The sequence below is a fragment of the Allobosea sp. Root483D1 genome (assembly GCF_001429505.1).
GTDB lineage: Bacteria > Pseudomonadota > Alphaproteobacteria > Rhizobiales > Beijerinckiaceae > Allobosea.
Map to the genome: position 1 here is coordinate 473,943 of NZ_LMJW01000022.1, position 115,343 is coordinate 589,285.

Consider the following 115,343-nt stretch of genomic DNA (forward strand, 5'->3'; position numbering starts at 1 on the left):
GGAGCTCGGCATCACCAAGGCGAATGCCGACGAGATGCTCAAATCCGACAATCCGGAGATCAAGCGCTTCGTTGGGACCGAAGGCAAGTTCGGCGAGCCGATGGGCCTGACCAATGACTGGGCCTATCGGATCGTCAAGCATATCGGCAATTATGGTGAGAGCTTCGAGCGCAATGTCGGCTCCGGCTCGCTGCTGAAGATCGCCCGCGGCCAGAACGCGCTCTGGTCCAAGGGCGGGCTGCAATACGCGCCGCCGATCCGGTGAGAACCGCCGATGCGTGGCTCCGCTGCGCATCGGCCATTGAAGCTGTCTTGTTCCGGCGAACCGGATAAGAATACGGGCTGGCAGTGATCCGCAGGGGTCGCTGCCGGACCCTCGGTCGCCAACACTCAGAAGGGCGTCAGACGTGTCGATTACTTCCGCAGAGGTCAAGCCGGGCAAAGCCTCGCTGCTCTACGACCCGAAGATCCGGGGCTATTTCTATCAGATCCTGCTGCTCGCCGTGGTGGGCTTCGTGATCTGGTCCGCCGCGTCGAACGCGATCGAGAACCTGCGGGCTCAGAAGATCGCCTCCGGCTTCGGCTTCTGGCACAACGCCTCCGGTTTCGACATCAACCAGAAGCTGATCCCCTATGACGCCTCAAGCGGCACCTATGGCCGCGCCTTCTGGGTCGGATTGCTGAACACGCTGCTTGTCGCCGCGATCGGCATCGTGCTGGCGACTTTCCTCGGCTTCTTCGTCGGCGTCGCCCGGCTGTCGAGCAACTGGATCGTCTCGAAGATCGCGATGATCTATGTCGAGGTCATCCGCAACGTGCCGCTGCTGCTGCAGTTGTTCTTCTGGTACAATGCGGTGCTGAAGCCGCTGCCCAATCCGCGCCAGTCGATCGAGCTTCCGGCCGGCTTCCTGCTCAACAATCGCGGCCTCTACGTCCCCGATCCGCAGTTCGGCCCTGGCGGCAACCTGATCATCTGGGCGTTCGTGATCGGCCTTGTCGTCACTTTCGTCTTCCGCTCCTGGGCTCGCAAGCAGCAGGCGGCGACGGGTAAGCAGTACCCGATCGGCCTGATTGCCTTTGGTTTGATCATCGTCCTGCCGACGCTGGTCTATTTCGCCACCGGGCGGCCGATCACCTTCGTCTATCCGGAGCTCGCCGGCTTCAACCTGCGCGGCGGCATCCAGATCTTCCCGGAATTCGTCGCGCTGCTGGTCGGCCTCACGACCTACACCGCCGGCTTCATCGCCGAGGTGGTCCGCGCCGGCATCCTCGCCGTCTCGAAGGGGCAGACCGAGGCAGCCAATGCGCTCGGCCTGAGGGCCGGGCCGACACTGAAGCTCGTGGTCATCCCGCAAGCGATGCGCGTGATCATCCCGCCGCTGACCTCGAACTATCTCAACCTGACCAAGAACTCCTCGCTCGCGGTCGCGATCGGCTACCCCGACCTGGTCCAGGTCTTCACCGGCACGGTCCTCAACCAGACCGGTCAGGCGGTCGAGGTCGTCGCCATCACCATGGCGGTCTATCTGACCATCTCGCTGGTGACGTCTCTGTTCATGAACATCTACAACAAGCGCATGGCGCTGGTGGAACGGTGAGGGCGCCCCAATGACCGACGCAACCACCGAAATGGCTCCCTACGCCTTCGTCCGCAGGGAAACGCTGGAGCAGCAACCGGCGCCGCTCTCCGTCGCCGGGCCGCTCGCCTGGGTCAGGCAGCATCTGCTCTCCAGCCCGCTCAACATCGCGCTGACGCTGGTCTGCCTCTACCTTGTCGTCGACACGGTGCCGGGGATGATCCGCTTCTATTTCCTGGACGCGGTCTGGACCGGCACGAACCGAGACGCCTGCCTCGCCGACAAGGTCGGCCGGCCGGTCGGGGCCTGCTGGGCCTATATCGCCGATCGCTTCCAGTACTTCATCTACGGCTCCTACCCGATCAACCAGCGCTGGCGGGTCAACATCGTCTTCGTGATGTTCGCGCTCGGCGTGGCCTGGCTGCTCTGGACGAGCGCGCCGAAGAAGAAGCTCGGCATCTTCTTCTTCTTCGTGCTGCTGCCGATCTCGGCCTATGTGCTGCTGCTCGGCGGCCCTGGTGCCGAGCGCTTCCTTGGCTTCTGCCTGACGCTGACGCTGGCGCTCGCCGCGCTTTACGTCGTGCTCTCCTTCGTGCCCCAAATCGTCCAGTTCTATATCGGCGCGGCGGCGGTCGGCGTGGTCCAGCAGCTTCCGGTCTGGAAGCGCTTCTGGGGCCCGAAGCAGCTCGTGCTGTTCGCGCTCATGGTCTTCGGCTTCCTCAGCCTGCTGGCGGGCGGCCCCGGTCTGCCCAGGGTCGACACCGGCCTCTGGGGCGGTATGACCGTGACCTTCCTGATCGCGGCGGTCGGCATCGTCTTCTCGCTGCCGCTAGGCGTGGTCCTGGCGCTCGGCCGGCGCTCGAAGCTGCCGATCATCCAGCTGCTCTCGGTGATCTTCATCGAGTTCGTCCGCGGCGTGCCGCTGATCACCGTGCTGTTCATGGCCAACACCATGCTGCCGCTGTTCGTGCCGCAGGAGTATTCGCCTGACCGGCTGCTGCGCCCGCTCGTCGGCGTCGCGCTCTTCGCCGCCGCCTACATGGCGGAGGTGGTGCGCGGCGGCCTGCAGGCGATGCCGAAGGGCCAGTACGAGGGCGCGATGTCGCTCGGTCTCGGCTACTGGAGCATGATGCGGCTGATCATCCTGCCGCAGGCGCTGCGTATCGTGATCCCGGGCATCGTCAACACCTTCATCGGGCTGTTCAAGGATACGACGCTGGTCACCATCGTCGGCATCTTCGACTTCCTGCGCACCATCGAGGCGACGCTGGTCGATCCGACCTGGGCGACGCCGACGACCCGCTCGACGGGCTATGCATTCGCAGCGGTTTTCTATTTCCTGTGTTGCTGGGGCATGTCCCGCTACTCGATCGCGGTCGAGAAGCGGCTCGCCGCCGGCCAGAAGCGTTGAGGGGAACAATCATGGCTATGGCAGAAACCACCAGCTCGCGCCCGACCGCGCTGAAGCAGACCGCGCTGAACACCGCGACGGCTGTCGAGATGATCGGCGTCAACAAGTGGTATGGCGAGTTCCACGTGTTGCGCGATATCAACCTGAAGGTGTCGCGCGGCGAGAAGCTGGTCATTTGCGGCCCGTCCGGCTCGGGCAAATCGACGATGATCCGCTGCATCAACCGGCTGGAAGAGCACCAGAAGGGCCAGATCATCGTCGACGGCACCGAGCTCACCAACGACCTGAAGAAGATCGACGAGATCCGTCGTGACGTCGGCATGGTCTTCCAGCACTTCAACCTGTTCCCGCATCTGACGATCCTGGAAAACCTGACGCTGGCGCCGATCTGGGTTCGCAAGATGCCCAAGAAGGATGCCGAGGAGATCGCGATGCACTATCTCAAGCGCGTCAAGATCCCCGAGCAGGCGTTGAAGTATCCCGGCCAGCTCTCCGGCGGCCAGCAGCAGCGCGTCGCCATCGCCCGTTCGCTGTGCATGAGCCCGAAGATCATGCTGTTCGACGAGCCGACCTCGGCGCTCGATCCGGAAATGGTCAAGGAGGTGCTCGACACCATGGTCTCGCTGGCGGACGAAGGCATGACCATGCTCTGCGTCACCCACGAGATGGGCTTCGCCCGCCAGGTCGCCGACCGGGTGATCTTCATGGACGCCGGCCAGATCGTCGAGATGAACGAGCCGAACGAGTTCTTCAAGAACCCGCAGCACGAGCGCACCAAGCTCTTCCTCAGCCAGATCCTGCACTGATCCGGCCCGACCTCTTGTCTCCTTGCGACGGCGCCTTCAGGGGCGCCGTTTGCATGTCAGCGGCCTCGATCGAGACGGTCCTGCGGGCGCATTCTGCGCCATTTCGGAACTTTTCGGGTTGATTGCGGTTGTTTCCCTCGAAATCGGAGGAAACAACATGAAACTCGTTCTCACGACTATGGTCGCTGGCTTGCTGCTCGGCAGTGCGGGCGCCTATGCCCAATCGGTCAACATCGGCCCCGGCGGGGTCAGTGTCGATACGCGCTCACCGCGCGATCGCGCCATCGATCGGGACATCCGCCGCGAGGACCGGATGCGCGAGCGTGATCGCTGGGAGCGCCGCCGGGACTATCGCGCCGAGCGCGATTGCCGGACCGTGACGCAGGTCCGCGAGACCCCGCGCGGCGAGGTGCGTCGCACGACGCGCGTCTGCGACTAATCCGCGAGTTGAGTTGCGTTGCGTAAACGAGACCGCCGCACCCAGTCGGTGCGGCGGTCTTGTTTTTGCCCAGCTACTTGGCGTTCCGCGCCTTTACGGCCTGGTCCGGGAAGTCCGAGAACAGCCCATCGATGCCCAGCGCCAGATAAGCCTTGTACTCGGACGCCGGATCGCCCTTGAAGTCCGAGGCGAGGCGCTTGGGCTCGCTGCGGAAGGTCCAGGTATGGACGAAGAGCCCGGCGGCGTGGGCGTTCTTGACGACGTCGGTCGGCGGCAGCAGCACGCGGTCCCGCTCGTCGATCGCGCCGTCGCCATTGAGGTCGCGCGGCTTGCCGTCATCGCCCAGCACCTGTTTGGCCGGCATCAGATAGGGCTTCCAGGGCCCGACGCCGTCGGCATAGGTCTTGATTTCCTTCAGCCCTTCGGCGGTGACGAGGTCCTTGAAGGTGCGCTTGTCGCCGGTGACGGCGAAGTCGTAGGGCTTGTCGAACGGGGCGGCGAGCACGATGCCGCCATCCTTGTCGACATCGTCGGCGTCGACGAGCTGGATCAGGCGAAGCTGCGTCTTGCCACGCAGATATTTGAGGTTCGCCGTCTCGAAGCTCTGGATGAACACCGGCGAGGTTTTCTCGCTCCAGCCGGCTGCCTTCAATTGGTCGAGCAGCTTGTCCTCGATCGCAAGGCCCACGGCCGAGTGATAGGTCGAGTGCTTGATTTCGGGATAGATGCCGATCGTGCGACCGGTGCGGGTGCTCTCGGCCTTGGCGAGGTCGATGACCTGCTGCAGCGTCGGGATTTCGTATTTGCCGTTATGCGACTGATCGCGCTCGGGGAAAGCCTGCTTGGCCCGCAGCGTCTTGATCTCGGTGAGGGTGAAGTCGGAGGCGAACCAATCGCTGGTGTCGACGCCGTCGATCTTGCGGGTCGCCTTGCGCGCGGCGAATTCGGGGCGGGTCGAGACATCGGTGGTGCCCGACAGCATCGGCTCGTGGCGGACGACGAGGTGGCCGTCCTTGGTCGAGACCAGGTCGGGCTCGATGAAGTCGGCGCCCTGTTCGATCGCGAGCTTGTACCCTTCGAGCGTGTGCTCGGGCAGGTAGCCGCTGGCGCCGCGATGGCCGACGATCAAGGCCGGCTTGCCGTCGAGGGTGGGAGCCGGGCTCTGCGCCAAAGCGGGCACGGCCAGCGCGAGGACAAAGGTTGCCAGCATGGTCGCCGGCTGGAACAGGGGTTTCATCTCGTCCGATCCTCGATCGCAATGGAAGGGCGCGAAACTGCTCGGTCGATATGACAGGCCGGTGAAGGCCCGTTTGCCTCTTCGCGATGTCGGGAGGTCGTCCCCGCTGGCACCGCGAAGATGCGCTTCAGAGGCTCCTGCCGCTCGCTTGCCTGGGTCACGAGCTCCGGGAGCGGGAGGCTCAGCGGCGGCCTTCCAGCGTGGTTTTGGCGTCGAGGCGCTTGGACGGCGGCGGCGTGGTGTCGACCGGCTGGGTGGCGCAGGCGGCGAGCGACAGGCAGAACAGGCCGGCGAGCGCGAGGCGGGAGAAGGCGGTCATTGCAGGTTCCCAGGCGGTTGGCGTTGCGGAAGGAGTTGTATCGTCTTGCGCCCTGTGGGACGAGGGCGTCAAGGGTGCTCGCGCGCTTCGGAATCGTTCCAGATCGGGCCGATCCCGAGAGCCGCGACGAAGAGCAGTGACAGGAACCGCAGGACATGACCCCCGCCGCCCGCCTCAGCGCCGCCATCGAGGTCCTGACGGATCTGATCGAGCGCCGGCGCCCGGCGGCCGATGCGCTGAAGGATTGGGGGCTGTCGCGCCGCTTCGCCGGTTCGAAAGATCGCGCCGCCATCGCCTCGCTGGTCTATGACGCGCTGCGCCGCCGTGCCTCCTCCGCCCATGCGCTGGGCGAGGAGACGCCGCGGGCGCTGGTGCTCGGCATGCTGGTCAGCCAGCGCGGCCTCGGCGTCGAGGAGATTTCGGAGCTCTTCAACGGACAAAATCACGCGCCCGCACCGCTGACCGAATTCGAGGTCGCGGGGCTTGCCGCCTACGACCTCAACGCCGCGCCTGGCTGGGCGCGCGCCGACGTGCCGGACTGGCTCTGGCCCTCCTTCATGGCCGGCTTCGGCGACGACGCGGTCGCCGAAGGGCAGGCGCTGGCGGGCAGGGCGCCTGCCGATATCCGCACCAACCGGCTGAAGACCGACCGCGGCCGGTTGCGCACCGCGCTGGGCCATCTCCAACCGGAGCCGGGCGCCTGGTCGCCCGACGCCTTGCGCTTCCTGCCGGGGCCCGACGGGCGCGGCCCGTCGCTGCAGAGCGAGCCGAGCTTCTTCAACGGCGAGTTCGAGATCCAGGACGAGGGCTCGCAACTCGTGACCCTGCTCGCCGGCGCGCAGCCCGGCATGACCGTCGTCGATCTCTGCGCCGGCGCCGGCGGCAAGACGCTGGCGCTCGCCGCGGTGCTCGGCGGCAAGGGGCGCATCTTCGCCACCGATCTCGACAGTCGCCGTCTGGCGCCGCTGCACGACCGGCTTGCCCGCTCGGGCGCCGAGAATGTCGAGGTGCGCGTGCCCAGGAGCCGCGGCCATGATGCGCTTGCCGATCTTTCCGGCGCGGTCGATCTGGTTCTCGTCGACGCGCCCTGCACCGGCTCGGGCACCTGGCGGCGCAATCCGGATGCGAAATGGCGGGTGCGCCCCGGAGCCCTGGCCGAGCGCGTCAAGGAACAGGCGCAGGTGCTCGACCGTGCCGCCAGCCTGGCGAGGCCGGGCGGGCGCATCGCCTACATCACCTGCTCGATGCTGCCGGAGGAGAACGACGGCGCGGTCGAGGCCTTCCTGGCCCGGCATCAACGTTTCGAGCCGGTCGCGACGCGCTCCCTGCTGGATACCGGCGAGGTTGATTTCGGACTGCTCGCCCGTTTCGCAATGCGTTTCGGCCTGCAGCTCTCGCCGCGCCGCACGGGAACTGACGGGTTCTATCTGAGCTGCCTCTCGGCGCCGGCCTGAACCACCTCGTAGCCCGGCTGAGGCGGTATCAGTTTTGTCCCTAAGGAGGCGATTTGTGCGTCTTGCGGAGGCTCCGCCTTGCCGACATCTCCTTGGCTTCTTCATTGGAAGGAACCGGCCATGACCGAGACTACCGACGAGACCCTGGTTTCCATCGCAGTTCTGAAGGCGAAGCCCGGCCAGCGGGAGGCGTTGCGCCAGAGCTTGCTTGCGCTGATCGAGCCGACGCGAGCGGAGACGGGTTGCCTCGACTATGTGCTGTTTGAGCTCCGAGAAGAGCCGGGGACCTTCTACATGCGCGAGGCGTTCACCAGTGTGGCTGCGCTCGATGTCCATAAGGCGACGCCGCATTTCCAGGCGTTCAAGGTCAACGCCGGGGACCTGCTGGCCGAGCCCCTGCGGCTGGTCGTCCTCGATCGGATCTCGTCCTGAGCTGTCTCGCTGCGCCGGCCTGATCCGCTCTCAGCGCCGTTGCGCGCTCGCGCGCGATGGCGTAACCGGGCGCGATGAGCGCCCAGCCCCAAAACCCCGCCCTTCACGACTCCATTCTGATCATCGACTTCGGCAGTCAGGTGACGCAGCTGATCGCGCGCCGCGTGCGCGAGATCGGGGTCTATTGCGAGATCGCGCCGTTCCAGTCGGCCTCCGACGCTTTCCAGCGCCTGAAGCCCAAGGGCGTGATCTTCTCCGGCGGCCCGGCTTCGGTGCCGGATGAGGGCTCGCCGCGCGCGCCGCAGGAGGTGTTCTCCTCCGGCCTGCCGGTGCTCGGCATCTGCTACGGCCAGCAGACCATGGCCCATCAGCTCGGCGGCAAGGTCGAAGGTGGCCACGCCGCCGAGTTCGGCCGCGCCGATGTCGAGATCGTCACGCCGTCAGCCTTGTTCGAAGGCGTCTGGGAGGAGGGCGGGCGCTATCCGGTCTGGATGAGCCATGGCGATCGCGTCACCCAGCTTCCGGCCGGGTTCACCGTCAAGGCCACCTCCGAGAACGCGCCCTATGCGGTGGCGAGCGACGAGGACAGGCGCTTCTACTCGACCATGTTCCACCCCGAGGTGGTGCACACCCCGGATGGCGGCAAGCTGCTGCGCAATTTCGTCGTCGACATCTGCGGCTGCAAGCCCGACTGGAGCATGTCGGCCTATCGCGCCGAGATGCAGAAGAAGATCCGCGAGCAGGTCGGCACCGGTCGCGTCATCTGCGGGCTCTCCGGCGGCGTCGACTCGGCAGTCGCGGCCGTGCTGATCCACGAGGCGATCGGCGACCAGCTCACCTGCGTCTTCGTCGATCATGGCCTGATGCGAATGAACGAGGCCGAAGAGGTTGTTCGTCTGTTCCGCGACCACTACAACATTCCGCTGGTGCATGTTGAAGCGGAAGAGCTTTTCCTTTCCGAGCTCGCCAAATGCGGCGCCGATCCGGAGGCCAAGCGCAAGACCATCGGCCGGCTCTTCATCGAGGTCTTCGACGCCGAGGCGGCCAAGCTCGGCGGCGCCGATTTCCTGGCCCAGGGCACGCTCTATCCCGACGTGATCGAGAGCGTCTCCTTCTCCGGTGGCCCCTCGGTGACGATCAAGAGCCACCACAATGTCGGTGGCCTGCCCGAGCGCATGAAGATGAAGCTCGTCGAGCCGCTGCGCGAGCTGTTCAAGGACGAGGTCCGCGTCCTTGGCCGCGAGCTCGGGCTACCCGAGGCCTTCGTCGGCCGCCACCCCTTCCCGGGCCCGGGCCTGGCGATCCGCTGCCCCGGCGAGATCACCCGGGAGAAACTCGACATCCTGCGCAAGGCGGATGCGATCTATCTTGAGGAGATCCGCAAGGCGGGCCTCTACGACGTGATCTGGCAGGCCTTCGCCGTGCTGCTGCCGGTGCGCACCGTCGGCGTGATGGGCGACTACCGCACCTACGACCATGTCTGCGCGCTCCGCGCCGTCACCTCGGTCGACGGCATGACGGCCGATTTCTACCCCTACGACATGGCCTTCCTCGGCCGCACCGCGACCCGCATCATCAACGAGGTCAAGGGCATCAACCGGGTGGTCTACGACGTGACCAGCAAGCCCCCCGGCACGATCGAGTGGGAATGATTTAGACCCATCCGAACGTCGCCGAATTCACGCCATAGTACGACGTAAAGTACTGAAAATAAAAATAAATCCTGCCGATGACCATCGGCGGCTATCGGCGGGTATAGTTTGATACTGGCGGCCCGTCTGACGGATCTTGGGCATATTGCTTAGCCGCATTTTCGAAAGTACCGTCACGGGCAATGAGGCTCGTGACGGTACTTTTTTTGTATTAAGCCATTGAATATAATGGCGAACATCTGTCGCTGAGCCCCGAAATTGTGCTGACGGTACTTTTCAGGAGGCAGTAGGGATGCTGACGGACGCCGCCCTCAAGGCATTGAAACCAAAAGAGAAGATCTACAAAATTGCCGATCGCGATGGCATGTATGTGCGCGTCATGCCCAGTGGCGCGATCTCGTTTCGCTTGGATTACAGGCTCAACGGCCGGCGGGAGACCGTCTATCTGGGCAGGTACGGGCGCGACGGCATCTCGCTCGCCCGGGCCCGCGAGAAGTGCATCGACGCGAGGCGCGCCGTTGGCGAAGGACGGTCGCCGGCGATAGAGAAGCAGCGCGATAAGCGGCGCCTGAAAGAAGCGAAGAGTTTTGGCGAGTTCGGGGAGAAGTGGCTCACCGCCGCGCCGATGGCCGACAGCACGCGGGCCATGCGGCGTTCCATCTTCGAGCGAGAGCTTCTGCCGGTCTGGCGCAATCGCCTCCTCACGGAAATCACGCCCGACGATCTAAGAACCCACTGCGGCAAAATCGTTGAACGCGGCGCTCCGGCAACGGCTATCCACGTGCGAGACATCCTGAAGCAGATTTACGGATTTGCGATCCTGCATGGTGAGACGGTCGCCAACCCGGCCAACGAAGTTGGGCCGGCATCGATCGCTACTTTCGTGCCGAAGGACCGCTCGCTCTCGCCTTCCGAAATTCGGGTAATGTTGAAGCAGCTCGAGCACATCGCCACGCTTCCCACGATCCGTTTGGGAATGCGGCTCTACCTGCTCACGATGGTTCGCAAGAGCGAGTTGCAGGACGCAGTGTGGGACGAAGTCGACTTCGAGAATGCGGTTTGGACTATCCCGAAGGAACGGATGAAGCGCTCGAAGGCGCATAACGTCTACCTGTCGCGGCAGGTGCTCGACATCATGATCGCCCTGAAGACCTGTGCAGGCAATTCAAGATACCTTTTGCCGTCACGGTACGACGCAGATGCTCCGATGTCGCGTGCCACCTTCAACCGGGTTACATACGCAGTCGTCGAACGGGCGAAGGCGGAAGGTTTACCCCTGGAGCCGTTTACGGTTCACGACCTGAGGCGGACCGGTTCGACTCTGCTGAACGAACTCGGCTTCAACAGCGACTGGATCGAAAAGTGCCTAGCGCATGAGGACGGGCGCTCGTCGCGAGGCGTCTATAACAAAGCCGAATATGAAGTGCAGCGTAGGCACATGATGCAGGAGTGGTCGGACATCTTGGACGCTTGGGTCGATGGCAAGAAGCACGTGCCAACGCTCATCCCGCCGTCGATGCCGGTCTTGGAGCCTGACCCTGCTCTTTGACTGGGCGGGCTCGACGTTGCTTCACGTCGGGGCCGGGTGCCATAAGAATGGGTTTTGAACGACGGGCCGCGAGCCATGCTTGAACCTCGCCCAGATCCCAAACCACGCATCGTGGGGTCAAAGCGAAGCGTCGCGGAAATTCTCCCCGCTGCTCCATTTCGTAGATCGTGCTGTCGGCCAAAGGCACCATCTCGCGCAGCTCCTTCCGTCTGATTGTTTTTGTGAGTTGCGTGTTCACTGTTGCAGCCATGATGCATCTCCTCTCGATCACGGTAGAGGGAGTAGAAGGCGATAGATCGAGAAAGAGAAGTCTTCACGCGATTCAGGCGAAGGGTATCGCAATGTAGCGTTTAAATCGGATTGTCGAATCGCTTTGAGGGTCAATTTAGGCACGTATTAAGGTTGAACGACCTGTCGATAGATTGGAATAATAGTTTCTGTTCTCAATATAGTATAGTTTTCTTCGTGAAAAGTTTTGATTTCGCTAGAATTTGATGAAATACACCATATTCGTACGCTCGATCTTAAGTAATCAGGCGTGAGGTGGGCCTCTTAGCGGCCACTAAAACACGACTCCGGCGGAAGGTTGCTGTGGTGCCTCAGGCGATAGGAAACCGGTCGGCGTGGCTGCAACTGACGCTCGGTCAAGGCGCCTTTCGTAGTTGGCGATCTCATCGCCAATGAGGTGTCGTTCAGGGATCCTTGTATCCGTGCGAAGTGGCGAGAACGACTGCGTGTGCCTCTAGGCCAATCACACCACGGCGGACCAGATTCCGCAGGCCGGTTAACCCGGCGGCGCTTGAAAGCTCGAGATATAGCCCCGCTCTTGCAAGCTTCTTCTGATCTTCGAGAACGCACCCCTCAGCCACGGCAACTGCCGATCCATCGGTCTTGCGCAATGCGTCAATTGCTTGATAGGCGACCGTATTGCCGCCAAGCGATGTCATGCGCGACATTCCGCCAAAGGAAGTACGATAGTCGGCGCCGGACTGGACCTGTTCGATGCGCGGGAATGGCTCAACCGCATGCACACGCGGTATCGTCTCCAACGCGCCCATGCTCCTCAAATCGCAAAAGCCCTGAGCGACGCCCCATAGGACATCACCTCGCGATGTTGGAACTAGCACGTCCGTGGCAGGCTGCTCTTGCCATTGACTTGCTAGCTCAATTGCGACAGCGCGATATCCATCGACCCCAAAAGGATTGCTGCCGACTGCCGGGAGGAGATAATTGTTAGCGGGATACCACTGGCCGGTACGCGATTTCTCTCGGACCAACTGCCAGCGCTCGTCGGGTGTCTGCACCATGACGATGGAGGCACCACACATTTTGATGGCGCGCCGCCAGTTCGCACTCATCTTGGGGGTCGTTACCACGACACATTCCAAGCCCACATGAGCGGCATAGGCGGCAAGCGATGCGCCCGCATTGCCGCTTGATGCGATGGCAACCGTACTAGCCCCAGCAACCCGCGCACGTTGTACCAAAACTGCGCTCATGCGGTCCTTGTGGGATCCGGTCGGATTGGCGCCCTCAAATTTAACGCTGAGCGCGGCTACCCCGACGTCACGTGCCAGTCGCGGTAGCGCGTAGAATGGGGTATTGCCTTCGCCCAGAAGCGTCTGCGGATAGACAAGCCATTCACTGGCATCGTGGCTTTTCAGCGCCGCGGGAAAACTGCAATAATCGATTTGGAGACTGGAAGGCATCGATGCGGCCGCACACGCGGGACAACCTTCAAGGTAATCCGTCAGCGGGAAGCTCTCAGCACACCGAATGCAGCGCATGCCGACCGCATTGCTGTTCGCAATTGGCAAGGAAGAGCGCGTCATCGAGATATCCGCATCAGCTCATGTCGCGTGGGGAACGATTGCGGCAGATCATCATTGCGCATAGCCGGCGCCGCCAGACGGCCCAGGATCACGCGGGCTCCCCCGCTGCCCGCTTCTTGACCGGTAAAGTGATAGAGCAGGCCAGACGGTCAAACGGTGACTCTATAATGCCGACGATTTCAATATCAGCATTGGTCGTCGCTTGGTGGTAGGCGCGGCGCAAGACGGGGTAGCCGGCCGGAATCGAGAACGCCTCCTGGGCGTATGTCGAAGCCGGGGCAGCATCGATGACGAGCCGCCTCTCCGTAGGAGCGACGTTGATACTTTTCAGGGCATCCGTCGTCAGGCTGCGGCCGAACTCCTCAACAAGCGAGTCTGGTATCGTTGTTGGGACATAGATCACATAATACATGATCGGCAGGTCGTCTGCGCAGGCGAGCTTCCGAATGCAGAACTTGATGCCTCCGGAAATATCGAACGCGCGTAAGCTCGGATCAGTTATTTTTTCTCGCGTGATCGAAATGAGCTGCATCGTCAGCTTCTGACCATGCCGCCGCGCGTCCTCCGTTGACGACATGCCCACATCCAGCTCGCGCAAGAAGCGACGCTGCTGTTTGACGAACGTACCCTTCCCGGCGACTGCAGTGAGTAGACCCGACGTCTGCAGATCCCTCAGAGCTCGCTTGACGGTGATGGCGCTAACGCCGAATTCCTCGCTAAGTTGCGAGGCCGAGGGAATAGCGCTTCCCTCAAGATAGCTTCCATCGGCAATCCGTTTCCGGATCTCTTCGCGCACGCCTTCATGAAGTGAACTCATGTTTCTCCCCGAAGGCGTCCGGAACCGCCGCTTTCATCGAGTGTTGACATACCTGGTATACCTAGTCTATCGATCGTGCCCTGTCAAACGCGGAGGCGCAAATGCTCAAGATTTCGCTTGGCACTTTTCGATCATTGTTCATGGGTGGGGTTGCGCTTGTGGCGATGGGTGCCCCGAGACTCAACGCCCAAGCGAAAACGACGCTGGAGCGGATCATCTCGTCCGGCAAGATCACTATCGGCATCCACAACAGGGCTCCATGGGGCTTTCGCGGCGCCGATGGTCAGGCAACTGGCTTTCATCCAGATCTCATTCGGGCCGCTTTCGCGCCGCTAGGGGTGAAAGAGGTCGAGTTCGTCATCGCCGACCTCGGCGCCCTCATTCCAGGGCTGCTGGCCGATCGAACCGAAGCGGTGGCTTCCGGTTTTTCCATTACGCCAGCTCGGTGCGAACAAGTGGCCTTTGGCGAGCCGGAACTGGCGATCGGCGACGCGGTCATCGTACAGGCGGGTAACCCGCACGGCATTCACAGCTACGCCGACATCGTGAAAAATCCCAAATTATCAATCGGGGGATCGCGTGGCAGCGCCAATTTGGCCAACGCCAGGGCCGCCGGTATTCCAGCCTCGCAGATCCAGCAATTTCAGAACACTGAGTCGTCGGTCTCCGCCATCATGGCAGGCCGCGTCCAAGCCGTGGCGTTCTCCAGTGGTTCCGTAGTTTCATTGTTGCAAGACCCACGTGTCACCGGTCTGGAGCGGGCGATGCCGTTTCAGGGCTATATCAAGCCGGATGGCAAGCCCGCGGCCAACTATAGCGGCATCGCCTTCCGCAAAGGCGATGCCGAATTGAAGGCCGCATACGACAAACGCCTTGCCGAGCTCAAGGCCGATGGCGGTTTGGTAGCAATAGCAAAGCGTTACGGCTTCACGGCAGACGAGATTGCGCCTGACTCCGTGAAAGCGGCAGAGCTTTGCGCAGACAAAATGTAAATGGCTTCAGGTTACAGCCGTGAGCCAGATCGAGATCATCCAGAACATCTTCCAAGGGTTTGGGGTAACAGCCGCTGTTACGATCCTTGGCCTGATCTACGCCATCCCCTTCGCCCTTGTGGCGGGCGTCCTGCAGTACGTTCTTTTAGGCCTGCCCCGCACACTCGTGACCGCGGTGATTGAGTTCTGGAGAAGCTCCCCGGTCATCGTCCTGCTGTTCGTCTTTTACTATAGCTTGCCGGCATTTGGCATACGGCTCTCCAGCACGACCGTTGCAGCCATGGTCCTCGGCCTCAATATCGGCGGCTACGGCAGCCAAGCGGTGCGTGCCGCTCTACAAGCTCTGCCACGCGGCCAGGTCGAGGCAGGATTGGCGCTTGGACTCAAACGTTGGACGGTCCTTGGCTGCATCGAGTTGCCGCAGGCGATCCGCTCGATGATCCCGACCTTCATCAATCAGCTCATCCAACTGATCAAGGGGACGGCGTTGATTTCACTGATCGCCCTGACAGATATGACCTATCGTGCCAAGGAACTCGCTCAGATCGAGTACAATCCAGTCGGAATCTATTCGGGCCTGCTACTGGCCTATCTGGCCCTTTGTTATCCGGTGACAATCTTTGGCCGTCGCCTGGAGCGGCGCTCCAGCTTCCGGGGGAGCCAGCGTGAGCTTTGACCTCAACTTCGCGTTCGCGACGCTCCCGACGATCTTGTCGGCACTTTCGACGACGATGTGGGTAAGCATTGTCAGCTCGCTCGGCGCGGCCGTCCTTGGCTTTCTCTGGGAAGTTTTGCGACGAACCTCAACGCCTCTTGGCTGGGTCATGCAGGTCATGATCGACTTCATCCGTTCAACACCTCTTCTTGTGCAGATTTACACCCTTTATTTCGTTTTTCCCTACTACGGCGTCACCTTGCCTGCGCTTGCGGTCGGCATCATCGCGTTGAGTGTCTATTATTCCGGCTATCTCGCGGAGGTCTTTAAGGCAGGAATCGATGCCATTGACTCAGGCCAGTTCGACGCAGCCAAGGCTTTAGGCATCGGGCGGATCGCAACGATTTTCCTGATAGTAGCACCGCAGATGCTGCGCAACATAGCGGCGCCGATGGGTAATTATTTCATCTCGCTTCTCAAGGCGACGCCTTATCTCGCAGTCATCGCGGTTCCGGAAATGTTTGGCAGCGCCCTCGATGTCGCGTCTGACACCTTCCGATATGCCGAGCCGATGCTTGCAGCTGGTCTGATCTTCCTCTTGCTTTCTGTGTCCATCGCACAACTCGTCAAGTTGTTGGAGCAACGCCTACTGGCGACGGACAAAAGATAGGCCCCGGCGGTTGGATAACCAAAAAATCACCGCATCAAGCACCGGGTCATTTCAGCGGCAGAGAAGATTTCGGACGCGCCGATAGATCTGAATGAGGTTCAAAAAATGCTTCCACAATCTGAAGCGCTCGTAGAAATCGAGGGCCTCAACAAATGGTTTGGTGCGCTCCATGTCTTGGATGGCATCGACCTGTCGGTCTCTAGCGGGGCACGGATCGTTGTCTGTGGCCCATCAGGATCAGGCAAGTCGACACTGATCCGTTGCATAAATGGGCTTGAAACCTACCAGGGGGGCACGCTTCGTCTCGCCGGGATCGTTCTCGGCCAAGCTGCGGAGGCCAGCGCCGCCGCACGGCGTCAGACTGGTATGGTCTTCCAGAGCTTCAACCTTTTCCCGCATTTGACAGTGCTTTCTAATTGCACGCTCGCGCTGCGCCGCGTAGCCGGCAAATCACGCGGCGAGGCCGAAGACATCGCCATGGCGTATCTGGAAAAAGTGAGAATACCCGAGAAGGCGAAATCCTATCCAGGGCAGCTCTCGGGCGGACAGCAACAGCGCGTAGCGATCGCACGCGCGCTCTGCCTCAACCCTCGCATCATGCTCTTCGACGAGCCGACATCTGCGCTTGACCCCGAAATGATCAAGGAGGTGCTGGACGTCATGACAGCGCTGGCGCGCGACGGAATGACGATGCTGTGCGTTACCCACGAGATGGGATTCGCGCGCGAGGTCGCCGACCAAGTGATCTTTATGGACAGCGGTCGCATTCTCGAATGTGTCCCGGCGCAAGACTTCTTCGACGGGGCAGGCCACCCCCGCTCGCGCCTCTTCCTGCAAACAATCATGAAGCACTGAGAGAGCGGCTATGGCGGGATACACACAAGTCTGGACGCCGCTCGATTTCGAGGCGGACGGCAAGCAATGTGACTGGTTGCGTTTGCCTTTTTCGACCGACCTCTCCGGCTACGGAGTGGTGCCCATCCCCGTGATGTGCATCAGGAAGGGTGACGGCCCTACGGCGTTGCTAATCGCCGGCAGCCATGGCGATGAATATGAAGGGCAGGTGGCGCTTGCCAGGCTGTCGCGTGAAATCGAGGGGGCAGATGTAAGAGGGCGCATCATCATCCTTCCGTCGCTGAACTTGCCCGCAGTAGAGGTCGGTCGACGCGTCTCCCCTCTCGACGACGGAAACCTCAACAGATCGTTTCCAGGGAATCCGATTGGTGCGCCGACCGAGATGATCGCGCACTATGTCGGCACCGTACTCCTCCCCATGGCGGATTTCGTCATCGATCTGCATGCAGGAGGACGCTCGACGAACTACGTGCCATGTGCACTGATCAGGAGCGGCGGGTCTGCAGAAGAAAAGAACAAGCTAATTGAACTTGCGACCGCGTTTGGGGCGCCAGTCACCTCAATCAGCGACGGCTCCGGCGGAGGCGGCGCGACTACCCTTTCGGCCGTTGCGCAGAAACTTGGCGTTCCGGCGCTCACCGCCGAACTGGGGGGCTGCGCTACCCTGTCGCGAACGGGAACGGTTCTTGCCGAGCAGGGCCTTCGGCGTGTCCTGAAATTGTACGGCGTGTTTCCAGAGGCGAACACCGATCCTGGCCCACCGACACGCTTCATGCGCGTACGTGGCAGGGGCGCCTTCGTTTACGCGATGCGCAAAGGGATGTTCGAACCGGCTGCAGACTTGGGCGATGTCGTTCAACCCGGCCAAATTGCCGGCGTCATTCATGCTGTCGATCGGCCGTGGGACGCGCCGGAACCGGTCGTCTTTTCGGAAGGGGGCATGGTCGCCTGCCGGCGCGCTCTGGCTCTAACCGCGCCTGGCGATTGTCTCTACAAACTGCTGGTCGACCTCGATGCGGACTGATTGTCGACCCGATGCTCCATTGGTGCGATTGCGATGGTAGCGCGTCCGAGGCGTCGTTCGACAATCCATCCAGTGATGTGCTCGTCGTACGGCCTGGCCCTCTTCGCTCCCATTGTCCGAAGACGGTTCGCAATTCATGCCTCCAGTAAGGGCACATGGCTTGGAGCGAGCACGCCGATCTAACCGCGGATCATTCCCTAAGGCAGCGTTTGCGGTTGGCAGCGGGTATCCCCACGACGGCATCAGTGCGCAAGATTTGTGGACCTTCCTGGCACGAATGAGGTGACCGGATGGCACGATCTTCTTCAATCGAACTTCGCCACCTTCGCTATTTCGTTGCCGCGGCCGATCACGGAAGTTTCCGCAAGGCTGCCACAGCGATTGACGTGAAAGAATCGGCTGTCAGTCGTCGAATCCGCGATCTTGAAGATCATCTCGGCGCCTCTCTGTTTCAGCGCCATAACGGCGGGGTGTCGCTGACGCTATCGGGACAACGTTTCCTGCGCCGTGCACGCAAGGCCCTTCAGCAGATCGATGAGGGCGCCAGGGACGTCGGAGCTATCGGGCGGGTCGAGCGCGGGAAGGTCAAGGTCGGCATCTTCTCGTCCTTCGCCTCCGGCTTCCTGGCCGATCTGTTTCGCGCCTACGATCAGAAACACGCGAAGGTGCGCATCGACTTCATCGATGGAGCTCCAGCCGAGCATGTCGCCGCGATCCGCCAGCTTCGACTGGACGTGGCATTCCTCTCCAGCAGCCGCACCTGGCCCGACTGCGAAACCACCTATCTCTGGTCGGAGCGCGTTTTTGTAGTCCTGCCCAACACGCATCCTCTGATCGAAAAAGAGGCCCTCGAATGGTCTGATCTCGCCAATGAAGCATTCATCGTTAGCGACGCGGCCCCCGGTCCAGAAGTCCATGCCTATCTGGTTCAGCGTCTCGCCGCGCTCGGTTGTCACCCTGAGGTCCAACCGCAATATGTCAGCAGGGACAATCTGCTAGCTGCAGTTGCGGTCGGTCGGGGCCTGACCTTAACCACTGAAGCAACCGCAGCCATGCAGATGCCGGGTGTCACGTATCGTCCAATTGCGAACGAGAGACTAACGTTTAGAGCGGTTTGGTCACCACGAAACGACAATCCTGCCCTGCGGCGGCTGCTCAGCCTTGCGCGGACGATGTCGCGGTGACTTACCAGTAGTTTTTCATGGCGTGCCGCTGCCTGGTCTAGCGATCCAGATCACCGTCCGGGCCGACGCCTAGCGCTCGCGAACCCGCGATCGGTTGCAATGAAGCGCTCCAACATCGGCACGATCAGCTTCACGGGCTCGGCTGCGGGCCGCCCCGTCTCACGCGCGAGCACTTCGGCATAGGCATTGAGATCGCGATGGAGCCCAGCCGGAAGCTCAACCGTCACCTTCACCGACTTGTCATCCGCGATCGGTCCAAGTTTGAGCTTCGTCATGATCTGCCTCTGTAGGGTTCGAACACGAGGTCGCGGGTTACGATGACCCTGACCGGGAATCCCGGCCGAATGGTCAGCGTCGGCGCGACGTTGAGCTGTCGGCGGACGATCTGCTGGCCGGCGTCGTTGATGGTGTCTTGGCCGCCGCTGCGGATGGCGCGCAGGAGGCGGTTCTCGTCGTTGATCGCGAGTTCGGCGCCGATCGACAGCAAGGTCGAGAGGCCGGCGGCCTTGGCGAGATCCCACCAGTGGTAATCGACGCCATCCTCGAGGCCGGCATAGCCTTGCGTGTCGGCACCTGGCTGACGCTCCAGCACGATGGAGCGCCCGTTCGGGAGGATGAGCCGGTTCCAGACCAGCAGCACGCGGCGCTGCCCGAATTGCACATTGTTGTCGTACTGGCCGATGATCCGCGTGCCCTGCGGCACAAGCAGGATGCGCCCGGTCGGGCTGTCGTAGATGTGCTCCGTCACCTGCGCGGTGATCTGGCCGGGTAGATCGGAGCGGATGCCGGTGATGAGCGCGGCCGGAATGACGGCGCCGGCCTGGAGCACGAAGGGCGACACCGGCGCCATGAGGCGATCCGGTGAGGTCGTGCGGCGATCGACAGAGGCGTTGAGGAAGGCGAGTTGCTTGTCCTGCCCGCCTTGCTGACCGGGCTGGCCGGTGAAGTCGAGACCGGCGAGATTCGGTGTGCCGCCCGGCGTTCCAGTGGTGGCCGGCGCACCCGCCCGCGACTGGAAAAACACGGTGCTGGTGCGCGCGGCCTCCTCCTCGGCCTTCCGGCGCTGCTCCGCCTCATCGACCGCAGGCATCGCGACGGCTGGCGGCGCGACGCCGGCGTCGAGGATTGGTTTGCCGAGATCGCCGGGCAGCGGAGCCCCAAGAACTGGGCCGGTATAGTCGCGCGGCAGGCCGGCGAGGCCATCGGCGGGCTGCCGGTTGGCGGTCGAGTAAAGCTCCTCGCTGTCCTTGCCGGCGTTACGAGTCTGCAGCGCATAGATCAGCGCGCCGCCAACACTGAGCGAGGCGACGACGCTGATGCCGGTGAGCACCTTGCGCGACAGACGGGTGACCCGCGGCGGGTCAGCGCGCAGGCGCATCGGTTCAGTGGTTTCGGTCTCGCTCATAACGACAGCCTTCCATCCGTACGGGTGATCCTGATGGTCTGTTGCTTGTCGCCGCTGCCGAGACGCAGTTCGGCCGCACCGAACAGGCGGTCGACGATCAGGATGTGCTGATGGACGCGGCTGTTGGCGATCTGGGCCTCACCCTCCGGGCCGATCACGAATAGCGGCGGCATCTCGCCCTGGACGATGCCGCGCGGGAACTCGACATAGACACGGCGGCCATCGTCATAGGCGGCGACCGGCTTCCAGGGCGGATTGTCGCCGGTCAGGCCATAGCGGTAGTTGCGTGCCGCGAGCACGGGAATGACCGGCGTTGCCGGCAAGGCGTGGCGCTGGCCGGCGGATTGCGGATAAGCCCAGGCGACGGCCGGCATGTAGGGTTTCTCGCCCGAGCGCAGTTCGAGCATGTAGGTGCGCCGATCGGTCGTGATGACGAGATTGGTGCTGATGTCGGCGCGCGAGGGTTTTACCAGCACATGCACGCGCCGCGTGACGCCCGATCCGCTCTCGGTATCGCCGATGATCCAGCGGGCGGTGTCGCCAGCCGCGATCGGGCCGGCGCCTGTCAAGCTTTCGCCGGGCTCGAGCGCGATGTTGGTGATCTGACCGGGCGCGGCATAGACCTGATAGAGCGCGCCGTCGCTCCAGGGATAGATCTGGATGGCGTTGTAGTAGCCTTCGCGGCGGGGCTGGACGCGAGCCGCCAGATTGGCGTTCTCGACGCGCGCGGTCGGTGTGCCGGCGGCGGTTCCACCACGCGCCGGCGTCCAGGCCGGCGGGACATGCAGCGGCTTCGGTCTGCCGTCGGTGACAGCGGCCGGCACGCTCGGCAAGGGCGGCACATCGGCGTCGTAGCTGATCTCCGGCGGCTTGTCGGTGGCGCAACCGGCCAGCATTGTCGCGGAGAGCAGCAAAATCGGAAACGCGGGTTTACCGAAAGGCGGATTCCCGCATCCACGGATCGTCGGCCGATTCATTGGCTCATCTCCCGCGACCAGTTGATAGCGTTGACGTAGATGCCGAGCGGATTGGTCTTCAGCCGCTCGGCATCGCGCGGCGGCTGCAGCACGATGGTCAGGATCGCGGTCCAGCGCTCGGCTGTGGCGAGCTTACCGTCCTCGTAATGGCGCTCGGTCCAGGCAACTCGGAAGCTGTCGGGCGAAGCTCGGATGACAGAGGAGACTTCCACCGCCACCTGCTGTTTGCCGACCTTGGCGAAGGGGTCATTGGCACGGGCATAGTCGTTGAGCGCGCCCGCACCGCGATCGGTGGTCCAGTCATAGGCGCGCAGCCAGTTCTGGCGGACGATGACCGGATCGGCGGGAATTGCGCGCACCTGCTCGACGAAACGGGCGAGGTGCCAGGCGATCTGCGGATCGGTCGGGCGATAGTCGGCGCTCGCCGCTGCGATGCTCTGCGCCTCGCCGAGCCGATCGACTTGCACCACCCAGGGCACGACGGTGCCACGCGCCGATTGCCAGACGAGCGCTGCCGCGAATCCGGCCGACAGGATCAGCGAGCCGAAGGCCATGATGCGCCAGTTTTTCGCCTGCACCCGGGCCGAACCGATGCGCTCGTCCCAGATCTGGGCGGCCTTCTGATAGGGCGTCTCGGGCTCGGGCGTCCTCCCGTAATGCGCGGCGGGTCGTCGAAAGAGGTTCATGATCGATTGCCTTCGGAGAGATTGACGGAAGAGCCGGAGCCGTGACTGTCGCCGGAGCGGACGGCGTGCGCGGCGGCCTGAATGCCATGGGAGATCTGTTGCGAGCGCTTCATGCGACTGGCCCAGGCCGGTGGATCGGCCGTTGGGGACGCCGGAATGGCCGAGGCTGTGTCATCGCCACCGACCGTGCCCTTGCTCGAAGAGCCGCCGGTCGCGCCGAAGCCGCCCTTCACGCCTTCGTCGAAGCTGGATGTGACGCTCTCAGCCGCGCGGGCGGCGGCTCGTCGCAAGGGCGAGACGGCAGCCGATCCGGCGGCCTGAGCGACGCCACCGAGGCCCGAGGCGACGCCTGCGGCGCCGGACTGGCCCATCGATCCAAGCGTATAGGCTGACGATGCCGCGCCGGCAGCAGAGGATCCGCTGCGCACGGCAGCGCTGCCGCCGGAGATTGCTGCGGCTCCTCCCTTGGCGGCCAGGCTCGTCGCGCCGGCAGCGGCCGCTGCCGCGCCGCCAACGGCCAGCCCCGCGCCAACCGCTGCGCCGGCGCCGAGCTGCGGGCCACCAGAGACGAGGCCGTTGGCGATGCCGGGACCGAAGATGCCGAGACCGAGCAGGGAGAGCGCGGCGAGCACGATCGCCATGGCCTGGTCGATGGTCGGGTTCTGCCCGGCGGCGCCTTGCGTGAACTGGGAGAACAGGGTCGAACCGATGCCGATGATGACGGCGAGCACCAGCACCTTGATGCCGGAGGAGATGACATGGCCGAGCACGCGCTCGGCCATGAAGGCGGTCTTGCCGAACAGGCCGAAGGGGATCAGCACGAATCCGGCGAGCGTTGCGAGTTTGAACTCAATCAACGTGACGAAGAGCTGCACCGCCAGAATGAAGAAGGCGAGCATGATGAGCGCCCAGGCGAAGAGCAGGCAGGCGATCTGGATGAAGTTCTCGAAGAAGGAGATCCAGCCCATCAGGCTGGAGATCGATTCCAGCAGCGGCCGCCCGGCATCGAGCCCGGTTTGCGCAACCTTGCCGGGGCGCAGCAGATCCTGAGCCGAGAAGCCGGTGCCGCTGGCCTTGAGACCGAGCCCCGAAAAGCTCTCGAAGACGATCTTGGCGAGGTTGTTCCAGTTGGAGATCAGATAGGCGAAGACACCGACAAAGAGCGTCTTCTTGATGAGCCGCGCGATGATGTCGTCATCGGCGCCCCAGCTCCAGAACAATGCGGCCAGCGTCACGTCGATGACGATCAGCGTCGTCGCGATGAAAGCGACCTCGCCGCTGAGGAGGCCGAAGCCTGAATCGATGTAGCGCGTGAAGGTGCCCAGAAACTGGTCGATGACGCCGGTGCCCATATCTCAGCGTCCTTCGCTGGAGGACGACGGTGCCAGCATTGGGGGGCGACCGAGGAAGCGGTCACGGGTCTCGGCCCAGACACGCAGGCATCCGGCGTCGTTCGCGGCGGCTTGCCCGAGCTGCTGGCAGCGGCGCTGCCCTTCGCGTAGCGGATCGTTTTCAGGACGGAGCTGCCGAACCGGAGGAGATGCTGGCGCATCGTCCTCGCGGGTCAGCTCGATCACGGTCGCTGTGATGGCGACCGCAATGAACAGGATGGCTCCGACGCGCGCCAGCATCTTGCTGTCCATGACGATGGTCCCGCTCTGGCGTCAGTTGCCGTTGCTGAACATCCGCGCGCTGCCGGGCTGGTAGCCTGAGCCCGGTGCGAGGAAGCGGCGGCGCTGCTCGCGGCCCTGTTCGGCGGCGGCCGCGCGTTCCGCTTCGGTCAGCGCGCCGGCGCGGCCATTGGCCGAGATCAGCGCGACGAGGTCGGAGAGCTGCTGCGACTGGAGGGCGAGAAGCTGATTGCCGGCCTGCGCCGCCTGCAAGGAGCCGGTCGCGCTCTGGCTCTGGGTGACTAGCGTCGACATCTGTGTGCGGTTGCTGTCGATGTTGCCGACCACGCCAGCCTGAATACGCAGCGCGTCCTGCAGGCCGCCGACCGTATTCTGCCAGCGCGAGCGCGCATCGCTGACGAGCTGCTGATCGGTCGCCGAGAGCGAGATGCTCCCGTATTTCTGCCGGAACATCTGGTCGATCTGCTGGACGTTGAAGGCGATGTTCCGCGCCTGGCTGATAAGTTGCTGCGTTTTCTGGACCGATTGCTGGATCTGCTGCAGCGCCGAGAAGGGCAGGTTCGCGAGATTGCGCGCCTGATTGATCAGCATCTGCGCCTGGTTCTGCAGCGAGGTGATCTGATTGGTGATCTGCTGCAGCGTGCGCGCGGCCGTCAGCACGTTCTGGGCATAGTTCGAGGGGTCGAAAACGATGAACGCCTGGGCTGGCGTCGCGGTCATGGGCGACACCATGATCGGCATGGACATCATGGCGGCGGCGATCAGCGCGGCGCGCGAGCGAAAACGGCGAAGAGTCATGGTTGGGCCTCCTGTTCGGCTTCGGGGATGAGGGGCGGAAATGTCAGGATGAGATCGGCGGCCCAACCGGCGCCGCGGGCGCGAAGCCAGGCCGCGAGGAAGCCGTCGCGGCCGTGCTCGGCGACGAGGTTCGCGATCAGCGTCTGGTCGGACTTGGACGATGCGGCGCAGAGCGCGAGGCCAACTTCGCTAAGACCGAGCTCGAACAGCCTATTGCCGCGTCGTGACTGGCAGTAATAATCGCGCCTCGGCGTCGCCCGCACCAAGATCTCGATCTGGCGGTCATTGAGGCCGAAGCGGCGATAGATTGCGGTGATCTGCGGCTCGATTGCGCGCTCGTTCGGCAGGAGCAGCCGCGTCGGACAGCTCTCGATGATCGCCGGTGCGATCGCCGAGTTGTCGATGTCCGAGAGCGATTGCGTGGCAAAGATGACGCTGGCGTTCTTCTTGCGCAGCGTCTTCAGCCATTCGCGCAGCTGGCTGGCAAAGCCTTCATCGTCCAGCGCGAGCCAACCCTCATCGATGATGAGCAGGGTCGGCCGCCCGTCAAGCCGATCGCCGATGCGGTGGAAGAGATAGGAGAGGACGGCCGGCGCCGCGCCGGTGCCGACCAACCCCTCGATCTCGAACGCCTGCACCGAGGCGCTACCCAGATGCTCGGCCTCGGCGTCGAGCAGCCGACCATAGGGTCCGCCGACGCAATAGGGCCGCAGCGCCTGCTTGAGATCGTTGGATTGCAGCAGGACGCAGAGGCCCGTGATGGTGCGCTCTTCGACCGGCGCCGATGCGAGCGAGGTCAGCGCCGTCCAGATATGCTCCTTCGCGTCCGGCGTGATCGGAACGCTTTCCCTCGCCAGGATGGCGACGATCCAGTCCGCCGCCCAGGCACGCTCATAGCTGTCGGGAATGCGGGCGAGCGGCTGCAGCGCGACGGAAGCATCCGAGCCTTCGGTCAGCCCACCGCCGAGATCGTGCCAGTCACCACCCATCGCCAACGCAGCGGCGCGAATGCTGCCGCCGAAGTCGAAGGCCAAGACTTGCGCCTTAGCGTAGCGGCGGAACTGCAAGGCCATGAGCGCCAGCAGCACGGATTTGCCGGCGCCGGTCGGGCCGACGACGAGCGTGTGGCCGACGTCACCGACATGCAGCGACAGCCGAAATGGGGTCGCGCCTTCGGTCTTGCCGAACAGCAAGGGCGGCGCGTCGAAGTGCTCGTCGCGTTCCGGCCCCGCCCACACGGCCGAGAGCGGAATCATGTGGGCGAGATTCAAGGTGCTGATCGGCGGTTGCCGGACGTTCGCGTAGGCGTGCCCGGGCAAGCTTCCCAGCCAGGCGTCGACCGCATTGACGGTTTCGACCATGGCGGTGAAGTCGCGGCCCTGGATCACCTTCTCGGCGAGCCGCAGCTTCTCGTCGGCAAGACGCGGATCGGCATCCCAGACCGTGATGGTGGCAGTGACATAGGCTAAGCCAGCCATGTCCTGACCGAGTTCCTGCAGCGCCAGGTCGGCATCGGCCGCCTTGTTCGCCGCATCGGTGTCGAGCAGCACCGATTGCTCGTTGGTCATCACCTCCTTCAGGAGCGCGGCGATCGACTTGCGCTTGGCGAACCACTGCCGCCTGATCTTGGTCAGCAGCCGCGTCGCGTCGGTCTTGTCGAGCAGGATGGCGCGGGTCGACCAGCGATAGGGGAAGGCCAGCCGGTTGAGGTCGTCGAGCAGGCCCGGTGTGGTCGCGGTCGGGAAGCCGACGATGGTCAGCACGCGGAGGTGCTGGTCGCCCAGCCGCAGTGCGAGGCCGCCGGTTAGCGGCTGGTCGGCGAGCAACGCGTCGAGATAGATCGGCGTCTCCGGCACGCGAACGCGATGGCGCTTTGTCGAAACGCAGGCGTGCAGATAGGTCAGTGTCTCCGCGTCATCGAGCCAGGCGCACTCCGGCATGAAGCCGTCGAGCAGGGCGAGCACGCGATCGGTGCGGTCGATGAAGGCACGCAGGATCTCGCCGGCATCGACGCCGGAGCGCTCGCGGCCTTCGTAGAGCCAGGTCTCGGCGCGGGCGGCATCCTCGGCCGGGGGCAGATAGAGGAAGGTCAGGAAATAGCTCGAGACGAAGTGAATGCCTTCTTCCTCGAACTCGGCCTTGCGCTCGGCATCGACCAGGCCGGAGGCTGGATCCGGAAAGCGGCTGTCGGGATAGGTCGCCGCCTCATGGCGCTGCGCCTCGACGAAGATTGACCAGCCTGAGCCGAGACGGCGGAAGGCGTTGTTGATGCGCGACGAGACCGCGACCAGGTCCGCCGCGACAGCGGAATCGAGATCGGGCCCACGAAACGTCGCAGTCCGCTGGAACGAGCCATCCTTGTTGAGCACGACGCCATCAGCGACCAGCGCGGCCCAGGGCAGAAAATCGGCAAGCCGGCTGGCGGAGCGGCGATATTCGGCGAGGTTCATCATGGCTGCCTCACACCGACAGATGACCGGGGATGCACAGATGCCGGCGGCCGACCTCGACGAAGAGCGGGTCGCGCTTCGCCGCCCAGACCGCCGCGCAATGCCCGATCGCCCAGATTGCGAGGCCGGCGAGCCAGAGGCGTAAGCCCAGGCCGACAGCGCCGGCGAGCGTGCCGTTCAGGATCGCGATGGCGCGCGGCGCCCCGCCGAGCAGGATCGGCTCGGTCAGCGCCCGATGAACCGGGACAGTGAAGCCCGGCACGGCGTCGAGTTGCTCGAAGGCGGTCGTCATCAGGTCAGCGCCCCGCCGCCGAACGAGAAGAACGACAGGAAGAAGCTCGATGCCGCGAAGGCGATGCTGAGTCCGAAGACGATCTGGATCAGCCGGCGGAAGCCGCCGGCGGTGTCGCCGAAGGCAAGCGTCAGCCCCGTGGTGATGATGATGATCACCGCTATGATCTTGGCGACCGGCCCCTCGACCGACTGCAGGATCTTCTGGAGCGGCTGCTCCCACGGCATCGACGAGCCGGATGCGCGGGCGGCAGGCGCCAGCATGATGCTGACGCAAATGGCGGTGACGGAGGTGGCGACGCGGCTATAGCCGCGCGAAAGCGTGCGGATCACGAGAGATCTCCGATGTTCGGGATGGCGGGGCTGATGCGGTAATCGCCGTCGGGACCGAGCTCTTCGACGCGGGCGAGCTCGACGAGTCGGCGCTGCGAACCGCGGCCGGTGAGCACGGCAATGAGATCGATGGTCTCGGCGATCAGCGCGCGCGGGACCGTGACGACGGCTTCCTGGATGAGCTGTTCGAGGCGGCGCAGCGCGCCCATGCCGGAGCCGGCGTGGATTGTGCCGATACCGCCCGGATGGCCGGTGCCCCAGGCCTTCAAAAGGTCGAGCGCCTCGGCGCCGCGCACCTCACCGATCGGGATGCGGTCCGGCCGCAACCGCAGCGAGGAGCGCACCAGATCGGACAGCGTCGCGACGCCATCCTTGGTGCGCATGGCGACGAGGTTCGGCGCGGCGCATTGCAGCTCGCGCGTGTCCTCGATGATGACGACGCGATCGGCACTCTTCGCCACCTCGGCCAGCAGCGCGTTGGTCAGCGTGGTCTTTCCGGTCGAGGTGCCGCCGGCGACCAGGATGTTGGCGCGCCCCGCGACGGCCGCGCGCAGGGTCGCTGCCTGGTCGGCGGTCATGATGCTGGCCGCGACATAGTCGTCGAGCGTGAAGATCGCGACGGCAGGCTTGCGGATGGCGAAGGCGGGGGCGGCGACGACCGGCGGCAGCAGTCCCTCAAACCGCTCACCGGTCTCAGGCAGTTCGGCCGAGACGCGCGGTGAGCGCGGATGCACCTCGGCGCCGACATGATGCGCGACCAGGCGGACGATGCGCTCGCCAGCGGGAACCGACAGCGTCTCGCCCGTATCCGCCAACCCCTCGGACAGCCGGTCGACCCAGATGCGGCCATCCGGGTTTAGCATCACCTCGACGACGGCGGGGTCTTCCAGGAAGCGCGTAATGGCGGGTCCAAGTGCCGTGCGCAACATCTGCGCGCCGCGCCGAAGCGTCTCCGGTCTATGGCGGTGAGTGGTCATCTCGTCCCCGATCGACAAGGGGACGCGCACCCGGGCCCCTGAATGGGGATGACTAAAAGGGCCGTAAATTACGCCCCTTCAACAAGGAATTGGGAGCGTAGTGGTGTAGCGTGCAAATACAGGAGACTGGCGGTGACGCCTGTGCCCGCTCATCTTCATGCGTGCGGCTGGAATTGGATCAGCAGCCTGCGCTTTTCGCATTTCTTCATGAACGGCTGCGCAACGGCGTTTCTGCCCGTTCCGCGGCTGGCTCGAGGACATCGTGTATCAAGTCAAAGCCTTCGTGCGGAGCTCCAAAGCGATCAATCGTGCCGCGTCGGCAAGCGAGGCGCTTCGACTGCTTCGCGAGATGCAGTCGCGCTCCGGCGTGACATACTGGGGCGCCTTCAAGAATGGCGTTCTCGTCAGCCAATCCGAGCTTGAGAGTTCGATCCGGAAAGAGAAGGGGCTAAACTCCTGATCGAAGGCTCGACCGAGGCTTCTACCTCGGATGCGGCTGCTCCAGCTGCTACGTCGCTCATATTCGGAATGTTGACCGCTCACCGGCGAAGCGACGAGGCATCTTTCCTGCGGTTCGCATATCCCCATTTCTGACCATGTCCGCAGCGCGCGGCCGCGCCCATCATCCCATCATCCACGGGAAAAGGAGCCGGCCATGAAGGTGATGCAGGAGAAGGACATTCCGGCGTTCGTGCATGCCATCACCAACACCGGCTGCGACATTACCGCCGTTGGAGAGCATCTATATGTGATTGGAGACAGCGATCTTCCCGAGGACCAGGCTGATGCAGCGCGGCCTGTTCTCGTAAATCTCGACCGTAACTTCGGTCGGCGCGACCACCTGCGCCGCGAAATTGCAGCCTATCTTCGCTCAATCGGCCGTTTCATCGACATTGGTCGCGTAGATTGATCCCAGCTAGTCTGCGGCATCCGAGACATCCTCCGATATCTCCTGCCGCAGCTTCGGCCCTTTGGCCAGGCGTCGGCCGAGGGCCGTGACGAAGTCGTCATAGCGCTCTCCAGTCTTGGCGCGCGCGGCCTGCGCAGCAGGCTCGGGAAGCGCAGGCGTCGTGGAAAGCCAAAACCGGATGAATACAGCGAGTGTCTCGACCGTTATGCCGATATCGCGCTCCAGCCGCGCCATCCGGCGGTCGAGCTGGTCGAGGCGTTTGGTGGTGGCCGCCTCCTGCCGTTCCGCCGCGTCGGGCGAGAGAAAGGACTCGATGGCGGCTTCGGCGATAAGGGACCGCGAGTGATCGCGGCGAGCGGCATGTTCCGCGAGCCGGTTCATCACAACGGGATCGAGATAGACGGACAGGCGCTGCTTTCTGGATGATTTCGGCATTGGCGCCTCACAGTTCCATGCCGTCGTTCAGATCGAGCGAAACCCGCCGCGCCACAGCCTGCATCATCCGCGTCATGCGCCTGTTCCGCGCGGCCTCGCCATCCTCGTCGTCCCGCTCGACATCGATCTCGAATTCGTTCTCGACGGGCGGCTTCTTCTTGACCGGCCTCACGCGGCTGAGCTCGGGCTGGTGCCGGCGCTCCGACTCGGTCGGATCTTCGTCGACGGCATCGGATGCGGACCCGGCTTCGAGGAGCTCAGCGCGAGTAGGACGCGGCAGGCTCGTCCAGTCGTCAGGCCGAACATCAGTCGGCACGGCCAGCGGCGGTGGCGGCAGCAGGCGCTCCTTGAACCGCGCATCCTCATAATAACGCGCCTTCTTGGCGCGGATTGGCGGCGTGCCCGCCACCATGACGATCTCGTCCGCCGGTGGAAGCTGCATTACCTCGCCGGGCGTGAGCAGCGGCCGCGCTGTTTCCGAGCGCGACACCATCAGATGGCCGAGCCAGGGCGACAGCCGGTGGCCGGCATAGTTCCGCATCGCCTTCATCTCGGTGGCGGTGCCGAGCGCGTCCGACACCCGCTTCGCCGTGCGTTCGTCGTTGGTGGCAAAGCTGACGCGCACATGGCAGTTGTCGAGGATCGAGTTGTTCGCGCCGTAAGCCTTTTCGATCTGGTTGAGCGACTGCGCGATCAGGAAGCTCTTCAGCCCGTAGCCGGCCATGAATGCCAGCGCCGATTCGAAGAAGTCGAGGCGCCCAAGCGCCGAAAACTCGTCGAGCATCAACAGAAGCCGGTGGCGTCCGGCCTTCGCCTGCAGATCCTCGGTCAGGCGGCGGCCGACCTGATTGAGGATGAGGCGAATCAGCGGCTTGGTGCGGTTGATGTCGGAGGGTGGCACGACAAGGTAGAGCGTCGTCGGGCGATTGTGGCCCACGATGTCGGTGATCCGCCAATCGCAACGCCGCGTCACCTCAGCTACGACGGGATCGCGATAGAGGCCGAGGAACGACATGGCGGTGGAGAGCACGCCCGAGCGCTCGTTGTCGGATTTGTTCAGGAGCTCGCGGGCGGCGCTGGCGATGACCGGGTGAGGTCCGGCTTCGCCCAGATGGGCGGTTTTCATCATGGCGGCCAGCGTCGACTCGATCGGGCGCTTCGGATCGGAGAGGAACGCCGCGACGCCGGCGAGCGTCTTGTCGTCCTCGGTATAGAGGACGTGGAGGATCGCGCCGACCAGCAGGGCGTGACTGGTCTTTTCCCAGTGATTCCGCTTTTCAAGCGAACCTTCAGGATCGACCAGGATGTCGGCGATGTTCTGCACATCGCGGACCTCCCATTCGCCGCGGCGCACCTCGAGCAGCGGATTGTAGGCCGACGACTTCGTGTTGGTCGGGTCGAACAGCAGGACGCGGCCGTGCTTGGCGCGGAAGCCGGCGGTGAGCTGCCAGTTCTCGCCCTTGATGTCGTGAACGATGGCCGAGCCTGGCCAGATCAGTAGCGAGGGAACGACGAGGCCGACGCCCTTGCCGGAACGGGTCGGCGCGAAGCACAGCACGTGCTCCGGGCCGTCATGACGCAGATAGGCGTGATCGTAGCGCCCCAGCACGACGCCATCCGGACCGAGAAGGCCGGCCGCCTCCACCTCCTTCTTCTCGGCCCATCGCGCCGAGCCATAGGTCTCAACCTTCTTGGCTTCGCGCGCCCGCCACACCGACATGCCGATGGCCACGGCGATTGCGATGAAGCCGCCTGACGCGGCAATGATCCCGCCCGTGGCGAAGACCTCCGAGGCATAGGCGTCATAGAAGTACCACCACCACAGGAGGGCCGGCGGATAATAGAAGGGCCAGCCGAGAACGGTGAACCAGGGCGGACCGAGCTGAGCCTGGAAGCCGAGCTTCCACGCGACATATTCGGTGGCGCCCCAGGTGGTGGCGAGCACGATCAGGAAGACGGTGAGGATCTGGCCCCAGAGGATTTTTGTTGCCGACATGAGGGCGATCCTTTCCGAGAGAGGTTAGAGGCCGAGCCCGCGCTTGCGGCCAAAGCTCCACTCGATGCCGCCATCGTCTCGGGCGATGCCGGAGACGTGCTTGCCGAGCTGCTTTTCGAGGGAGGGCGACCAGGGCACGAGCTGGAAGCCGAGCCCGTCGTCCAGCATGGCGAAACGACCGGAGGCGAGCGCGATCCGCTGGCGATAGGCGCCGGCGACATATTCGCCGCTGGCGGCACGGTTGAAGGGACGCCCGATTTCGGCGGCGAGCTTCGCGCCGACGGCATCCAGTTCGCGACGACGGAGGGTGTCGATCAGCCCGCGATTGAAGGTGACGCGCTGACCGTGGCGCTCGCCGAAGCCCTGTCCGACCAGATGATCGGCGCGCCGATCCATCGCCTGCCGTACCTCGGCTCCGAAGCCGCCCTCGGACAGGGCGGCCGGTTCGCGGGCGATATTCTGCCGGTCGAGCCAGGTCGCGCCGGTCGCAGTGACTTGCCGATCGAGATCGAGGTCGGAACGGACGGCGATCGCGACACGCCGCTGTCCGTGCGCATCGTCGAACTTGCGCAGTTCGACGATCGAACCCGGCGCGCTGTCGCCGGCGGCATCAAGGTCGGAGAGCTTTATGTGATGGGTACGGCCATCGACACCGTCAACTACGACGTAGGCTGAGCCCTTCAGCTCATCGTCGAGACCGCGGTCGACCAGCCGGCCGATGATCGGCGTGTCGAGGCTCTCGGCGGCGAGCACATAGCTGGCCGAACCGCGCTCGATGCCCCGTTCCGTCAAGGCCTGATGCATCCGTTTGATGATATCGCCGCGCCCACCGAGCTCGCGTAGGGTCGCCTCGGCTTTTTCGTCGATCATCCACTGGCCGGGGCCGACTTGCTCGGCGAGCCCGAGCGTCTCCAGCTTGCGCACCCGTCCGGCCTTCAGCACATGATATTCGTCGGGCCGTGTGTTCGGATCGACCGCCATGTGGATGACGCCAGAGTCGCGAGCGTCACGGACAAGCTGTCGATCGAGTTGCGTCCAGCGCTCGGCTTCGACCTGGCGCTCCAGATTGCGGCGTATGTCGAGATCGGTCCGCGGACCCAGCTCCTGGGTGACGAGATCGGCCGCGCGGGCGCGCATGCCCTCCTTGATGTAATCGCGGGCGATGACGAGGTCCTGACCGTCATCGGCACGCCCGCGCAGGATGATGTGGACGTGCGGATTGTCGGTGTTCCAGTGATCGACGCCGGCCCAACCGAGCTTAGTGCCGAGATCCTTTTCCATCTGGCCCATGAGGTCGCGGGCGAAGGATTTGAGATCCGCCATGTCCACGGCGTCCTCGGGCGAGACGATGAAGCGGAAGTGATGCCGGTCGTCCTGGCACCGCTCGGCGAAGGAGCGGCTATCGACCTCGTAGGTCTCCGGTCCGAACAGCCGCGCCTTCTCGCCGTCATAGGCAACGCCCTCGCGGCGCAGATAGGTGAGATGGGCGGCGAGCGGCGCGGCACGAGCCGTATGACGGACGACACGCGTCTTGATCACGACGATGCGCGAGCGTCCGGTCAGGAGGCGGCTGGCGCGCACGCTCGCCGTTCGCCCGCGCCCGCAGGTCGAGCGATTGCCGGGCGTGATCTTACCGGAGCGCGAGACGCGGGCGCCGGCCTTCTGCGCGGCGGCAAGGGCCTGCGCGATGAAGGGCCGCGCCGCCTGGGCACGCGTCGAGCGAATGCTGCCGGGCCGGATGCGGAATTCGCGATCGCCGGTCATAGCTGGCGCTCCGCACATCGCACCAAGCAGCGGAAACAATGGAGAAAACGGCATTGCCGCGAGGTGTACGGGAATCCCGCACCTCGCGAAATCGCCTCATAACCTCTTGAAACGACACGACAGACCGATGCCGCACCTCGCGGCTTTTTATCTCGCCATCTTCCGGTCGTGTTGCCTGCCTCCACCCTCCCGGGACGCCATGACACGTTGGACACCGAGATCATGCGACTAGTGCCGAGCACGCTCATGGCGCCGTCCTTTCACCTGAGTGCGCGGCGAAAAGGCCGTTCGACTGCGGTGTGATGGCAGAGCGATCGCGAGAGGAGGAGCGTTCGACAGATATCGGCGTACGGTGCCTAGTCGGCGCCGAGGCTGTAGAGGTTGCTCCGAAAAAGAGGGGCGCGTCCTGCCAGCGGCGCGGCAATGCGAAGGCGGTCGGCACGATCTCGGCGAGCGGACCGCCCCCGATAAGAGGGCGCAGCATCGCCACATAGGCGCGGGTTTCTGCCGGCAATGGGCGTCCGGCGAGATGCTCTTCGTAGCGTCCCGGCCCGGCATTGTATGCCGCCAGAAACCCCGGCGAACCGTAGCGATCATGCAGTTCGCGCAGATAGGCGGCGCCGGCCAGGATATTGTCGCGCGGATTGAACGGGTCGGCGCCGAGCTGCAACTGGGCGCGCAATTCCGCCCAGGTCGTCGGCGTGATCTGCATCAGGCCGCGCGCGCCTTTGGCGGAGACGGCACGGACATCGCCGGCGCTTTCGATGCGCATGACCGCTCGAATCCAGGGCGCTGGAATGCCGAAACGTTGCGCGGCTTCGGCAATATGAGCGTCGTGCGGATCGCTCGGCGCGGTCTGCTCGATGGCAGCCGCGGGCGCCATCGATCCGGCCATCAGGCCGGAAAGGAGAAGGACGGCGAGGCGCCGGGCGCTATCGCGACGATTGGGCATCATTCAGCCCTTCTCGCGACGCGGGCGTGGACGGCCCCAGTGCAGCGACCAGGAGGCCGCATCGTCACCATCCCGGAACAGCTTTGCGTGGATCGGCTGGGCGAAACTCGAATCGTCGAAGTGGATCGAGAGGTATTCGCCGGCCTTCTCGCTGCTGCGCGTCCAGCCGGCGCCGATCTCCGGACCATCCTCGTCGCCGCCATGCACACGATCGTCCGGAGCGTTCTCAGCATCGCTCGGCTCGGCGGGCACGATGGAGATGTTGCGGTTGAGCGCGAGCGTGTGGAGGCGCCCCGAGAAGCCAGCTGCTTGGCGCGTAAACTGTCCAATCTGGGTCATCGAGAGCTCCTTCCTGGTGCGGTGGTGATGAAGTTCGCAGTGCGTTCAGTGCACCGAGGCGCGCCAGCGAAAGCGGCCGTCACCGTCCTCGTCGGTCCACAGCGGGATCGCGCGGCCGATGACGGAGCGGAGTGGCAAGGAGCCGAAGTAGCGACTGTCGAAGCTGTCGCTGGCCGCGTTCATCAGGAAGACTTCGCCCTCGGCGAGCTTGCGACAGCCCTGCCAGTTCCACAGTTCGCGGCCGTGACGATCGCGCGCGAAGGCCGCACCCATTTGGGCACCGTCGACGGTGATGATGCTGTCGGCGCGACACACAGTCTGCCCCGGCAGGGCGCGAACGTGCTTCAGCAACGGCACGCCGGCGGCAATAGAACCGCGGGCGACCATGAAGCGCTCGATCGGCTCGGGTGCGCGCACGGCGACCAGGTCCGAGAGCGTGAGCCTCTCTACCGGCGTGATCGTGTAGAGGCCGAGCGGCACGCTGGCAGAGCTGTTCCAGATCAGCCGAACCGGCACGGTCGCGACGCCGCCGAACGCAACGGCGGCTGTGCCGGCCAGCATCACCGCGATGATGGACCAACGCGTCATAGCTCGATCCGCCGGCGCAGCAGGAACGCCCGATGCTGATCGCGGCCGTAGGCGCGCGGCTCTACGCCGGCGGTCAGGCGGTTGTGGACATGGCGCCAGTGATCGTGTGAGACGGCTTCTGGATCGAGGCCGAGCTGCTCGACGGCGTCGATCGCCTGCAGCACGCGCTCGACCTTGGGCCAGCCTTCGAGCTTGAGCAGAATTTCGCCGCCGGGGCGGACGAAAGGCAGCGTCTGGAATGGCTCGCCGCGATCGATGGCGCGCACGATGTCGATGCGCGAGATGATCGTACCGTGCTGGCCCGCGGCCCAACGGACGAAGGCGAAGATGCTGTTCGGTGCGAATCCGACGACACGCCGACGGCGGTCGAGGATCTGCTCGTAGCTCGTCGAGCCGAACCGGATCCAATGCTCGATCTTCTGCTTCTGGAAGGTCAGCTCGACCAATGTGGCGAAGGGCGCAGGATCATCAGGCCACGGACGACCGCGCATGCGGGAGAGCGCGAAACCGTTCATGACGGATCTCCTGGAGGCGAAGGGAATTCGCGCGCGAGCAACTCGCGCAGCATCTCGGCGACGGTCTGCCCGCGCTGGAATGCGACGACCTTGATGCGGCCGCGCAGCTCCGGGGTGACGTCGATGGTGAGCCGCGCAGTGAAGAGAGGAGGCTCGGCGGGGCGGGATGAAGGCGCCTCTGCCTCCCTGATCCAGTGCTCCGGCGTCGCCGGTCGCGTGGCGAAGCTTCGCCTGCGTTGCCCCGCGCTCATGGCGCAATCCGATCGATTTCGGTGACGAGCGCGGTGATCTCGCGCGCTGCGGGACCGTCGTCATCGATCTCGAAGGCGAGCCGGCCCGATTGCGCGGCATCAGCGTAGATGACGCGCTGTCCGACCGTCGTGCGCAGCACCGGCGGATCGTGGTCAGCGAGCGTTTCAGCTGTCTCGCGGGCGATGATGGTGCGGGCGCCGCAGCGATTGAGGACGAAGCGAGCTCGCAACTCCGGGCGATAGATGCGCGCTTCCGAGAGCAGCGCCAGCATCTCGGCCGACGCCCAGCCGTCAAGCGGCGATGGCTGCACCGGGATCAGCACAAGATCGGCGGCGAGCAGGGCCGAGCGCATCAGCCCGGCGACGCGCGGCGGCCCATCGATCACCATATGATCGACACCGCGGGCCAGCTCTGGCGCCTCACGATGCAGCGTGTCGCGCGCCAGACCGACGACGCCGAACCGCCGCTCCTTGCCTCCACGGCTGCGCTGCTCCGACCAGTCGAGCGCAGAGCCTTGCGGGTCCGCATCGATCAGCGTGACCCGCTTTCCCATCCCGGCCCATTCGCCGGCGAGATGCAGCGCCAGCGTCGTCTTGCCGACGCCGCCCTTCTGATTGAGCAGCGCGACGATCATGAGGCGCTCCCGGCCAACTCAGCGGGGTTATCCTCAAGCCGGCAAAAGTGCGGGAACGTTAGACATATTCCGAAGGAATCTGAGTTAGATAAATTACGGCCGCCGCAAGCCTCTGAAACGCCGCGATGAATCGTCGATTCCGGTCCCCGATAGCACGAGGATCGGGTCCCCGATGGCACGATAGGGGCGGTCCCCGATAGCACGAGTGAATTCACAGCTTGTCCCCAAAACGCGTGGACGGTTTCCGTCGCGAGCGCGGCGGGGCGAAAAAGGCGGGGTCGGCAGCGACGAAGGTGAGTACCTCGGCCCCGCCGGCCTGCTGCGCGAGGGCGAGCCGGTAGCCAGGCAAGGGTTGGCGGCGGATGATCTCGCGGAGGTCGTAGGCGAAATGCTTGAGCGGCGAGAGGCTGCCGGATTTCCGATGGAGGTGAGCGAAGTCGAAGCTCCAGCCGAAGGACTGGCGACCGCCATGCTTGCGAACGATGCGGTAGAGCCAACGCTCGAGGCCGCCGGTCAGATCGAAATAAGCCCGGTCGATGTTGAGCACGAGCGCGTCGTCGAGAACGGCGCGATAGAACCAGTCAGGCAGGATCAGCTCGACACCGATCGGTCGACCGTCACGATCCGTGCGCTCCTGCCATTCGTTGATCCAGGAGAAGCGGTGCCGGCGGCCTTCGACCGGCTGGCGGATCGAGGTCGCAACCGTGGTGGACTGCAGCCGGTCGAGCGCGGCCTTCAGGCGCAGGTAATCGCGAAGCGACACGCCGCGGCCGACAAAGGTCAGAATCTCATAGGGCGTCGTCGCCATCAGGCGAGAGGTGCGCAGGCCAGCATCGCGCGCGTTGACGATTTGGCTTGCGGCCCAGATCAGGATGTCGGCATCCCAGATCGTAGCCATGCCGTGATCGGGCATGGCCTCGACCCGGATGGAGATATTACCGGCCCTGAAGTCGATCGGCACGATGCGTTTCGATTTGGCGAGGGAGAAGAACGGATAGGCCATGAGGTCCTGCGCATCGCGGGGCGCGAACTCGCCGGGGAGCGCCTGGAACAGATCGAGCTGTCCACGCTCCGAGGGCGGGCGAGATCGCATTGCCAAGGGAAGGGCGCGCGATCAGCGCGCGTAGCGGCCGGGATGGGCCGGCGGCGTCGGGCTATGGCGCTTCGCCGGCAGGACGGTGCCGCGCGGATCGGAGGTCGAGGTAACGGCGCCGCGTCCGGCCCAGGCCTGGAGGTCGTCGACGGCATAGACGACGCGGCCGCCGAGCTTGCGGTAGGCAGGGCCGGTCCCATAAGTGCGATGTTTTTCGAGGGTACGCGCCGAGAGGCTCAGGAATTCGGCGGCTTCCTTGGTGCGCAGGAAGCGCGGCGGCAGAATGGCGAGATCGGATCGCATTGCGCGAACCTCCGTGGCTCGTGAGGGCCGCTGAAGGGCAGCGGCTGACGAAGGCCACGATGGCGAAGCGAAACCGGCGAGGTGCAGGGCGAATTTGGGGGGTATCAAATTCGCCCACCGGGGACACGGCTCCGATGGGCTAAGGTCGTCGGCGATGACGAAGCAGCTTGCGATAGCCGCCCGCGATCAGGGTGCGGGCGTCCCTTAGCAGGGTCTTGACGGCGTGGCGCGCCGAGGAGGCTTGCCACTCGTCGCGGCCAAGCGGCGGTGTTCGCAGGAGCGCCCGAGCGATCTCCTGTTGGCTTGCGCCATGGCGATAGCCGTCAATCGCCTGCAGCATCCGGCGATAGCGGAGGCGTTGCTGCGAGGTGAGCCGCGTGTCGGCGGGAACTGCGCGGCCGAAAAGCGCTGCGAGCAGGCGATGGATCGATTCCAGCCGGGCGAAGCCGTCCCGATCGAGCGGGACCAGCGCGGCAACGGCCGCTGTTTGCTGTCTATCGCCGACGTGTTCGAGCTGGAGATGCTGTCCGCCGCCGAGATCGTATGCGACGAAGTTCGCGTCCCCGTCGGAACGAGCCATCAAGCCTGTGTTTTCGGGATCCGTGATGACATAAGCCGGGGCTGGGACGAGCAGGACGATGCTGTCGTCGTCCTCGAACGACCAAAACACCGGCGCCGTGGGCGGAGCGCTGAGCGGATCGACCGGGAAATCGCAGGCCCCACCGTTCGCGGATCCGGGCCAGTAGCGGTTGCGGGTCGGACGTGGTCCGTGTCAACGCCTCGAAATCCTGGTCATAGCCGTCATTCCGGCGAAGCCATTCCCAGGCGAGATCCGAGGCGGACAGAGTTTCGACATAGCAATAGGCCGCCGCCGAGCGCCAGTTGGACGCATCTGGTGTCATTATTGTCCTCCGTTCCGCCGCTTTCAGGGGAGCAGGGTTCGCGGATAGGTTGTTTCGGTCAACGAACTCGTGCGGCAAAGGGCGATGCCGCTAAGGCATCGCCATTATTGCTTCGGCCGGCTCTCACGGGCGAGCTCGCGATAGCCGCGTTCGTGGAGCCATTGAGCTCGCGCGAGATGCGCATCATGAACGCGGCGACAGCGTTCGGGGGCGATGTCGGGATTGAGTTCGAAGAGGACGCGAACGGCCTCGCGCCAATCGGCACCGTCACGCGCAGCGTCAAGCAGCCGCAGGTAGAGCACCATGTGCTCGCGGTCGTATACCGTGAGCGTCTCGCTGGACGGCGGCACATCAAGAAAGTTCAGCGCTGCCACCATATCCCCCGGATTATCCGGCAGCGGTCGACTCTATGTTTGTGCGATCTCGGAACCATTGGAGCATGAGCCGAAGAACCGGGCCATATCAGGTTCCCAGCCATGCCGACGAGCCGGGGCGGTTTCCGATCAAGCAGATGTGTCGCTCGCCTCGAAGAACTTGACTGGGTCAGCCTCGAGCACCTCGGCAAGCTTCTCCAACATGTCGACGGTCGCAGCGTGCTCTTCTCGCTCCAGCATCCCGACATAGTTGCGATTGATCCCCGCTCGATCAGCAAGCTCTTCCTGCGACAAGCCCTTGGCGTGCCTCAGCCTGCGCAAATTTCTCGCGACGATCTCCCGCAATCCCATGCGGATGAGGTCGTCCCGATACCTAGTATAGTACCACCTAGTAAACTAGTGAATCGTGCGGTCGGCAACAGCCGTCGTTCTCCTATTTCGCGAGCCGGGCGCAGCGCGGCGAGCGGCGGCGATTATCCTGACGCTGTCGCGCTTGCCGATTCGGATTCACGGATCGGCGGACAATTCTGTCATGCGGAAATCCTGAAGATCGGAACGCCGTGCAACCTGATTTGCGATTGCACGGCTCCGCGGAATTCAGGCGGCGCGCTCCATCAGCTTCTTGGCCTTGCTTTCGAGGTCAAGGCGCGTGTCCTGATTGGCCTTGGTGCGGGCGAGCGCCGTGATGCCCTGCACGAAATCGAAGATGCTTTCCGGCTTGCGACCTTCCTCGCTGAGCACGGTTTCGATGATCTTCGTTGTCTCCGGCTTGGAGAAACCCCGTTTGCGCAGGAAGCTCTCGCGGTCCTCGTCATCGCGGGCGACGATGCGCTCGCGAGCTGCCTTGATGCCGGCGATGAACGGCGCGGGCGAAGAATTGCCGAAGCTGGTCAGCGCGGGCGCAGCCTCATGGGCGAAACGCTGCGCGGCGAACTTGCTATGCCGGATGCTGATTTCCTCGAAGCCTTCCACGCCCCACAGATTGCGGTTCTGGCAAACGGCGCGAAGATAGAAAGAGGCGATGCCGAGTGTCTTCGATCCGACTTCGCTGTTCCAGGCATAGAAGCCTCGGAAATACAGGTCCGGCTCGCCGTTTGGCAGCCGTCCGGCCTCGATAGGGTGGGCGTCGTCGACCAAGAATAGGAACACGTCGCGGTCGCTGGCGTACAGTGTTGTGGTGTCCTTCGTCACGTCCACACACGGATTGTGCATCATGGTCGCCCAATCCAGCACGCCCGGCACCTTCCATCTTGTGTCGCCGACACCATTGCCCGCGATTGTCATCACGGCGGCGACAAGCTCGTGATCCCAGATGCGGCCATAGTCCGGGCCGGTGACGGCGCGAAGCTCGACGCGTCCGTCATCCCTCTCGAGCGTCTTGACCAGTTCGGCGCGGTGCGACAGCAAGCCGTGCTGCAGGTTAATCCCAGCGAGCGGTGCCGGAAGCTGGCGCATATAGGAGGCGGGTGCGCTGACAAGGCTGCACAACTGACCGAATGACCAATGCGTCGGGGAAATGGCTTCGTCGCGGCCCGGCAAGATCAGGGACAGGCGTTCCGCATCGTCCCGGTTCGCATCGACGCGGACGGCGCGGCTCTCCACGGTGCGGGCATGGGCACGCTCGGCACGGCGGCGCACGGTGTCATGAAGCTCGGTCAGGGACAGATAGCGTTCGTCATCGGGGCGGGAAAACCACTCCGACGAAACGCGACCGATCCGCTCGCCGCGCGAGACATCGACGCGGAAGCCGGATGAGGCAGGCTGCGGGTTCACGGTCAGGGTGTTCATGGGGGCTTTCTCCTATGGGCTTGGGTTGGAACGCAGCGCTGCGCTGCAACCCTGCCCGTCGGCGAGACCGGGGTAGCAAGGGCAAGGGCGGCCGGGATGGAGGGGGATCACCCGGCCTGCACAAGGCGAAGCCGCGGAAGGCTGGGGAGACCGTCCCGGCCGAGCCTCAGCGATCCCTTGCCGGCGCGGGGGCGGCGCCCCTAGCAAACCTGCTCGGTAGGAGCGTCAGTGGAGGCCGGGCCAGAGGATCTGATCAGGATGGGCAAAGCCGCCAACCCTGAGATCCGTCCATCCTGATCGCCGTATTCCCTGAAAGGCGGTGGCGGCCATGAGCATGACGGAGCCCCGCTCGGATGAGCGGGGCTCCTTGGGCGTTCGGCCCTCAGTCGCCGTTGCGGCGGGACCAGATGAGGTTTTGGCCTTCGCCGTCCTCGGCCTCGACCAGGCTGGCGTAGATCGGGGCGGGGAAGCTCGGATCGTCGAGCTTGACGGAGAGGTATTCGCGCTGCGTCTCGCGGGCGGTCTTCTTCCAGGCTGCGCCGAACTCGGTGGCGCCGGCGAAGATGCGGAAGTCGGGGCCGCGCTCGCTGTCGCCCTCGGTGGGGACGAACTTCACGGTCTTGACGTTGAGGGTCAGGGTCTTGACCGCACCGGTGTAGCCGCTGTCGGTCTTGGTGAAGGTACCGATGGTCGCCATGGTCGTGTTCCTTTTTTTCTGATCGGGCCGCGCCCATCGCGACCTCGATGGTGGTCGTGCGACCGGGGACGATCGGCCCCGCACCCGCTCGGGGTCCCCGTCGCGCCTGCGCGATGGGGCGGGCTCAGGGCTGGAACGTCAGTGGAAGACGGCCGGTGACGGCTTTTTTGCTTCGCGATGCAAAGCCGAAAGGCGGCGGAAAAAAGCTGGCGGTGGACGTTGCGGGAAGACGATCGAGGCGAAGCCGGTCTTCGGTCAGACCCAATCCATTCGAGTACGCCGTGGAAGCGGCCTACAAAGAAATCATCGGGAACATGACACTGGCGGCAGTCGACCTCCGCGCCAAAACCGGCGACGGTTGAATCGAGCGGCTCGGGCAAAACCCTGGCCCTCAATGGCTAAAATGATCACTACGGCCCTGCGGACGAAAACGAGCGCGTCTTTGACGGTCCTTTCCTCGTGGTGCATCGTCAGAATCCGAAGGGTACCGCCCGCCTGGTGCTGCGCGATCCGCTCTGTCGTGCTGACGATCCAACCCCTCCCTCTGCGCAGCCGGGCAGGTCGAGGCCGAGGATGGCGATGCCACCTTCATGTTTCCGAACCGTGCGATTGAGGCCGAACACCCCCGAGCGACGCGGCCAAAGGGCATCATGCGAGATGGCCGCCCCTGTTTTCCAGTCGGATGGTCGAGGTCATCCGGCCGCGCGCGATCAGGCGCGCGGCCGGAATTTTCCTCTCGCATTGGCGGAAAGGCCGGGACCACTGATGCGGTCCCGGCTCGATCTCTCACTCGGCGGCGATGGAATAGCCGTCGCCGTCTTCCGCTTTCGGAGCATCTGCCGCGATGATCTCCCGCGCCTCCGGCTGCTCGGCTGCCATCCCTGCGGGCTCCGGCGTCCGCATCAGGCTGGGAAGCCAGCCGGTCCCGGCCAGAAGCTGCTCGGCGGTTTCCGCCATCGCCTGCTTCTTCATGCCCGCCATCCGGTCGGCCGCTTCATCGCTCATGGCCTCGCGCACGGCCGCGAGGATGTGCGCCTTGGTGACGCGACCGAGATAGGTCCGCGCCGTGGGCGTCCAGTGCGCCGTCATGTCGAGGCTCACGGCGTATGCTAGCTTGTCCGCCGTCTCATGTGCACGAGGCTTGCGCTCCCAAGGCTGCTTCACGGCATTGACGGTCAGCGAGGCGCAATAGGCGAACAGCGCCATGACGCTGGCATGGTCGAGCGAGGCGATGAAGCCCCACAGGTCCGCCACCTCGCGCGGCATGTCCGTCGCCCAGCCGGCGTGACGATCCGCGAGAGCCTTGGCCGCCGCCGTATTCTCGATGCCATCCGCATGGCCGGCAAGCTGGGCGCTGGTCGGGCGGATTTCGAGGCAGGACGCGTCGAGACCGCGATAGAAGGTCTGCGCGGCCAAGGCATGGGTGACGGCGATCAGCGCCATGTCGGGCTGCTCGCCAAGGGCGAGGCGAAGGCCAAGCGTACGGTGAGCGGTCAGGTTGCGAATGAGCAAATCCGACAACGGCTTGCCATCGTCGGCGTCCTCGTCGTCCGGCTGGGCAGCCGAAACAGCGGCCCCGTCTTCGATGATCTCGCCGTCATCGTTGACCGTGTAGCCATTGTTCGCGCGGGCGGTCGTGGCACTCTCCCAACCATCCGCTTTTGCGTCCGCTTCCGGATTCTCGTCTTCGGGGCGGACAAAACCGCGTTCGACACGCACCGTGCCGTCATGGCTCAGCACAACGAGCGCGCCGCCGCGCGCGATATCATCAGGATCGAAAGCCTGCCGCTTGGCGTCGATCCGCTCGATCTCGGCTTCAAGCTCACCGAAGCGCTGATCGACATCATCGGGAAGCTCATCGGCGCTCTCATATTGCTCCGACAGGGCGTTGAATTCCGCCTGCGCCGCCTCGTAGGCGGCTTCATCGTCGGCCGACAGCGCCACCGGCAGCGGATAGGTGCGGCGCAAGCCGTGAGCGTGCGGATAATCGACGTGGGCGGTCGCCCATTTCCACCCTTCCGCGCGAACCTGCTCGGCGATCCCTTCCAGCTTCCCGATGACCAGCCGGTCGAGCAAACCGGCATCCTCATAGAAGCCGCCGCGATCCTCGGTGAACAGGTCTCGGATGAGAACGCCACCGGCCTCGGCATAAGCTTCCGGGCCGACGAAGATCGCCCGCCGATCCGTGGCCGCGACATGCGTTTCCGTCAGCATGCGGCGGATCATGTACGGCTCCTTGTGCCATGAGGTCAGCCGGTCGAAGACGTCTTCCTGCCGGGCGTGATCCTCGGTGAGGGCGAAGGCCATCAACTGGTCCAGCGTCAGCGCCGCCTCGCGGTAGGCCTGCATTAGCTTGGGACTGACCGCGCCGAGGCGCAGGCGCTGCCGCACGACATGAGCGGTGACGCCGAAGCGAGCGGCGATGTCCTCAGCGCCATAGCCCCGTTCCTCTGCCAGTTGCCTGAAGGCTTCATATTGATCCGCCGGATGCATGTCCGTGCGGGTGACATTCTCGTCCAGGCTGATCTCGTGCGGGTCGTTGGCGGTATCGAGGACGCAGCGGATCGGTTCGGTCTTCTTGATCTGCTTGCGCTTCACGCGCAGCAATTGCGCCAGCCTGCGGCCTTCGCCGATGGTGACGAGGTAGAAGCCGGTCGCTGCGCCGTCCGCGTCAAGCTCGGGCTCCACCACCAGATTTTGCAAGATGCCCTTGGCCGCAATGCTCGCGGCATAGGCTTCGATAGCAGCCTCGCTATGCGGGGTCTTCCGGGCGTTCCGGGGCGACTTCCTGAGCTTGTTGAGCGGAATGAAAACCTCTGTGCCGCTCTCGGTGACATTCTCGATCTTGGCAGACATGGTCTTTCTCCTATGGGTCAGGGTTGGAGCGCAGCGCTGCGCTGCAACCCTGCCCGTCGGCGAGACCGGGGTAGCAAGGGCAAGGGCCGCCGGGGCGGAGGGGGTCGCCCGGCCTGCACAAGCGGATTCCCGTAGTTGCGGATGTGCTGAAAGACGTGTCCGCGCGGAAGGTTGGGGAGACCGCCCCGGACGGCGCCGGCTTGCCGGCGCTTCACCCTTGCCGGCGCGAGGGCGGAGCCCTTAGCAAAACCGGCCTGGCGTGAGCGCCAGCGGGAGCCAGGCGAGAGACCGGATCAGGATGTACCGAACTTGGGGGCCTGAAGGCCGTGAATCCTGATCGCCGTTAAGTGGGGCGTTGCGGGGCGTCCCCGCAGAAGGGGGCGGCCGAGACTTCGGACTCGGCCGCGGGGGGAAGGCTTTCCCTGCTTGCCGGTCGCAAATTTTCAGTCGTTCCGCCAAATATAATCTTAGGAGATAACGGGTATTCGATCTGTTTCGAGTATCTTGAGCTGTTTCAAGATGGATGAATATCACTCTCAGCCCATCAAGTACTCCAATCCGCTGGGAGGCGAACTATGGATTTCGAAGATCTCGTCACGGCACTTTCGCCACCGCCAAACCGCATCGGAAAATCGGATGGCGAGCACGAACACCATCTTTATGAGGGTGCGGTCATGGTCGCCTACGCCATGCACCTGTTGCGGACGCAGGATACCCGACACGTCCGTGTTCACCCTGATGGCGAGCACGGCAAGCAATTCGACTTCGCGGCTTGGCTGCTTCGACGTGACTTCGTCAAGATCTCCCGCGTCGGCACCACCAGCTATGGCGGCACGTATCGCAACCCCGCGGGCCAGGAGATCACCGTCAATCCAAAGTCGGGGCTCGGTGATGTGGTCGCAGAGGTCGGCAGCAAGGTCATCTCCGCTGAATGCAAGGGCGGGATCATCAACACGAGGCATTCGGGCCAGGTGTCTCGGCTCTACAAGGGGTTGTGCGAGACGGTCGGCATGTTGATGGCGACACCGTCGCAAGGACGGCAAGTGGCCGTCGTCCCTTTCACGGAAGGCACCTTGCGTCTGGCCGAACGATTGGCGCCGCGTTGCGCCCTGGCCGGCATCGAGATCGCTTTGGTGGGGAGCCGCGGCGAAGTGACGGATGTGCGGCCAGTGTCGGCTGCGGATTGAGATCGTAAGGCTAAATCGCCGGGCAACGCGGCGGAAAGAATTGAGGGCAAGGGGATTAGGCGAATGCTAACGGCGAAGGTCACTGACATCTGTGAGAAGATCGAAGGCGTCGAGGTTGAGAACCTCGGGCCGTGCCAACCCGCGGTAAATCGAGCGGCCACCGCGGCGGCGCTGTCGTGCTTGTGGAGCTGAGTTCGTGCGACAGTCTGCAAGCTCATCCCGCAGCAAACGCGCGCCGTCCATCGAGCCCACTTTGGGCTGGACTTATTTGTCCCGCGAGGCGCTGGCCCGCGCCAAAGCGCAAATGGATGAAGAATCCATGGGCGTGCGCGACGAGATCGGCTTCCTGACGATCCATCAACGCTATGCCGATCGCTTCTTTCCAGGCACTTCAGTACTGCATACACGCGCCCGCTACGCGCTCTTCGTGCCCTGGCTGTTCGAAGATCTCGCCGGGATGACGGGACCGGCGGCGCAGCGGGCCCTGCGCGAGCGCGAACGGCAACTTGCGGGCCGGCTAAGAGATATGGGTGAATCCCAAGTCATCGGCGGACGCGTCTTCCCCAAACCGTCGAGCCAGCCGCCGTCAACCGTGTATTGGAATGCGCTTGCGGTGTGGGGAATCTTGCGTCCGCGATTGAATGAGCGGACCATTTCGCGCGCTCAGGCGCACAGGCTGCTCAGGACCGGCGGCGCGGCAACGGACGACGATGGTGAGCCGCTTCTCAGTTTCGATCCGCCTTTCGTGCCGCTTCCAGGGCGTCCGGAAAATTGGCAGGGCGGCGACATCACTCTTCGGCTGACGGCCAAGGAAGCCGAGTTTCTGCGCGAGCGACTTGTTCAGTTGCGTCGCAACGGCGGCGACGAACTGTCTCTGCTCGCGCGGCTGATTAGAACCGAGACGGAGGCGCCTGCCGAAATGTGGGCGGCCGAGACTCAAGCGATCGCTGGACCCGATCAGGCTTCGCTCATGCGAGCGCAGCAGGCGGCAAGTCTCGCCGGCGTGGGTCGTGCGGTCTATGATGCATTGCTGGAGCGCGTCGTCGAGGTCGACGATAAGCGGGAAATCGCGACCCGTCATCGCGATCATCTGGCTGCAATCATCACAACGCACGGTCGCCGCGCGGCCAAGCTCGATATCGGTGCGCTTGAGGCGGACATCGGCGCTCTGCCAATCAAATTGCTTGCTGTCGTAACGGCGACGAAGGACTGGATTGCTTCGAGATCGGGCAATCCCGCCGAGCTATTCGATGTCTATGCCGCGGCTGAGGCCCGCAAAGGGCCGCGCGCCCGGCTTGCTCCGACGCCCAATGGACGTGCTCGGCGCCTCGAATGGTCGAGCGACGAACATGGCTTAGCAAGCCCGCTCCACTATAGATGGGAGCAAGTCAGCACGCTTCTCAACGATCTGGCGGAGGCTGCATGAGCGCCGGGGTCGAGAGTTGGCCCGCACTCTCATTCTTGGAGGGCCTGCGTCCCGGTCCCGATGAATGCGTCGACCTGGCCTTGCTTGCGTCCTACTCGGCAGATTTAGGAACGATCGGTGCGACCTTGCTCGCCCTGGCGGGTAAGGACAGCGATGCGGGGCGTGGCAGCCCGTCCGACTTCGCTGATGCGGTCGAGCGGTTGCGGGGAAAGGTGCGGATCATCATCCAGCGCGGGCGTCTCGCGAAGATGCGGCGGACGCCGCGCATTGCGGCGGTGCTGGACCAGTTCGTCCGCGAAGTGGATTTCGACGAGGCGACCCACAGCTGGCATCCCAAGGCCGCGTTGGTCCGAACACGCAGTAAGGAAGGGGATATCGGCTGGCGCCTATGGATCGGGAGCCGGAATTTTACAGAGTGCGTCAATCGCGACATCGGGCTCCTGCTCACCTCCGGCGCGAAAGGCGGTGCTCCGATCCCCGGAGCAGACGAACTGGCGCGTGCGCTGGCTGATCGGGCCGCTCTCAAGGGCGTGCGCTCGGCTTCTCTTGCCACGACGATCGCGAAGGTGGCTTGCCGACCGCCGGCGGGTGTCCGCGTCGAACGGATCCACTGGTCCGCGGGAAATGGAGATCAGACCGCGCCCATTCCGCCAACCGGAACCGATGAAGTCGTGATTGTGAGCCCCTTCGTCGATAAGACTTTCTTAGCGCGTCAAACGCCAAAGGGCGGAAAGCCATTACGGTGCGTACTGCTGACGACGATGCGCGAGATCGAGCGGGTCGGACCGTCGCTGGCCTCGTTTGACGATCTGCTGGCGCTGGACGCACCAGATTATCCCGTTGGTGATCCCGAGCCTGATTCTGTCTCCTCGGCATTCTCCGCCGACGGCGACGAGGAAGAACAGATCGGCCGGGGCCTTCACGCAAAACTGTTGTTCATCCGCGTCGGTCGCAAGCGGACGCTATGGTTGGGAAGCGCGAACGCCACCATGCGCGCCTGGACCGGACGCAACGCCGAGGTGACGGCCGAGTTGGTCATCACGGAAGTGGTTGAAAAAGGCCTGAAGGCGCTTTTGGGATCGGCCCGGCTGGTTCAAGCGCCCGAGACAGAATATGCGCCCGACGCGGCGGTGCTGGAGGAAGAAGCGCTCGAACGGGCGCGGGCGCAGGTGGCGGCGCGTTGGGCCGCGACGCTCGGCATCGACGAGGATGAGGCATGCCTTACCCATCGCTCCGATCTCTATCCGGGCGGCCCGCATCCGGATGAACCCGATATCGTGCTCGAAGTCGGGACGCTTCATGGGGGGCTCATAATCTGGCCCGCACGACAAGATGAGGTGAGGTTGGGGGCTGTGGTTCCCGCTGAGCGCAGCGAGTTTGTGCGTTTGCGCGTCAGTCGCGGCGACAAGGGCCTCTCATGGCTGCAACGGGCGCCGGCCGAACCGGCGTTCGGCGAGGATCGCGATCGCGCGGCCTTTGTGCGTTTTCTAGGAGCCAGAGGATTCCTTCTCTGGTTGGCCGGCCTGCTAGCCGATGACGGTCGGCTCAGCGAAGGCGACTGGACGGATGAAAGGCGGCAAGACCGGAAAGGCTCGGGAGCAAATTCAGCGCTCGATCTCTCGCTGCCAACCCTCGAAGAAATGTTGGCGGCATGGGCGCGCGACCGGGACATGTTCCGCGAGATCGAGCGAAGAGTCTCCGATTACCTCCCTGCTGTGCTTGAACTAGCCGCAGACGAAGACCCGCAGACAGCAGCGATGCTGCGACGTTTCGACGATCTGTGGACCAAGCTTCGTATCGGTCTCGGCGCTGACGCCAGGGGCAAACATCCGTGAGCGTACCAAAGCCGTTTCAGGAAGCAGCGGTCGATGCGGCGCTATCGGCTTTCGCGAACCAGGCGGGGCGGCGGCGCTTTCTGGTGGCCGATGAGGTTGGTCTGGGCAAGACCGTTGTTGCGAAAGAGGTGGCGCGCCGCATGGCGGACGATGGTCGCCGGCCTCTGGCGATCTATTACGTCGCCAACGGCCACGCGGTGTCCCATCAGAACAAAGGCCGCATCGTCAGTTTCCTTGACGATGAGCAGTTGGAGAAGGCAACCAAAACGCCGGATCGGCTTTCGTTGATCGCGGTTGCGAAGCGACCTGACAACCCGGTTCTGATCTATGCGCTGACTCCCGCGACCTCCTTCCCCGGCGCGCGCGCGCGCCTAACTGGCGGACGCAAGGAAGAGCGCGCGTTCCTGAAAGTGCTGCTCGAGCGGGCCTATCCTGCATTCGCACGGGATCTCGATCCGGACATCTTGCGGCTGAGTGCGCGGGGATACTGGGACTGGGCCGTCAAGGACGCGGAGACAAAATTCGAGACTTCGCCCGCCCATCTCACGCAGCGGTTTCGCGAAGCCCTTGCGGCGGAGTTCGGAGAGCCGGTGCGCGCCAAGCTGGAGCTGGCCGTGCTGGGCGATGCGGAAAAGAAGATCAAGCCGTTGAAGCCGACCACCTTCGTTGGCCATCTCCGCCGTGCGCTGGCGCTGGCGACGCTGCGCCATCAGCCGCCCGATCTGGTCATTCTCGACGAGTTCCAGCGTTACCGCCAGATTCTGGAGGAGAAAGACGCCGATCCGCTTCTGAAGGCGCTTCTCGAACCAGCAAACTCCACTGTCCCGCCCGCTATTTTGTTGCTCAGCGCCACACCTTACCGGCTTTTGAGCACTCGGTGGGAGGAGACCATGGGTGCGCTTGCTCATGCGGAGCTCCTTGAATTGATCGAATTCCTTGCCGGCCACCGGGTTCGCGAACGCGCGAAGACGCTCTTTTCCGAGTTCGGCGACAAGTTGCGTGACATCGCGGCAAATGCCGATGCGAGCCGCCCCGATTTAGCGGACGAGGTGGCGGAGGCCGCCAAGCTCAGAGACGAGCTCCGCAGCCTACTAACTCCGGTGATGTCGCGAACAGAGCGAGACAGCGTGGCGTCGACCGATCCGCTTGCCGGAACGCAATTCCTCGACGCAGACCCGGAGCCCGAGGATTTTCAGGTCTACCGGCATCTGGTCGATAGCTTCACCGAAGATGTGCGCTATGAGGCGCTGCCCTATTGGTCGTCGGTTCCGTTGCCAGCCCAATCCCTAGGCCCGCGCTATGCGGCGTGGAAGCGCGCAAAGATCAAGGCCGCGCCCAAACTCACACGGATGACACGCGAGCGCCGGAACAAACTCAGCGCGCCAACGGCATGGCCTGATGCGAAGCTTCGGGCGCTCAGCGGCGTCGCGCCGCCCAAGCTCCTGTCGCTGCCGTGGGTCGCGCCATCATTGCCGTGGTGGCCACTGGGGGGCGGCTGGAAAAGCGCAGCGGTCGACCCCAAACTCTTGATGTTCAGCCGCTTTCGCGCAACGCCGCCAAGCGTCGCTGCACTTCTGAGCTTTGGCATCGAAGCGCACTGTCTTCCAAAAAACAAAGGCGGCTATGAGAAAGCCTATAAGCGGCGGCGCTTTAAATTGGCGGCGGTGCCCGGCCCGGTCATGGCTGCGTTTCATCCATCGCCATGGTTGATACGTCACACCGACCCGCTTGAGAAAGCCGGGGAGCCGCTTAGCGTCATTCGTAAGCTCGTGCGGCGACAGATCCTCGCGGTCTTGCCCAAAGGGATTGTTGAACGGGACACCTTGAAGGCCCGGCGGCGGCATCGATCCATTGGACAGGTCATGGCCGCAATCGAGCGACGGGCCGGCATGGGGGAACAGTCGGCCGCGGGTTGGAGCAGTGCAATCGGCGATGATCGCGCCGCTCGGTCTGCCGTCCAGAAGTGGCGGCAGGCACAGGCGATCGAGAGGCTTTCACCGATCGAACTTGAGGACCTCGTCGACTATGCGATCGGAGCGCCGGGCGTGGCGCTTGGCCGGGCGTTGCTCCGGCATGATCCGACGATCCTGGCGCCGGCCCGCTATCCTGCCCTGGTCCAGCTCAGTTGGCAGGGTCTGCGCGCCTATCTCGACAATCCGGTGATCCTGTCCTCCCTGCCGGGCAAGACGGCGGTCGAACAGGTCATGAGCGCGGTCGTGGATGGCGGCTTTGAAAGCGTCTTGGACGAGCATTTCTGGCTGCGCGCGCAGAATTTGCCTGAGGGCGCTGCAGGTCTGACCAAGGATTTGGAATCCTCACTCGGGCTGCGCGCCGGTAGCTTCAGCTTTCACGGGATCGGCGGTCAGCCGCACAAGATACCGGTGCGCTGCCATGTCGCCGTACCGTTCGGGGATGCCGAGACCGAGCCTGCCGTCAAAGTGGAGGGCGGCGTCGCGCAGACTGCTCCAGCTCGACCCGACGAGATTCGCCGAAGCTTCAACACGCCCTTTTGGCCGCATGTGCTGGCCACGACATCTGTCGGCCAAGAGGGATTGGATTTCCACCCTTGGTGTTCGCATGTGGTCCATTGGGATCTCTCGTCGAACCCTCTTGACCTTGAACAGCGCGAGGGCCGTATCCAACGCTATGCTGGACTGGCTGTCAGGCGCCGGCTCTCGGCGATGTTGCGCGACGAGGTCCTGAGACACGTCGCCGCCGCAGAGGGTTCGCCGTGGCAATGCTTGCAACGCCATGCGGAGCGTTTCGGCGACACCAGCGGCCTCCGTCCCTGGTGGGTGCTCGAAAAGGCGGAAATCAGCCGGCACGTTTTCGAGCGACCTTTCGGCCGGGATGTGGCGCGCTTTGCTCAACTTCGCGAGCAGCGCATGATCTATCGACTGGCGCTTGGTCAGCCCAACCAGGAGGACTTTATCGACGTGCTGTCACGCGGGGGCGAGGCGACCCGCGCGCTCCTGCAGCCCCTCGTTCTAGACCTGTCCGCCATGGGGCTTCGGGCAACCATGCCACCTACGCTGACATGACGCGTGATCGATTCCTGTCTCCAAGTGCTTTGAGCCTCGAACCAGGGCGACAGCCTCTTCGATCGGGCACCTTTCCTCGCCATACGAAGAATGATACAAATCCTCGGATAATAGGTCCTATGTTCCGAGTTTTCGTATCGTCCCACCATCCATGTCCCAACGCCAGATTGCCCATACCGTGCTGACCGCGCGCGGAATTTCGCGCCTGGCAGAGCTGCGCGAGGCGGGTGTAACAGCCGCCACCATGAGTCGCATGGAACGCGACGGCGAGGTGCTTCGGCTCGCGCGGGGACTTTATCAACTTTCCGATGCGCCCCTCGACGTTCACCACAGTCTCGCAGAGGCCGCCAAACGGGTTCCCAAAGGCGTGGTTTGCCTCGTTTCGGCCCTGGCTTTCCATGGTCTGACTGATCAGCTCCCGAGGCAGGTTTGGCTCGCCGTAGGTCAGAAGGACTGGTCCCCGAAACCCGAAGGCACGCCCATTCGGCTGGTACGTTTCACAGATCGTCTGCTGAAGGGGGGTGTTGAAACCCACGCTGTCGAGGGGGTGGCCGTGAAGGTCTTCGGCGTCGCAAAGACGATCGCCGATTGCTTCCGATATCGGAACAAGATTGGCCTGTCCGTGGCGATCGAAGGCCTTCAGGAGGCGCTGCGCCAGCGCAAGACGACGCCGGGCGAGGTTGCCAGGCAGGCTGAGCAAGGAACGGTCGCCACGGTCGTTCGGCCCTATCTCGAGGCACTGACCGCCAATGGCTAAGGAGATCAAGAACATCGGTGCCTCGGTTCGCGCCCGCCTGTTGCAGGTATCCAAGACGAGCGGCCAGACCTTCGATCTTGTCCTGACTCGCTTCGCTTTGGAGCGGCTGCTCTTCCGGCTCAGCCAGTCACCCCACGCCGCTCGCTTCGTGCTGAAGGGAGCGATGCTGATGATGAGTTGGTTTGATGACCCGCACCGCGGCACGCGCGATCTTGATCTGCTGGGCTTCGGCGATCCGAGCGCGGAGCCGATGCTGGCGACGTTTCGGGAGATCCTGGCGCAGGGCGCTGCCGACGGCGTGGAGTTCGACGTCGATGCGCTTCATGTCGATCGAATCCGCGAGGAACTGGAGTATGGCGGCCTGCGACTGCGGACAACAGCATCGATCGGCGGCGCCCGGATCAGTCTGACGATCGACATCGGCTTTGGCGATGCGGTGGAGCCTGGCGCCGAAGAACTGGACTATCCTTCCATGCTGGACTTTCCCATGCCGCGGCTGCGTGGCTACGCGCGGGAAACCGTTATTGCCGAGAAATTCCAGGCGATGGTGGCGCTGGGGCGGGCGAATAGCCGGATGAAGGATTTCTACGACATCTGGATTCTCAGCAAGTCCTTCGATTTCGCCGACGATAGGCTTGCGCGTGCGATCGCGGCGACGTTCGCGCGGCGTGCGACGCCGATCCCTGTCAACCTGCCCGATGCACTAACGCCGGCGTTCGCCAGCGATGAACAAAAACAGCGTCAGTGGATCGCCTTCGTCAGAGATGTCGCGGTAAATCCGGGAAAATTTGAAGAAGTCATTGTTAGTTTAGCAGGATTTCTCATGCCGCACACTATACAAGCAGCAAGTTAAATTAGTAGTAATTAAAAATCTAAGGCCAGATATCTCAAATACGAGGTAACTGGGGAGGGGCGTCGTGGACATCTTTGATCTCGATCAAGCGCTGATAGAGCGATATGAATCATTCGCTCGCTCCTTCTCGGAGATCCGCGCGCCGGAAATCCGTGCTCAAGTTGATGCTGCCTATAATGAGCAGCGGTTTTGGCCCGAGCCTCTGATCACCATTAATCCGCGCTTCGAGTCTGGTCATTCTGTTGATCAGCTTGTTGCGCAAGAAGTGCTCGATCCGGCTCTTAGCAGGATATTCGCGGCAGGCCCTGACCGTACGCCAATAAAGCTTCACCGACACCAAGATCGCGCTGTTGCGAAGGCGCGCAATGGTGAAAGCTTCATCGTGACCACAGGCACGGGGTCAGGAAAGTCGCTGTGCTTCTTCTTGCCGATCGTCGATGCAGTGGTGCGCGCGCGGCGCGCAGGCGAGCCGCAGCGGACGCGCGCGATCATCATCTATCCAATGAACGCGTTGGCCAACAGCCAGCTTGAAGAGCTCGAAAAATTCATCGGCGGCTCGGGGCTCGACGAGGAGCTGCGCCCGACCTTCAGCCGCTATACCGGCCAAGAAAGTGATGCGGAACGGCAGGCGATCGCCAAGGCCAAGCCCGATATCTTGCTGACGAACTTCATGATGCTCGAGCTGCTCATGACGCGCCAGGATGAACTCGATCGTGCCGTCATCGCCAATGCAGTCGGCCTGGATTTCTTGGTGCTGGATGAACTGCACACCTACCGCGGCCGTCAGGGGGCGGATGTCGCGATGCTGGTGCGTCGCGTTAAAGACCGCCTTGTCAAAGAGCGAAAGTTGCTGTGCATCGGTACGTCAGCGACGATGTCGAGCGCGCACGACGAGATCGAACGAGCAAGCGCCGTTGCTCGCGTCGGCAAGCTGATTTTTGGGGAAGAGCTCAGTTCGGCATCGGTCATCGATGAGAATCTCGCCAGGGCAACGGACCCCCGGATCAACAGCACAAGCCTCGGAGCAGCACTCCCGGACGCGGTTCTGGCGCCAATACCGGAAAGCCTGACGGACGAGGAGTTGCATTCCCATCCGCTCGCCTGCTGGATCGAGACTGAGATCGGGCTTGTCGAGGGCGAGAAACTGCGCCGTCGCGCGCCCATGACCTTGAGCGATGCGAGCTCCAAACTCGTGGCCCGGACAAACATCCCTTCAGAAGAATGCAGAGTTGCTCTTGCCGGGATGCTGTCGTTGATGGGGCGCCGCGAAGATCTTCGCGGTGGCGTCAGCGACCGGGCATTCCTGGCATTTAAGCTTCATCGATTCATTTCTGGTGCTGGCCACGCATACGCAACGATCGAGCCTGCGACCGATCGGCGTGTTGTGCTGGAAGGACAGGTATTTCATCCATCCGATCCGAACGCGCGCCTATATCCAGTCTTCTTTTGCCGTGAATGCGGTCAAGAGCACCACAGCGTTCGGATTGAGAATGCGCTCGATGGTGTTCGCGTTCTCGCACGACCGATTGATGATCCGGCAAGCGAAGCCCCGGAACCAGATGGATCACGGACCGGGTTTCTGGTCCCTGCGATCAATGCTGACTTCTTGTTCGGGGGCGCTGTCGCCGACTATCCGGATGATTGGCAAGAAACGACGCCGGCAGGACAGGAGCGGCTGAAAGCGGGGCATCGGGGCAAGCACGAGGGGCAGCTTCTCCTTGTGAAGCCTGATGGATCGCTCACCGATGACGGGGTGCCGGCCTGGTTCTTCGGCGGCAAGTATCGCTTTTGCCCCCATTGCCGTCATCAGCCGCCACAACAGGCACGTGACATCAATAAGCTGGCGGGTCTATCGGCCGAAGGGCGGAGTTCTGCGACGACGCTTATCGTCTCGACCATTTTGGCATGGATGGAGGCGGACAGCACGCTTGAGGAAAGTGCCCGTAAGCTTCTGGGTTTTACAGACAATCGCCAAGATGCGGCTCTGCAGGCAGGGCACTTCAACGACTTCATTTTCGTCAGCTTGCTCCGAGGCGGCATCTTACGCGCCGTGCGTGTAGCAGGTGAGAAGGGCCTCCCAGATCTTCGGTTCGGGGAAGCCGTTCGCAAGGCGCTTGGCTTCGACCTTGAGGAACCCGATCGTCTGTCCGACTGGATGGCGGATCCACGTGTAAAGGGATTTCACAATCGCCAAGCGGCCGAGGAAGTGCTGACGTCTATCCTCGCACACCGCATGTGGGCGGATCTTCGGAAAGGCTGGCGCTTCACGAATCCTAATCTCGAAGAGGCCGGCCTTGTGGAGGTCCGGTTCCCTGGGCTGGGTGAGTTAGCGGGCGACGACGAAGAGTTCGCTGACAACCCGCGACTGGCGGCCGCCACGCCCCAGCTGCGGGCCAGGCTCTTCAACCTGCTTTTCGACTATATGCGTCGCGGCCTTGCCATCGCTACAGAGGCGCTCGATCGCCAGCGGATATTGCAAGTCGCCGAGACGTCGAGGAACCACCTCCGCGATCCCTGGCTTATCGATCAGAACGAAGAGCAGGAGTTACGGCAAGCCGGATTTCTGATGATCGACCCGCCAAGTAAGGCGGAGATCAGCGCAGCGGAAGATGTGTTGATCGTACGCGGCGGCTGGCGGACGGCGCTGGGCAAGGCCCTGCGCAGCAAGGATATTTGGGGGGAGCCGCTACCCGTCAAAGAATATGACGATGTTATCGCCACGCTCCTGAGGGCCGCCGAAAATCACCAGGTCATTCGCCGGGTGTTCACCGGCGGCGAGGCTCCTGCGTGGCGCCTTGCATCGACGGCCTTGCGCCTCTTTCCTGCAACCAGAAGGGCGGATGGGAAACGCGAGAACCCATTTTTCCGCACGCTGTATGAAGAAGTCGCAGAGATGCTCGGGCAGAAGGGCGACTTGCCCTTTGCCTTCGAGGCTCGGGAGCACACCGCTCAGGTCGACCAGAAGGTCCGTGCTTGGCGCGAAGACCGGTTCCGGTTCGGGAAGTCGGATATCGAAAGAATCGCTCACAACCGAGATGAAATGCGCCAGGAAGGCGAGCCCGCCAGCTTCCTTCCGGCGCTGTTCTGCTCGCCGACAATGGAACTCGGAGTTGATATCAGCGCGCTGAACACTGTCTTTCTCCGGAATGCGCCGCCGACACCGGCAAATTACGTGCAGCGGGCCGGCCGTGCTGGCCGCAGCGGCCAAGCAGCGCTTGTTGTCACCTATTGCGCCGCCCAGTCTCCCCACGACCAGTATTATTTCAACAATCGTCAAGGGCTCGTCGCGGGCGTCGTGAAGCCGCCGGCCCTGGATCTTGCCAATCGCGATCTGCTGCGAAGCCATCTCCACGCAGAGTGGTTGGCGGCGGCCGTCGTGCCGCTAAAGCCGTCGATCCCCGAGAATTTGAACATGGCGACGTCGGAGATGGCGGTCTCAAATGAGATTGAATCCGCCTTCGCAAAGCTCGTCGCGAGCGGAGCGGCAAAACCCACAATGCGGCGTCTGCTTGAGCGAACTGCCAGCGTGGTCGAACTGGCCGATGCGCCTTGGCTGGCCGATATCAATGCCTTTGTCGATGAGACTGATAGAGAAGCCGCGCAGAATTTCGCAGGCAGCTTCGGCCGCTGGCGGGAACTCTACCAAAGCGCCCGCCGTGAGCAGGATGAGGCTCATCAAATTCAGCAGAGAACATCATTCAAGCCAGGCGAGCGCAAGGAGGCAGCACGGCGTCATTTCCGTGCGACAGAAGAGCTCGACATGCTCGAGCGCGGACAGGCCTCGAACGGTTCAGACTTCTACACGTATCGCTATTTGGCGACCGAAGGATTCCTGCCGGGCTACAACTTCCCGCGCCTCCCGCTTTATGCGTTCATTCCTGCGACCAAGCGCGCGGCTGTTTTGCAAAGGCCGCGCTTCCTCGCGATTTCCGAATTCGGTCCCAACAGCCTGATCTATCATGAGGGGCGGGCCTACCGGGTCGTCCGTGCGAAGTTGCCGGCGCACGGACGCCTCGATGATGGCAAGCTTGCCACCACCAGCCTCATCTTGTGCGCCGAGTGTGGAGCGGCTCACGTCGATGACAAGCTCGAGCGATGCCATGCGTGCAGCGCGTCGCTGGCCGGCGTGGATCGGCTCGATAACGTTTATCGAATCGACAATGTTGAAACCGCACCTTCGGCTAGGATCACGGCGAATGATGAAGATCGGCAGAGGCGTGGCTTTGAGATCCAGACCGTTTTCCAATGGCAATTCGAAAAAGGCGTTCCTGATATCCGCACGCTTACCTTGCGTTCGGGAGGAGAGCCGCTTCTGCTCCTCGATTACGGCGCACGCGCAAAGCTATCGCGCATTAACAAGGGACTTCGCCGACGGAAGTCGAAGTCGATAAACGGCTTCTGCATCGATCCGACGTCGGGGCGATGGGTCAAGGATACGCTCAATGGCGGGGATGACGATGACATGGACGTCACAATCCCGAAGTCGCAACGGATCGTGCCGATCGTCGAGGACCACAAGAATGCGCTCCTGGTGCGGCCGCTTGCACATTTTGGCGAGGGGCAGATGGCGACCCTCCAGCATGCTCTTTTGCGAGGTATCCAGATCGTTGCTGAACTGGAGGAGGGCGAGCTCCTGGGCGAGCCCTTGCCTAGGCGCGAAGACCGCAAGGCGATCCTCCTTTATGAGGCCACCGAGGGGGGAGCTGGGGTCCTAAACCGCCTTGTCTCCGATCCTCGGCGGATGGCGGAAATCGCGCGCCAGGCGCTCGACCTCATGCACTATGATTTCCCATCTGAGGATGGCGGCCTCAAGGAGCGGTCGGACGCTTGCGTCGCCGGCTGTTATCGCTGCCTGCTCTCATACTTCAACCAGCCCGATCACAATCTGATCGATCGTCGCGACTCGGAGGTCACGGCCTTTTTCTGCCAGCTCGCAGAGCCTCAGGTCGGGGAGGCTGGACCGGTGGAGGTCGCAAGCGGCTGGCTTAGCGCGATCCGCCGGTGGGGATTGCCAGCACCATCCTCGCGCAAAGTCGACGGCACTGTATACGACCTCTATTGGCCAAGCTTCCAGGTGCTCGCGGTATCGGGACATGTGCCGGGGGGACTTGCTTCGGCATGTGCCGACTTGGGGGTGGATGTCGTCGAGCTTCCTGATGTGCCCGGAGATGCGGCGCCGAGGGCGCTGGTTGAGTTGTTGGGGGCGGCATAGTGGAAGCGGTCAGATTTTCGCCGGGGGATCTTGTCGAGGCGCGGGGACGAGAGTGGGTCGTTCTCCCGTCTCCCGATGATGACATCCTCAACGTCAGGCCCTTGTCGGGGTCGGAAGCCGATGCGCAGCGGATCGCGCTTGCGCTTGAAGTCAATCCCGTCAAGCCCGCGCGATTTGCTCCACCAACGCCTGAGCGGCGGGACACCCAGGATGGTGCGCGGTTGCTGGCGGATGCGCTCCGTCTGTCGCTTCGCCGTGGCGCCGGCCCGTTCCGGAGCGCCGCCCATCTCGGTGTGGAGCCGCGCGCCTATCAACTCGTGCCGCTGATGATGGCCTTGAAGCTGTCGGTCGTGCGGCTGCTGATTGCCGACGACGTGGGGATCGGCAAGACGATCGAGGCAGGATTGATCATCCGTGAGATGCTCGATCGCGGCCTGATCGACCGTTTTTCGGTACTGTGTCCGCCGCACCTCGTTGAACAATGGGTCGACGAACTTGCAGAAAAGTTCGACATCGACGCCGTCGCCGTGACATCGGCCAGGGCGCGCAGCCTAGAGCGCGGGCTCCCTGCGGCTCAGAGCTTGTTCGAGGCCTATCCGCACACTGTCGTCAGTCTCGACTATATCAAGGCCGATAGCCGCCGCGATGAGTTCGCGAGAGCTTGTCCGTCCCTCGTGATCGTCGATGAAGCGCACGCCTGCATCGGCGGAGACCGTGGAAGGCATCAGCGTTTCGAGCTTCTCGAACGCTTGGCCTCTGATGAAGAGCGCCACATGCTGCTGCTGACGGCAACGCCGCACAGCGGTGATGAAGCCGCATTCGACCGTCTGTTGGGCCTCATTAGCCCGGAGTTCGCCGGAGGTCCGCATGGCGACGAGAATGCAAGAGCCCGATATGGCCGCCGCCTCGCTCAGCATTACGTTCAGCGGCGCCGACCCGATATCACTGAGGCTGGCTGGCAAGAGAAACGAATATTTCCCGTCCACAATGTGAAGGACGAGCCCTTTAGCCTCAGCGGCGAATTCGCCACCTTCCATGACCGCGTTCTCGACTACTGCCTGGCTGTCACTCAGCGGGCCGGCACGGACCAACGCAGCCGGCGGCTTGCTTTCTGGGGTACGCTCGCGCTGATGCGATGCGTCGGCTCGTCACCCGCGGCCGCGACCAATGCTCTTCGCAATCGCTTGTCCGGGGTGGCGGACGAAGAGGCGATGCAGCCTGTCGTCTTCGACGAAGATGAAGGGCTGCTCGACCAAGGGGATGTGGAGCCGGGCACGGCCAGCGCCGGTGCTGAGGAGCGCGGTGAGCTCGCCGCGCTGATCTCCATGGCAGAGTTCCTTGATAGCCGTCGCGCCGAGGATCCCAAGGTTGCCCGGCTATTGAAGGTTCTGAAGGGGCTGCTTCAGGAAGGCGCCAAGCCAGTCATCTTCTGCAGGTTCATCGCAACGGCTGAGGCGCTTGGTGAAGAGATAAAGCGAACTTGGCCGAAGGCTGACGTAGCGGTCGTGACCGGACGCCTGCCGCCAGAAGAGCGGCGAGCCCGCGTTGACCTGCTCGACGGCTCCGAGAGCCGTATCCTGGTCGCGACTGACTGCCTCTCCGAAGGCATCAATCTGCAGTCATTGTTCGACGCCGTGGTTCACTACGACCTTAGTTGGAATCCGACGCGTCATCAGCAGCGGGAAGGTCGCGTTGACCGATTTGGTCAGCAGTCGCCCGTCGTCCGTTCGGTCACCATCTTCGGCGAAAACAGCGCGATCGACGGCGCGGTATTGCAGGTTATTCTTCGTAAAGCCGAAGCCATTCGCAAGGCGACAGGCATCTCCGTGCCGATGCCGGAGGACAGCGACGGCGTGACCTCGGCGCTCATGCAGGCGCTCATGCTTCGTGCCGGAGGACATCGCGAGCAGCTGGCATTCGATTTCGGCCTGTCAAGCGAGCGGCTCGATGGCAGATGGCGCGACGCCGAGGAAAACGCGAAGGCAAGTCGCGCGCGATACGCGCAGGGAGCTCTGAAGCCCGATGAGGTACTGCCGGAATGGCAGCAGATGCGTGCGCTGAATGGCGGCCCGACCGAAGTCGCACGCTTCGCGGAACGTGCCTTGAAGCGCGTGGGAGCGCCTTTGGAGAAGGTCGGAAAGCACCATCTCGTTCATCTCGACGCGATGCCCGACGCTATCAAGGAGCGCCTGGAAGCGCGGGGTTTGCGTGGGACGCGAAGGGTTGGCTTCGAGGATGATCCTGCACCGGGCGTTACCCACCTCGGGCGCGTCCACCCCCTCGTCGCAAGCTTGGCCGAGAGTTTGGCAGAGGGCGCACTTGATCCGGAAGGCGCCGCGTTCCGGCCGCTTGGCCGGTGCGGCGCCTGGCGCACACGAGCCGTCAGTCAAATGACAACGCTGCTGCTGCTACGCCTCCGCTTCAAGCTCATAACTAGCGGCCGTACAAACCGCATGCTGTTGGCGGAGGAGGCCACTGGGATTGCTTTTGGGGGAATAGCTCCGGCTTCGCTCCTCGAAGGACCGTCCGCTCTTGAACTTCTCGAGGCTGAGGCAACAGGGAATCTTGATGAGCTTGCTGCTGCGCGTCAGCTTCAACGGGCTCATGAACGACTGGCGAGTTATCAGCCTGCGGTAGGAGCTTACGCTGCGGGACGCGGCGCTGCGCTTTCTGCGGACCATCTTCGGCTGACGGAAGCCGCACGCGGCGGGGCGACGGTCGAGGTTGTTCCTGTCTTACCAGCGGACGTCATTGGTCTCTACGTCCTCCTTCCGGAGGGCGAGTGATGGCCCGGCATCTCAAACGCACCGCCAATATTGGGCTTACCGCTGTATCGATCGAAGGTGGGTTGATCTCCCCCGATCAGGTGGCGGCGATCGCCGCCACCGCGCCGGATCAGAAGGCGGCAGCCGACTATGGTTGTCCCAAAGGGACGAACCTCCGAGACGAGATCACGCGCTACTTCAGGATCGGCCAAGCGCATTGGCAGGCGTATGCCAAATTGCCGGCGCCCAACGAAGCTCAGACAGCGACCTTTGTGAAAAGCCTGCTCCAGGAGGCGTTCGGGTTCGAAGCTCTGCGCGGTCCGAACGTTCACCAGCAGGATGGCCATACGTACCGCATTGCCCTTGAGGCAAAGGGCGGCCGGGTGCCGATCGTGGTGGTCGCGTCCCTACCGGAAGGGGATGCGTTCACCAAAGCGCTTACGCAAATGGGCGACGATCATGGCGGCACGATTCCGCGTCGTTCTCCGAGCGTGCTGCTTCAGGATTGGTTGAACGCAAGCTCCGAGTTCTTATGGGGTCTGGTCTTTGCTGGGGACCGCCTTCGCCTCATGCGAGACAATGACAGCTTCACCCGGCCGGCCTTTATCGAAGCGGATCTTGGGGCGATCTTCCGCGACGAGATGTTCGCGGACTTTACAGCGACGTGGCTGCTGATTCATGCCACGCGCTTTGGTGGCGAGGGTGCTGCAGCGGCCGATTGCGCGCTGGAGCGCTGGCGCGACGCTGGATTGAGAGCCGGAACCGCGGCGCGCGATCGGCTTGGAAAGAGCGTCAAGGAAGCGCTTCTGGCACTCGGCCAGGGGTGCCTGGACGCGAACCCCGATCTCCGCGCGAAGCTCGATGAAAACCATACCAGCACGCAGGGTTGGTTCGAGCAGCTTCTACGTATTGTCTACAGACTGATTTTCTTGGCCGTCGCCGAGGACCGCGAACTCCTGCACGGACCGGACGCATCGGAGGCGGCGCGCGACCTCTATGCTTCGGCTTACGGCTTCAGCCATATGCGAGAGCGGTCGGCGCGGCGTTCGTCGCACGATCATCATCATGACGCCTGGGAAGTGGCGAAGATCGTTTTCCGAGCTCTGGAGCGCAGTGAGCAGTTGCTAGGATTGCCTGCGCTGGGCGGGATTTTTGCGCGCGGCGCGACGCCCGACCTTGATGATGTGAAGCTGCCCAATCGGGCGTTCTTGCGTGCCATCTTCCACCTGAGTTGGTTGATAGAGGATGGACGCCGCGTCCGGGTGAACTGGCGCGACATGGCGACGGAGGAGCTTGGGTCGGTTTATGAGGGACTGCTTGAGCTTGTCCCCATCCGCGAGGACCATGGGCGACGGTTTGGCTTCGCCGATGCCGACGAAGCCAAGGGCAATGCGCGCAAGACCTCGGGCAGCTACTATACGCCGGACAGCCTCGTCCAGACGCTACTCGATTCCACGCTCGATCCCGTTCTTATGCGGGCCGAAGCGGAGGGAGGTGCCGAGGCGATCCTCAAGCTCTCCGTGATCGATCCAGCCTGTGGATCGGGTCATTTCCTGCTTGGCGCCGCGCGTCGGATGGCGGCCCGTGTGGCGCAACTGCGCGACAGCGAAGCACCAGACTACCCCGCGGCGATGCGTGATGTCGCGCGCCATTCAATCCACGGGGTGGATCGCAACCCGATGGCGGTAGAGCTTGCGAAGGTCGCGCTCTGGATCGAGGCGCTAGAGCCCGGTAAGCCACTCGCTTTCCTGGACAGTCATATCCGATGTGGTGACAGTCTTGTCGGGATGTTCGACGTCGCTAGTCTCGCTGGTGGCATCCCCGACGCGGCCTACGATGCGCTTGAGGGCGACGACATCGAAGTGGCAAAAGTCTATGCCCGCCGCAACAAGGAGCAGCGGGAGGGCAAGGGTGCGACTGGCCTCTTCGCCGAGCTGAAGCCGCCGGCCGGTCTCATCGGCGCGGCTGAAGCGTTGACGGCTATGCCGGAGGACACTCTGGCCGATGTCGCCGCCAAGGAGGCGGCCTTCGCGCGGATACACAGCGGACCGAATTGGTCGCGGCTGAAGACCGCCAGCGACGCCTATGTGGCCGCGTTTTTCATTCCGAAGACCGGACCGATTCCGGGGCCCGCCGACTTCACCCGGCCTCTTATGCCGGAAACCGACCACGTCTGGACGGCGGCGCGTGGTCAGCCGCTTTATGACCCGCTCATCGCAGAGGTCGAGAGGATTGCTCACTCGGTCAGCGCCTTTCACTGGCCACTAGAATTCCCGGCGATCATGGCGCGGGGGGGCTTCGACGTGGTGATCGGCAATCCACCGTGGGAACGAATCAAGCTGCAGGAGCAGGAGTTCTTCGCCGCCCGCGATCCCGAGATCGCGACCGCTGCAAACAAGGCCGAGCGGGGTGCGCTTATCAAGGCGCTGAAGCAGGCCGATCCGGGGACGCCGAGGGCGTCGTTAGCGGCGGAATTCGAGTTCACGAAGCGCGCGTCCGAGGCGGCAAGCGTGTTCGTGCGCAAGGGCGGGCGCTTCCCCCTGACTGGGACAGGAGATGTCAACACCTACGCGCTGTTCGCCGAACTTTTTTCCCAGCTCGCGCGGGCGGGCGGACGCGCCGGAATAATCGTGCCAACCGGCGTCGCCACCGACAGCTCGACAAGTGCGTTCTTCGGCGATCTGGTAGTCAACCGAAAGCTCTTCAGCCTATACGACTTCCAAACCGGACTTGGGTTCTTTGACGATATTGGTCACGCTCGATTCAAATTTTGCCTTCTAACGGTAGGTCAAGCGAACACGGGACCTGCGGCAATAAAACTCAGTTTCTTTTCAAGAACAGAGGAAGAGTTTCGAGATGAACGGCGTCATCTCACGCTCACGCCTGATCAAATTCTTGAATTGAATCCAAACACTGGAACTTCTCCAATTTTTAGAACCGAATTTGATGCGGTTCTGACTCGAAAGCTCTATCGCGCAGCGCCCATACTCATTCGCGAGCGCCCGGAGCACCAAGACAGCAACGATAATCCGTGGGGCATTACTTTTCAGCGCCTGTTCGATATGTCGACGGACAGCAAGCTGTTCCGCACTGCTTCACAGCTCGCCGCGCATAGCTTCCAGCGTGATGGAGCGGATTGGGTACGTCGAGACGAACCTCGCTACGTGCCGCTCTACGAAGCGAAGATGATCCATCATTTCGATCATCGTTTCAGTTCCTACGCGGGCTTCTCCGAGCGCTCGGGCGAGGGCTCATTGCCGCCGTCGCCAGACGCTGCCAAGGCCGATCCCGACTACGAGGCCGACCCGTGGTACTGGGTGCCGCAGGCCGAGGTAGAGCTGCGCGTCGCGCGCGCGCCGTCGCGCCTCAAGCAATATTTCCGTAAGGAGAACGCCGAGGGGTGCCTGAAGGTACTGGCGCAATGGGTACTGGGCACGTTGGACCCCGAAGATTTGCTGGCGGGCAACCTGGCGCGCTCAGCTCCCCGCGCGAGCGCGCGTCTGCGCGATATGCTGGGGCAACGTGCGCTCGAGCGCGATATTGTAGGCGGTAAATTCGCGACATGGCTTCACAAGGCCGCGGACGGCGCGCGCGAGATGCGCCGTGAGATGCCGCTCACCGACGACGATCTCGTCTTCATCAAGACCGGTCCCGCCGATCCGCTGGCGCTCACGGCCGCGTTGATCAACCGCAAACAGCCACACTGGCTGATGGGTTGGCGGGACATCTGCCGATCCACCGACGAACGCACGGTGATCGCGAGTATTTTCCCGAAGGTAGGTGTGGGCAATAAGCTTCCTCTAATGGAATGCGCAGACGCCGGCGCAGAGGAGGTTACTTGCTTTATAGCGAACCTGTCGTCGATCTCCTTTGATTATGCTGCACGTCAAAAGATTGGCGGCACAACGATGAACTACTTCATCTACAAGCAACTCCCCGTCCTCTCCCCACACCAATTTTCGGGCAACGATCGCGCCTTCATCATGCCGCGCGTGCGCGAACTCACCTATACCTCGTATTCGATGCGTCCATGGGCCGAGGATCTCGGCTACGCGGGTTCACCGTTTATCTTCGATGCCGCCCGCCGCGCGGATCTGCGAGCCGAGCTCGACGCTCTGTTCGCGCTGAAATACGGGCTTTCGCGCGATGAACTGCGCTATGTGCTAGATCCGGCCGATACGCATGGGGCGAACTATCCCTCCGAAACCTTCCGCGGTCTTAAGCGCAACGAGGAGTCCGCCTTCGGCGAGTTCCGCACGCGCCGTCTCGTGCTCGACGCCTATGACCGGCTGTCGGGATCACACCTGGCGAGCGGACCAATCGAGTTCCGCTCCGCTCAGCCAACATCGCTTGTGGTCGCGCTGCCGGACAACGCATGGGCTCGGGTTCAACAATCTAACCCTGGAGACACGGGCGCTGCCTTGGCTGCCATTCTCAAAGCCATGGTTGGGCCGAAGCTGATCCGCGATGTTCTTCTCGCCACTGCCTTCGTTATGGAGCCGCGCCTACTTGCTCCGCTCCTGCCGATCGCCAAAGCGGCAGAATGGCGCCGCCTGGTGGGGCCGGAAGCTGATCCTCTTGCCGACAATGTCGCCACATTTGTCGCAAGGAACAACACAGCCTGGGGCGCTGCCGTCCGAAACCACCGCGGCAACGGGCGATTGGTTGAGGATCTCCAGGGTGTGACATGGGCACCCGGCTCCGGATTGGACGCTATCGACACCTCGGGATGGCCCGACGGCCGCTCGGTCTTCGTGTTCGACGCATTGGAAAGCATCAGCCTCGACGCAGCGGTGAATTCGCTGCCCGCTGACATTCAGCAGTGGGTGACCAATGCCGCAGCAGCCTGACCTTCTCGCCCCGCAAACCCTGACGGTAACGCCCGCTACAGGGGTGGAGGGGCCGCGGCTTTGGGTGCGGCGCCTCGTCATATGGAAGGAGCCCGGCGGGGAGAAGGTGCGGGACATCGAACTTCGTCCCGGCCTGAACATCGTCTGGTCACCTGATGGAGCAGATGATGCCGCTTTGGCAGGTCAGACCAATGCCGTTGGGCATGGTAGCGGCAAGACGCTGTTCTGCCGGCTTGTCCGCTATTGTCTCGGCGAGGATCGCTTCGCCACCGAGGCCCAGCGGGATCGGATCGGCACAGCCTTCCTGAATGGCATCGTCGGTGCCGAGGTCATGCTTGATGGGATTTGCTGGGCGATTGTTCGCCCACTCGGCGTGCGTCGGAGACACATGGCTGTGCCGGGCGGAAATCTCGATGAGATCGCCGCTGGCGAGGGCGCTTCCACTGGGATGGAACCGTTCATCGAAGCGGTCGACCAGCGCATCATCACCACCGCGCTTGCCGAGTTGGTCCGCCCACAGGCGAATGGGCCCATTTGGCCAATCGCGCTGGCTTGGCTGACGCGAGACCAGGAGTGTCGATTCGACGATGTTCTGGATTGGCGGTCGCCGACATCGGATTCCGATTCCCCGCTGCCGGCAAGCGGACAGGAGAAGGGACCGAGGCTCGAAGCGCTCCGTTCGTTTCTGATGGCAATCACCCCTGAGGAGCAAGCCACGCGTGGCGAAGTGAATAGCCTCAGCGAGCAACGCCGAGTCCTGGATCAAGAGATCGGCCATCGCCGGTGGGAAATCGAGCGTACGCAAACTCGGCTCGTTACGGGTCTCGACCTCCAGGGGCAGGCGCTCCCCGAGATGCCATTGCTGATCGATGTCATGCGCAAGTCTGCCGGCGCCCACCTGGCGGCGGCAAGTCAGCTTCCCGTTGGTGGCGACCCAGAGCTCGTCGCAGCACGCGAGCAACGAGAGGCCGCGAGAAGTGAATGGGCACGCCTCGACGGCGAACGCATCCGGATCGAGGCTCTTGTACCCGCGGAAGAACGCGCCTTGGCGATGATTCGGGGGGAGCTGCCGGGACTTTCCTACTCCAATGTAGAGGCGGAAAGCCCGATCTGCCCGATCTGTGAGGTCCCGATCGATCGGGCCTTGGCGGAGGGATGCAAGCTCTCGCACAAAATACCCGATGCCAACGCGTGTCGGCAGCGCTGGGATCAACGTCAGGCGGATCTCGACGCCCAAGCGAAGCAGGTTGAAACCTTGCGGCAGGAGCAGAAGCAGATTTTGCCACAAGTTGCTCTGGCCAAGCAGCATTTCGATCGATCTGTCGATCGTGTCACGAATATCGAGAAGGCCCGCGACGCCCGAGAGTCCACTTGGTATATCGCCCGCAGGCTCCAGGACGATGTCGAGCGACTGGCTGATCTCTTCGAAACCCAGGAGGCAGCGATTAGGCGTCTCCGTGAGCTGGGGACGAAACTAGAGACGGAGAGGGAGCGGCTAGGCGCGTTTCGCGACAAACAGGCCCGCGTTTTTGGTCGCATGAGCGAGAAGTTCGACCCGATCATCCGACGGTTGGTCGGGCACGATGCAAAGGGACGGATTATCCTTACCGGGAATGGTCTTGATCTGTCGGTAGACATGGGCGGAGACCGCAGGACAGCCGCGATCGACTCGCTCAAGATCCTTGCTTTCGACCTGGCCGCGATGTGCGTCAGCATCGAAGGCGCGACTCGCGTGCCTTCGTTCCTGCTTCATGACAGCCCCCGTGAGGCTGACCTTGGCTTATCAATCTATGGAAGGCTCTTCGATATCGGTCAGGAGCTGGAGCGTGTTGGCGGAAAGCCTCTGTTTCAGTACATTGTAACGACCACGACGGCGCCTCCGACCGAGTTCAGGGAACGTCCGTACCTGCAGCTCAAGCTGCATGGCGATCCGCCTGCGCAACGCTTGCTCGGGGTGGACTTGTGATTAGCACGGAAGGCCGTCTCGCTGCCTATCCATTCGTCCTGCTCTCTGAGCTGCGAGATGCTGCGAACGAGCACGGCTATCGCATTGGTCCCGAAGAGGCGGATGGATGGATCTTTTTCCGATCGGCCAGCGCACCAGGGGAAATTGGGCTGGCCGCCGCGAGTACCTCTGGGCCATTCTTTCTGTCTGTGATGCTGCAGGGTGTGGCGCGAGCTCTGGATGCCCAACCTGCAACTCCATGGGCCAAAGGCCATGCAAGGGCCTTCATGTTTGGCACTCGTGATGATCTGCATGCCCGGGTCCAGGCGGTGTACCGCTTATCGGTCAGCTTGCCCAATTTCCCCCTTGAGAAATACGAAAAGGCCGTGGCGGGAATTGGTGAGACTGAAGGGGAGCGCGCCCAGAAGTTCAGGATTGGGCAGAATATCTTTCGTGACGCCCTGATGGAATACTGGAATGGGAGCTGCCCGTTGAGCGGGATTTCGAGTCCCGATCTCCTGCGAGCCTCGCACATGATGCCCTGGTCAGACTGTGCGACGGACGCTCAGAGACTCGACGTGCACAACGGACTTCTGCTGTCTGCCCTATGGGACGCTGCATTCGATGCCGGGCTGGTGACATTCGATGACGATGGAATGGTTTTGACTTCTGGTCGTTTGGAGGATGCTGCGCTTGAAGCCTTGGCCTTAGACAGAGCGCCGAGGCTGGCGTTGCGTGATGAGCATCGGCCTTACCTGGCCCATCACCGCAACCACGTTTGGGTTCGGAATTAGGCGGCGAAGGAGATCGTACTTCAATAGGAAACGGATAGACGAGGAAGACTCGCCGGTTCAATGGCGTTGGCTCCCGATGCATGATATGTCTTGGGTGACGGTACTTTTCGACGCGAGCCGAGAACGTCATCAACCGCCATAAACGCAAACCGTATTCGCTGCAGCGTTGGCCGATATCCCGGCGAATGAGTTGCAGCCGAGAGCTGCCGTGCATGGGCTTTCTGCCAGAAGCCAGCGAAAACGACGGCCGCGGTCCGAGGAAGATATCGCCAGAACGGTCGTTAAGCAGTCCCGCGGCGCAATAGGTGCGGAAGCGGCCATATTGCTGAAACGGGTGAAAAGCTCGATGACTGAATAATAGCCAAAATGGCGCTGGGATGGTGGGACGCGTGCGCATCTCGAAGATCAAAATCGATAATTTTGCCAATTTCTCGGAGTTCGAAATTGAGACCGGCGACAACCTCGTGGTTGTTGGAGAAAACAAGGTTGGCAAGAGCAATCTGATTTTCGCTCTCCAGCTCATTCTGGATCCCGGATTGTCAGAGCGCGACCGACAGCTCGGGCTTGAGCATTTCTGGGATGGCCTGGGCGACCATAAGCTTGGCGCAGTCATCGAAATCGTCATCGAGCTCACGGATTTCGAGGACGATCCGCGGCTGCTCGCCCATCTGGGCGACTGCATCGTCGATCCGGGACCGCCGATGGTGTCGCGGCTTACTTACCGTTTCCAGCCGAAAGCCGACCTCGACGGCCATCCGCAGAGCATGGCCGATTACGAGTATATCCTTTTCGGCGGTCTCGATCCCGACAACGCGATGCGTCCGCGTCTGCGGCGCATGCTGCCGATCGATGTTCTCGCCGCCTTGCGTGATGCGGAGAAAGACCTGGCGACGTGGCGACATTCTCCGCTGCGGCCGTTGATCGAGGGGTTGACGGCCGGACTGGACGAGGACGACCGCGCTGCGATCCAGGAGGCCGTGGACACCGCCCAGAATACGCTCGCCGAACGCGACGAGGTGCAAAGCGTTGCGCAGATCATCAGCGATCGTCTTCAAGAGATGGTGGGGCCGGCACATGCGACTCCGATCTCCCTCGGCATCACGCCGACACGCATCGACGCCTTGCTGCGCGCACTGCGCCTGCTGATCGACGGCGGAGCCCGCGGCATAGCGGACGCCAGCCTGGGTACCGCAAATCTCATCTTCCTCGCGCTGAAAAGCCTCGAACTCGATCGGCTCGTCGGGGAGGGAGAGCGTGACCACACGTTCCTCGCCGTCGAGGAGCCGGAGGCGCACCTGCACCCTCACGTGCAAAGGCTCGTCTATCGTCACTTCCTGGCCGAGCCCGATGACGAAGCAGACGAGGACGAGGACGCGGAAGGGGAAGGCAACGAAGATCCGGCGTCGGCGACCCGACTGACGACGATCTTGACCACGCATTCGCCGCACATCGCTAGCATCGCGCCGCTCCGGTCGCTCGTGCTGTTGCGCCGCGACGGCGAAGGGGATCGCACGGTCGGATTTTCAACGGCGAACACGCCGTTGACCGAGGCGGACGAAGCCGATCTTCAGCGCTACATCGATGTCACGCGCGGCGAGCTGTTCTTCGCCCGCGGCGTCATTTTGGTTGAAGGCGATGCCGAGCGCTTCCTCGTCCCGGCTTTCGCGGAAGCGCTGGACATTCCCCTCGATCATCGCGGCATCTCTGTCTGCTCGGTTGGAGGAACTAATTTCGGGCCATATGTGAGACTGCTCGGACCGGACGGCCTCTCAATCCCCTACGTTGTCCTGACCGATCGTGACCCTGTTGAGGCTGGTCCGCCACTGGCGCGCGGGCGTGTGCAAAAGCTCCTCGAGATTGTTGAACCGGGACCCGTCTATGATGATCTCGCCGACGCCGCGATCTTTCGGCGTGGTGAGCGGCACAACATTTTCGTCAATACTCGCACACTCGAGCCCGAACTATTCGGCGCCGGACTTGCGCGCCGCATGGGCGAAATCCTCAAATCGGAACTGCCTCTGCGCCGGGCCGGACGGGAAGCGATCGACGGCTGGGTGGCCGCTCCCGCGACCGTGAATGTCGATCGGTTGCTCAGCCTGATCGAGCGGGTCGGCAAAGGGCGCTTCGCCCAACGGTTGGCGGCAGGAGCGACTGAGCGTCGGTGCCCGGCCTATATTCGGGCCGCGTTGGAGCGCATCCGTGATGCCGTTGCGTAGCACTAGCGCAGCCTATCTGCGGCATGCCGGCGATTTGGCCGGCAATCCGGGACAGCAGGCTGCCTATGATTCCCGTGGGCACTGCGTTGTCCTTGCGGGACCGGGGAGCGGAAAGACCAAAACGCTGGTGCTGAAGCTGGCGCGGATTCTCGCGGAAGATGTCAGAGCCCCCCGCGGGGTGGCCTGCATCACATATAGTCAGGAATGCGCCCGCGAGCTGACGCGGCGGCTGGAGGCGCTTGGATTGCGCGATGCGCCCAATCTTTTCGTGGGGACGGTGCACGGCTTCTGCCTTCGGCACATCCTGACGCCCTATGCACGCCTGGCCGGATTAGCCGTACCGTATCCATTGACGCTCGCGACGACGCGTCAGACCGATAGTGCGTTCAAACAGGTGGCCGAGCGTCTGCTCGGAGTCGGACAGCCATATAAGACACACGATATGGGCAAGTATCGGCGCATCCATCTCGATCGAGATGCCCCCGATTGGGAAAGCGATCCCGACCTCGCTCGCATCACCGAGGGTTATGAGGCGGCGCTGCGTCGTGCAGGCCTGATTGATTTCGACGATCTGGTGATCTTCGGCAATCGTCTGGTGTCGGACCACGACTGGGTGCTGCCGGCCATCCAGGCGCGCTGGCCTGTCTTGGCGGTTGATGAGTATCAGGACTTGGGCGTGCCACTTCACCGGATTGTGGAGCGCCTCGCATTCGATGGCGGTGTGCGGCTGTTCGCAGTGGGCGATGCCGACCAGTCGGTCTACGGCTTCGCCGGCGCAGACGGCGCTCTGTTGCTTGAGCTCGCGCAGCGCGACGATGTCGAGGCGGTCCAGCTTCAGCTCAACTACCGTTCGGCGGGAAGGATTATCCGCGCGTCCGAGTTGGCTCTGGGCGAAGCGCGTGGCTACCAGCCCCATGATCCGGGGCGCCAAGCAGTGATTGAATTCACCGAGCGGCCCGGCGGTCTGGAGGACCAAGCCGCCCACGTCGTCGAAAACCTCATCCCAGCGGCGCTGGCCGCAAAGCCGGGCCGTACCTTGGGGGATATCGCGATCCTGTATCGCGCTGCCAGTGTGGGGGATGTCTTCGCGGACTCTCTGACGGCGGCCGGCTACGACTATATCCGCGTCGACAACGCTGCGCCGTACAAAAAGGTCGGCCTTACGAGTTGGATCGAGGATTGTGCCGCATGGTGCGCTGGAGGCTGGCGGACCGGACGCCCCCAACTCGCTGGGCTCATTTCGCGATGGACCGGATTCCGATCTGGCCGGCCAGATGAGCGCGAAGCGCGCCGCATGGCGCTCGCACTAACTTCATTTCTCTCTGACCATCGCGCCGATGAAGGCGCAGCAGCGCCTTTCGTCACCGCGATCCGAAGGGCATTGGTCGACCCGCTGACAGCCAGCGAGCGAAGTCTTGCTGACCAGCGCGAGCAGGTCCGACGGATGAGCGAGGCTCTCGCTGAAGGCGGGAAGCTCGAAGGGCTGGACCTAAAGAGCCTGGGAGGGCGGGATGGCTCGCCTACCCATGTCAATCTTCTGACGCTGCATTCCGCCAAGGGCTGTGAGTACGATGTCGTGATCATGGTCGGGATGGACATGGGCGCGATGCCGTGGCGTCGCGAAACCGAAAACGAGCTTCGGGAAAGCCGTCGCCTGTTTTATGTCGGGCTGACCCGAGCGCGCGACGCAGTGCATATGCTCTATTCCGGCTGGATTCCCGGCCGCTACGGTGCTCAGCGCCTCGGCCGCTCGCCGTTCGTTGAAGAGCTTGAGGAGCGCCTGGTGGCGGCTGAAGAAGATGAGTGATCTGCGTGTTACGTCAGATCGGCGGTTAATCTACGCTGCCGGCAGCTTCGCGTTGTCGTTGCTTGCCTCAGATATGAATGATACACGTTTTGCGTGTAATTATGTGTTTGGGCACGTGCGACAACAGCATTTCCGCCCTAGACGATGGACGGATTGAAGGTTGCAGGACGATGTCTGACCGTCGTGAGATATGGGACGGGGTTTCGTTGATTCTGAGCCGCGTAACCATCCCAGGCGTTGGGTGAGGGACGCTGTCGCGGCTGATAGTTACTGCTGGTCGATAAGGCAAACTTCCGAAGGGGAAAACGAATGGTCGTGGAAGGGGCGTTGACCGTGTTCGGTGTCGGCTGTGCCGGTGGCATTGTGGCAGAAATCCTTCACTGGTGGAACCTGCGGCAAGCTGAGCAGCTTCCCGCCTATCGAGTCAGCCTATTCTACTGGGGAGTCACGGCCGCCATGATCATAGCCGGCGGCTTCGTCGCGTGGCTCTATTTTGGCGGACGTGCGGAAGGCATCATCGCCTTTCACGTCGGCATCTCGACTCCCCTTATCTTGCAAAAACTGGTGACAAGTGTTCCTCAGCCTGCCGGCGCCAAGAACGTGATAGCTCGGCCCGCCCCGAGTTTGCGGAATTTCTTCACCTGGTGACATGGCAACGGTCGGGGCATTTGTCGTAGGCATCGCCTCGTACCGCGCGATCAGCGGTACGGGCCTCACTCCGCTTGAATTCGCCGTCAACGATGCGGATGGCATCGAGCAGTATCTCCGAACCTGCTGGCCGGATGACGGTGATCTAAGGATTGTCAGGATAGGCGAGGGCGATGCGACTGCGGTAGCAATGGAGGCCGGGCTTGAAGCGCTCGCGGAGGGCGGCCCTTACGAGCTCTGCTGGTTGTTCCTCTCCGGTCACGGTTGGGTCGACGGTGCTACTGCCGGATTCCTGGTTCAACCTGCTGAGGAAATTGGCGGCCTTCCCATGCTGGCCGCTGAGACCTTGGATCGGCTGATCGGGAGAATTGACGCAAAGAGGACGATCCTCATTCTCGATTGTTGCTTCGCCGAGGGCCTCGTGCGGAGGATGTCCTACTTTGCAGCGCTCGGTGAGAGTGAAGCTCGTCTTTACGTGGCATCGTCGCGAGAGAGCCAGCGCACCTGGGAAGACAGAGGCGTAAAGCACGGCGTGTTTACCGCGCATTTGCTCGATCTTCTGAATACAGGGAGCGCCGCTCAATTCAGCGAGCGCAAGACGCAGCTGGACGTCGATGCAGAGCTGTTCCCGGCTGTCTGTGCTCAAGTGCCGCTTTACGTGTTTCAACAGAAGGGCGGAGCGCGACAGGAGCCGGTGAAGGGAGGCGTGTCGAGCTCTTCGGTTGCGCTGCCTGTAGCGAGCCTGGCCCGGCGAGTTCGGAACCGGTCCGTCCTTGAAACCGTAGCTATACGACTGCGTCAGGCAGTCACCGGCCTTGCGGTCGGCGGTCTTGCATTGCTGGCCCTCAGCTATGCTCTTCTCTACTACGTTGAGCCAGGCGCCGGTGGGACCTTGATGGTCCGTCACGGAACGAGATGGCTTGAGCCGCTGCTGCGTGTCCTGCCGCTTGAGAGAGTCGACACCGGGATCTCCGTTGCGGATCTATCGAGCAACGGTGCGGCAGCAGCTCCACTTCAGTCTGGCTATACGACCGGTTTCTGGACACACGAGGGAGCAGATCGTGCTCGCGGTTGGTTCGACGCTGTGCTCGCCGGCCTCGATCCAGCGGCAGCGGCACGTTACGGGGCGCTCGCCGGAAGGCAGCCGCCAACGCTTGGTCCGTCGCCCTTTCCATTGGACGTGGAGCGCGCTGCCTTGATGGCGCTGAGCGATGCTCAGCCCGAGAGCCTTGATCCGATTTTGAACCACGTGCCCGGTGGCGATCGTCGTTCCCAGCAGGTCGAGCCTATCTCGGCCAACCAGTTGGATTTTGAGATTCTCGACCTGACTGAAGCCAACATGGTCAGCTATGCTGAGGCGTTGGCATATGCGGCGGCGCTTGATCCCGTTAGAACCTTTCCGGCATTTCTCGGCTTTGCCAAGGCCACCCAGGAATGGCTGCTTCACAATACCGATGCACAACGTGGCCGCGGCGCACGCGATCGCGTGCGCAATGCTGTTGTCGATGTCCTCGGAGTGATCTCCAAGGCGCGGATCGACCGAGGCCTTCCGGCGCTTGACACGCCAGATCGGGATCTCCTTCGGGTTCTGTCGGATGCAGGATATGCCGAAGTGATTGGTCAAGCTCTGAGCCGTGTCGTTGGCGATGCCCAATCGCGCTTGACGGCAGCAACTAGCGCGCTTCAACGATTTCGCGGTAGCCCCGATGATCCAACGCAGGGACCGGCGTTCGAGACGATCGTCGCTGGACTCGACGATAGCGCGCAATCCAGGGAGTTGGTCGAGCGCGTCATTGCGGCATTCGCTGACGCTGGCGCGGTGCCGAATAGTTATTACACGCGGTTCCTGATTGCGGCCGGTGACGCTCGCGCCTTGCCAGCCAATGTGGTTGACGAACTCGTGCTGACGGCTCGTGAGAGGCTGGCGAAGGCCGAAAGCAATTTCGAGGATAGCGAGTACGGCCGAATTCTCGCGCATGCCATGAGCCAAATTCCTTTAACGCAGCGGGAAATAGCTCTGGCCCTCATTGAGCGTGTCGCGAATTCGGTGACGCCGATGTCGACGTCGACGGCTGAGATGTATGCGGCTCTGGGGCGCCAACGCCTCGATCCGGAGGGCTTGCTGGCGAAGGTCCGGGAACGTGCCGCCAAGGCGAAACCCTACACGCCTGCCGATCGAAACGTAGCCGTTGGTCCGACGCCGGGGATGACGATAGTTGTCGGGCCGGGACCTTGGATAGCCGCACTCGCGGTCTTTGGCAGCAATCGACAGCTCGGAGCTGGTGAAGTGGCCATTCTTCGCGCGCATGCTTCAAATCCAGCGCTGCGAGATATGATTATGCGGGCGCTTGTTCGCCAGGAGAAGGAGGAGCCGGCGGATACGATCGTTGGATCATGGCAACGTCGCCTCTCAGCACTGGCAACTGACGCTCGATCACGTGACACTGAGCAGGCGATAATGGTTGGCTATCTTGCTGCCCGGCCTTGGCCTGAATTCACACGTCTCGTGGAGCAATTGCGGAAGGAGAGGGGCGATTCTCAAGAACCCGAACTTCGCATTGCCTTGGGCGCGATTGTCGTGAACGCGTTGGTCGCCAGAAGCAGAGTCTCGCCGCGTGGCGCTCAACTATTTGCCGGGTGATCGTAGCAATTAGCCGTTGCCATAGCGTCGCTGACCTGTAGCGAAGCGGACCGGAGAAGACGTCCTTGGACCCGGATTAGCTACAAATCGGGCTGGAGCATCGTGGCGGCACGTTTGCAGGTCAGTCAAGCAAGGGCCAATGGGTCGCTCCCGAGCCGCTAAGTTTCTGAATGCGATAGCGCGATGTCTTCGGATCGGACCAGCGCGGTGAATCCGGCCAGCGAAACACGGCGCGTCGCCGCACCGCTGCGCCCAGCAGGTCATCGGGGTTGATGAGCTCGACGCGCGATGGCTGCGGGCTCCAGGCGAAACGCGGAGCGTGAACTGCCGTCGCGGCCCCGGTCTTCGTTTCCCGCAGCAGTGCGTAGCCCTCGGCGGGCGGTGGCAGGACCGGCTTCGATACGATCTTCACCGGCAACTCGATGACCGTCTCCTCGTTCGTCCCGGTGCGTTTGCGATGGACGACAATGTAGAGCAGATCGTCGGGCTGAAGAACGATCTTCGGTTTCGCCTTGTCCGCTTTGTCCCGGTCGAGGCGCAGATCGGAGAGCTTCAGGGTCGTTACGACGCGCTCCGCCACTGTGTCGATCAGCGTATCAAGGTCGAAGGCCACCAGCTCTGTCTTGTTGCCGTCGCGATCCTGCCGGCGCAGGGACAGGCGCGCCTCGAAGGTGCCCGCGACAACATCTTTGCGAGCGAGCACCAGGAGCAGCTCGCTGTCCGGATTGTACTCGCGCCGATCGCTCGCCAGCGTCGCATTGACGATCGTCGTGCCGGCATCGTCGCCGAACAGGCGACCCGAGCGCTGTGCGGGCGTCGACGTGAGCTGACGATTGTACGCCGGGTCCTCGAAGTGAACGACCCGCGGCTGCAGCGGCGCGCAGGGAATGCCCGGTCTGCGCACGCGCAGCGGAAAGCGCAGGGTTTGAAAATAGCCGTCGACGAAACCCTCGATCGCGCTCGCGGGCGTGTCGAGTCCGGTTTTCGGGGGAACCTTGATCTCGATCGATGCGGCGGCACCATGCGGTTGCCGCGCGACCCAAGCGTTCAGCACATCATCCTCGCCGAGACGCAGCTCGCTCCAGGACGTGGAAACCTTGAGATCCAGCTTGCGGCGGATGCCGTCGCCAACGAAGAAGGCGCTGAGTCCGAGCGTTTCCGGCGTGTGCTTTGGATCGTCCTTGGTGAGCGCCGTCCACGTTCCATTGCCGTCCTGCTCCAGCAGGTATTCCGCATCGAAATGCAAAGTCGGCAGTTGCGATCCTGCAAGCAATGACAGCTGGCCCGGCGCGGCATCGCTTAAGCGCAGTAGCAAGCCGAAGCGCCGGGGGCTTGGCGTCGCGCTGCCATCGTCGGCACGGATCCGCACCGAGGCCAGATCGTAGATCGCGACATCCGTCAGGCATTCCGGCTTGTCGAGGCAATTCTTCTCCGCATGCCAGAGCGCAGCCCAGGGGCGGTGCGCACGCTCGACCTCGTTCTGTCGGTTCGGCGGAAGTGAAACCGGCCGCGGCATGCGCTGCTCCACGACGATCGATGCCGATGGCGTGAGCTGACCGCTCCCCGGCATCTCGGTCGTGGTCAGGACGCGCAAGGCCATGGGCGCTCCTGCGCGCGAACCGGACATCACCACGTCGACGCCGTGCGGCATCACCGGCTGCCATTGCAGAATGGACGGCGGTGCCTTGCTGTCGGGTGCAGGAGGCTCGGGCGCGAAAGGAAGCGTCCTGAAGGACGGCCCACTCGCACGCGCCTGTGCAGCAAGCCAGGCGGCGCGGGCCGGAGACCGGAAACCCGTCGGCAACAGCTTTCGCGGCTGCAGGGAGGTATCGTAGGCCACACGCGATGACACAGCCTGCCACCACAACCGCGCCGTCGCATTGTCCTCGGGATCGATCCGGCGACCAACGATCGCCCTGGACGTTTCGGAGAGATTGCGAACGGCGAGCCGCAGCGCGCTCAGGCGCTGCCGGTCCGTCGGCCGGATCTCGCTCGGCAGGTCCTCGCTGTAGATCGGCTGAATGCCGGCGACCTGAGGCGGCGCGATTTCGAACGGCTGCAGCTTCGGCACAACACTGCCGCCGTATTGGCCTTCCGCAAAATGGACGTCCGCGACCGGGCTGCGCAGCGGTAGGGGCGGTGGATCGACGGGCGCGAGCACCGTCGGCGTTGCCAGAAGATAGCCGTAGTCCACGGCCACCTGCGTCGGTGCCGCCGTCGATTGGGCGGTCCGCCGCAGGCGAATGACCGCAATCGGGCTCTCGGGCGCGAGCTGAGACAACAGCTCGATGGCCCATAGCCGAATCTTGTCCTCGCCCGGATCGCCCGGCCACATTCCCTGCGCCACGGGCTTGAGGACCGCGTCGCCGCCATCGTCGGCCGCCGCCGTTGCCAACACCTCGGCCAGCGTCAGCACGACGGATCTATCCTCCGGCGCGGTGTCGATGCGGGTCGACCCGAGACATCGGTAGGGGCTAATGGCGAGGCCGACCGGCTGGTTGTACGACTCCTGCGCTTGCGGCGGAGTGACCGGCACCAGAGTCGCCGACGTCAGCACATGCTCGGCGACCTCAGGCCGCGAGGCGTCCCAGATGTCGCGCAGGAGATAGCCCGCCAGGAAGAAGGCTTGCGGCGAGCTCTTTGGCAGATCGCCGATCATCTGAACGCCGAACCAACTCGCCTCGCGCCAGACCATCTCGCCCACATGCAGCAGGGGATTCCGCGGCCCGGTGCTCTCCTTTGGCGGCACTCCGGACCGCTGCGCGCGGAAGGCACCGGTCAGCGCGCTGCGCCGGCTGAGGCGACCGGGACTGTCCTGCGGTGCGGAAGCTAGTAGCGGAGCAAAAGCGCTCACCGCTGCAGCCTCGAACGGGGGACGCTGGATCCGAAACCAGGCCTCCTCGAGCGCGCCCTCGCTCAGCCGATCCCAGCGGCTCGCGCCCGGCGCATCGAATTCGCTGACGCGGACAACGATAGCCGCATTCTCGCTGCGGCAGGCGAGCGCGCACAGCGCCGGGTGGGATTGCGGCGGGTTGCGGGACAGCCTGAGCACCGGGTCGACAACCATGATCGATTTCGGCGTCGCCACTGTGTCGTTTGCGGGTGGCTGCATCCGGCCGACGAAGGGAAGGCCGAGCATGAGCCATGGCGGCTCCCTCGGATCGACGAGGCCGATGTCCTCCGGTGTTGCAAGCTCGGCGCGCTGCATCGCATTGGGAAGAAATTGCAAGGTCGTCATCGTGGGCTTGCGCTCGGACCGCGCGTCCGGACCCTTCAGCCAGAGCGGCACGCTGGCCTCGACCACCAGCGCATCGTCGCCGAGCAGCGCGACCTGATCACTCGGTTCACCGAGCTTGAGATGCTTCAGCCAGGCGGTGCGATGAAATGCCTGGAACGCCGCGCCAATGTTCACGCCCTCGCTCCAGCCCTTCTTGTCGGGCTGCAGTCCGTGGTGATCCGCGGCCGTCGAGGCCAGGAAGGTCGAGAAGTCGGCCGGTCGAACCAGCCGAACCTCCTGGACCGCGCTCCAACGCCAGCGCCTGTGCAATGTCACCTTCGACTCACCACCTTCGCTGCTGAGCGAGACGTCGGCAATCTGGTGCTCGGTAGCCGCTAAGAATTGGCCGGACTTGTCCTTCAAGCCGTAAAGAACCTTCCCGGAGCCCGCGCCGGAGCCGGTGGAATCGAGCTCGTGCTGATTGAAGAGAACGCGGACCGTATGGCGGAAATGTCGCCAGCCGTCGGCGCTGCCGTCACGTTGCGGAATGGTCACGCTAGGCGGCGTCAGCACTATTTCGACGCGGCGGTTCTGCCAGTTCGCGTCTTCGTCGTTCGAAACGACCTTCAGTCGCTGCTCGCCGTAGGGCACGACCGAGACACGTGGCTTCGGCGTGATGTTCTTGATGAACGGCCGAAGCTGGTTGCTGATTTCTACTGCACGCCGGTTCGACAGCTCGTAATTGTCGCTCACCGGACCAGTGTCGTCCGCGTGGCCTTCGATGCGCACGTGGCCGCCGTGCTCCGCCAGGATCTTTGCGACCTCCTCGTAGGCCTTGGTCGCCGCCGCGGGATCCTCAGGGGTCTGCTCCGCCGTCTTGAACAGGAGTGCCCACCGCCTGAGAAGGGGCGAGTCGGTGCCGCTCGCACCCGGCCCACCGAGCGTGCTCGGCCAGGAAATGAGGTTTTTCACCTCGAGCCAACCGTTAAGTAGCGTGCGGCGCTCCCAGGACGCCGCTCCACCGCCCTTTGGCATCGCGCTGAGCAGCGTGCAGTTTGCGTAGAGATCGCCGGACGACGAGCCGAACGCCGCCGCCGGCTCAATCGGCTGGCCGGACGGCGAATCCTGCAAGGATGTCCCCCATCGACATGGGAGCAGCACTTCCGCAGCAGCGGCGGTCATGCGCAAGTCCGGGATCAGATCGGCGTTGTCTTGCACCGGCTGTGCCTGGGTTGCGGCGAACGACATGGCGAGAAAGCCGCGCGTCTGCTCCTTCGCCGTCCCGTCCAGTTGCGCTCCGGGCAGCAGCGACCAGGCGCTCGCATCGACATCCTCATCGAGGCTGAAGATGGCCTGTAAGCCGAGGGCGGGTGCCGGCTGCTGAGCCGACCCGCCGGGGCTGGAGAATGCAAGCCCCTCCGCTCCGGCCCTTGGCAGGACCTTGATCGCATCGAGGGCAACGCCGCCACGCGCCGGCCACACCTCGTAGGTTGCGACGGTTTCAATCGAAAGACCATCGGTATCGCCCCAATGGAAGCCGAGGTCCATTTCGATCCGATGTTGCCGCGATGGTGCCGGAGCAGCGCGCAGGTCGAGCTCGAGTCCGATCCTCGTAACCTTGATCTCCGCCGTTCCCCGATCAAGTGTGGTCGCAGCGGAAACGGCTTCGCTCCCGTCGAAGGTGAGATCACCGAGTTTCACGCTCCACGATTGGCCGAAATGGGCAAACGACAGGCGAACGTCCCCGAAGCGCAGGAACTTGGCCTCGACGAGCTGCACGGTTCGCCAAGTGACCAGAGGGCCATCCTCATCGGCCGTGAGAGTCCAGACCCCGTTCGCAACCGCGGATTTCACCCCGGACAGCACGAGCGGCGCGCCCGTCGTCCCGGTGAACGTGAGGCGGACCGCATTGGCCCGCTGCGTCTGCTCCACGGTTCGTGGTTTCCCCGGCGTGACCGCGGGGGGGAGCGGCAAGGGTACCGTGAGCCGCGCCAAGACGGTGACGGTGAGCTCGTCTCCGTCGAACGTCACATCCTCGAGTCCCAGGGGTTGCATGTCGAGGCCGCACAGCCGCATCGGCTTTTCAGTCGCGTCGATCGGCCCGAGCCACCACTTGTATCCCGACAGCGGGTTCAGTGTCCGGCCTTGCGCAGCAGGGTCGTTGACGTCCTCATGCTGATCGCTCAACACGTCCTCGCGTTTGAACTGCGTGCCGTTCTTCAAGGCGATGCCGGCGAGGAGAAGCTGCCAGGGCGTCGTGTCCCCGACCTTCAGCGGCACGGCCCGCAACCAATCGCGGATCGTCCACGTTTGTCCGTCCATTGCGATCGGTGTGTCGAGAAAGAGCGTCCCCTGGGTCGTGGATCCGCGCGACAATCCGCGTTGATCGCGGATCATCCCGTTAGCCGCCGGCTGCCACGCACGCATCGATCCCGCGATAATCTGGAAATCGCCGTCTTGCCGCGCAAGCCGACGGACCAGTGCACCGGCGGTGACGCCGAAATGCCCATCGAACCCGCGCAGTGCGCTCGTGCCCTCCAGAACCAGCGGCGCGCTTTTGTCCGCGTTGCTCAGCTGCAGGCGGCCCGGGTAACTCGCGAAATCCGCCTGGGGCGGTGCAATCGGCCAGTCGAGCGGCTCGATCAGGCCTCGCACGGCGAATGCCGGTGAGTTGGCATCCGCGTTGCGGTTGATGATCGCATCCGCGGCCTCGGTGCGCGCCAGGAAGCGCTTGGTCGACAACTCCCCCCACCACGCCTTGAAGTCGCGTCGCCCCAGCGGCCGCCGCTGCTTGTCCTCGGGTGCCGTGTGCTGCCTCCCTGAGAACAGGCCTCCGCGATAGTCATCGTCATCGTCTTTCGGCAGCTGGGCAAAGGCGTTCAGCTGGTCCAGATAGGGAAGGCCGAATTCATACTGCACACGCAGGCCGAGCCCGTTCTCCTCGGGCAGCTCAGTTGCGGCTCCAGGTTGGAGCACGAGGCCGGGAACCGACAGGCTGGCAAGCGGCAGGACCGGCTGCTTCGTCTCCAGCCACTCGGCGGCGGCACCACGCGCCGGCACGCTCAGCCAATTCGCGGCGGCGCTCGCACCGCTCTCGAACGACCAAACGCTGGGGTCTATTTCGGGCAACGACCGCGGGGTCGGAAGCCGCCATGGCAGGTCAAAGGGTGCAAGCTCGCGGCTCGCACAGGGATGCGCGGGCGGATCCTGCGTTTGCGTCAGCGGCAAGGACTGGATGAACGGTAGACTTGGATGACGGCGCCAGATGAGGGGGGCCGGAAACGCATCGGCGCTCGCTCCCTCGAACCACGACTGTTTCAGCCTGGCCCTCGGGTCGTGCCTGACGTTGATCTTCAGGTTGTCGAGCCGTGCGGTCGAGTCCGCGCCGGCCGCAGAGCGTGCCGTGATGGTGAATTCGCAATCGAGCCTGAGGGGACTGGCAAATCGGAACGGGCTTTGATCGGTCGAGAGCGAAACCGAAGCAAGCGTGCCGACGAAATCCTCGAGGTCGGGAAGGGCGTCACGCGATGTCGGCGGTGACTTGGCAAGCCAAAGCAGGCCGTCGAGCGTCAGCTCGGGCTCGCGCAGCGAGATATCAACGCTGACCGTCACCCACTTGCCGTCGTGAGGGCCGAGCGACCAGGCGCCATTGACGCCCGTGGCGTCGAGCACGATCAGCGACCATGGATGCTCGTCCGCGGGAGCTGCACCCTCGGCCGGCTGATTGGAGAACACGGCCGCACCGGCAATGAGCGACTCGTCAGTGCTCGGGGCGATCTGGTCCTGGTAGTGCTCCTCGACGAGGTTATAGACGGGCCACTGCATCCAGCCGTCGCTGAGCGGCATCGCAGCCCACAGCACCCGCTGATCGGGCGTTTGGCCCGGCCTGGCGATGCCGTGCGCGGCGCGAAGGTCGCGCGCGAGCGTCAGTGCATTGTATCCGGCCGTCAGCTTGCTCGACATGATCGTCTCGTGACCAGGCGACCAGGCGTAGCGAAGACTCGGTTCTGCACTCGACGCCTGTTTGCCAGCAGCGACGCGCAGCACGAGCAGCCCGCCGCCCTCCTCGAAACGCACGATGGGATGGGCCGTCATGATCCGGCGTTGGCGCGCCGTTGTTGCATCAGGTGGAGCATCCGCAACGGTCAGCTTCACGCTGCCCTGGTTAAACGCAAAAGTCGATTTGGCTTTGCCTGCGGCCCAGGTGATGTCCCAGCAGAAGCCGGGAATGGCGTCGTCGTTGATGGTGAGCTCGGCCCATTGGGGCGCTGCGCCATCGAATGTGGTGAGTGCCGTGCGTAGCAGGTCGAAGCCCCGCGCGAAGGAAGCGAGGGTCTCGGCCGCGTCGCCGGGCTTTCCGTCCGCCGTGCGGGGAGCCGGATTGCGCCGGTCCAGGATCACCTGCAGGGCAGGCTGCGGTGCCGTTGCGGGGCTGAAGGGAGCGCGCAACTGAAACCGGGCGCGCAACAGCGCCTTGCTCCAGGGCAGCGCGACCATCGCGACAAAGCCCACACCGTCGGCGTTCAACGCGATTTCGGAAAAAGCGCTGAACCCCGGCAACATGCTCCCGAGGTATTCCTCGAGCGCAAGCGGATGCCTGATTGCATCTAGCGAAATCTCGCCGTTCTGGATCAGCAGTCGGTCGTTCCGCGACGCGTCTCGCGACGTCAGCACGAGGCGGCTGACCGCGTAGACATACTGATTGTCCTTGACCGGCTCGCTGACGACGGTTGCCGCCGGGGCTCCTTGAAAGAACTGGAGCTTGACGTCGCGCGTGCCGAAATTAGCCCTGATCGTCCGCGCCCGGTGTGGGCTGGGATGATCGCGCTCGTCCTCCATGAACACAACTCTGGCCTGTATGACGGCCAAACTCGCAGAGGCTGGCGGCGGCTCGATTTCATAGGAGCCGTTTGCGATCCAGATCGGCTTTTGATCGCTGGCGCGCTGCGGGCCGTGGAGCTCGATAATGTCGGCCATGGGCTCTAGAGGGGTTCGGGTTGAATGTCTTCAGCCGCTGCGACGAGCGGACAGGAGCCGCGCCGGGTACGCAGCGTTAGCGTTCCGCCGGCAAAGCCGGCATTCAGCGAGCATTGATAGAGACGCTGGATTGCCGCGCGCGCCGGTACCGACTGCGTCGCGAGCTGGGCGAACAGGGCGTCGGCGCGCTTGCGCGACAACAGCCCGGCCGACGCGAGCACGCTGCGACCGAGCAGAAGCTTGGTGGCGAGCTCGCCGACGTGAAGCTGGCTCTCGTCAGGGCGGGGGCGCCATTCGGGCTCGACGATCGCGACGGAGAGCGTATCGCATACGGCATGCAGCGCGATCAGCGCATCGCACAGCTTTGGCGGCCAGTCTTCCAGAGGCTGCTTCACGACCTTCCACGCATCCGCGTCGAGCAATCCGGCGTCCTTGTCGAGCGTATAGTGGAACTCGTCTGGGTTTCCGGTGGGCGCGCCCTTCGTGACGTGGAGCACCGCGGGGAGGGCGCCCGGTACAGTGAACGTGGTCGACACGAATGCGATGCTTCGTGCTAGCGTTGCGGAGTCGAGCAGCGCTTCGAGCGTGCGATAGAATGGCGTCGACACCTTCCACGCACGCAATGCTTCATGCTCCTTCGCCGTCAGGTAGCCGCGCCAGGTGAGCGTGCGAGCCTCCGCGTCGAACAGCAGCCTGTTCTTGTCGTCTGTGAACCGGCAGACCTGCAGGATCTGCTCCAAACCCGCCGAGGCCCTGACTTCCGTGATCGCAGCTTGGGTGGGGCTGTCGGGTGCACTTGCGACCAGCGCGCGCAGCGCAGCGCCGAAATAAGTATCGCACGCGTCCGCCAGGTGCAGCAGGTGGTCGGCTTCAAACTCGGTGAGATGCCCGTTCAGCGCCAATGTCAGGCCGGACGGCGGCTTGACAGTGAGCGAGGTGCCGAACGCCGGGCCATCGGCCTCGTCGAAGTCATAGCGGTCGCGCACGGCGGCTTCGATTGCCGGATGACCGAGCAACGCGTGCATTTGAACGCGCAGCCGGTAGCGATGCTCGTAGGGCTGGGGACCCGCAGGCGGAGCCGCAATGGTCGCCCGGAGTGTGGACTCGAAGCGCTGGCTCAGGTTCCGGAGTGTCCAGGCATAGCCTGCCTCGCTGCGTGTGAATGCGATCGCCGCCACAGCCTCCACCACGCCGGCCATCGGTCCGCCGCTGTGCACGATTTCGTAGCTGACGCCGACGTCGGGAAGCGCGGACAGCTTCGGTCGATACGGAGCGCCCGGGCCTGCAGCTTTCGGGTTCTCGATCTCCCATTTGGTCTTGGCCGGGAGGCTTTCCCAGAACGAATTCAGCCGCAGATCGAAGACCAGCTGGGCGACGTCGCCCACCTCGCCGATGAAGGCGTCCTTGATCGGAATGGGCGCCGGGGAATGGAATTCGAACTCGCTGTGGCTCACCGCGATCGCCGGCGATGACACTGCGGCTGCCTCGGCCTTGAACACAGCTCGATGCTCGTAAAAGAACGGCAGGTCCTTCCATTGCAGCGCCACCGCATCGCGCTCGAACGGGTCATGACGGTCGCTCAGAAGCAACGTGCGCTGCTCGTTCGTCACCGATTTCGGATCGGTCGGAATCTCGATCCAGTCCGGCGCGCTGACCGCGCCGGGCAAGCGCACATCCGGGTGCGGCTTGGACGGATCATCGGTCGACAGATAGGTATTTTCCACCAGCTCGACGTGCTGCCAACCGGTCAGCGGTTTGTCGCCGTGCTCGAATTTGCTGCCGAAGAACGCATCGATTTCGCGGATGTAGGCGAACCGGCGCACCAGCGCGTAGGCGACATGCTGAAACTCCATGCGCTGCGCCAAGGTGCGATTGCGTTCGCTCAGGGTCTGCTCGGGATGCTTGGCGAGGACGACCTCCCACACGGGAGAAGGTCTGGTTGCGCCATCGGCCGTCGGGGCATCGAGCCGGCGCGAGGAGAGCACGAGCGGTGGCGCGACGCGACGGATACGTGGTATCGCCACGTCGAGGCCACCCTTGCCGAGCGCGACCTTTTCCTTCAGTCCAAGCAGCGTCGTTACGTTCTGTTCGCGCTCCTTCGCAAGCGGGAACAGCACGGTGCTCTGCGCGAGCGCTAGCCAAAGCTGGTCGTAGCGTGACAGCGACTGCGCGAAGTACCGGAAGCCGTGCGCCCAGCCGTCGTCGATGATGTGATAGAGCTCGGTGCGCCCCTTGCGCGATGCCGCAAATCCAACGGCGTTCGCTTGTGGGTATGAGGTGGCGAGCCACGGACCTTTGCCATAGCTCCACGGGCCTGCGGCTCCCTTGCTGAAATCGAAGTCGCCGCTGAAGTTGAAGAAGCGACGCGTCCAGTTGAGCGTCTTATCGGCGTTGAGCGTGTCGACCCAGTTGCGTCCGGTCGGGGTCTTCGCGCCGGCGAGCCGGAGATAGCGATCGAGGCGCCACCAATGGCGCTGCGGTCCGTCCTGCTCCGGCTCGGGGCCAAGCTCGCTCCCCTCGACCAGATCGCCATCCGTCGGCGGCATGATCCACCGGTCCTTGATGTCGGGAAACAAGCGCAGCCGCTCGTCGTTCAGGCCGAGCGGGTTGAAGCGTGGCGTCGCGTAGGGCACGCCGGCCGTCACCGACACGTTGGGCTCGGTATCCGCCGTCGTTCGCATGACAAGGGTCACGCGGCCGCGAGCGCCTGTGGCAACCGTGGCGCTCGCTTCCGGATTGTCTTTGCTCAATGACGGTCCGGCGCCCGCCTGTCCGGGAAGGATGACGTCGACCTGCCATGCGTCCGGCGGAGAATCCGGCTGCTTGATCGAGATCGTGACGAATTCCGGGGTGTTCTGCGGATTTTCCGCCTCGAGCACGCAGACCTTGTACTGCATCACTGGGCGGATGGCCGGCCGCAGGCTGAACTGCACGAGCGCGAGCAGATCGTCCTCGGTCGGTCGCGCGTCCGGATCACTGTCGAGCCGAACGCTGCGGCCGGACTGGAACAGCAGCTCGACATGCAGGTGCTTGAACCATGTCTCGCTGTCGGTGCCCTTGTAGCCTCGCAACACCTCCCGCAGTAGGGTCCAGGCACGGTCGGCGAGTACGGCCTTGCCGTCGCGAATGGAGCGGAACGTCACGGCCGCGGAAAGGCCGAGCCGCTTCAACGCATTCCAGCCGTATGGATCGGCTCCGGGGGGCGTCTCGTCCTGCAGCGCCTCAAGGTCGGTCGCCTTTCCCGGCGGCAGCAAGGTCGGGTCCGATGCGACGCCGTAAAGGCGGGCGGTTTCAGCCGAAACGTCATCGGACGCCCGGTTCTCGATGTCGCAGATCAGCTGCTCGAGCAGCCAGTGCAGCTTGGCGCGCGGTTGCGACAGGACGACATCGATCACGCCGTTGTCCGGCGCGGGGATGGGGAAGGCCTCGAGCTGGAATGTGAAGCGCGGCGTATCCGAATTCGTGTCGGCTGCCTTCACCCATTTGATGCCATTGTGGCGCGGCGCCGCAAAACCGGAAATCTCGAGCGCAGCGCAACCAGCGAGCTGGTTCAGCCGCGCCTTGCGTTGCTCGCGCTGGGCTAGCGACCAGTTAGCCGGAGGCGCCGCAAATGTCAGCGTCAACACGCCCGGTGCTATGGTCACCGTGGCGCGCTCGGCCAATGCGGCCGGTTCCTCGCCTGCGTCGCGCATCTCTTCCCACCCCCGCGGCAGCGCCGGCCACTCGAGGTAGGAGTCGCGCCAGGAGAACCAGTTCGACAGCCAAGTGTCCGTGCCGCGCCCGGTCGATATCGCCTCCTGATCCTGCTCGCGCAGGCTCAGGCGTCGCGCGCTGCTTGGATACCAGGCTTCCCATTGATCGGGTGCAAGGTTCTCGCGCGGCGAAAGCGGCAACTGATCGGTCGGAAGCAGGCGAAGCTCACGAATTTGCCGGGTCAGGGCGAAGAAGCGCTCGAGGTCAAGAGTCGGATCCTCCAGCGCCTCCGCGGTATCGGCATCGACGTCGAATTCGAACAGGCGGAAGGCCGAGAGCAGCTCACGCTGCCACAGCGGCGCAGCCGACGGCGTGACATTCCAGCCCAGACGCGCAGCGCGCCATTGCTTGGGATGCGGCAGGAAGCCCAGCGGCTGATCTGCGAGCTTAGGTTGGTCGAGATCGAACACGACAGGGCTGCCGCCGGCCGCGAAAGGCCGGGGCACGTTCGCAGGAGAAGCATCGGCCCGTCCGTCGAGAGGATCGCTAATGACCGGGGCCGAGGGACGGAAGATCCATTCAAGCAGCTCCGGCCGCCGTTCCTCGGTGCGCTCGTCCAGCGTGAACGCGATCCGAAGCTTGGCGGGAGACAGTGCGGAGGGAACATTGTCGGCGGAAACCGTCTGCATGAAGGCACGCCAAGCCGACGGCCGCCAGTCGCCGGCGGATTCGCTGGAGGAGGGCGGCACGGCGCCCTTGCGCGCGAATGCGTCCAGCAGGAGCTCGCCGGCGCCGCTGGTGAGCCACTGCTGCCGCTCCCGACCGGCGTGATCGCCGTTCGCCGTCTTGTCGGCCGTTTCGGCGTCCCCGGCCTGGCCGAGTTCGATGACGATGTCTCCGGGCAGGACGCGGGCGTTGCTGGCGGGCGCGGACTGGCGCGGATTTTCGCTAGCTGCGTCGGCCGGATAATTGCCGATCGGCAGCGTGCGCTCGCGGCGCAATACAAGGCGCCACCTTTCGGGAGCCGGTTCGTAGACCGCATCGGAGAGCGCCGGCTTCAGCGCGCTGATGACGATCGACTGCGGCTTGAGCAGCCGATCGGCCAGCGGCGTGGCGCTCGCGACGGGCTTAAAGTCGATTCTCGCGAGCTGATAGCGGATCTCAACGTCCGCATCCTCCGGGGCAGGAGGCGGCTGTTGCGGGCGGCGTTCAGCGACGATGCTCAGCGAGCGCCGGCTGGGCTGCCCGGCGAGATCGATGGGCGTGATGGTGTAGAGATAGCGCCGGCTGCTGCCGAGCAGAGCGAGATCCTCGGCAGTCTCTTCGCGGAAGTTGTCCACGAACTGGAAGCGCGCCGGCAGTGTGATGAGCTTGCCGACCGCGCGATACTGGATCGCCGTGCGCTTGACATAAAAGTGCTGGTCGGACCCCGTCGTCCCGATCGGGCGGCGCACGACGTGATAGTGACGCAAGTGATGCTCGGGCTCATCCGTGGTGGCCGTCGACCGCGGCCACCTGATCTCCCAATTGATGGCAACGGTTGACGCCGACGCGACCTGCCGGATGCGATCGAACGAGGGCGGGTGGGCGACGAAGCTGGTTTCGCTGCTGTTGTAAGCCCGCACCTTGCGACTACGCGACGTGCTCGGCGTGGTGGCGGCCTGACCGTCGCGCTGCCAGATCTCTCCTCCGTCGGTGTTTGCTTGCTTTTCGAGCCAGGGCGGCGTGGGCTCCTTGTAGCGGAACACGAGGCCGCACAGAAACGCGACCGATTTCTCTTGGAATTTCTGCAAATCTTCGTCGGTTGCGTTCCGCGCGATCAGCTCGGCATAGGTCTTGGCGTCCTCGATCAAACCGTTGATGATCGTGCTGCGCAGTTCATGCGCCTGCTTCTGCGCCAGCATTGCATCTGTCTGCTCCTCGTCGCCCTCGGGTACTCGACCGGAGTCGGCATAGAGTGTCGTCTTGTCGTTGAAACCATTCAGGAGCTGCTGCTCATAATCCACATACGGGTCGTGCCTGAGATACGGCGAGCCTTCGAACTGCTCCACGGTGCCGCGCACGCTGGCCTCGTAGGCGGCGTCGGACGGATCGCCCACTCGAGGGTCGGTAAGCGGAGCGTCCTGATCCAGGATGTCGAGGTGCTCGGGATCCCGGAACAACTCGGATTCTCCCGGCTTGCGTGGAATGAACGCTGCCTCCATCAAATCTCGGAACGTCGGAATCTGCGGGGCCTGGCTGGCCGGCGGCTGGTCGTTCGTGCCGACCGGCGCGTTCCATTCGATCGCCCAGTTGAAGCGGCCGGTTTGATGGGGGACCCACCTGTTCGTCTTTGCGTCAAATCGCTCGATCTTGCTGGCAAGCCCGGCTGGCGGCTCCCAGATGAAGTCGACGAAATCACCCGTCGGCAGGTCTTTAGGAGGCACGGGGAGGAAGCCAAGGGTTTCCTTGGCACCCTCGCACGGCGCCTCCAGTTGCCGCGCGCTCGGAACGAGCACGAGCAGGTAGGGTGTCTCACTATTTTTCGACGGCACCGGCACGGTGAGAATGTCGTAGTCCGGCAAGGCGAAACACGGGGCCTCGACTTTGATCGGGTCCGGGGCGAGCGCAGTCTCGGGCCCCCCGAGTGTGACGAGGGGAGCGAATGCTTTCATCGTCCGTGCCGGCGTTTCGCCCGGCAACGGTTCGACCTCGGTGGCTTCGAGGCCGACGTTCAGGAACGGCTTGGCGATTGCGGCGGCGCGATCCACCGTGCCTTCGAAAATGCCGACATGGACATTGAAGCGCAGCGAGCGTCCCATCAGCCCGATGCTGAGGGTTGCGGTGCCGCGGCAGCCGGGGATGGCATCAAGGGTGGCCCCGACCTCGAGAAGAGCGGTAAACCCGATCTCGAAGCTGAATCCGAAGTTGAGCGTGATCTTGCAGAAACCAATCTTGATGCGGATCCACAAAGCGATGCCGACGCGCACGTAGATTTCAAGCCCTACCGCACCATAGAACGCCGAACGATCGAGGCGATCGAAGCCCACAACCGCGATGTAGCGTGCACCGAACGCGACGCGTGCTGTCGCCGTGAGGCTGGCGCCGATCGCGCCCGCGTCGAAGCCGGCCGATATCTGCAGCGAGCCTCGTCCCTCGAAGCTGAAGCCCTGCACCATCTCATGAGGGGTGATGCGGGTGATCGAGCCACCGCGGCACTCGATCATCAACGGGCCGATGCTCATGCCCCAGCGCAGAACGTTCGGCCAGCCGAGCTCGAGGTGGAACAGGTTGGGCTCGATCAGCAGCGTCGTCGAGTAGTGAGAGGCCCGGAGCGCCTCCTTCGCGAAATCCCACATCGGCGGATGGTCGCCGAAAGCCGGATCGGGCTGGGATGCGGCATGCGCCAGCAGCCGATGCTTGCGCGGCTGGAATAGCGCGTAACCAGCGACCAGCGGCCGTTCGCGAACGCCATTGGTGTCCTTGTCGAAATCATAGTAGTTCGTGTACAGCCATCCGCGCACGGTCATGAAGAACGTGAAGTCGGTTCGCAGTGCCAACACTGCGTCCATTAGGAAGACGTTGGCGAGCTTGCGTTCCGCCGACTCCTTCCAGTCGGTCACACTGCCGGCTGCGCTCGCGGTGGACAGCATCGCGCGCATCGCGATGGTCCAGCGCGGCTTCTCGTCCGGCTCCTCGATATCGAGCCGCCATGCGGAGACGTTCGAGAGATTGCCCTGGCTGCCGGCAAGCTTGTCGAGCTCGCGGATGAGCTGCTTGATGTCGTTGGTCTCATCCGCGGCCTTGATCATCGCCAGCGTGTAGCGGTAGCCGAAGCCCAGTCCGACCTCCCGGATGTAGATCGGGATCGGCGCGGGAATCTGGATGCTGAGATGGCGCACTTCCGCATAGAGGAACCACGCGCGCTCCCAGCGATATGGCTCCGGTCGCAGGACGCGCAGGAACGCGAATGTTGCGCTGATCTTCGGTAGCCCCATCATTGTAACGGCGCCCATTCCGCGAAACCCGCGGGCACGCCATCCGGGCTCGATTTCATCGCCCTCGAGGAAGTCGATCATTCCCTCGAGCTCGAAGGCCTCGCCCGCACGTAGCTTGAGCCCGAGATTGCGGCACCTCAATCGCGGGAAGAATCCGCCGGGCTCGGGCAGGGCGACCAGCATGTTGTGGAAGTCGAAGCGCGCGTCAACGACGTCGCCGCCGTCCACCGCGAACTTGATTTGGCCACATAGCTGCATCGCGGCGGGACGGTCCTCCCAGTGCTCCGATCCGGGGTCGAAGCCGAGCCCGCGCAGCTCGAACTCAAAGCAGCCGAGGAAGGAGAACTTCGCTTTCTTCGGCATCTCGACGTGGAATTTGATGTGGTTGCGCAGTACGCGGGCATCTCCCGCGAGCGGGCAGTCGACGAACTGCATCTCGATTCTCGGCAGCCACGCCAGCGGTCCTTCTGCGTCGTCGCCATCGAGCAGCACGAACCGTGCAGTGCCCGTGAGTGTGAAGTAGAGATGATAGTCGCCATGGTCGTTGACGAAGCGCAGTCCGATGCCGTCGATCGAGAATTCGAACCGCGTTCCTTGGCAGCGCAGCAGATTCTTGCCGGTGAGTTGGGCCGCGGCCGAGATCAGCTCGAGGTTTCCGCTCGCCCCCTGGCCGAACTGTAGTGCAATGTTTGCGGTCGCTTCGCCGACCAGATCGGGAGGCAGCTGGCCCGCGCCGGTAACCGTGAAGCCGGTGATGCGATTGTCGCGGACCTGGAAGGACGCGCCGCTGAATTCGAATCGCGTGGCGACACCGTTCAAGAGTGCGCTGCACTTCTTCATCGAGGCGTCGAGGCTGATGCCGCCCGGGCCGATGGCGAAACCGCTGACCGCAAACACCAGCGGCTCCGACGGAGAGGTGAGCCGCGTGAAACGTGCCTCGATCAGCGATCCTTCGGCCTGCTTCAGCAGGAAATTGTCGCCGGCGAGAATGAGGTCGAACAGCTTGCCGGCGGTGTTGCCGGTGAAGCGCCAGTTGAGGCCGAGGAAGTCCAGCTCGCGTGGCTCCGGCAGCTTCAGGCTGATCGTGCTCAGCCCATCGGCCGAGAACGCGAAACGTTCCCAGTTGAAGTTGAGATCGCCGTCGGCCTCGAGATCGAACTTGCCGGCGCCGGTCATGGCGCCCAGATGCAACATCAGCTTGAGCGGAACCTTGAAGCCAGGCAGGGTCCAGTCGATTGTGGCCGGCTTCGCATCAATCTCCAGATACTGCTTCCACGCCTGAAAGCCGTCGCGCTTGAAGAAAGGTAACTTCGACGGATTGATCTTGATGGTGGCGGCGATGTCCTTTTCGGTAATCCGCTCGAGCTGCGAGATCGGCGCGGACAGGGTCGCGTTGTCGCTGAAGTCAAGGGGTGGGAGAGGGTATTGCGTTTTCCGGAAGAACTGAGGCTTGCCTTCTCCCAATTCCAACGTCGTAAGGGCGAGCGTTGTCCAACCCTGTTCGTCCCGCGCATCGGTCGGGCCATCCTCGTCATCGACCGCGGTGAGAACCGGAGCTAAAGGGGCGGGCGCCGGGTCGTCCGGTGGCAGGATCGTGGCGGAGAGCTCAAGCAACCGCGACGCGTCGGCGTCGTCGTCACCATGCAGGTGTCGCGGGTCGTCGGCTGTTGACAGTGCGAACGTGGTGTACGCCGTTGCGACCTCATTGCCGGCAAATGTGGAGAAGAGTCCCGTCCTCCACTGTTCTTCCGCTCTCCAGACCACCATCGACCAGTGGCGCGGCTGCGGCACATCCACGGCGAAGCCGGGCAGCGTTACGGTCCACGCATCGGCGACGCCCGAGGGCCGGTAATCCAGACGCACCTCGGTCAACTCGCCGTCGTCCCGCAGCAGCCGGATGGCAATCTCCGCATCGTCCTTCAGATCCGGCACGAGCGCTTCAGGCAAGATCAGGGTGAGCCACTGCTCCAGCTGTCTTCCCGTCCACGCGACGGCGACGCACTCGTCCGACCGGTACCAGTGCTTGATGTGCAGTTTCGTCGACGGCTGTCCCTGCAGCTCGATGTAGCTCCCGATAGTAATTTCGCCGTTGTCCAATTCCAGATGCAGCGTTGCCTCGATCGCGCGGCCGGTCGGCCCCTCGACGCGCAATCCGACGATTTCGAGCACCAAGGTATGATCGTTGTTGGCCGGATCCTTCTCGAACAGCGCAACGCGCTGCCAACTGAGCTTCAGGAACAGGGACGGAAACTCGAGTGCCGGCCAGCCCATGCTCCACGGGAAGGATGGCAAGGACGGTAGGCCCGAACTGCCGGGTGGCCAGGGCCAATCGAAATCAGGCCATTCGAACGCGACATTTGGCATCCGCAGCCTCAGCCTAGGCAGCGTCACCGAGGGCAGCACTGGCAGCTGGTCGAAAGTCAGCTCAAAGCATGCCGCCGCGCTCGCAGCGACCGAAATGCCGCCACTGACGCCCAATTCAATTTGGCCGCAGACGTGCAATGTGAGCTCGGTATCGAAATGAGCAGCGTCGTATCCGACGATCGTCAGCTCAAGCTCGGCGCTGTAGCCGGCCGTATTGCTGAATTTGCGTCCGAGGAAATCCAGGGGGCCGGACGACGCGTCTCGGAATGATGCTGAGACGAAGAACGCCATGCCGGGCTGAGGGCTGAGCCGCCAATCGCCGCCTGACGGAGCGAGGGCTGTCGTTGGAATCTTCGGTTGGGGCGTCAGTGGATAGCTTGTTGTCGCTCCGCCGCGCTCAATTAGCAGTGCGCTGGCTACCCATTCAGGACCGGCCGTCGCGCCGTCGAGCGACACCGTTGCATCTGCGTTTTGATAGAGAATGAGTTTCGCCACGAGACCTCACGGCAATTGCGGGTCGAACGGTATGTCCCAACTCGTGTACCAAGTATTCAGATGGAAGTTACGCCTACGCTCGTCGGCTTCGCTATTCTGCTTCTCGACCTGCTTTTGCTTTTCGCTTTTCTTGTCCTCGGCGGGCTTCTTCTTGATCCAGAACTTCCTCGCCCGCTCTTTAAATTCCTCGAGTAATTCCTGCTCGGAAATGGTGGGCTTGTCCTTGGTGATTTCGGCGTACCAGGCTTTGGGTTTACCCCCATGCTGATTGACGAGGTCGAGCGTGAAGATCACGCCCTTTTCCGATTTGATTTTCTCTCCGCCCCACTGCAGCAAACCCTCGCCCTGGATCTTTGGAAAGCCAGCCGGATACTCGGGAGAGTTTTCGTCGTACATCCGCCGGATCGTTGCGAGTGCGAAGTCGAACATCAGTTGCTGAAACAATCGGCTATTCAGCATGTTCTGGAAGCACTGATACCAGTTCTTCTTGCCGGGATCGGGCCGCGCGAACTCCAGGTCCCGATCGATGCTGTCGCCCTGCTTTCGTCCTTCCGGAGGAGGGTTGTCGTCAGAGTAGAGCGCAGCCTTGGCCTTTTCGAGATGAGCGATGACCTTCTTGATGTTCTCGTGCTTGGCGCCGGGTTGATCACCGAACAGTTTCGCGAGCTCATCAGCCTCTTGCTGATAGAAGTATTTGATCGGCTCCGCGAGCCTTCCGGGTTTTTGCGCCCAGTGTATGATGCCAAGCGAGAGCCCAGCGAAATCCTGATTTCTATTCGTCGTTTCGAATTTGCAGGCGCATTCCTGGGAAGCAATCAGAACCAGCGCTTTAAGGAGGTGCGTGAGCCTCTTGTCTTTGGCGAAAAGGAAATAGCCCGGCGTGACGAAGGGGCTCAACCGAGCTGGAGACAGAAGCATCGACTGCAGGGTTAATTTATCGACGGCTCCGTCGGTGTTTAGCGCCCATGGTGGATTTTCGCGCGTATTCCACTTTCGCTGAAATCCGCGGACGAGTCCCACTGTGCGATCGGTATATTCGCCGTAGACGCCTTGCCCCTTCTGCGAACCTCTAAGAAATAACGGGGCAGCTTCCCGCAATCCTCGACCTTTTGGCAGATATTCCTTGATCGGCTCTATGCTGGGGTACCAGCAATGCAGTAGGTCCTGGATAGCGCCGATCGCGAATTGATCAGTTTCATCCGGCCCGATCGGCCCGGAAGTTCCCGCCAAAAGCCCGTCAATTCGCTCGATTCCCGTCGGGCGCATTTGGACATCCCCTTGCTAACAATATCGTCGGAGAGAGTGTCGCGATATCTGCCTGCAAAGGTTGTGTGCCTTCATCCACAGTTTTGAACGCTCCGGCACCGCAAGCCATTCCACTGACAAGTGTTGTCACGGAAACGGCAATGGAAGTCCCCGCCGCCGAAAGAAGGATGACGGAGCAAGAGAATCGGGTCACTGCGCTCTCCCGCAACCCGTGACGACCGCCTACCGCCCATGCCTATTGAATGGAATGCTCAGCTTCTCTCCACCAAGATCGCAGGCTTCTGCCGCAAGCGCCTGACACCGTTCCTGAATACCAACGCCACGCGAGTGGAAGCCTATCTGCTCGGCCTCATCGCCCATCGCGAATACCCGCCGACCAGGGGCCGCGGCATCGACTGGAAAGCCATCGCCGAGAGTTGCAGCATCGCGCATCTGCTTCTGGTCGAAGTCAAGGAGGAGGTCCGGCCCGCGCTGGACGCAATCGTCCGAGCGCTCGACGCTGCCGCGCGAAGGGAGTTCGAACCGCGGAAGCGCTCCACGACGGGGGGTGATGATAGCCGCCCAACGCCCCAACGGGCGAGAGGCGAGACGCTGACCGCCATCGCCCGGATTCAGCCGGACCTGTTCGGGGCACCGGCGTTTGCCGATACCCGGCAGTCCCCGCCTCGCCAGGAGCGGAAGCGCGGCGTGAAGCCCAAGCCGGTGGAGGAATTCCCGCAGCCGGCGAACGGCGATTGGGAGGACCCGCCGACGTTCCGCGACGCGCTGGCGCTGCACATGCAGCGTCACGGCGAGAGCTATTGGCACTTGCATCGGGCGGTCGTCCGGGCCGACGAGACCTTCGACCTCCAAACCATCCGCAGCTGGGTGCAGGGAACGAAGGCGCCGGTCAGCGTCGCGAGCATGGAGATCCTGCGCCGGATCGAGCGCCGCTATCGGCTGCCGGAAGGATATTTCCACGCAAAGCTGCCTCACCAGGGTCGAGCGGCCAGGGGCCACGAATTCGAAGGCATCGACGCCTCGGAGCGGCGCCGGCTGGCTTGGCACCTGCCGGACAACTTCAATTTCCTGCCGCCGGCGGAGCGGGAAAGGATCGTTGAGTGGGTCCGGCGCGTCATCGTCAGCGGCGCGACAGATTATCGCCGTTTCCAGGCCGCCGCGGTCAAGCAACGCTACGCCATTCGCTTCCCGGGCGTGGCTTACGGGCGATCGGAACCGGCGACGCCACTCGACCGAAACGACGCGCCGAACGAGGGCATGCCGGAGACGGATCCCGACCTGCTCTCGGGGGTCGTCGACGCGCCGCCGCAGCTCACCATGGAGATGGCGGGCCTGATCCGCTTCAAGACCTCGACGCTGACCGCCGCCGGCCTTCAGCGCAACGGCGTCTGGGGCGAAGAGACCACCTCCCAGAAGATCGAGCACCTCGGCCTGATGCTGGGCGCGCTGGCGGCCTCGCCGAGCGGAGCCGTGCGCGGATATGGCGTCCCGCTCCAGCACCTGACGCTCGGGTTGCTCGTCTTCCCTGGCGTCTGGGACTGGTATGTCCAGTGGCGCGAGCGCCGTCGCGGCTTCTACACCGCCTGGGAGATCGACATGCTCCGCATCGCCCTCGCCATCACGCGGCAGGAGACCGGCTGGCTTCGGCAGCACGGGCAGCTCGTCCATCGTGTCCGTCCGATTCCGGGACTGGTTTCGCCGGAGGAGATCGAGCGGGCGAAGGCCGACTGGGACGGCGCCTGCGACGCCTTCTTCAAGCACGCCACCGGGCGCGTGAAGGAGATCCAGCGCGTCGCCCGCGTCCACCGCGACCCCTTCGAGCCGATCATGCCCGTGCTGGAGGCCCCGAGCCCTGTCGGCGAATACCGCAAGATCACCGAGGAGATCCTGAAGCGGATGCCCGATCCAGCGCGCTATCCGCGAGGCGCCGCTGAGGCGGTCCGATCGTTCCTCCTGCTGCGGCTCGGCCTGCATCTCGGGCTGCGGCAGAAGAACCTGCGGCAACTGATGGTCTGCCCTCGGGGAGGCTTCCCGCGCTCGGAACGCCAACTGGAGGACACGAAGCGCGGCGAGCTGCGCTGGAGCGAGCGGGACTGCGGCTGGGAGGTCCTGATCCCGTCCGTCGCCTTCAAGAACGCCAACTCGTCGTATTTCGGCAGCAAGCCCTTCCGGCTGGTCCTTCCGGACCTCGGCGGGCTCTACGACCATATCGAGACGTATATCGCCCGGCATCGCCAGGTGCTGCTTTCCGGCGCCGAGGATCCCGGCACCTTCTTCGTCAAGACGGTGAAGCAGACGAGCACCGATCCCGCCTACGACCAGACGACCTTCTACGAAGCCTGGAGGCTGACGATCCAGCGTTACGGGATCTATAACCCCTTCACCGGACGAGGCGCGATCCAGGGCCTGCTACCGCACGGGCCGCACAACGTCCGCGACGTGCTGGCGACGCATATCCTGAAGCAGACCGGTTCCTACGAGCAGGCCAGCTACGCGATCCAGGACACTCCCGAGATGGTGCAGAACCACTACGGTCGCTTCCTTCCGCAGGACAAGGCCGCGTTGGCGGCGAAGATCCTGAACCAGGTCTGGCAGGCGGCATAGGGCGCAGCCCTGAGGCGAAAGGCGCAGCTACGCCGACTTGAGGTTGCGAGCGCTTGACCTAGCGTCGTCGGCGGTAGGGAGGGCGTTGCGCTGGACGGATGGGGCGAAGGAACTCCGGTGGCTGGCTGATACTGGGGCTGATCGGGCTGGGTCCAGATCCGGCATCCGATCTCGGCGATCGAGGGGTGGGTCAGCGCCCGTCGCCTGGGTGAGACGACGCCGCGATCGGAGGAGACGCAGACCGAGGAGCCACCGAAGCCGAAAAGGAAGGAGCCGCCGGGTGCCGAGATCCTTTCCGATGCGGCGATCATAGCGAAGCTCATCGCCCTCGATGCGGCCGCCTATTCCGGAAACTGCCGCTGCCCGGAGAACCGGGATCGCGGCGGGCGACGATGCGGGGCCAGGAGCGCGTATTCCAAGCCCGGCGGCTGGTCGCCGCTTTGCTATGCGGGCGACGTCAGCCGAGAGGCCATCGCCGCCTTCAGGTCGAACGGAGGGCGCTAGTTGAGCGCGTCAGTCCGCGTGCAAAGCTCTGGCAAGGATCGCCGAGGCTTGGCATAGGGTTGTCGTTCGGGTCCCCGTCCCCTCCCAGGCCCATAGCATGAATTGGAGCCTCGGGATCGGAATGACGGACTTCTTCATCAGCTACACCGGCGTCGACAGGGCATGGGCCGAGTGGATCGCCTTCACTCTGGAGGAGGAAGGCTTCACGACGGTCGTGCAGGCTTGGGACTTCCGTCCCGGCGGCAATTTCGTATTGGAGATGCAGCGTGCGGCTTCGACCGCCGACAGGACGGTCATGGTGCTGTCGGACGACTACCTACGGTCGGAGATGGCGGCCCCGGAATGGGCCAGCGCCTTCGTTCAAGACCCGCAGGGGTTGGAGCAAAAGCTGCTTCCCATCATGGTCCGTGCTTGCCAACCGCCGGGACTTCTCAAGCCCATCGTTCAGGTCCGCATCATGGGCATGGACGAGGCTACCGCCCGCGATGCCATTCTCGCCGGCGCCCGGAGAACCCGCGCGAAGCCCTCCGCGCGTCCGCTGTTACCCGGCTCGATCGCCGCGCCCCGCCACAAGGAATTCCCCGGTCCGGACACCGTGCCGTGCCAGCCGGTTCGATCCGTGCTGCCGAAACTCAAGGTGCCGCTGACGGACGTCGATCGCCGGCGTTTCGCGAAATCGGCCTTCGCGACGATCCGGGCAGCCTTCGGCGCGAACTTGGAGCAGGCGGTGAAGGAGGACGGCCGCCTGGACTTCGACATCACGGATTCGACGGCGACCGACTTCAGGGCCGAACTCTTTCTCGACGGCGCCAGCAAGGGCGCATGCCGCGTCTGGCTCGGCGGGATGATGGGCGACAACAACATCTGCTTCGCCGAGGGCCGTATATCCGGCGACGGCTGCAACGAGATCCTGACGCCGGCCACCAGCGACGACGAGCTGTCGCTTTCGGCGACGATGGCGATGGGCTTCTCGGACTTCGAGAGGCAAACGGATATGAAGAGGCTGACCCCGGAGCAGGCCGCGGACTATCTTTGGGAACGGTTCACGAGGGGGTTTCGACGGTAGCAGCGCGCGACATCGGGAAAGATCTACGCCAGCGCGACGGATCGGCCGCGGGGACCTCGACAATGAGATATTGATTTAGTCGTTATGACGGTACTTTGTCGGAGGGCCGGCTTCGATTCTTCGACGCTAACGGCGAGTGCGAAATGGCCGATAGATGTCGATAGTCCACAGAATTTTTTCTGGCCGACCGTTGCTAAAAGCTTAGTAAAATCAATAGGCTAGCTTTTTGGCGGCTTCGCTCGCGGTACCTGACGCTAAAATAAAAAATTTCTATAATAAAATCAAATATTTATGCCAATAAAAATAGTAGAGTGGGAATGAACCACGCGACCGCGACGATGGTCGGGCGTCTTGCCGTGCACGGCAAGACCAAAGGGGGAGGCAGCGTGAATCCCGTTTCCGACGCCATTCCTTGCCCGGACCACAAGAACCAGCGACGTGTCGATCGAGCGCTGGGGGTCGGTAGACGTTATCTCTCCCCGATGCCGCCTGCGCGGGTGTGATCGTGCTGGCACAGATCGTGGTCGGCCAGGACCTCGATCACGCGGCAATCGCAGATGCGACCGTGCTGGCCCTCGTGGACCATGCGCTGCAATTCGCCGCGCAACGCCTGGAGCTGGCCGATGCGCTGCTCGATCTGGCCGAGATGGCGCTTGGCGATCCCGTGGACGCTCTCGCATGAGGACTGCGGCTCGTCGTACAGGGCGAGCAGGGCTCGGATGTCGTCGATCTCGAATCCGAGCTCGCGGGAGTGGCGAATGAAGCGCAGCCGCTTGACGTCGTCGCCGCTGTAGTAGCGGCGGTTGCTGCTCGTGCGTCTCGGCTCCTTCAGCAGGCCGATCTGCTCGTAGAAGCGGATCGTCGGGACCTTGACGCCGGCTCCCTGGGACAGTTCGCCGATAGGCAGTTCATCCATGGCCACCTCCCACAAAATCGCGGCAAGGCCGGAGCCAGGCCGCATCTCAGTTGCTTCGCCGGCTTGGCGCAACACCGGAAGAAGGGCGCCGCGGGGCCGGTACGCATGTGCGAGGACTCAGGCCGGGACGATCGGAATGCTGCGAACCTGCTCGCCCGTCGCGCCCTTCAGCGTGAGCCGCGCAACGGTCGCATCCTTGATCTTGCCCCCGACGATCAGTGTTTCGCCGGTCAGGCCGGTCTCGGTCACCAGATTTCGGATCTGGTAGTCCTCGGCTCGCGGTCCCACGGCCTGTGCGATGACGGTTGCTGGTCCGGGCGCAGTCGTCGGCTTGCCGTCACGCAGGAAGGCGAGCTGCCAGCGTGTCGGATCGATCCAGTTCAATTCGATGTCGAGACCGTCGTCGAAGCGCGCGAGCGCGCCGCCGTTCGGTCCCGGCATCGGGGCGATGGCTCCGGCTCCGGGCAGCAGCGATTCACGCGTGTGGAAATGGTCGCCATGGAGGACGCGCACCCGCGCCCGGTAGGCGCCGGCGACGTGGCCGCTCGCCTGGACGCGCGAGCCGTCGCTGCCGGCCGAGATGGCGAGCGGATGGATGCGGCCCGAGGTGTCGATCGCATCGACTTCGACCTCGGCGAGCGGCGGCGCCTTGTAGTCGGCCACTCCGCCTTCGCTGAAGACGAGCTCCCAGGCATTGGTGCCGACGGTGACGATGTCGACCATCTGGCCGTGGCCCATATGGATCGAGGCAGGCTGCGACATGGGTGCTCTCCGCTGCGGTCTTGAGGCCGGGGGCAGCCCGCCGGCCCGGGGGGCGCCGTCAGAGGAACTTGGCGACGGCCTTGAATTCCTTGAGCAGTTCGCGGGCATCGGCCGGAATGTGACCGGCGGCCTCCTCGAGGCAATGGTCGATATGTTCCTGGATCAGGATCTTGCGGGCATTGGCGATGGCGCTCTCGACCGCCTGGAGCTGCTGGGCGATTTCCAGGCAGGAGCGGACATTGACGACCATCTCGATGGTCGAGCGCAGATGACCCTCGGCCCGCTTCAGCCGCGTGATGATCTCGGGATGGCGCTGGTGATGGATATGCTCGTGCGGTTCCATATTTTTGACTTGATCCTATCCTGGGGGAGGGGATATACCATCCGTGATCAGCCGGCAAGATGGATCTGGCCGGTGACGTCGAGCAGTCTTTGCCGGCTGCGGAAATGAGACAGATGTCCGAGCCCCGCCCCATGCTCGCACTCGAGCGGCTGCCCGACCAGCCGGATGCCCGGCACGCCGAGGCGCGGGCGTTCTGCCTGGCCGTGATCAAGGAATTCTACAGCGCCGACTATCGGCCGGACTGGCATGCCGATCTCGACTCGCTGACCGAGGAGCCGGCGCGCTCCTGGTATAGTTCGGTCAATCGCGGTGCGTTCTTGGTCGTCAGGGATGCAGGCGGCACCATTGCCGCGACCGCCGGCCTCTACCACCTCGGCTGGAAGCCCAATCTCGCCGCGTACCTTGCGGCGCACTATCCGCAGCCCGATCAGGTGCCGCAACTGGTGCGGGTCTATGTCCGCGCCGACCAGCGCGGCCGGCAGATCGGCCGCTGGCTCAACGAGGCCGCCGAGAGCGAGGCACACCGCCTCGGCTACGACACGCTCTATCTGCACGCCAGCGCCGACGCGCCGGCGACGCTCGGCTTCTGGCGCGGCCGCGGCTATGCCGAGATCGCCGAGCGCGAGGCCTATATCCATTTCGACAAATCCTTGTCGAATTCCCCCTGACCGGGCCTGCGCCGGCAGGAGTCCGCGCGCCGCCTTCGGTCAGGACAAGCGAGGATCGGGCACCGCCATCCTCGGCCGACGGCCCCATTGCGGGCGGGCGCGGCGATGTGGGTGCCCGGCCGAACTGTCGGGACCAACATGACCTCGTTCACGGAGCTGCTCCAGCAAGGCGTCGCCAACGCCTGGTTTTTCATCCCCACCGCCATCCTGCTCGGCGCGCTGCACGGGCTCGAGCCCGGCCACTCCAAGACGATGATGGCGGCCTTCATCGTCGCGGTGCGCGGCACCGTCTTTCAGGCCGTGCTGCTCGGCCTCGCCGCGACGTTCTCGCACACGGCGATCGTCTGGGCGATCGCGCTCGGCGGCATGTACCTGTTCAAGGGGCTCGACCCCGAAACGACCGAACCCTATTTCCAGCTTGTCTCCGCCGTCATCATCATCGCCATCGCCGCCTGGATGTTCCACCGGACCTGGCGTGACCAGCAGGAGGCCAAGCGCTATGCCCGCGAGGTCGAGGCGTACGAGAAGAACCGAGAGAAGGCGGGGCTGAGCCATCGCGTCGATACCGGTCACGGCTTCATGGCGCTCGAGGTCACGCCGGAAAAGCCCGCTAACTTCCGCCTGACCGTGATCAGCGGCGACCAGTGGCAGGGCGAGTATGTGACGCTGACCACCGAGCGCCCCGACGGCAGCACCCAGCGCTTCACCTTCCTAGACCGCGACGGCTACATGGAATCGGCCGAGAAGGTGGCCGAGCCCTATGATTTCATGGTGCGGCTCAGCCTCGACCATGGCGACCACGAGCACGGCTATGATGTCTCCTTCGTGCAAGGCAGCGCGGGCGGAGACCCGTCGCACCGGCCGCAGAAGGGCCTCGAGCTCGCCAATGACGGCTATATGGACGCCCATGCGCTGTCGCATGCCAACGACATCCGTAAGCGCTTCGTCGGCCGCAACGTCACCACCTGGCAGATCGTGCTGTTCGGCCTCACCGGTGGGCTGATTCCCTGTCCGGCGGCGATCACCGTGCTGCTGCTCTGCATCCAGCTGCGCGAATTCTCGCTGGGGGCTGTGCTGGTGCTCTGTTTCTCGATCGGGCTGGCGATCACCCTGGTTACGGTCGGCGCGATAGCGGCGATCGGCGTGCGCCAGGCGACGAAGCGTGTCGGCTGGCTCTCGACCGCGGCTGCGAAGGCGCCCTATTTCTCCAGCGCGCTGATCATCCTGGTCGGGCTCTATACCGGCTGGCACGGCTGGAGCGGCCTGCAGGCGCAGCAGGGCAAGCCTGCGGCTGCCGTTATAACGACTGTACCGAGCGCGGGCTGAGTGTCGCGGCCCGGAGCGCTTCGGCGTTCCGGGTGCCGACTTTTCAGGCGAAATGGCAGCGGGCTGCGTGCGCCGCTGTCGGATCGAAGGCGGGACGGCTCCGCGCGCAGAGCGCCTCGGCCTGCGGGCAGCGGCCATGGAAGCGGCAGCCCGAAGGCGGATTGAGCGGGCTCGGCGGCTCGCCCCGGAGCCCGGCGCCGGCCGCCGAGAGATCCGGGTTGTCGAGCATCGAGGCGGCGATCAGGGCGCGCGTATAGGGGTGGCGCGGATTGGCGAAGAGCTCGGCCGCCGGGGCGAGCTCGACGATCTCGCCGAGATACATCACGGCGATGCGGTCGCAGAGCTCGCGCACGACGCGCAGGTCGTGCGAGATCATCAGCAGCGTCAGCCCGAAGCGGTGCTTGAGATCGATCAGCAGGTTGAGGACCTGCGAGCGCAAGGAGGCGTCGAGCGCCGAGGTCGGCTCGTCGCAGACGAGCAGCTCGGGCTTCAGGATCAGGGCGCGCGCGATCACGACGCGCTGGAGCTGGCCGCCCGAGCATTCGCGCGGCAAGCGGTCGTAGAAACTCTGGTCCAGCCCGACCTCGCGCAGCATGTCGAGGACGATGGCCTGGCGCTGGCCGCGGTCGCCGATGCCGTGGGCACGGAGCGGCGCTTCCAGGCTCTCGCCCAGCCGCATGCGCGGATCGAGCGCGCCGAAGGGGTCCTGGAAGACGAGCTGGACCTTGCGGCGCAGCGCCTGCAGATCGGCGCCGGCGAGCCCGCCGATCTCAGTCCCGCCGATCCGGATCAGGCCGCTATCGGCGCGGTCCATCCGCACCAGCAGCCGCGCCACCGTGCTCTTGCCGCAACCGGATTCACCGACGAGGCCGAGCACCTCGCCCTTCGCGATCGAGAGCGAGACGTGATCGACCGAGTGCACCCTGCGGCCGCGGGTCAGCCACCCCGGGGCCGGGTAGGTCTTCACCATGTCACGGGCGTCGAGGAAGGCGGCAGCGGGTTGCGGGCTCATTGCTGCACCTCCTCGGATTCCGGCTTCACTGCCCAGCAGCGTGCCTTGTGCGAGCCGTGACAGCAGGCGAGCGCCGGCTCGTTGCTGCAGCAGTCGTGGTTGTGCGGGCTCTGGGCCGCGATGGCGCAACGCGGCTGGAAGCGGCAGCCATGCGAGAGCTCGCGCGCCGAGATCGCGCTGCCCGGCAACGCCACCAGCCGGCCGCCGGCATCGCGCTTCAGCAGCGAGCACTCGATGAGGGCGCGGGTGTAGGGGTGGCGCGGAGCCGAAAGGATTGCGCGCGCCGGCCCCTCCTCGATGACGCGGCCGGCATACATCACCGCCACCCTGTCGGCCAAGGCGGCGACGATGCCGAGATCGTGCGAGATCAGTAGCAGCGACATGCGCCGGCGCCGGCACTGCTCGTGCAGCAGGCGCAGGATCTGGGCCTGGACGGTTACGTCGAGCGCCGTGGTCGGTTCGTCGGCGATGAGCAGGTCCGGATCGGCGCTGAGCGCCGCGGCGATCATCACGCGCTGCGCCATGCCGCCCGAGAAGGCATAGGGGAAATCGCGGACCCTCGCCTCGGGCGCCGGGATGCCGACCTCGCGGAAGAGCTCGACGACCCTCGCCCCAGCCGCCTCGCGCGACAGGCCGCGATGCTGGCGCAGGCTTTCGGCGACCTGGTCGCCGACGCGGCAGGTCGGATCGAGCATGGCCTGCGGTTGCTGGAAGATCATGCCGATGCGGTTGCCGCGCAAGCCGTCGAGGGCGCGCGGCCCCATCGCCAGCACGTCCGCGCCGTCGAAACGGATGCGCCCCCTGGTGATCTCGGCCGCACGCGGCAGCAACCGCGTCGCCGACAGCGCGGTCAGGCTCTTGCCGGAGCCGGATTCACCGACCAGCGCGACGATCTCGCTGCGGCGGATCTCGAGGTTCATGCCCTCGATCACCGGCGCGGCACGGCCGGGCGAGCCGATCGCGACATGCAGGTCTTCGATCGCCAGCAAGGGCTCGGCCGGCGCTGCGGCAGAGCGGCGCTCGGCGAGCGAGACGACGACGCTCATCGTTTGCTCCCCGTCTGCGAGAGCCCTTGGCCGATCCAGGTCACTGAGAGCGCGGTCAGGAAGATCGCCAGCCCCGGGCAGACGACCAGCAGCGGCGCCCGCTCGATATAGGGCTGCGCCTCCGCCATCATCGCCGCCCAGTCGGCATGGGGCGGCTGGATGCCGAGGCCGATATAGGAGAGGCCGCCTACGGTGATCATCTTGTGGCCGAAGCGCAGGAAGGCCATCGCCGAGATCGGGCCGATGGCGTTGGGGATGATGTGGCGCAGGATGATGAAGCGGCGCGAGCAGCCGAGAATCTCGGCGGCGCGGATATACGGCTTGGCGTTGATCTCGATGGCGAGCCCGCGGGCCAGGCGGGCGAAGGGGGTCCAGCCGACGATGGTCAGCGCCAGGATCAGCGTGCCGTAGCCGGGGCCAAGGAGCGCGACCAGGAAGATCGCCACCACCACCTCGGGGAAGGAAATCAGCAGGTCGACCGAGCGCATCGCGATCTCGTCGACGAGGCCGCCCTTGCGGGCGCTGATCACGCCGATCAGCGTGCCGAGGACGACCGACAGGGTCAGCGTCACCGCGGCGATGACGACGGCGAAGCGGCCGCCGACGAGGAGGCGGCTGAGCACGTCGCGGCCAAGATGGTCGGTGCCGAGCCAGTGTGCCTCGCTCGGCGGCTTCAGGCGGCGGATCAGCGCCTGCACCGTCGGGTCGTAAGGCGCGAGAGTGGGGCCGAGGCAGAGCACCACGGCTACCAGGACGAGCAGCAGCGCGCCGGCGACGAGCGTCCAGTGCGGACGGGCGAAGCGCGGGCGGCGCGCTGTCCCCCGCGAGCGGGAAGGCAAGGCTGCGTCCGGTAGGGCTGCTTCAAGCGCCATGGCTGTGCCTCAGGGCCGGATTGATGGTGAGATAGGCGAGATCGACCAGCGTGTTGATCACGACGGCGAGTGCGACGATGGCGACGAAGCCGGCCTGGAGGACGGGGATATCCTTGTTGATCACCGCCTCGTAGATCAGCCGGCCCATGCCCGGGATCGCGAAGATGACCTCGACCACGACGGAGCCGCCGAGCAGGCCCGCGAGCCAGAGGGCGAACAGGGTGATCACCGGCATGGCGCCGTTGCGCAGGCCGTGGCGCATCACCGTCTGGGCCATGCCGAGGCCGCGACTGCGGGCAGCGGTGATATAGGGCGCGTCGAGCACGTCGATCATCGCGGCCCGGATGATGCGGGTGAAATAGGCCATCGGCCGCAGCGCCAGCACCAGCGCCGGCAGGACGAGCGAGGCCGGACTGTCCCACCCCGCCGAGGGCAGCCATCCCAGCCAGAGGGCGAAGACCAGGATGGCCATCGGCGCCATCCAGTATTCGGGGATCGCGATGAGCGTCTGGGTCAGCAGCGTCGAAGCTGTGTCGGCGCGTCCGCCGGGACGCATCGCCGCCATCGTCCCGAGGGGGGCCGAGACCAGGAGAGCGACCAGCAGGGCCGTCAGCGCCAGCGTGATCGAGACGAGGAGCGCACCGCCGAGCATGTCCGCGACCGGCGCGCGGCGGACGAAGGACAGGCCGAAATCGCCGCGCAGCGCATCGCCGAGCCAGGCGAGGTACTGGATCGCGACCGGCCGGTCGAGACCGAGCTGGCGGCGCATCGCCTCGAGGGTGGCGAGGTCGACATTCGGGTCGGCGATGCGGGCGCGCAGCACCAGGAGGGCGGGGTCGCCCTCGCCGATATAGGGGATCAGGAAGGCGACGATGGAAACCATCAGCAGCGTCAGCAGCAGGACGGTGCCGCGGCGGAGAGCGAAGTGCCACATCGACTGGGCTCCCTTGCGTTGCGTCCGCCGGGCACCGCCGCGAGGACGGCGCTCGGCGTCGGTATTTTCCGGCGTCAGTCGAGGGCGAGGTCCTTGGTCAGGGTGTACTGATAGAGCGGGTGGATGTGGTAGTTCCTGACCTTGGTCTTGTAGCCGTCATTGCCGGCCTCGTGGATGACGAAGACATTGACCGCCTTCGACTGCAAATGCTGCGCCAGTTCGGCGTAGACGGCATAGCGCTTCCCTGCGTCCGCCTCGGAGGTGGCGGCCGCAAGCCTGGCGTCGAAATCCTTGTCGCAATGCTGCGACAGGTTGAAGCCGCCGCCGCAGCCATAGTCGGACTGGAGGTAACCTGCGGGATCGGCGACGTCGACCAGATGGCTGCGAGAGATCAGCGCCACGTCGTAGCGCCCGGCAATCATGTCCGGTTCCAGAGCCTTGTATTCGGCCAGGCGGATGCGGGCATTGATGCCGACGGCCTTGAACTGATCCTGCAGGATCGCGGCGAGATCCTTGAACTCGACCTTCTCACTATAGGCCATGATCTCGAGTTCGAGGCTGCCCGGCTTGATGCCGGCCTCGGCGAGCAGCGCCTGCGCCTTTTTGACGTCGTGGGCAGCGGGCTTTGCCGCCTTCTTGACCCAGGGCTCGTGCGGTGCGAACGGGCCGATCCCGGGCTGTACCGAGCCTTCGTAGACACTGGCGGCGATACCTTCGAGGTCGAGCGCCGCCTGCAGGGCCTGGCGGACCTTCTCGTTGTCGAATGGGGCCTTCTTGGTGTTGATCAGCAGCGTCGTGGTGCGCGGGGTCGCGAGCGTCGCCACCTTGATGCCGGAGGTCCGCTTCAGCGTGGCCAGCGTCGAGGCCGGCACCGCGCCGGCGATATCCGTCTCGCCGGTGCGCAGCTGCGTGGCGCGGACATTGGCGTCCGGGATGAACTTGATCTCGGCCTCGGCGAGCGCGACCTTGCCGCCCCAATAGCCGTCGTTCCGCTTCAGGCTCAGGCTCTGCTGGCCGTTGACGCGGGTGATGACGAAGGGGCCGGTGCAGGTGCCGACCGGATCGATCTTGCCGTCCTTGTAGGCGGCCGGCGACAGGATGCCGGCATTGGCGGCGGCGAGCCGGAGCGGGGTCAGAACCGAGGGGGAGGGCGTCGTGACCCGAATTGTGTCCTCGCCGACCACCTCGACCGACTTGATCACACGCGGCGAGAAGGCGCGGGCCGGCGTTGGAACCTTGAGCACGGCGTTGAGCGAGGCGGCTGCAGCGGCGGCGGTGAGCGGCTTGCCATCCTGGAAGGTCACGCCCTTGCGCAGCTTGAAGTCCCAGGCGTCAGGCCCGGCCTGCGTCCAGCTCTCGGCGAGTGAGGGCTGCAATTTGCCGTCGAAGTCGATCCGGGTCAGCGGCTCGAGACAGCCGGCCTTGGACAGGACGTTGGCGTCGTCGGTCTCGAGCGCGAAGCCGGCACGCGGTGGAAAGTTCTCGGCGATGGTGATCTTGCCACCTTGGGCGAGGGCGGCCGCAGGCCAGGCCGCGGCGCAGGCGAAAGCCAGGATGAGCGTCTTATGCATGGTTCAAACCCCTCCTCTGAAGGCCTTCCGGCTCGTCGCCTCGTCTCTGACGGACGTTTCGACTGCGAGACCGGACAGGCTCCATTTGATTGTTACGTTATAACAAAAGCTCCTGAGGCTCTACATGGTGGCGTATCGGCGCGCCACCTTCAGATCGTCGTTTCCGTCCCGGGCTCACATGATCGGGCCCGGCCGGCTCAGGCCGGCGTATAGCCCGCTTGGCTGATCAGTTGCGCGGCAGCGGAGCGGTCTCTCGTTCCGGAGATCGCGACGAGGCGGGCTGCCGGGTCCGCTGTCACGACTGCGCCAGGCAGGCCACGCTCGAGCGCGGACTTCACGGTGCCGGCGCAATGGCCGCAGGTCATGTCCTCGACCTTGAAGGTGAGGGTCGCATCGATCGGCTCGGCGGTATGCGTCTGGCAGGTGCACATGGCAGGGCTCCGTTTAGGCAGGGCTTGCAAGGTTCTGCGGCTTCCTATCGTGGCAAGGTCAAGAGGCCTTCTTGCCGTGGCCGGCGATGCCTCAGGCGGAGGCGATCGCCTCTCTCCCGCGCTCGGCGGTGCCGCCGGTTGCGCGGTCGCCGTCGCGGAAAAAGCCGAGCAGGCGCAGTGCGTTGAGCGTGACGAGGACAGTCGCGCCGGTGTCGGCGAGGATGGCGAGCCAGAGCCCGGTCGTGCCGGTCACCGTCGTCACCAGGAAGACCAGTTTCAGCCCGAGCGCGATCGCGATGTTCTGCCGGATATTGGCCATGGTTCCACGCGAAAGCCGGACGAGCTTGCCGACATCGGCGACCCGGCTCTTCAGCAGCGCCGCGTCGGCGGCTTCGAGCGCGACGTCGGTGCCCGAACCCATGGCGATGCCGACATGGGCGGCGGCGAGTGCCGGCGCATCGTTGATGCCGTCGCCGACCATCGCGACCGGGCCTTGCGCTGCGAGCTTGCGCACCGCCTCGACCTTGGCCTCCGGCATCATCTCGGCCTGGACGTCGATGCCGAGGTCGCGGGCGATGGCCGCACCGGTCCGGCGATTGTCGCCGGTCAGCATGATCGGGGTGATACCCAGGCTCCGCAATTCGGCGACGGCGGCGCGGGCATCGGCACGCGGTTCGTCGCGCAGGGCGATCAGGCCGACGGCCTGCGCCTCCTTCTGCACGACGACGACGGTCTTGCCCTGCTCTTCGAGGGTAGAGATCTGCCGGGAGACGGCCTCCTCCAATGCCCCGCGCTCGGCGGCGAAGCGCGGCGCGCCGATGAAGATGCGGGCACCGGCCACGGCGCCTTCCATGCCCTTGCCGGCGACGGCGCGCACCGCGCTGGCGGCGAGCTTGGGCGCATGGTCGTCATCGGCGCGCTCGGCGATGGCGCGGGCGAGGGGATGGCTGGATTCACGCTCGATTGCGGCGGCGAGAGCGAGCAGGGCGTGGGCATCTCCCTCCAGCGGCACGATGTCGGTGACGACCGGCCGGCCCCAGGTCAGGGTGCCGGTCTTGTCGAAGGCGACGGCGCGGATGCGGCCGAGTTCCTCGATGATAGCCCCGCCCTTGACCAGGATGCCGTGCCGCGCGGCGGTCGACAGGCTGGAGGCGATTGCGGCCGGCACGGAGATGACGAGGGCGCAAGGGCAGCCGATCAGCAGCAGGGTCAATCCACGATAGATCCAGATCGACCAGTCGCCGCCGGCGACGAGCGGCGGCAGCACCGCCACCAGCACCGAGAGCCCGACGATGGCCGGCATGTAGACCCGTGAGAAACGGTCGATGAAGCGCTCGGTCGGCGCTTTTGCGTCCTGCGCCTCTTCCACCAGGGTGACGATGCGGGCGATGGTGTTGTCCTCGGCCGCCTTCTCGACGCGGACGCGCAGCGCCGCCTCCTGGTTGATCGAGCCGGCGAAGATCGGCGCGCCCGGCTCCTTGGCCTTGGGAACGGATTCACCGGTGATCGGCGATTCATCGACGCCGGAATGGCCGTCGATGACGGTGCCGTCCGCCGGCACGCGGTCGCCCGGCCGCACCAGCACGGTCTGTCCGATGCGCAGCGCCTCGGCCTGCACCTCGCGGACGGTGCCGCCCTCGTCGAGCCAGGCGGTCTTGGGCACGAGCGCGGCGAGCGCCCTGATGCCGGAGCGGGCCTTGTTGGCGGCGATGCCTTCGAGCACTTCGCCGACTGCGAACAGGAAGACGACGACGGCCGCTTCCTCGATCGCTCCGATGAAGAGCGCGCCGGTAGCGGCGATCGTCATCAGCATCTCGATGGTGAACGGCGCCCCGGCTCGGGCGGCGGCGATGGCGCGCCGCGTGATCGGCGCGATCGCGAGCAGCGTCGCGGCGACGAAGAACCAGAAGGAGGCCGCCGGCACCAGTTCGCCGGCGATGAAGGCCACGCCCAGCAGCGCGCCCGCGGTGATCGCGACGCGCGCCTTGTTGGTCTGCCACCAGCGCTTCGGCACTTCGGCGGCGCGGGCAATCGCGGTGACAGTGCCTTGCTGCAGCTCCGGCTTGTAGCCGAGCTTGGCGATCTGTGCGGTGATGGCGTCGGAGCTGGTGCCGCCGGGAGCGAGCTTGAGCGACAGCGTCTCGTTGGTGACGGAGACGGCGATGTCCTGCACGCCAGGCAGGCGTTCAAGCGCGGTGCGGATGGTGCCGGCGCAACTGCCGCAATCCATGCCGCCGACCTTCCAGCTCAGGCGATCGGGATCGGTTGCGTGAGCAGCGACAGTCGCCGCATGGCCGTGGCCATGAGGCCCGTGGTCATGACCGTCGTGACTGCAGGCGGCATGGTCGTGATCATGGCCGCAGCCGGCGTGATCATGCGCATGGGCGGCCTGGTCGTTCGTCTTGCCGTGACCTTGGCCATGACCGTGATCGTGATGATCATGGTTGCAGCCGGAGTGGTCGTCAGCATGACTGGCATGGTCAGCATGACTGGCATGGTCCTGGCCGTGCGCGCCATGGTCGTGCCCGTGCCCTTTACCGTGGTCGTGGCCGTGATCATGGCCGCATCCGCAGGCATCGGCGGGCTCGGCTTGCACCGGCTTCGCTTGTACGGGCTGTGTTCCCTCGCCCTTCTGGCTGAGCAGGGTCGGGCCGAAGCCGAGCTTGCGGACGCGTTCCTCGACCTGCTCGCGGCTGGTGGCCTGGCCGGCGAGGGCGAGTGTCAGGCGCTCGCGCGGCACCGAGACCGCGACGTCACTGACGCCGGGCAGGTTCTCGAGCGCTTTGCTCAGCGTCGCGGCGCAACTGCCGCAATCCATGCCCTCGACCTTCCAGGTCAGGGTTTGGCGGGTGTCGGAAGCGGCGGTCGTGGCCGAAGGCATGGTGGTCTCCTCATGCTGTCCGAGGGACGCTAATTGCTCTAGCCACTAGAGGAGCAAGAGGCTTTTTAAACTTTTTTGAGATGGCGGGCGGGCTCGCGACCGCGAGGCGGTCTGGCCATAGGACGGTGCAAGCAGAGCCGATGATCATGAAGCGTCTGCCCCGGGCAGCATTCACACCCTGTTCGAGCACATGCGGCTGGAGGCGCTCTTTCCGATGCCGGCATGTCGCCCCGAGAATTTCCTCCAATCCCCCGGACGTAGACTGTCCTAGCTCAGCTCACTGCCATGCGAGGTGAGCCATCCATGTCGACCTTTCCGATCGTAATTGCCGACCCGGCCGACAACTTCGGCACGGGGCGCGCCGCAACGCTGCCGGCCGGGGACGATCCGTTCGCGGCTGGCCGGGAGGTCATCTGGAGCGGGGCGCAGAATCTGGCTGTGGGGAGCGTTGTGTTTTCCGACGTGTTGGAAAGCGCGGCCTTTCCTTACACGGAGATTGTCGTCGTCAGGGCAGGGCGCCTGGAGCTGACTGTCGAGGGCGGCAGCAGGCGCGTGATCCAGGCTGGTCAGAGCATCGTGATCGCGCGTGGCACGGCCGTACGGTTCGACGCAGCGCCCGGGACCTGGTGGGCGTTCTGTGCCAGCACTGGCACGACGTCCGCAGCGCCGGGCGTGACAGAGCTGCCGGCGGATGCGCCACTCTCGCCCTCGTCTCCACCTCCAGCCAATCTTCTCGAAGGGCCGGTGCCGCAATGCCGGAGCTTCAACGCCTTCACCGACGAAGCGTCGCGCGTGCGGGCCGGCATCTGGGATTCGACGCCGTATCGACGCATCCTGCGTCCGCAGCCGGTCAACGAGCTGATGCACATCCTCGCCGGCAGCGTCACGCTGACCGGGGAGGACGGGCGGCCGGTCCGGGTCGGGACGGGCGAGACCATCTTCGTCCCCTATGGCACGCTTTGCGCCTGGGACAGCGACGAGCACGTCGCCAAGATCTACGTCGTCCAGGAGGTCGGCGAATGAGCGCCGCAGGTCCTGTCGCTCTTGCCGGATCGATCAATGGCTGAGATCGATGCTCCGGAAGCGCTGACGCTGCGCGCGATCGGCATCGACGATGCCCTGTCCTGCGCGGAGCTGTCGCGGCGCGTCGGCTGGCCCCATCGCCGCGAAGACTGGGAATTCGTGATCGGGCTCGGTCACGGCGTCGTCGGCGTGCGGGACGGCAAGCTCGTCGCCACGGCCCTGTGGTGGCCCTATGGCAAAAGTCACGCCACGCTGGGGATGATCATCGTCGCGCCCGAGGCGCAGGGGGCGGGGATCGGCAAGGGCCTGATGCAGGCCCTGCTTGCGCAGGCCGGTGAGCGCTCGCTGATGCTCAACGCCACCGTCGCGGGCGAGCCGCTCTATGCCCGCCTCGGCTTCAGGCCTTGCGGCGGCGTGCGCCAGCACCATGGGCACGTGCTCGCCGTCGCTGCGCCGAAACTCGGTGCGAGCGAGCGGCTGCGCCCGGCCAGCACGGCCGATCTTTCCGTGCTCGAACGGCTCGATCAGGCGGCGACCGGGCTGGAGCGTAAGCGGACCCTGGCCGCG

Annotated in this window: 85 protein-coding genes and 1 pseudogene (2 of these 86 cut by a window edge); 38 read left to right on the forward strand and 48 right to left on the reverse strand. The window is 64.0% G+C overall.

Translation table 11 applies throughout. From position 1 onward, the window contains the following. From ASE66_RS25145 to ASE66_RS25165, 5 genes are all read left to right on the forward strand, one after another. Window positions 1-265 carry the 3' portion of an amino acid ABC transporter substrate-binding protein gene (locus ASE66_RS25145; protein ID WP_413814297.1) on the forward strand. It extends 713 nt beyond the left edge of the window, so the window shows 265 of its 978 coding nt (coding positions 714-978); its start codon lies off the left edge, out of view; it ends in the stop codon at window positions 263-265. 142 nt (window positions 266-407) lie between these two features. Then, window positions 408-1,598, forward strand: coding sequence for an amino acid ABC transporter permease (locus tag ASE66_RS25150; protein WP_057192464.1), 1,191 nt, complete (start codon window positions 408-410; stop codon window positions 1,596-1,598). A 10-nt stretch (window positions 1,599-1,608) separates the two neighbouring features. Next, window positions 1,609-2,988: an amino acid ABC transporter permease gene (locus ASE66_RS25155; protein ID WP_057192465.1), complete on the forward strand. Its 1,380-nt coding sequence runs from the start codon at window positions 1,609-1,611 to the stop codon at window positions 2,986-2,988. Window positions 2,989-3,005: 17 nt separating this feature from the next. Next, on the forward strand, window positions 3,006-3,794 hold the full coding sequence (locus ASE66_RS25160; protein WP_413814298.1) for an amino acid ABC transporter ATP-binding protein: 789 nt from the start codon (window positions 3,006-3,008) through the stop codon (window positions 3,792-3,794). Between the two features lie 157 nt (window positions 3,795-3,951). Continuing rightward, on the forward strand, window positions 3,952-4,233 hold the full coding sequence (locus tag ASE66_RS25165) for a hypothetical protein (protein WP_156412323.1): 282 nt from the start codon (window positions 3,952-3,954) through the stop codon (window positions 4,231-4,233). Window positions 4,234-4,306: 73 nt separating this feature from the next. Here the strand turns inward: ASE66_RS25165 and ASE66_RS25170 are convergent, their stop codons facing one another. Together ASE66_RS25170 and ASE66_RS32625 are read right to left on the reverse strand one after the other, a co-directional pair. After that, window positions 4,307-5,470, reverse strand: coding sequence for a glycerophosphodiester phosphodiesterase (locus ASE66_RS25170; protein WP_057192467.1), 1,164 nt, complete (start codon window positions 5,468-5,470; stop codon window positions 4,307-4,309). Between the two features lie 181 nt (window positions 5,471-5,651). Continuing rightward, window positions 5,652-5,789, reverse strand: a complete 138-nt coding sequence (locus ASE66_RS32625) for a hypothetical protein (RefSeq protein WP_164470447.1) — start codon at window positions 5,787-5,789, stop codon at window positions 5,652-5,654. A gap of 155 nt (window positions 5,790-5,944) precedes the next feature. Here ASE66_RS32625 and ASE66_RS25175 point away from each other — a divergent pair, with 155 nt between their 5' ends. The 4 genes from ASE66_RS25175 to ASE66_RS25190 all read left to right on the forward strand — a co-directional run bounded on the left by ASE66_RS25175 (window position 5,945) and on the right by ASE66_RS25190 (window position 10,876). After that, the gene (locus ASE66_RS25175) at window positions 5,945-7,243 is read left to right on the forward strand and encodes an RsmB/NOP family class I SAM-dependent RNA methyltransferase (protein ID WP_057192468.1); all 1,299 of its coding nucleotides are present in this window, start codon (window positions 5,945-5,947) and stop codon (window positions 7,241-7,243) included. A gap of 120 nt (window positions 7,244-7,363) precedes the next feature. Further along, window positions 7,364-7,675, forward strand: a complete 312-nt coding sequence (locus tag ASE66_RS25180; RefSeq protein ID WP_057192469.1) for a putative quinol monooxygenase — start codon at window positions 7,364-7,366, stop codon at window positions 7,673-7,675. A gap of 74 nt (window positions 7,676-7,749) precedes the next feature. After that, window positions 7,750-9,327: a glutamine-hydrolyzing GMP synthase gene (gene guaA / locus ASE66_RS25185; RefSeq protein WP_057192470.1), complete on the forward strand. Its 1,578-nt coding sequence runs from the start codon at window positions 7,750-7,752 to the stop codon at window positions 9,325-9,327. 292 nt (window positions 9,328-9,619) lie between these two features. After that, window positions 9,620-10,876 carry a tyrosine-type recombinase/integrase gene (locus tag ASE66_RS25190; RefSeq protein ID WP_057192471.1) on the forward strand — a complete coding sequence of 419 codons (1,257 nt, stop codon included), beginning with the start codon at window positions 9,620-9,622 and terminating at the stop codon, window positions 10,874-10,876. Here ASE66_RS25190 and ASE66_RS31605 read toward each other — a convergent pair. The 3 genes from ASE66_RS31605 to ASE66_RS25200 all read right to left on the reverse strand — a co-directional run bounded on the left by ASE66_RS31605 (window position 10,830) and on the right by ASE66_RS25200 (window position 13,525). After that, complete coding sequence (locus ASE66_RS31605) at window positions 10,830-11,126, reverse strand: helix-turn-helix transcriptional regulator (protein WP_082613722.1); 297 nt, start codon at window positions 11,124-11,126, stop codon at window positions 10,830-10,832. The genes ASE66_RS25190 and ASE66_RS31605 overlap by 47 nt on opposite strands. Before the next feature lie 442 nt (window positions 11,127-11,568). Continuing rightward, window positions 11,569-12,708, reverse strand: a complete 1,140-nt coding sequence (locus ASE66_RS25195; RefSeq protein ID WP_200964641.1) for a threonine synthase — start codon at window positions 12,706-12,708, stop codon at window positions 11,569-11,571. A gap of 88 nt (window positions 12,709-12,796) precedes the next feature. After that, the gene (locus ASE66_RS25200) at window positions 12,797-13,525 is read right to left on the reverse strand and encodes a GntR family transcriptional regulator (protein WP_057192472.1); all 729 of its coding nucleotides are present in this window, start codon (window positions 13,523-13,525) and stop codon (window positions 12,797-12,799) included. Window positions 13,526-13,626: 101 nt separating this feature from the next. On the opposite strand from ASE66_RS25200, the gene ehuB reads away from it, so the two are divergent. The 6 genes from ehuB (at window position 13,627) to ASE66_RS31610 (ending at window position 18,905) form a co-directional block, all read left to right on the forward strand. Continuing rightward, a complete protein-coding gene (ehuB, locus tag ASE66_RS25205) occupies window positions 13,627-14,517 on the forward strand; it encodes an ectoine/hydroxyectoine ABC transporter substrate-binding protein EhuB (protein ID WP_057192473.1) in 891 nt (296 codons plus the stop codon). A gap of 19 nt (window positions 14,518-14,536) precedes the next feature. After that, window positions 14,537-15,193, forward strand: a complete 657-nt coding sequence (locus ASE66_RS25210) for an amino acid ABC transporter permease (protein WP_057192474.1) — start codon at window positions 14,537-14,539, stop codon at window positions 15,191-15,193. Continuing rightward, window positions 15,183-15,842 (forward strand): amino acid ABC transporter permease, encoded by a 660-nt coding sequence (locus ASE66_RS25215; RefSeq protein WP_057192475.1) that lies wholly within the window; start codon window positions 15,183-15,185, stop codon window positions 15,840-15,842. The genes ASE66_RS25210 and ASE66_RS25215 overlap by 11 nt, the downstream gene beginning before the upstream one ends. A 105-nt stretch (window positions 15,843-15,947) precedes the next feature. Further along, complete coding sequence (locus ASE66_RS25220; protein WP_057192476.1) at window positions 15,948-16,697, forward strand: amino acid ABC transporter ATP-binding protein; 750 nt, start codon at window positions 15,948-15,950, stop codon at window positions 16,695-16,697. A gap of 10 nt (window positions 16,698-16,707) precedes the next feature. Next, window positions 16,708-17,721, forward strand: coding sequence for a succinylglutamate desuccinylase/aspartoacylase family protein (locus ASE66_RS25225; RefSeq protein ID WP_057192477.1), 1,014 nt, complete (start codon window positions 16,708-16,710; stop codon window positions 17,719-17,721). 290 nt (window positions 17,722-18,011) lie between these two features. After that, complete coding sequence (locus ASE66_RS31610; RefSeq protein WP_082613723.1) at window positions 18,012-18,905, forward strand: LysR family transcriptional regulator; 894 nt, start codon at window positions 18,012-18,014, stop codon at window positions 18,903-18,905. 50 nt (window positions 18,906-18,955) lie between these two features. On the opposite strand, the gene ASE66_RS25235 is transcribed toward ASE66_RS31610, so the two are convergent. From ASE66_RS25235 to trbB, 11 genes are read right to left on the reverse strand one after another with little or no spacing between them, the layout of a single operon-like run. Next, window positions 18,956-19,180, reverse strand: coding sequence for a DUF2274 domain-containing protein (locus ASE66_RS25235; RefSeq protein WP_057192479.1), 225 nt, complete (start codon window positions 19,178-19,180; stop codon window positions 18,956-18,958). Beyond that, on the reverse strand, window positions 19,177-20,310 hold the full coding sequence (locus tag ASE66_RS25240; RefSeq protein WP_057192480.1) for a TrbI/VirB10 family protein: 1,134 nt from the start codon (window positions 20,308-20,310) through the stop codon (window positions 19,177-19,179). The genes ASE66_RS25235 and ASE66_RS25240 overlap by 4 nt, the downstream gene beginning before the upstream one ends. Then, window positions 20,307-21,287, reverse strand: coding sequence for a P-type conjugative transfer protein TrbG (gene trbG, locus ASE66_RS25245; RefSeq protein WP_057192481.1), 981 nt, complete (start codon window positions 21,285-21,287; stop codon window positions 20,307-20,309). Before trbG ends, ASE66_RS25240 begins: the two co-directional genes overlap by 4 nt. Further along, entirely contained in the window at window positions 21,284-21,973 is a 690-nt protein-coding gene (gene trbF, locus ASE66_RS25250) for a conjugal transfer protein TrbF (protein WP_057192482.1), read from the reverse strand. Before trbF ends, trbG begins: the two co-directional genes overlap by 4 nt. Next, complete coding sequence (gene trbL / locus ASE66_RS25255) at window positions 21,970-23,325, reverse strand: P-type conjugative transfer protein TrbL (RefSeq protein ID WP_057192483.1); 1,356 nt, start codon at window positions 23,323-23,325, stop codon at window positions 21,970-21,972. The genes trbF and trbL overlap by 4 nt, the downstream gene beginning before the upstream one ends. 3 nt (window positions 23,326-23,328) lie before the next feature. Then, window positions 23,329-23,616 carry a putative entry exclusion protein TrbK-alt gene (gene trbK-alt / locus ASE66_RS25260; protein WP_057192484.1) on the reverse strand — a complete coding sequence of 96 codons (288 nt, stop codon included), beginning with the start codon at window positions 23,614-23,616 and terminating at the stop codon, window positions 23,329-23,331. 21 nt (window positions 23,617-23,637) lie between these two features. Next, window positions 23,638-24,402 carry a P-type conjugative transfer protein TrbJ gene (trbJ, locus tag ASE66_RS25265; protein ID WP_057192485.1) on the reverse strand — a complete coding sequence of 255 codons (765 nt, stop codon included), beginning with the start codon at window positions 24,400-24,402 and terminating at the stop codon, window positions 23,638-23,640. Next, window positions 24,399-26,855 (reverse strand): conjugal transfer protein TrbE, encoded by a 2,457-nt coding sequence (gene trbE / locus ASE66_RS25270; protein WP_057192486.1) that lies wholly within the window; start codon window positions 26,853-26,855, stop codon window positions 24,399-24,401. Before trbE ends, trbJ begins: the two co-directional genes overlap by 4 nt. 7 nt (window positions 26,856-26,862) lie before the next feature. After that, window positions 26,863-27,144 (reverse strand): VirB3 family type IV secretion system protein, encoded by a 282-nt coding sequence (locus tag ASE66_RS25275; protein WP_057192487.1) that lies wholly within the window; start codon window positions 27,142-27,144, stop codon window positions 26,863-26,865. Further along, complete coding sequence (locus tag ASE66_RS25280) at window positions 27,144-27,476, reverse strand: TrbC/VirB2 family protein (protein WP_057192488.1); 333 nt, start codon at window positions 27,474-27,476, stop codon at window positions 27,144-27,146. The genes ASE66_RS25275 and ASE66_RS25280 overlap by 1 nt, the downstream gene beginning before the upstream one ends. Further along, window positions 27,473-28,453: a P-type conjugative transfer ATPase TrbB gene (gene trbB / locus ASE66_RS25285; protein ID WP_057192489.1), complete on the reverse strand. Its 981-nt coding sequence runs from the start codon at window positions 28,451-28,453 to the stop codon at window positions 27,473-27,475. The genes ASE66_RS25280 and trbB overlap by 4 nt, the downstream gene beginning before the upstream one ends. 655 nt (window positions 28,454-29,108) lie before the next feature. On the opposite strand from trbB, the gene ASE66_RS25295 reads away from it, so the two are divergent. Then, window positions 29,109-29,363: a hypothetical protein gene (locus ASE66_RS25295; protein ID WP_320409782.1), complete on the forward strand. Its 255-nt coding sequence runs from the start codon at window positions 29,109-29,111 to the stop codon at window positions 29,361-29,363. 6 nt (window positions 29,364-29,369) lie between these two features. Here ASE66_RS25295 and ASE66_RS25300 read toward each other — a convergent pair whose 3' ends face one another. The 17 genes from ASE66_RS25300 to ASE66_RS25375 form a co-directional block, all read right to left on the reverse strand. Continuing rightward, window positions 29,370-29,798, reverse strand: a complete 429-nt coding sequence (locus ASE66_RS25300) for a ribbon-helix-helix protein, CopG family (protein ID WP_057192491.1) — start codon at window positions 29,796-29,798, stop codon at window positions 29,370-29,372. A 7-nt stretch (window positions 29,799-29,805) separates the two neighbouring features. Further along, window positions 29,806-31,794, reverse strand: coding sequence for a conjugal transfer protein TraG (locus ASE66_RS25305; protein WP_057192492.1), 1,989 nt, complete (start codon window positions 31,792-31,794; stop codon window positions 29,806-29,808). Between the two features lie 24 nt (window positions 31,795-31,818). After that, window positions 31,819-33,558 carry a relaxase/mobilization nuclease domain-containing protein gene (locus ASE66_RS25310; protein ID WP_057192493.1) on the reverse strand — a complete coding sequence of 580 codons (1,740 nt, stop codon included), beginning with the start codon at window positions 33,556-33,558 and terminating at the stop codon, window positions 31,819-31,821. A 244-nt stretch (window positions 33,559-33,802) separates the two neighbouring features. Further along, window positions 33,803-34,453 carry a lytic transglycosylase domain-containing protein gene (locus ASE66_RS25315; RefSeq protein WP_244495058.1) on the reverse strand — a complete coding sequence of 217 codons (651 nt, stop codon included), beginning with the start codon at window positions 34,451-34,453 and terminating at the stop codon, window positions 33,803-33,805. Window positions 34,454-34,513: 60 nt separating this feature from the next. Beyond that, window positions 34,514-34,849, reverse strand: coding sequence for a DUF736 domain-containing protein (locus ASE66_RS25320; protein ID WP_057192495.1), 336 nt, complete (start codon window positions 34,847-34,849; stop codon window positions 34,514-34,516). A 45-nt stretch (window positions 34,850-34,894) separates the two neighbouring features. Beyond that, window positions 34,895-35,437 (reverse strand): S26 family signal peptidase, encoded by a 543-nt coding sequence (locus tag ASE66_RS25325; protein ID WP_057192496.1) that lies wholly within the window; start codon window positions 35,435-35,437, stop codon window positions 34,895-34,897. Beyond that, entirely contained in the window at window positions 35,434-35,952 is a 519-nt protein-coding gene (locus ASE66_RS25330; RefSeq protein ID WP_057192497.1) for a DUF2840 domain-containing protein, read from the reverse strand. Before ASE66_RS25330 ends, ASE66_RS25325 begins: the two co-directional genes overlap by 4 nt. Beyond that, on the reverse strand, window positions 35,949-36,203 hold the full coding sequence (locus ASE66_RS25335; protein WP_057192498.1) for a hypothetical protein: 255 nt from the start codon (window positions 36,201-36,203) through the stop codon (window positions 35,949-35,951). Before ASE66_RS25335 ends, ASE66_RS25330 begins: the two co-directional genes overlap by 4 nt. Beyond that, window positions 36,200-36,838 (reverse strand): ParA family partition ATPase, encoded by a 639-nt coding sequence (gene parA / locus ASE66_RS25340; protein WP_057192499.1) that lies wholly within the window; start codon window positions 36,836-36,838, stop codon window positions 36,200-36,202. Before parA ends, ASE66_RS25335 begins: the two co-directional genes overlap by 4 nt. Window positions 36,839-37,049: 211 nt before the next feature. Beyond that, window positions 37,050-37,931: a replication initiator protein A gene (locus tag ASE66_RS25345; RefSeq protein WP_057192500.1), complete on the reverse strand. Its 882-nt coding sequence runs from the start codon at window positions 37,929-37,931 to the stop codon at window positions 37,050-37,052. A gap of 21 nt (window positions 37,932-37,952) precedes the next feature. Further along, a complete protein-coding gene (locus tag ASE66_RS25350) occupies window positions 37,953-38,234 on the reverse strand; it encodes a helix-turn-helix transcriptional regulator (protein WP_057192501.1) in 282 nt (93 codons plus the stop codon). Between the two features lie 139 nt (window positions 38,235-38,373). Next, on the reverse strand, window positions 38,374-38,814 hold the full coding sequence (locus tag ASE66_RS25355) for a DUF2285 domain-containing protein (RefSeq protein ID WP_082613724.1): 441 nt from the start codon (window positions 38,812-38,814) through the stop codon (window positions 38,374-38,376). Next, the gene (locus ASE66_RS33410; RefSeq protein ID WP_244495059.1) at window positions 38,729-39,136 is read right to left on the reverse strand and encodes a transcriptional regulator domain-containing protein; all 408 of its coding nucleotides are present in this window, start codon (window positions 39,134-39,136) and stop codon (window positions 38,729-38,731) included. Before ASE66_RS33410 ends, ASE66_RS25355 begins: the two co-directional genes overlap by 86 nt. Window positions 39,137-39,240: 104 nt before the next feature. Beyond that, window positions 39,241-39,513 carry a DNA -binding domain-containing protein gene (locus ASE66_RS25360; protein ID WP_057192503.1) on the reverse strand — a complete coding sequence of 91 codons (273 nt, stop codon included), beginning with the start codon at window positions 39,511-39,513 and terminating at the stop codon, window positions 39,241-39,243. Window positions 39,514-39,639: 126 nt separating this feature from the next. Next, a complete protein-coding gene (locus ASE66_RS25365) occupies window positions 39,640-39,861 on the reverse strand; it encodes a helix-turn-helix domain-containing protein (RefSeq protein ID WP_057192504.1) in 222 nt (73 codons plus the stop codon). A gap of 246 nt (window positions 39,862-40,107) precedes the next feature. Further along, window positions 40,108-41,298, reverse strand: coding sequence for a hypothetical protein (locus ASE66_RS25370; protein WP_057192505.1), 1,191 nt, complete (start codon window positions 41,296-41,298; stop codon window positions 40,108-40,110). 382 nt (window positions 41,299-41,680) lie between these two features. Next, window positions 41,681-41,995: a DUF736 domain-containing protein gene (locus ASE66_RS25375; RefSeq protein WP_057192506.1), complete on the reverse strand. Its 315-nt coding sequence runs from the start codon at window positions 41,993-41,995 to the stop codon at window positions 41,681-41,683. A 155-nt stretch (window positions 41,996-42,150) separates the two neighbouring features. Between ASE66_RS25375 and ASE66_RS32255 the strand changes: the two genes are divergently transcribed. Next, entirely contained in the window at window positions 42,151-42,357 is a 207-nt protein-coding gene (locus ASE66_RS32255) for a hypothetical protein (protein WP_156412324.1), read from the forward strand. A gap of 424 nt (window positions 42,358-42,781) precedes the next feature. On the opposite strand, the gene ASE66_RS25380 is transcribed toward ASE66_RS32255, so the two are convergent. After that, the gene (locus ASE66_RS25380) at window positions 42,782-44,851 is read right to left on the reverse strand and encodes a ParB/RepB/Spo0J family partition protein (RefSeq protein ID WP_057192507.1); all 2,070 of its coding nucleotides are present in this window, start codon (window positions 44,849-44,851) and stop codon (window positions 42,782-42,784) included. A gap of 575 nt (window positions 44,852-45,426) precedes the next feature. Here ASE66_RS25380 and ASE66_RS25385 point away from each other — a divergent pair. The 15 genes from ASE66_RS25385 (at window position 45,427) to ASE66_RS25455 (ending at window position 76,828) form a co-directional block, all read left to right on the forward strand. Further along, complete coding sequence (locus tag ASE66_RS25385) at window positions 45,427-46,038, forward strand: hypothetical protein (protein WP_057192508.1); 612 nt, start codon at window positions 45,427-45,429, stop codon at window positions 46,036-46,038. A 196-nt stretch (window positions 46,039-46,234) separates the two neighbouring features. Then, window positions 46,235-47,464 carry a DUF6361 family protein gene (locus ASE66_RS25390; protein ID WP_057192509.1) on the forward strand — a complete coding sequence of 410 codons (1,230 nt, stop codon included), beginning with the start codon at window positions 46,235-46,237 and terminating at the stop codon, window positions 47,462-47,464. Continuing rightward, window positions 47,461-49,299, forward strand: a complete 1,839-nt coding sequence (locus ASE66_RS25395) for a phospholipase D family protein (protein WP_057192510.1) — start codon at window positions 47,461-47,463, stop codon at window positions 49,297-49,299. Before ASE66_RS25390 ends, ASE66_RS25395 begins: the two co-directional genes overlap by 4 nt. Then, window positions 49,296-52,340 carry a DEAD/DEAH box helicase gene (locus tag ASE66_RS25400; protein WP_082613725.1) on the forward strand — a complete coding sequence of 1,015 codons (3,045 nt, stop codon included), beginning with the start codon at window positions 49,296-49,298 and terminating at the stop codon, window positions 52,338-52,340. The genes ASE66_RS25395 and ASE66_RS25400 overlap by 4 nt, the downstream gene beginning before the upstream one ends. Before the next feature lie 151 nt (window positions 52,341-52,491). Next, the gene (locus ASE66_RS25405) at window positions 52,492-53,097 is read left to right on the forward strand and encodes a type IV toxin-antitoxin system AbiEi family antitoxin domain-containing protein (RefSeq protein ID WP_082613726.1); all 606 of its coding nucleotides are present in this window, start codon (window positions 52,492-52,494) and stop codon (window positions 53,095-53,097) included. Then, window positions 53,090-53,950: a nucleotidyl transferase AbiEii/AbiGii toxin family protein gene (locus ASE66_RS25410; RefSeq protein ID WP_057192511.1), complete on the forward strand. Its 861-nt coding sequence runs from the start codon at window positions 53,090-53,092 to the stop codon at window positions 53,948-53,950. Before ASE66_RS25405 ends, ASE66_RS25410 begins: the two co-directional genes overlap by 8 nt. A 64-nt stretch (window positions 53,951-54,014) precedes the next feature. Next, the gene (locus tag ASE66_RS25415; RefSeq protein ID WP_057192512.1) at window positions 54,015-59,162 is read left to right on the forward strand and encodes a DEAD/DEAH box helicase; all 5,148 of its coding nucleotides are present in this window, start codon (window positions 54,015-54,017) and stop codon (window positions 59,160-59,162) included. Then, window positions 59,162-61,948: a DEAD/DEAH box helicase gene (locus tag ASE66_RS25420; protein WP_057192513.1), complete on the forward strand. Its 2,787-nt coding sequence runs from the start codon at window positions 59,162-59,164 to the stop codon at window positions 61,946-61,948. The genes ASE66_RS25415 and ASE66_RS25420 overlap by 1 nt, the downstream gene beginning before the upstream one ends. Continuing rightward, complete coding sequence (locus ASE66_RS25425) at window positions 61,948-66,777, forward strand: Eco57I restriction-modification methylase domain-containing protein (RefSeq protein ID WP_057192514.1); 4,830 nt, start codon at window positions 61,948-61,950, stop codon at window positions 66,775-66,777. Before ASE66_RS25420 ends, ASE66_RS25425 begins: the two co-directional genes overlap by 1 nt. Beyond that, window positions 66,761-68,743, forward strand: coding sequence for a hypothetical protein (locus tag ASE66_RS25430; protein WP_057192515.1), 1,983 nt, complete (start codon window positions 66,761-66,763; stop codon window positions 68,741-68,743). Before ASE66_RS25425 ends, ASE66_RS25430 begins: the two co-directional genes overlap by 17 nt. Further along, window positions 68,740-69,516 (forward strand): HNH endonuclease, encoded by a 777-nt coding sequence (locus ASE66_RS25435; protein ID WP_057192516.1) that lies wholly within the window; start codon window positions 68,740-68,742, stop codon window positions 69,514-69,516. The genes ASE66_RS25430 and ASE66_RS25435 overlap by 4 nt, the downstream gene beginning before the upstream one ends. Before the next feature lie 389 nt (window positions 69,517-69,905). Then, on the forward strand, window positions 69,906-71,732 hold the full coding sequence (locus tag ASE66_RS25440; RefSeq protein ID WP_057193392.1) for an ATP-dependent nuclease: 1,827 nt from the start codon (window positions 69,906-69,908) through the stop codon (window positions 71,730-71,732). After that, window positions 71,719-73,539: an ATP-dependent helicase gene (locus tag ASE66_RS25445; protein ID WP_057192517.1), complete on the forward strand. Its 1,821-nt coding sequence runs from the start codon at window positions 71,719-71,721 to the stop codon at window positions 73,537-73,539. The genes ASE66_RS25440 and ASE66_RS25445 overlap by 14 nt, the downstream gene beginning before the upstream one ends. A gap of 327 nt (window positions 73,540-73,866) precedes the next feature. Then, window positions 73,867-74,187 carry a hypothetical protein gene (locus ASE66_RS25450; protein WP_156412325.1) on the forward strand — a complete coding sequence of 107 codons (321 nt, stop codon included), beginning with the start codon at window positions 73,867-73,869 and terminating at the stop codon, window positions 74,185-74,187. Between the two features lies 1 nt (window position 74,188). Further along, window positions 74,189-76,828 carry a caspase family protein gene (locus tag ASE66_RS25455; RefSeq protein ID WP_057192519.1) on the forward strand — a complete coding sequence of 880 codons (2,640 nt, stop codon included), beginning with the start codon at window positions 74,189-74,191 and terminating at the stop codon, window positions 76,826-76,828. A gap of 121 nt (window positions 76,829-76,949) precedes the next feature. Here the strand turns inward: ASE66_RS25455 and ASE66_RS25460 are convergent, their stop codons facing one another. From ASE66_RS25460 to ASE66_RS25470, 3 genes are read right to left on the reverse strand one after another with little or no spacing between them, the layout of a single operon-like run. Beyond that, entirely contained in the window at window positions 76,950-85,022 is an 8,073-nt protein-coding gene (locus ASE66_RS25460) for an OmpA family protein (protein ID WP_057192520.1), read from the reverse strand. Between the two features lie 5 nt (window positions 85,023-85,027). Continuing rightward, window positions 85,028-95,551: a hypothetical protein gene (locus ASE66_RS25465; RefSeq protein WP_156412326.1), complete on the reverse strand. Its 10,524-nt coding sequence runs from the start codon at window positions 95,549-95,551 to the stop codon at window positions 85,028-85,030. Between the two features lie 6 nt (window positions 95,552-95,557). Then, a complete protein-coding gene (locus tag ASE66_RS25470) occupies window positions 95,558-96,817 on the reverse strand; it encodes a hypothetical protein (protein ID WP_156412327.1) in 1,260 nt (419 codons plus the stop codon). Window positions 96,818-97,048: 231 nt separating this feature from the next. Here ASE66_RS25470 and ASE66_RS25475 point away from each other — a divergent pair, with 231 nt between their 5' ends. After that, complete coding sequence (locus ASE66_RS25475) at window positions 97,049-99,421, forward strand: hypothetical protein (protein WP_057192523.1); 2,373 nt, start codon at window positions 97,049-97,051, stop codon at window positions 99,419-99,421. Window positions 99,422-100,046: 625 nt separating this feature from the next. After that, a complete protein-coding gene (locus ASE66_RS25480; protein WP_057192524.1) occupies window positions 100,047-100,991 on the forward strand; it encodes a toll/interleukin-1 receptor domain-containing protein in 945 nt (314 codons plus the stop codon). A 469-nt stretch (window positions 100,992-101,460) separates the two neighbouring features. On the opposite strand, the gene ASE66_RS25485 is transcribed toward ASE66_RS25480, so the two are convergent. The 3 genes from ASE66_RS25485 to ASE66_RS25495 all read right to left on the reverse strand — a co-directional run bounded on the left by ASE66_RS25485 (window position 101,461) and on the right by ASE66_RS25495 (window position 103,012). Further along, window positions 101,461-101,907, reverse strand: a complete 447-nt coding sequence (locus ASE66_RS25485; RefSeq protein ID WP_057192525.1) for a MerR family transcriptional regulator — start codon at window positions 101,905-101,907, stop codon at window positions 101,461-101,463. Window positions 101,908-102,024: 117 nt separating this feature from the next. Further along, window positions 102,025-102,669 (reverse strand): hypothetical protein, encoded by a 645-nt coding sequence (locus tag ASE66_RS25490; protein ID WP_057192526.1) that lies wholly within the window; start codon window positions 102,667-102,669, stop codon window positions 102,025-102,027. 58 nt (window positions 102,670-102,727) lie between these two features. Beyond that, complete coding sequence (locus ASE66_RS25495; protein ID WP_057192527.1) at window positions 102,728-103,012, reverse strand: metal-sensing transcriptional repressor; 285 nt, start codon at window positions 103,010-103,012, stop codon at window positions 102,728-102,730. A gap of 113 nt (window positions 103,013-103,125) precedes the next feature. Here ASE66_RS25495 and ASE66_RS25500 point away from each other — a divergent pair, with 113 nt between their 5' ends. Beyond that, the gene (locus ASE66_RS25500) at window positions 103,126-103,680 is read left to right on the forward strand and encodes a GNAT family N-acetyltransferase (RefSeq protein ID WP_162262534.1); all 555 of its coding nucleotides are present in this window, start codon (window positions 103,126-103,128) and stop codon (window positions 103,678-103,680) included. A 138-nt stretch (window positions 103,681-103,818) separates the two neighbouring features. Next, window positions 103,819-105,006 carry a nickel/cobalt efflux transporter gene (locus tag ASE66_RS25505; protein ID WP_057192529.1) on the forward strand — a complete coding sequence of 396 codons (1,188 nt, stop codon included), beginning with the start codon at window positions 103,819-103,821 and terminating at the stop codon, window positions 105,004-105,006. A 43-nt stretch (window positions 105,007-105,049) separates the two neighbouring features. Here ASE66_RS25505 and ASE66_RS25510 read toward each other — a convergent pair whose 3' ends face one another. From ASE66_RS25510 to ASE66_RS34035, 8 genes and pseudogenes are all read right to left on the reverse strand, one after another. Beyond that, a complete protein-coding gene (locus ASE66_RS25510; protein ID WP_057192530.1) occupies window positions 105,050-106,018 on the reverse strand; it encodes an ABC transporter ATP-binding protein in 969 nt (322 codons plus the stop codon). Further along, window positions 106,015-107,064, reverse strand: coding sequence for an ABC transporter ATP-binding protein (locus ASE66_RS25515; RefSeq protein ID WP_057192531.1), 1,050 nt, complete (start codon window positions 107,062-107,064; stop codon window positions 106,015-106,017). Before ASE66_RS25515 ends, ASE66_RS25510 begins: the two co-directional genes overlap by 4 nt. After that, window positions 107,061-107,936, reverse strand: coding sequence for an ABC transporter permease (locus tag ASE66_RS25520; protein ID WP_057192532.1), 876 nt, complete (start codon window positions 107,934-107,936; stop codon window positions 107,061-107,063). Before ASE66_RS25520 ends, ASE66_RS25515 begins: the two co-directional genes overlap by 4 nt. After that, complete coding sequence (locus tag ASE66_RS25525) at window positions 107,926-108,870, reverse strand: ABC transporter permease (RefSeq protein ID WP_057192533.1); 945 nt, start codon at window positions 108,868-108,870, stop codon at window positions 107,926-107,928. Before ASE66_RS25525 ends, ASE66_RS25520 begins: the two co-directional genes overlap by 11 nt. A gap of 74 nt (window positions 108,871-108,944) precedes the next feature. Next, entirely contained in the window at window positions 108,945-110,441 is a 1,497-nt protein-coding gene (locus ASE66_RS25530; protein ID WP_057192534.1) for an ABC transporter substrate-binding protein, read from the reverse strand. A gap of 197 nt (window positions 110,442-110,638) precedes the next feature. Beyond that, a complete protein-coding gene (locus ASE66_RS25535; protein WP_057192535.1) occupies window positions 110,639-110,872 on the reverse strand; it encodes a heavy-metal-associated domain-containing protein in 234 nt (77 codons plus the stop codon). A 91-nt stretch (window positions 110,873-110,963) separates the two neighbouring features. Then, window positions 110,964-113,102: a heavy metal translocating P-type ATPase gene (locus tag ASE66_RS25540; protein ID WP_057192536.1), complete on the reverse strand. Its 2,139-nt coding sequence runs from the start codon at window positions 113,100-113,102 to the stop codon at window positions 110,964-110,966. A 483-nt stretch (window positions 113,103-113,585) separates the two neighbouring features. Further along, window positions 113,586-113,753 (reverse strand): annotated as a pseudogene (locus ASE66_RS34035) (heavy-metal-associated domain-containing protein); the annotation flags it as partial. 303 nt (window positions 113,754-114,056) lie between these two features. Between ASE66_RS34035 and ASE66_RS25550 the strand changes: the two are divergent. Beyond that, window positions 114,057-114,776: a cupin domain-containing protein gene (locus ASE66_RS25550; RefSeq protein WP_057192538.1), complete on the forward strand. Its 720-nt coding sequence runs from the start codon at window positions 114,057-114,059 to the stop codon at window positions 114,774-114,776. Window positions 114,777-114,812: 36 nt separating this feature from the next. Continuing rightward, on the forward strand, window positions 114,813-115,343 hold the 5' portion of the coding sequence (locus ASE66_RS25555) for a GNAT family N-acetyltransferase (protein WP_057192539.1). 330 nt of this gene lie beyond the right edge of the window; only the first 531 of its 861 coding nucleotides appear in the window; it begins with the start codon at window positions 114,813-114,815; its stop codon lies beyond the right edge, outside the window.

Excerpts from the sequence above, each read along its gene's own strand:
- ASE66_RS25155 (WP_057192465.1), top strand. The coding sequence starts at position 1,609 with ATGACCGACGCAACCACCGAAATGGCTCCCTACGCCTTCGTCCGCAGG.
- ASE66_RS25160 (WP_413814298.1), top strand. The coding sequence starts at position 3,006 with ATGGCAGAAACCACCAGCTCGCGCCCGACCGCGCTGAAGCAGACCGCG.
- ASE66_RS25165 (WP_156412323.1), top strand. The coding sequence starts at position 3,952 with ATGAAACTCGTTCTCACGACTATGGTCGCTGGCTTGCTGCTCGGCAGT.
- ASE66_RS25170 (WP_057192467.1), bottom strand. The coding sequence starts at position 5,470 with ATGAAACCCCTGTTCCAGCCGGCGACCATGCTGGCAACCTTTGTCCTC.
- ASE66_RS32625 (WP_164470447.1), bottom strand. The coding sequence starts at position 5,789 with ATGACCGCCTTCTCCCGCCTCGCGCTCGCCGGCCTGTTCTGCCTGTCG.
- ASE66_RS25175 (WP_057192468.1), top strand. The coding sequence starts at position 5,945 with ATGACCCCCGCCGCCCGCCTCAGCGCCGCCATCGAGGTCCTGACGGAT.
- ASE66_RS25180 (WP_057192469.1), top strand. The coding sequence starts at position 7,364 with ATGACCGAGACTACCGACGAGACCCTGGTTTCCATCGCAGTTCTGAAG.
- guaA (WP_057192470.1), top strand. The coding sequence starts at position 7,750 with ATGAGCGCCCAGCCCCAAAACCCCGCCCTTCACGACTCCATTCTGATC.
- ASE66_RS25190 (WP_057192471.1), top strand. The coding sequence starts at position 9,620 with ATGCTGACGGACGCCGCCCTCAAGGCATTGAAACCAAAAGAGAAGATC.
- ASE66_RS31605 (WP_082613722.1), bottom strand. The coding sequence starts at position 11,126 with ATGGCTGCAACAGTGAACACGCAACTCACAAAAACAATCAGACGGAAG.
- ASE66_RS25195 (WP_200964641.1), bottom strand. The coding sequence starts at position 12,708 with ATGACGCGCTCTTCCTTGCCAATTGCGAACAGCAATGCGGTCGGCATG.
- ASE66_RS25200 (WP_057192472.1), bottom strand. The coding sequence starts at position 13,525 with ATGAGTTCACTTCATGAAGGCGTGCGCGAAGAGATCCGGAAACGGATT.
- ehuB (WP_057192473.1), top strand. The coding sequence starts at position 13,627 with ATGCTCAAGATTTCGCTTGGCACTTTTCGATCATTGTTCATGGGTGGG.
- ASE66_RS25220 (WP_057192476.1), top strand. The coding sequence starts at position 15,948 with ATGCTTCCACAATCTGAAGCGCTCGTAGAAATCGAGGGCCTCAACAAA.
- ASE66_RS25225 (WP_057192477.1), top strand. The coding sequence starts at position 16,708 with ATGGCGGGATACACACAAGTCTGGACGCCGCTCGATTTCGAGGCGGAC.
- ASE66_RS31610 (WP_082613723.1), top strand. The coding sequence starts at position 18,012 with ATGGCACGATCTTCTTCAATCGAACTTCGCCACCTTCGCTATTTCGTT.
- ASE66_RS25235 (WP_057192479.1), bottom strand. The coding sequence starts at position 19,180 with ATGACGAAGCTCAAACTTGGACCGATCGCGGATGACAAGTCGGTGAAG.
- ASE66_RS25240 (WP_057192480.1), bottom strand. The coding sequence starts at position 20,310 with ATGAGCGAGACCGAAACCACTGAACCGATGCGCCTGCGCGCTGACCCG.
- trbG (WP_057192481.1), bottom strand. The coding sequence starts at position 21,287 with ATGAATCGGCCGACGATCCGTGGATGCGGGAATCCGCCTTTCGGTAAA.
- trbF (WP_057192482.1), bottom strand. The coding sequence starts at position 21,973 with ATGAACCTCTTTCGACGACCCGCCGCGCATTACGGGAGGACGCCCGAG.
- trbL (WP_057192483.1), bottom strand. The coding sequence starts at position 23,325 with ATGGGCACCGGCGTCATCGACCAGTTTCTGGGCACCTTCACGCGCTAC.
- trbK-alt (WP_057192484.1), bottom strand. The coding sequence starts at position 23,616 with ATGGACAGCAAGATGCTGGCGCGCGTCGGAGCCATCCTGTTCATTGCG.
- trbJ (WP_057192485.1), bottom strand. The coding sequence starts at position 24,402 with ATGACTCTTCGCCGTTTTCGCTCGCGCGCCGCGCTGATCGCCGCCGCC.
- trbE (WP_057192486.1), bottom strand. The coding sequence starts at position 26,855 with ATGATGAACCTCGCCGAATATCGCCGCTCCGCCAGCCGGCTTGCCGAT.
- ASE66_RS25275 (WP_057192487.1), bottom strand. The coding sequence starts at position 27,144 with ATGACGACCGCCTTCGAGCAACTCGACGCCGTGCCGGGCTTCACTGTC.
- trbB (WP_057192489.1), bottom strand. The coding sequence starts at position 28,453 with ATGACCACTCACCGCCATAGACCGGAGACGCTTCGGCGCGGCGCGCAG.
- ASE66_RS25295 (WP_320409782.1), top strand. The coding sequence starts at position 29,109 with ATGAAGGTGATGCAGGAGAAGGACATTCCGGCGTTCGTGCATGCCATC.
- ASE66_RS25300 (WP_057192491.1), bottom strand. The coding sequence starts at position 29,798 with ATGCCGAAATCATCCAGAAAGCAGCGCCTGTCCGTCTATCTCGATCCC.
- ASE66_RS25305 (WP_057192492.1), bottom strand. The coding sequence starts at position 31,794 with ATGTCGGCAACAAAAATCCTCTGGGGCCAGATCCTCACCGTCTTCCTG.
- ASE66_RS25310 (WP_057192493.1), bottom strand. The coding sequence starts at position 33,558 with ATGACCGGCGATCGCGAATTCCGCATCCGGCCCGGCAGCATTCGCTCG.
- ASE66_RS25315 (WP_244495058.1), bottom strand. The coding sequence starts at position 34,453 with ATGGCCGGATCGATGGCGCCCGCGGCTGCCATCGAGCAGACCGCGCCG.
- ASE66_RS25320 (WP_057192495.1), bottom strand. The coding sequence starts at position 34,849 with ATGACCCAGATTGGACAGTTTACGCGCCAAGCAGCTGGCTTCTCGGGG.
- ASE66_RS25325 (WP_057192496.1), bottom strand. The coding sequence starts at position 35,437 with ATGACGCGTTGGTCCATCATCGCGGTGATGCTGGCCGGCACAGCCGCC.
- ASE66_RS25330 (WP_057192497.1), bottom strand. The coding sequence starts at position 35,952 with ATGAACGGTTTCGCGCTCTCCCGCATGCGCGGTCGTCCGTGGCCTGAT.
- ASE66_RS25335 (WP_057192498.1), bottom strand. The coding sequence starts at position 36,203 with ATGAGCGCGGGGCAACGCAGGCGAAGCTTCGCCACGCGACCGGCGACG.
- parA (WP_057192499.1), bottom strand. The coding sequence starts at position 36,838 with ATGATCGTCGCGCTGCTCAATCAGAAGGGCGGCGTCGGCAAGACGACG.
- ASE66_RS25345 (WP_057192500.1), bottom strand. The coding sequence starts at position 37,931 with ATGCGATCTCGCCCGCCCTCGGAGCGTGGACAGCTCGATCTGTTCCAG.
- ASE66_RS25350 (WP_057192501.1), bottom strand. The coding sequence starts at position 38,234 with ATGCGATCCGATCTCGCCATTCTGCCGCCGCGCTTCCTGCGCACCAAG.
- ASE66_RS25355 (WP_082613724.1), bottom strand. The coding sequence starts at position 38,814 with ATGGCTCGTTCCGACGGGGACGCGAACTTCGTCGCATACGATCTCGGC.
- ASE66_RS33410 (WP_244495059.1), bottom strand. The coding sequence starts at position 39,136 with ATGACACCAGATGCGTCCAACTGGCGCTCGGCGGCGGCCTATTGCTAT.
- ASE66_RS25360 (WP_057192503.1), bottom strand. The coding sequence starts at position 39,513 with ATGGTGGCAGCGCTGAACTTTCTTGATGTGCCGCCGTCCAGCGAGACG.
- ASE66_RS25365 (WP_057192504.1), bottom strand. The coding sequence starts at position 39,861 with ATGGGATTGCGGGAGATCGTCGCGAGAAATTTGCGCAGGCTGAGGCAC.
- ASE66_RS25370 (WP_057192505.1), bottom strand. The coding sequence starts at position 41,298 with ATGAACACCCTGACCGTGAACCCGCAGCCTGCCTCATCCGGCTTCCGC.
- ASE66_RS25375 (WP_057192506.1), bottom strand. The coding sequence starts at position 41,995 with ATGGCGACCATCGGTACCTTCACCAAGACCGACAGCGGCTACACCGGT.
- ASE66_RS25380 (WP_057192507.1), bottom strand. The coding sequence starts at position 44,851 with ATGTCTGCCAAGATCGAGAATGTCACCGAGAGCGGCACAGAGGTTTTC.
- ASE66_RS25385 (WP_057192508.1), top strand. The coding sequence starts at position 45,427 with ATGGATTTCGAAGATCTCGTCACGGCACTTTCGCCACCGCCAAACCGC.
- ASE66_RS25395 (WP_057192510.1), top strand. The coding sequence starts at position 47,461 with ATGAGCGCCGGGGTCGAGAGTTGGCCCGCACTCTCATTCTTGGAGGGC.
- ASE66_RS25405 (WP_082613726.1), top strand. The coding sequence starts at position 52,492 with ATGTCCCAACGCCAGATTGCCCATACCGTGCTGACCGCGCGCGGAATT.
- ASE66_RS25410 (WP_057192511.1), top strand. The coding sequence starts at position 53,090 with ATGGCTAAGGAGATCAAGAACATCGGTGCCTCGGTTCGCGCCCGCCTG.
- ASE66_RS25425 (WP_057192514.1), top strand. The coding sequence starts at position 61,948 with ATGGCCCGGCATCTCAAACGCACCGCCAATATTGGGCTTACCGCTGTA.
- ASE66_RS25430 (WP_057192515.1), top strand. The coding sequence starts at position 66,761 with ATGCCGCAGCAGCCTGACCTTCTCGCCCCGCAAACCCTGACGGTAACG.
- ASE66_RS25445 (WP_057192517.1), top strand. The coding sequence starts at position 71,719 with ATGCCGTTGCGTAGCACTAGCGCAGCCTATCTGCGGCATGCCGGCGAT.
- ASE66_RS25455 (WP_057192519.1), top strand. The coding sequence starts at position 74,189 with ATGGCAACGGTCGGGGCATTTGTCGTAGGCATCGCCTCGTACCGCGCG.
- ASE66_RS25460 (WP_057192520.1), bottom strand. The coding sequence starts at position 85,022 with ATGGCCGACATTATCGAGCTCCACGGCCCGCAGCGCGCCAGCGATCAA.
- ASE66_RS25470 (WP_156412327.1), bottom strand. The coding sequence starts at position 96,817 with ATGCGCCCGACGGGAATCGAGCGAATTGACGGGCTTTTGGCGGGAACT.
- ASE66_RS25475 (WP_057192523.1), top strand. The coding sequence starts at position 97,049 with ATGCCTATTGAATGGAATGCTCAGCTTCTCTCCACCAAGATCGCAGGC.
- ASE66_RS25480 (WP_057192524.1), top strand. The coding sequence starts at position 100,047 with ATGACGGACTTCTTCATCAGCTACACCGGCGTCGACAGGGCATGGGCC.
- ASE66_RS25485 (WP_057192525.1), bottom strand. The coding sequence starts at position 101,907 with ATGGATGAACTGCCTATCGGCGAACTGTCCCAGGGAGCCGGCGTCAAG.
- ASE66_RS25490 (WP_057192526.1), bottom strand. The coding sequence starts at position 102,669 with ATGTCGCAGCCTGCCTCGATCCATATGGGCCACGGCCAGATGGTCGAC.
- ASE66_RS25495 (WP_057192527.1), bottom strand. The coding sequence starts at position 103,012 with ATGGAACCGCACGAGCATATCCATCACCAGCGCCATCCCGAGATCATC.
- ASE66_RS25500 (WP_162262534.1), top strand. The coding sequence starts at position 103,126 with ATGTCCGAGCCCCGCCCCATGCTCGCACTCGAGCGGCTGCCCGACCAG.
- ASE66_RS25505 (WP_057192529.1), top strand. The coding sequence starts at position 103,819 with ATGACCTCGTTCACGGAGCTGCTCCAGCAAGGCGTCGCCAACGCCTGG.
- ASE66_RS25510 (WP_057192530.1), bottom strand. The coding sequence starts at position 106,018 with ATGAGCCCGCAACCCGCTGCCGCCTTCCTCGACGCCCGTGACATGGTG.
- ASE66_RS25515 (WP_057192531.1), bottom strand. The coding sequence starts at position 107,064 with ATGAGCGTCGTCGTCTCGCTCGCCGAGCGCCGCTCTGCCGCAGCGCCG.
- ASE66_RS25520 (WP_057192532.1), bottom strand. The coding sequence starts at position 107,936 with ATGGCGCTTGAAGCAGCCCTACCGGACGCAGCCTTGCCTTCCCGCTCG.
- ASE66_RS25525 (WP_057192533.1), bottom strand. The coding sequence starts at position 108,870 with ATGTGGCACTTCGCTCTCCGCCGCGGCACCGTCCTGCTGCTGACGCTG.
- ASE66_RS25530 (WP_057192534.1), bottom strand. The coding sequence starts at position 110,441 with ATGCATAAGACGCTCATCCTGGCTTTCGCCTGCGCCGCGGCCTGGCCT.
- ASE66_RS25535 (WP_057192535.1), bottom strand. The coding sequence starts at position 110,872 with ATGTGCACCTGCCAGACGCATACCGCCGAGCCGATCGATGCGACCCTC.
- ASE66_RS25540 (WP_057192536.1), bottom strand. The coding sequence starts at position 113,102 with ATGGATTGCGGCAGTTGCGCCGGCACCATCCGCACCGCGCTTGAACGC.
- ASE66_RS25550 (WP_057192538.1), top strand. The coding sequence starts at position 114,057 with ATGTCGACCTTTCCGATCGTAATTGCCGACCCGGCCGACAACTTCGGC.